The sequence below is a fragment of the Pseudomonas sp. zfem005 genome, from assembly GCF_032621735.1.
Classification (GTDB): Bacteria; Pseudomonadota; Gammaproteobacteria; order Pseudomonadales; family Pseudomonadaceae; genus Metapseudomonas; species Metapseudomonas solani.
On record NZ_JAVYJE010000003.1, the window covers coordinates 112,878 to 224,590 of the forward strand.

Genomic DNA, 111,713 nt, shown 5'->3' on the forward strand with positions numbered 1-111,713 from the left:
CGCCCGGGCAGTGCTCCAGCACCGCCGGGTTGACCAGGTCGTCGATCATCACCACCTCGGCGCCGTTGAGCGCCCGCACCGCTTTCAGCGTCAGCAGCTCCGGGTCACCGGGCCCCGCACCCACCAGCCAGACCTTGCCATTCATGGGCTTCTCCTCAGGCATTCACTGCGGTCGGCATCGGTTGCGCCGCCAGCATTCTCTTGATTTCCGGTACGCAGGAGCCGCAACGCGTGCCGCACCCCAATGCTTCTTTCAGCCCAGCCAGGTCCAGCCCCTGGGCGATGCCCGCCTGCACGGCCTGCAGGCTGACGTTCATGCAGTTGCACAGGGTGCGATTGGCGCCGGCCGCCGCACTGGCACCCGGTGGTGTGCTCAGGGGGGCCAGCAGCCAGCGCCGCAGTTCCGTGTCCACGCGGCCCTCCTGCCACAGGCTCTTCAGCCAGCCCCATGCGGCGGTTTCACCCGCCAGGCGCAGCGCAGTGATGCGCCCCTGCTCGATACGCACGCGCTTGCCCACCGCGCGCTGCGGGTCGTCGTAGCTCATCACCGTCCCCTGATCCAGTTGCAGCAGGCGGTCGATGCGCAGCAGCAGCGCTGCATCCGGTGCCTGCCCGTGGGCCGCGCGCAGCACCAGGGCAGGGCGCTCACGCCCGACCAGGGCCAGGTTGGCGTAGGTGAAGGCCTCGCACAGCGGTCGGAGGGCTTCGAAGCGCGCCTGCACATCACCCTCCACCAGCACGAAGAGTTGCCAGGGCAGCTCCACCCGCTCCACCTCCACGCCCGCATGCTTGAGTTCCGGCTGCTTCGAGAGCGGATCGTAGGCCGGGGTGGTCAGCACGTTGACGCCCAGCCCCTTGAGGAAGCGATCGCCCCAATGCATCGGCAGGAAGGCCTGGCCGGGTGGCAACGAGTCATCGCTCTTGACCGGCACCACCAGCTCGCCGCGCCGGCTCTTCACCCGCACCAATTGGTCGTCCTTGAGCTGGCGGCGGCGCATCTCCGCCGGGTGCAGCCCCAGTTGCGCCTGCTCCACGTGGCCGAACAGCTGGGCGGCGGTGCCGGTGCGGCTCATACCATGCCACTGGTCGCGCAGGCGTCCTGTGTTCAGGGTCAATGGGTAGCGCAGTTCGCGACGCTCCTGGGGGGCGAGGTAAGGGGCGGCGACGAACTGTGCCCGGCCACTCGGCGTGGGGAAGCGGCCGTCGCCATAGAGGCGCGCGGTGCCTTGTTGGGCGCCAGCGGGGTAGGGCCACTGCTGCGGGCCCTGGGTGTCGATCAGGCCGTAGCCGATGCCGGTCAGGTCCAGGTCGCGGCCGGCGGTGAGCGGCTTGTACTCCTCGAACAGCGCTTCGGGGCCGTCGAAATCGAATAGGCTGGGCTGGCCGGGGCGCAGGTGGTGTTCCAGGCGCCGGGCGAAGTCGCAGGCGATGGCCCAATCGGGGCGCGCCTCGCCCGGTGCCGGCACGGCCGGGCGCACATGGCTGATGCGCCGCTCGGAGTTGGTCACGGTGCCTTCCTTCTCGCCCCAGCTGGCGGCGGGCAGCAGCAGGTCGGCATGGCGGCAGGTCTCGGTGGTGAAGAAGGCTTCCTGCACGACCACGAAGGGGCAGGCAGCCAGTGCCGCGTGCACCCGCTGCTGATCGGGGAGGGACTGGGCCGGGTTGGTGCAGACGATCCACAGCGCCTTGATACGCCCGTCGCCCACGGCATCGAACAGGTCGATGGCCGACAGCCCCGGTGTTTCCGGCAGACGCTCGACGCCCCAGTAGGCCGCCACCTCGGCGCGGTGCTCGGCATTGCCCGCCTCGCGGTGGCCCGGCAGCAGGTTCGACAGGCTGCCGGTTTCGCGGCCGCCCATGGCGTTGGGCTGGCCGGTGAGGGAGAAGGGCCCGGCGCCGACGCGGCCGATCTGCCCGGTGGCCAGGTGCAGGTTGATCAGTGCGCTGTTCTTGGCGCTGCCGGCGCTGGACTGGTTCAGGCCCATGCACCAGAGCGAGAGGAAGCTCGGCGTGCGGCCGATCCACTCGGCGCAGCGCAGCAGGTCGGCGCTGTCGATGCCGCACAGCTCGGCCACCCGCGCCGGGCCGAAGTCGCGCACGCGCTCCTTGAGCGCATCGAAGCCTTCGGTGTGGCGCTCGATGAAGCGCCGGTCCACCCAGCCCTCCCAGAGCAGGATGTGGAGGATGCCGTGGAACAGCGCCACATCGCTGCCCGGGGTGATCGCCAGGTGCAGGTCGGCCAGCTCGCAGGTGTCGGTGCGGCGCGGGTCGACCACGATCAGGCGCATGTCCGGGCGCTTGGCCTTGGCCTCTTCCAGGCGTCGGAACAGCACCGGGTGGGCGAAGGCCATGTTGCTGCCGGCGATCAGCACGCAGTCGCTCTGCTCGATATCCTCGTAGGAGCAGGGCGGCGCGTCGGCACCCAGGCTGCGCTTGTAGCCGACCACGGCGGAGGACATGCACAGCCGCGAATTGCTGTCGATGTTGTGGGTGCCCACCAGGGCGCGGGCCAGCTTGTTGAAGGCGTAGTAGTCCTCGGTCAGCAACTGGCCCGAGACATAGAAGGCGACGCTGTCCGGCCCGTGCTCGGCGATGGTTTCGGCGAAGCGCGCGGCGGCGTGGTCCAGGGCGCTGTCCCAGTCTGTGCGGCTGCGTGCCAGGCCCTTGCCCAGGCGCAGCTCCGGGTACAGCGCGCGGGCCTGGAGGTCGCCGGTCAGGTGCAGGGTGGAGCCCTTGCTGCACAGGCGGCCGAAGTTGGCCGGGTGCGCCGGGTCACCGGCGACACCGAGGATGCGCGCGTCGTCGTGCTCGATCAGCACGCCGCAGCCGACGCCGCAGTAGCAGCAGGTGGAGGCGGTGGTCCGATTCATGACGAAGGTTCCTGTGAAGGGGGTCAGGCGCTTTGCAGCAGGCGCACGGGAATGCGCGCCGGCTCGGCGCAACGGGGTTCGGCCGCTGGCTCGGTGCTCTCGGCTGCCAGGGTCTCGCCGAAAATCAGGCGGTCACGCAGGTGGCGGATGTCGGTGCGTGCCTGCACCTGGCGGAAGTACCAGCCGCCGTCAGCGGTGTCGCCGAACAGGCAGGCACCCACCAGCACGCCGTCCTTGATCACCAGCTTCTTGTAGATGCCGTCGAGGGGGTTGGAGAGGGTGATGCTTTCGGTGCCTTCGCCGCCCATGAAGTCGCCGGCGGAGAACAGGTCGATGCCGGTGACCTTGAGCTTGGTGGAGACCACCGAGCCCTGGTAGCGGGCGAAGCCGAGCTGGGCCAGGTGGTTGGCGCAGACGCCGGCCTGGTCGAACAGCGGTGCCACCAGGCCGTAGGCGATGCCCCGGTGGCTGGCGCATTCGCCGATGGCATAGATGCGCGGGTCGTTGGTCTGCAGGGTGTCGCTGACCAGGATGCCGCGGTTGCAGGGCAGGCCGGCGCGTTCGGCCAGGGCGACGTTGGGGCGGATGCCGGCGGCCATCACCACCAGGTCGGCGGCGATCACCTCGCCGCCCTGGAACTGCACCGCGCAGACCCGGCCCTCGCCGTTGTCCAGCAACTCCTCGGTGTGGGTGCCCAGGCGGAAGCGGATGCCGCGAGCCTCCAGCGCTTCCTGCAGCAACTGCCCGGCGCTGCGGTCCAGCTGGCGGTCCAGCAGCCAGTCGGCGAGGTGCACCACGGTCACCTGCATGCCGCGCTGGCGCAGGCCGTTGGCCGCCTCCAGGCCGAGCAGGCCGCCGCCGATCACCACCGCGTGGCTGTGGCTGCGGGCGGTGTCGATCATCTGCCGGGTATCGGCGATGTCGCGGTAGCCGATCACGCCCTGCAGGCGGTTGCCCGGCACCGGCAGGATGAAGGGCGAGGAGCCTGTGGCGATCACCAGGCGATCGTAGGCGGCCTCGGTGCCGTCGTCGGCGATCACCAGGCGGCGGCGCCGGTCGATCTTCACCACGCTGCGGTTGAGCAGCAGGCGGATGCCGTGCCCGGCGTACCACTCCAGGTCGTTGAGGACGATGTCCTCGAAGGCCTGCTCGCCCGCCAGCACCGGTGACAGCATGATGCGGTTGTAGTTGGGGTGCGGCTCGGCGCCGAACACCGTGATGTCGTAGAGATCCGGGGCGAGCTTGAGCAGCTCCTCCAGGGTGCGCACTCCGGCCATGCCGTTGCCGATCATCACCAGCCTGGGTCTGTTCATGGGCGAGGCTCCTGCATGAATTCCGGGCAAACAAAAAAGGCGTCCCGCTGTTGCCAGCAGGACGCCTTTGTCCAAGTCCCGTTCTATCGGGAAAGTGCCATCTCTACGTTGAGGTGGGCGCTTTTTGTAGATTGTGATGGAGCCATTGCAGGGCTTGTGCCAACTCCGCCTGGCCCCGCTTTCCGTGGCTCCGGCGGGCCTTTGCGAGGCACGCCGGAGGCTCTGCTGCACCGCTTCGGGGCGGCTTGCCCGGCATCGGTGCGTCAGCCGTGCAGGCAGAGCACCAGCAGCGCCAGGTTGGCCAGCAACGACAGCAGGGCGATACCGCGCCAGACCTTCAGCGGCTCGCGCTCCAGCAGTGGGCGCGGCTTGCTCGCCAGCGCCTTGCGCTCGCCCTGTTCCAGGGCCAGCAGCCATTCCTCCGCCGTCTCGAAGCGTTGCCCGGGGTCGCTGGCCAGGGCGCGGCCGAGGCATTCGTCGAGCCAGGCGGGCAGGTCCGGGCGGTAGCGGCTGGCGGGCGTCGGCGTGCCGAAGCGCGGGTGCTGGAAGGCCTCGATCTCGCCGAAGGGGTAGTGCCCGGTGAGCAGTTGATAGAGGGTGACGCCCGCCCCGTAGATATCCTGCTGCGCGGACGGTTGTGCCCCGTCGAAGGCTTCGGGGGCGATGTAGCTGGGCGTGCCCGGCAGGCTGTGGGCCTCGTCCTGGGACAGGCCCGGACAATAGGCCAGGCCGAAGTCCAGCAGGCGCAGCTCGCCGTCCTCGCCGAGCAGCAGGTTCTCCGGCTTGATGTCGCGGTGCAGGATGTTGCGCCGGTGCAGCATGCCCAGGGCCCTGACCAGGCGCGGGGCGAGGTCCAGCCACTCGGTCAGCGCCAGCGGCCCGGCCTGGCGCAGCCGTTCGGCCAGGGTCTGCCCCGGGTACTCGCGCTGCAGGTAGTACAGGTGCTGGCGCTGTGGCAGTGGGTGCACCTCGGCGAAGTGGCGCCCGGCCACGCGGCGCAGGAACCATTCCTCCTGCAGCAGCGCCGGCCCGGCCGTGGGCTCGTCGTGGCGCGCGGGCGGCAGGGTCTTCAGCAGCCAGGGTTGGCCGGCGTCGTCGAGTACGCGGTAGAGCAGCGACTGGCGCGACTCGGCCAGCAGCCCCTGCACCCACCAGCCCTCGAACAGCTGGCCCGGGCGCAGCTCCGGTGGCAGCGGCCAATCATCCAGTTGCGCCAGGGCATCGGCCAGGCCGCTGGGGGGCAGGCCGTCGACCCGCACCAGCAGCGCGCTGGCGTTGTCCTGCCCGCCGGCCAGGTGCGCGGCGGCGACCAGGGCGCGGCTGGCCGCCTCGGGCTCGGGTTCGTCCTGGAGGATGCGCAGGATGCCGGCATCGCCCAGCACCGCCCAGATGCCATCGCTGACCAGGAGGAAGTGCTCGTCCTCCTGCAGCTCGCCGTCCAGGTAATCCACCACCAGGTGCTGGTCCAGCCCCAGCGCGCGCTTGAGCACGTGCTGCATGCCGGGCTGGTCCCAGACGTGGTCCTCGCTGAGGCGGTCGAGCTGCTCGCCGCGCCAGCGGTAGGCGCGGCAGTCGCCGACATGGGCGAGGGTGAAGCGCCGGCCACGCAGCACCAGGGCGGTGAGGGTGGTCAGCAGCGGCTGGCCGCCGCCGTTGGCCTGCAGCCAGCGGTTGTGGGCCAGCAGCAGGCGGTCGAGGGATTGCGCCACCGCCCAGGTTTCCGGCGTGGCGTAGTAGTCCAGCGCCAGCGCCTGCAGGGTGGCGCGCGCGGCCAGGCCGCCGTCGGCGCACTGGCTGACGCCATCGGCCAGGGCGAACAGGTAGCCCTTGCTGGCGGCCAGGGCCGGTGCGGGCGTCACCACCCGCAGGGCGTCCTGGTTCTCGCTGCGCGGGCCGATGGCGCTGGCCTCGCCGAAGCTCAGTTGCAGCCCCATGGCGCTCAGACGCGCGCCGCGGTGACGGCCGCCGAGCCCCAGGTGGTGCGCCAGCGCAGCTTCACGCCGTAGAGGCCGAACCAGGCCAGCACGCCGAGGCTGGCGAACAGCCACAGGCCCAGCTGGTAGTCGCCGGTGTGCTGCTTGATGGCGCCCAGGCCCGCGGTGAGGCAGAAGCCGCCGATGCCGCCGGCCATGCCGATGAGCCCGGTCATCACGCCCATTTCCTTGTGGAAGCGCTGCGGCACCAGCTGGAACACCGCGCCGTTGCCGGCGCCGAGGCTGAGCATGGCCACCACGAACAGGGCCAGGGCAGCAGTGGCGCTTGAGATGTGGAAGCCCACGGCGGCGATGCAGATGGCGGCCAGGGTGTAGACCACCAGCAGGGTGCGGATGCCGCCGATGCGGTCGGCGAAGGCGCCGCCCAGGGGGCGCATCAGGCTGCCGGCGAAGACGCAGGCGGCGGTGTAGTAGCCGGCGGTCACCGGCTCAAGGCCGTACTGGTCGTGGAAGTAGCCGGGCAGGGTGCTGGCCAGGCCGAGGAAGCCGCCGAAGGTGACGCTGTAGAAGAACATGAACCACCAGCTGTCGCGGTCGCCCAGAGCCTTCATGTAGTCGGCGAGGGATTTCGGCGCCGGGCGGTTGGGGGCATTGCGCGCGGCCAGGGCGAAGATCGCCAGGGTCAGCACCAGCGGGATCAGCGCCAGGCCGAACACGTTGTTCCAGCCGAACAGCGCGGCTAGCCCTGGAGCGAACAGCGCCGCCAGCACGGTGCCGGAGTTACCGGCCCCGGCGATGCCCAGCGCCTTGCCCTGGTGCTGCGGCGGGTACCACTGCGAGGCCAGCGGCAGGGCCACGGCGAAGGAGGCCCCGGCGAAGCCGAGGAACAGGCCCAGCAGCAGCGCCTGCTCGTAGCTGTGGATGCCCAGTTGCCAGGCGGTGAACAGCGCGGCGATCACCACCACCTGGCCGAACAGCCCGGTGGATTTCGGTGAGGTACGGTCGGCCAGCAGGCCCAGCAGGAAGCGCAGCACGGCCCCGGCGAGGATGGGCGTGGCGACCATCATGGCGCGCTGCTGGGTGGTCAGCTGCAGGTCAGCGGCGATCTGCACGCCCAGCGGGCCGAGCACGTACCAGACCATGAAGCTCAGGTCGAAATAGAGAAATGCGGCGAACAGGGTGGGGGCGTGGCCGGCCTTCCAGAAACTCGTAGTCATCGAACACCTCATCTGCGTCAGGGGGCCGGGAGGGCGCGCCGCGGGACAGCCCCGGCGGTCGCACCCTCCCGGAACACGTCGCGCTCGTGGCGCTTCGTGCCACGGCCTTGGCCGTGGCTGGGTAGGGTGGGTCGCATGCGGGCGCCCGGATCACGGCACGCCAGCCGCCCCATCGCTGGGGCCGGAACGAAAAAAGCGCCGCGCACTGGCTGCATTTCTGCGCAGTGACGCGACGCCTTTGTCGTTCAGTCGGGCAACCGCCGTTGGCTACCTGTGGAGGGGGTGGAGCAAGAGACGGGCCAAGGAGCGAGACCGATGCCGCCGGACGGGGCAAGTGCCTGATTTACCTGGCCTCGGTCGGTGCGGGGGAGGCGCCGAGCAGTGGGCCGGCCGGCACGGCCTGGGGCTGGCGCCGGTGCAAAAGGGGGCGCGCTGTCGCGCCCGTGCACCGGGGCGGAGCTGCGGGGGCGGGTTCAGTCCAGCCAGTTGACCTTGGGGAAGGTGCTGCGGAACTTCTCCGGCATCTCCACCACCTTCGACGCGTGGTAGTCGAAGAACACGAAGCCGGACTTGGCCATGGCCACCAGCTTGCCGTCGGCCGGGCGGGTGATGCGGAAGGTGATGTCGCCGCCGTAGCGGTTGAAGTCCATCACGCCTACCTCGAACAGCAGCTGGTCGCGGGCATGGGCCTCGGCGCGGTAGGTGGTGGCCAGGTCGGTGACGATGATGCCGGTGCCGTCGCCCTCGGTCTCGGTGATGCCGAAGTCGAAGAGGAAGCGCGCGCGGGCCTCGGAGATCATCGAGATCATCGAGTCGTTGCCCAGGTGGTTGGCGCCATTGATGTCGGTGACCCGCACGGTCAGGTGGGTGGAGTAGCAGAACTGGTCTTCGGGGAAGTTCAGGGTCAGGCGGGCCATCGGGGTGCAAACCTCGTACGTCGGTAGGGAAGGGGCCGTGGCAACGGCGGGCGGATTCTACCCGCGCCGCCGCCGCTATGTGGCCATTCGCCGACTGAATGAGGCTCAGCGGTGCAGGCCGTTGAGCCAGTAGAAGGTCACCCGGCCGCCTTCGTTGCTCGGGCCGCTGTTGTCCTGGATATAGGCGCCGGCCTTGAAATAGAGCTGCTGGTTGCCCCAGTAGCCGCTCAGCTGGCGGAACAGGCCGCCGTCATCGCCCTTGCTGGTGACGGTAATGCCCAGGCGCCCGCTGGGGGTGAGGCGCAGGTCGTAGCCGAAGCGCTCGCCCAGGTCGACGTTCTCGGCCAGCAGGATGTTCTCCACCTCCTTGTCGCCGGGGCGCTTGCGCAGCAGGGCCTCGAGGCGGCCGGTGCCGTCCTTGTAGTGGTACTGCAGCTTCAGCAGCGGGTCGTTCTCGCTGCCGGCTTCGTCCTTGCTGTGGATCTGCCCGATGATGATCTTGTTCTTGCTCGGCACCTGCTGCACCGAGAGCACGGCGCTCAGGTAGTTGTCGGCGCTCTGGTAGTTCCAGTAGCTCAGGGTGCCGTCGGCCTGGGTTTCGCGCAGTTCGCTGCGCGGGTAGCGGGCGTCCTCGCTGGTGCTGCCGGTGACGGGGACCCAGAAGGTCACCGAGCCGTCGTCGTTGCGGCGGAAATACTGGCTTTCGTAACCGTTGTTGAGCCGCTGCGTGGTGATGAGCGTGGCGGATTCGTGGGTGGGGATGTCGAGTTTCCAGGTGCTGAGATCTATCACGGGCGGTCCTTGGTGCCGGGTGGAATAAGCCCCTGTTCGGACCGGCCTGATCCTGGAAGTTCAGCGAGGTTCCCGTTGGGCGACGAAGTGCATGTTCGCCAGCGGGAAAAGAAGCACGGTGCCACCCGCCGGGCGGTGCCGGACCGCCCGCCTCGTGGCCGCCCGGCCAAGGGCAGGCGGCCGGCAACCCCTTACAGCGTCAGGCGGTAGACCCGCAGGCGGTGGCCGTCGGGGTCGATGCCGCTGAAGGTGTAGCCGAAGTCCATGGCCTCCGGCGCCTGGACGATCTCCACGCCCTGTTCCCGCCAGAGCCGATGCAGGCGATGCACGTCGTCGTCGCTGTCGACGTGGAAGCACAGCTCGCCGCCACCACCCGGCACCGTGGTGGCCGGCTTCACGCCGCCGCGGGCCCAGAGGCCGAGCTTGAAGCCGTTGTCGAAGACGAACAGGGCGAAGCCCGGGCTGTGCTCGACGGTCTCGCGCGCCAGCAGGCGCCGATAGAAAGCGGCACTGCGCACGGGGTCGTCGACGTACAGGTTGAGCAGGTTGGGGGCGATCATGGGATGGGTCTCCGATGCGGAGCGACGGGCGTCGTCACTCGATGCGCGCAGGCTAGGCCCACCCCCTGTCAGTTTCTGGCAGCAGCCTCACTGCTCGTCGATGCCGTGCAGCTCGCGCCACGCTCGCAGCAGCACCTGGCGCCGCCGTGGGTAGCGTTGGCCCAGGTCGAGCAGGTCGTCCACCCGGTCCAGGCGGAAGTGGCGCATGCCCTGGCGCAGCTCGCACCAGGCGGCCAGCACCCGGGTCTGCTCGAAGTAGCCCAGGGCGAACGGCCAGACCACCCGCTGCGACGCCTGGCCCTCGGCGTCGCGGTAATCGAGCTGCACGCGGTGTTCCCGGCGGATGACCTCGCGTACCTGTTCCAGCAGCGCATCGGGGATATCGCTGGCCGGTGCCGGGCCGATCAGCAGGGTGCTGGTCTCCAGTTCCTCGCGCAGGGCCGGGGGCAGTACCGCGCCGACCTTGGCCAGCACATCACGCGCTGCATCCATCAGCTGGCGGTCGCCCCGGCGGCTGACCCAGCGCATGCCGAGCACCAGGGCCTCGATCTCGCCCAGGGAGAACATCAGCGGCGGCAGCTCGAAGCCGGGCCGCAGCACATAGCCGAGCCCGGCGCCCCCTTCGATATTGGCGCCCTGCTGCTGGAGGGTGGCGATGTCGCGGTAGAGGGTGCGCAGGCTGATGCCCAGTTCGGAGGCCAGGGCATGCCCGGCGACGGGGTAGCGGTGGCGGCGGAGGATCTGCAGCAGGTCGAGCAGGCGCTGGCTTCGGGACATGGCGGTCGCCCGTTCAGAGACGCAGCAGCCCGACGCTGCGCAGGAAGCGCTCGACGTCGGCGGTGTAGCCGTTGTCCTGGCCGAGTTCGTGGTTGATCTGCCGGTGCGACATGTCCACGCCCATGACCTCGACGCGCTTGCCCAGCTCGCGCCCCTTGGCGGCGAAGCCACGGGCCTGGGGGCAGGCATCGTCGCGGCGGGTGGAACACACCGCCAGCAGCGGTGCGCCGGCCTGCTCCAGGCGCAGGGTGGGGGAGGCGGCGCGCCAGGTGGCGGGATCGTCGCCGAAGGCGCGGTCATAGAGCTTCAGGTGCGGGCCGCGCATCACCGTCTCGACGTTGAAGGCGGCGCTGTCCAGCGCCACGGTGCCGATCCATGGGCGCGCGCCCTGCTGGGCGGCGATCTCCGGGGCGGCGTCGATCAGCGCCACCAGGTGTGCGCCGGCGGAGTGGCCCATCAGCACGAAGCGCGCCGGGTCGGCCTGCCAGCCGCTGGCCAGTTGCTGGGCCTGGGCCAGGGCGCGGGCCACGTCGTCGGCCTGGGCCAGCGGCGGGGTGTCGGGGAGCATGCGGTAGTTGGTGGAGACCAGCACCACGCCCTGGGGCACCCAGCGCAGGGCCTTGTTCAGGGCGACGCTGCCGTTGTCCTTGTCGCCATTGGCCCAGCCACCGCCGTGAACCATGAAGATCACCGGAGCGGGCACGCGCGGCGCCACCTTGGGCAGGTAGACGTCGAAGCGCTGGCGCTCGTCGTTGCCATAGGCGACATCGCGCTGCACGCGGATGCCGGCCCCGTCGAGCTGGCGGGCTTCGCGGCGCTCCTGGAGCAGGCCGGCACTGGCGGTCTGCAGGCTGAGGGCGCCGAGCAGGGCGGCGCAGAGGAACAGCAGGCGGCTGGGCTTCATCGTTGGGTCCTTCGCTGATGGGCCGGGACGACGCCCGGTACAGCCTTGATACGCCGCTGGGGCACGAACCCCTGCGCGGGAATGAAAACGGCGCCCCGTGGGGCGCCGCTGCCTGTCACTCGGCCTTGCGAGGCTTGCCCGGCTGGATCAGCCCATCGGCCCTGAACATCGCCTTGATGCCACGGATGGCCTGGCGGATGCGGTCCTGGTTCTCGATCAGGGCGAAGCGCACGTGGTCGTCGCCGTATTCGCCGAAGCCGATGCCGGGGGAGACGCAGACCTTGGCCTCGGCCAGCAGCTTCTTGGCGAACTCCAGGGAGCCGAGGTGGGCGTAGGGCTCGGGGATCTTCGCCCAGATGTACATCGAGGCCTTGGGGTTCTCGACCATCCAGCCGGCCTCGTGCAGGCCCTTGACCAGCATGTTGCGGCGCTGGCGGTACTGCTCGGCGATGTCGCGCACGCACTGCTGGTCGCCTTCCAGCGCGGCGATGGCGGCCACCTGCAGCGGGGTGAAGGTGCCGTAGTCGTGGTAGCTCTTGATCCGCGCCAGGGCGCTGACCAGCTCCGGGTTGCCGACCATGAAGCCGATGCGCCAGCCCGCCATGTTGTAGCTCTTGGACAGGGTGAAGAACTCCACCGCGATGTCCTTGGCGCCGGGCACCTGCATGATCGAGGGGGCCTTCCAGCCGTCGTAGACGATGTCGGCGTAGGCCAGGTCGTGGATCACCAGCACGTCGTACTGCTTGGCCAGGGCCACCACGCGTTCGAAGAAGTCCAGCTCCACGCACTGCGCGGTGGGGTTGGAGGGGAAGCCGATGATCATCATCTTCGGCTTGGGGATGGACTCGCGGATGGCGCGCTCCATCTCGGCGAAGAAGTCCACGCCGGGCACCAGCGGCACCGAGCGCACCTGGGCGCCGGCGATCACCGCGCCGTAGATGTGGATCGGGTAGCTGGGGTTGGGCACCAGCACCGTGTCGCCGTGGTCCAGGGTGGCCAGCATCAGGTGCGCGAGGCCTTCCTTGGAGCCGATGGTGACGATGGCTTCGCTTTCCGGGTCGATCTCCACGTCATAGCGGTCCTTGTACCAGCGCGAGATGGCGCGGCGCAGGCGGGGAATACCGCGGGAGGTGGAGTATCCGTGGGTGTCTTCGCGCTGGGCGACCTGCACCAGCTTCTCGACGATGTGCGGCGGGGTGGCCCCATCGGGGTTGCCCATGGACAGGTCGATGATGTCCTCGCCACGACGGCGCGCGGCCATCTTGAGTTCGGCGGTGATGTTGAAGACGTAGGGGGGGAGACGATCGATGCGCGCGAAACGGCGCGGAGAACGCGTGTCAGCCATGCTTTCCTCGGATACGTAAGCGCCCGGAACCGTCCGAGCGACGTTGGCCACATGGGTGGCCTGGCGGCGAAGATAAGCGCAGCGGTGGGGCGTTGTCGAGAAAAATCCGAGGCGTTGCGGGGCGTTTTCTTTCAGGGCGAATGGGTGTGCCAATCAGCCTCAGCCTGCACGGGATACCCCGGGGCGTAGGGTGGATGCCGCTCTTTGCATCCACCAGCGGTGCCGACCCGGGCGCTGTTGCGGTGGGCCGGTACAGGCTCCACCGCAACGAATTCCAGTGGGTAGGGTGGATGCCGCTCTTTGCATCCACCCGCAGTGCCGACCTGGGCGCCGGTGCGGTGGACCGGTGAAGCGTGGTCCACCCTACGATTGCCCGGCGTGCGGCGTTACTGAGGGATGAGAATCGAGAACTTCTTGTGGTGGGTGCTGCCGTTGACGTCACGCACCTGGGCCACGAACCAGTGGGCGGTGGCGGAGGCGGTGCCGGCTTCCGGGGTGCCGCTGACCAGGCCGTCGGCGGCCAGCGTCAGGCCGGCCGGCGGGTGGCCGCTGACCAGCTTCCAGGTGGCGCCGCCGAGGCCGCCGGTGCTGTAGAGCTGGGTCTGGTAGGCCTGGCCGACACGGGCGTTGGGCAGGGCGGCGGGGCTGTTGACGAAGAGGCCGTCGTTGGGGTGGCTGGCGGCCAGGCGGTAGAACTTAACCCGCGCGCCTTCGGTGGCGCTGTCGCCGTGCATGTGCAGGTAGGCACCGGCCTTGAAGTAGAAGGTCTCGCTGTTCCACGCCGGGTCCATCGCCATGGTCGCCACGGCCCCGCCGTTGGCCGAGGCCATGGCGACGTTGTTGCTGACCTTCATCTGGTAGCTGAAGGTCTCGCCCAGGGCGATGTCGGTGGCCAGCACGTGGTTGGTGTAGGGCAGGCCCTGCTCCGGCAGGCCCTGCAGCTTGGCGATGACGCGGCCGGTCTTCTTGGCGAAGTCGTAGCGGTAGTAGAGGAGGATCAGCGGCGCGCTGCCGTAGCCGTGCACCTGGCCGACGATGACCAGGCCGTCGCTGGGCACCTGCATGACCTTGAGCAGGGCGTCCTGCACCGATTCACCGGCGCCGCTCCAGGTCAGCCCGAGGTTGCTCGGGTCGAGCATCTCGCGCAGTTCCGAGCGCGGGCTGCTGGAGCCCCCGGCGGTGGCGCCGTTGACCGGCGTCCAGAAGCTCAGGGAGCCGTCGCCCGCGTCGGTGCGGAACCAGCGCGACTGGTAGCCGTCGGGCCCGCTGAGCTGGTCGGGGCGTACGGTGACGGCCTTGCCCTCGGTGCCGCCTTCGGCGTCCTGGGGCACGGTGATGTTCCAGTTCTCCAGGGCGAAGTTGCCGCCCGGGGCGACGCCCTTGTAGAGCTCGGCCTGGGCCTCGCCCAGCAGCAGGCAGCCGAACAGGCCGAGCCAATAGGCACCGCGATGGCGGTGGGACGTAGAGTGGAGCGATTGGAACCTGTGCATGCCTTGCATCCTCGTTGTCGGGCCGCACTCCGCTCGAGACCGCTCTCCTTCGACGCGTACGTGCCTTCCCTGCGCTTGTATAGGGCCTGCCGCATGGCAGGCCTTTCACAGACTCGTCGCCTTCAAGGAAGGTTCTGCCGCTGCGTTGCGGCGGCGACCGGTGGCGTACTGGCACCGGGGCATTGCACAGGGCTCAAGGGCGGGTTTCGGCCTTGAGGCGGATCAGCAGTTCGGCGAGGCGTTCGATATCGGCGTCCGTGGTGCGCCACGAGGAAACGCTTAGGCGGAAGGCCGGGCGCCCCTGCCACAGGGTGGGGCCGAACCATACGTCGCCCGAGGCCTGGGCGGCGAGGCGGATGGCCAGGGTCTGCTCGTCGTTGTCGGCGCGCACCAGCACCTGGTTGAGCACCACGCGGTTGAGCACCTGGTAGCCGGCGCCGCGCAGGCGTTCGGCAAGGTGGCCGGCCTGGCGCAGGTGGCGGTCGATCAGCTCGCGCAGGCCGTCGCGCCCGAGGCTGGCCAGGGCCGCCCAGATGGGCACGCCCCGGGCGCGGCGGGAGAACTCCAGGTTGAGGTTCTTCTGCGCATCGCGGGAGGCGCTGGCGTAGGCGGCGTCGCTGTTCATCGCCGTGGCCAGGGCCTCGGCGTCGCGGCAGATGGCCATGGCGCCGTCGTAGGGGGTGTTCAGCCACTTGTGGCCATCGGTGGTCCAGCTGTCGGCCCGCTCGACCCCCTCGGTGAGCGCGGCGGCGGAGCTGGCCCGGGCCCAGAGGCCGAAGGCGCCGTCCACATGCACCCAGGCGCCGGCGGCGTGGGCACGGGGGATGAGTTCGGCGAAGGGGTCGAACTCGCCACCGTTCACCTCGCCGGCCTGCAGGCAGAGCACCGTCATGTCGTCCAGCGGCGGCAGCTGCGCCGGGTCGATGCGGCCCAGTTCGTCGACGGGCGCTACCAGCAGGCGGTTGATGCCGAAGCCGAGGATGCGCAGGGCCTTCTTCACCGTGATGTGCACGCTGGCGGAGACCACCACGCGCACCTCGGGCGCACCCATCAGGCCGTCGCCGTCGAAGTCCCAGCCCTTGCGTGCGAGCAGGGCACGGCGCGCGGCGCTGAGGCAGGCCAGGGTGCAGGCGGTGGCACTGGTGCCGAAGCCGACGGCGCTTTCAGCAGGCAGGCGGAGGCTCTCCAGCACCCAGCGCGCGGCGGCCTTCTCGATGCGGTCGGCGGCGGGGGAGTTGTCGAAGGATGAGGCGCACTGGTCCCAGGCCAGCACCAGGCGCTCGGCCGCGGCGGCGGCGGGCAGGGTGGCGCCGATGACGAAGCCGAAGTAGCGCCCGCCGTTGGAGGCGGTGGTGGCGGGGGAGCCCAGCTCGTCCAGCAACTGCAGCGCCTGCGGGGCGGGCAGGCCCTGGGTGGGCAGGGGGCCGTCGAAGCCGGCCAGGGCGGCGATGGCCTCGGCGTCGGGAAATACGCGGCGCCCGGGGATGCCGTCGAAGTAGGCGAGGGCGCGGCGGTCGGCGTCTTCGAGGAGCTGGCGTTCGGTGTCCATGGGCGTGTCCGGGCGGTGGCTGCGATGGGCTTACCTTAGCCGTTGCCACGGCGGGCCAGCAGATACACGCCACGCCGGCGATGGCCGTACAGTCGCGGTCGGCGGACCCCGGACAGCAGAACAGTTACAACTCCCACCCGTACAGTTGCCCCTCAGTGCCCGAGCATGTCGTGCATCGCGATGATCTGCTCGGCCACCTGTATGAGCTTCTGCTGGCGGCTCATGGCCTGGCGGCGCATCAGCGTATAGGCGTCTTCCTCGTTGCAGTTCTTCATCTTCATCAGCAACCCCTTGGCCAGTTCCACGCGCTTGCGCTCGGCCAGTTGCTGCTCGCGGGCGTTGAGCTGCGCGCGCAGGGCCTGGTCGCTTTCGAAGCGGGCCATGGCGACGTCGAGGATGGGTTGCAGGCGCTGGGCGTGGATGCCCTCGACTATGTAGGCGCTGACGCCGGCCTGGATGGCCTGGCGCATCACGCCCGGGTCGTGCTCGTCGGTGAACATGACGATGGGGCGGGGCTGGTCGCGGCTGACCAGCACCACCTGTTCCATGACGTCGCGGCCGGGGGATTCGGTGTCGATGAGGACCACATCGGGGCGCACGGCCTCGACCCGTGCGGGCAGGTCGATGGTCAGCCCGGATTCGTCGATGACCTCGAAGCCGGCCTCGACCAGGGCGGCGCGCAGGCGGCCGACTTTCTTTGCGGTGTCGTTGATCAGAAGGATGCGCAGCATAGGGTGGCCGTCCGGTTACAGGGCGAGGGCGGAAGACGTGCCGGCGAGGGCGTGCAGGCGGAAGCCGCGTGCGTAGCCGGCCGGGTCGCTGCCATCCCAGGTGATGCCGTCCATCAGCGTGGCACTGCGCATTTCGGCGGGCGCTTCGATGCCGAGGGCTGCGGCGGCCTGGCGGTAGAGGTCGAGGCGCTGCACCTGGCGGGCGACGCCGAGGTAGTCCGGGTCATCACGCAGCAGGCCCCAGCGGCGGAACTGGGTCATGAACCAGATGCCGTCGGAGAGGTAGGGCAGGTTGACCCGGCCGCCGTCGAAGAAGCGCAGCGGATGGTCGTCTTCCCAGGCGTTGCCGAGGCCGTCGCGGTAGTGGCCGAGAAAGCGTGGCTCGATGGCACTCAGGGGCGCGTCGATGTACTCGGCGCCGCTGATCAACTGGGCGGTGCTGCGGCGGTTTTCCAGGCTCTGCTCGATGAAGCGGCTGGCTTCGAGCACCGCCATGGTCAGCGCGCGGGCGGTGTTCGGGTAGGCGTCGGCGAAGGCGGCGGTGACGCCGAGGACCTTCTCCGGGTGGTCGGGCCAGATCATCTGGCTGGTGGCGAGGGTGAAGCCCTGGCCCTGCTCCACCGCGAGCGCGCCCCAGGGGCCGCCGGCGCAGAAGCCGTCGATGCGTGCGGCCTGAAGGTGGGCGACCATCTGCGAAGGCGGCACCACCACGCTGCTGACGTCGTGCAGCGGATGGATGCCCTGGGCGGCCAGCCAATAGGCCAGCCACATGGCGTGGGTGCCGGTGGGGAAGGTCTGGGCGAAGGTCAGCCGTGCACCGCCTTGGCGCACATGGGCGGCCAGTGCCTCGGCAGTGGTCACGCCCGCGCGCCGTAACGGTTCGGAGAGGTTGATGGCCTGGCCGTTCTGGCACAGGCCCATGAGGATGGCCATGTCGGTGGCGCTGCCGCCGATGCCCAGGTGGATGCCGTAGACCTGGCCGTAGAGGGCCTGGGCGGCGTCCAGCTCGCCGGACAGCAGCTTGTCGCGCAGGGTGGCCCAGGAAGCCTGGCGCTTGAGGTTGAGGGTGAGCCCATAGGGCTGGGCGAAGCCCTGGGTGGCGGCGACGATCAGCGAGGCGGAGTCGGTGAGGGCCATGAAGCCGAGGTCCAGCGTGCTCTTTTCAGGTGCGTCGCTGCCGGCGACCCAGGCCAGGTTGTCGGTACGTGTGTGCAGTCGGTTGTCGCTCATGCTGTCGCCTTCCCATCAACAAAAAGGCGTCGCCACGGCGGATCGCGGGGTGCGATGGCCGATGACGACGCCATTGTCCGGTGGCCCGCTCCGCCGTTGGAGCGGGCCTGATGCCTTGGGCAAAGCAAGCGATGTGCCAGGGGCAGAAAGCAAAGCCCCCGCCGGAGCGGGGGCTGGGTGGAGCGGGGCGGATCAGCGTTCGATGATCTGCTTCACCTGGGTCTGCGGGATCTGCTGCTTGCGGCCTTCACTGTCTTCGAACTCGAGCATGCCGGTGTCTTCATCCAGCTGCGGCTTGCCGTCGCTGGTGAGCATCTGGCCGTCGGTGGTGTTGATCAGATACTCGCTGGAGCAGCCGGCCAGGCCGACCAGGCAGAGGGCGATGAGAATCCAGTGCTTCTTCATGGTGGTACTCCTTGGAATGAGCGGTTGGGCGCTTCTCCTTGGAACATAGCCGCTGGCGGTGGGCTGGCAAGGTGGGGGAGGGTGAATTCGTGGTGTGCGGCACGGTTCGGCGAGGTGGCTTTTCTTCGGTTCGGTTTTCGGTTCGACGGATCTGGGGCAGCGAAGCGTTTCGCGAATGAATTGGCTCTGTCTGCGTTAGCTGTTGTGGTTTTGATGCAAGCGCTCAAGCACGGCCATTTCCGGGCGCCCAAGGGTTCGTGCCACCTCCACCGCATGGGTTTCGCTTCGCTCTACACCATCCTACGAAAGCTCCGAACGCAGTCGTTGCGCCGGGGGACGAGCGGCATGGATGCCGCGAGAGGCGCGCCAGGCCATGGATGGCCCATCGCGCCGGCCCCCAGAGCAACGATGGAGTGAGGGAACCCCGGCGAAGCCGGGGCCGGATGATGGGGCTGCGTTTTTGGTTCCTTTTTTGGCGACTGAAAAATGGGACTCGCCCGGGTGGGCGAAACCAGAAACATCACCAGAGCTCGGCAATCAGCTGGACTCAAATCCTCTAGCAACACTTAATGCAGACAGAGCCAATGAATTCGCCCCTACAAGCCCATGGGGCATCACGCCAGCGCCGCCTCCTCCAGGCGCATCGGCCGCCATTGGCGCAGCTTGCGGTACAGGGTCGGCACCACGAACAGGGTGAAGAAGGTGCCCACCAGCAGGCCGCCGGCGATCACCATGCCGATCTGCTGGCGGCTTTCCGCGCCGGCACCGGTGGCAATGGCCAGGGGCAGCGAGCCGAGGACCATGGCGCCGGTGGTCATGAGGATCGGCCGCAGGCGTTGCACCGAGGCTTCCATCACCGCCTCGTCCAGGCTGCGGCCCTCGCGCAGCAGCTGGTTGGCGAATTCGACGATAAGGATGCCGTGCTTGGTGATCAGGCCGATGAGCGTGACCATGCCCACCTGGGAATAGATGTTCAGGGTGCCACCGAACAGCTCCAGGGCGAGCAAGGCGCCGGCGATGGAGAGCGGCACGCTGAAAAGGATGATCAGCGGGTCGACGAAGCTTTCGAACTGCGCCGCCAGCACCAGGTAAATGAACACCAGGGCCAGGGCGAAGGTCAGCGCCACCCCGGCGCTGGATTCCTTGAAGTCGCGGGAAGTGCCGGTGTAGTCGAACTGGGTCTCCGGCGGCATCACCTCGCGGGCCACGCGCTCCAGGTGGGTCAGCGCCTCGCCCAGGGTGTAGCCGCTGCCGACGTTGGCGCTGAGGGTCACCGCGCGCAGCTGGTTGAAGTGGTTGAGCTCGCGCGGCGCCACCGTCTCCTTCACCTCGATCAGGTTGGAGAGCTGCACCATGCTGTCGTCGCGGCCGCGCACGTACACGCGGTTGAGGTCGTCGGGGTTGCTGCGGTCGACGTTGGCCAGCTGCACCAGCACGTCGTACTGCTCGCCGTTCTGCTTGAAGCGGGTCACCTGGCGGCTGCCGAACAGGCTCTCCAGGCTGCGGCCGATGGTGGCGACGTCGGTGCCCACCGCCGTGGCCTGCTCGCGGTTGACCGTGACCTTGAGCTGCGGGGTGTTGAGCTTGAGGTCGGTGTCGATGCTCTCCAGCCCCGGGTAGTCGCGGATGCGCTCCAGCAGCCTGTCCACATACTGCTGCAGCTCGGCGTATTCCAGGGACGAGCGGATGACGAAGTTCACCGGCTGGTTGCGCGCGCTCTGCCCCAGCGGCGGGCGGTTGACCGGGAAGGCGCGCACGCCGGGGATGTCCTGCAGCTTGGGCAGGAGCTCGTCGCGGATCTCGAACTGGCTGCGGCTGCGCTTGTCCCAGTCCTCCAGCTTCATGAACGACAGGCCCTGGGCCACCGTGGGGAAGCCCACCACCACCATGTAGCGGTTGGTCTCGGGGATGGATTTGTAGGCGTCCTCGAGCATCTTCGCGTAGCGGCTGGTGTACTGCAGGGTGGCGCCGTCCGGACCATTGAGGGTGCCGACTATGGTGCCGGTGTCTTCGGTGGGCGCCAGCTCGCTGCGCAGGCCGGTGAACATCCAGGCGCACAGCAGCAACACGCCGACCAGGAAGATGGCGATCAGCACCCAGGCCCGCAGCACCCGCTCCAGCAGGTGGCGGTAGCTGTAGGTGAGGCCATTGAGGAAGCCTTCGATCAGGTTGTAGACGCGGCCGTGGCGATGGTCGGGCCGGTGCGGCTTGAGCAGTTGGCCGCACATCATCGGCGACAGGGTCAGGGCGACGAAGCCGGAAACCAGCACGGCGCCGGCCAGGGTCCAGGAGAACTCGGTGAACAGCTTGCCCGAGGTGCCCTGCATGAAGCCGATGGGCGCATAGACGGCGGCCAGGGTCAGGGTCATGCCGATCACCGCGAAGGCGATCTCGCGGCTGCCCTTGAAGGCCGCCTGCACCGGCGACAGGCCCGCCTCGATATGCCGGTGGATGTTCTCCAGCACCACGATGGCGTCGTCCACCACCAGGCCGATGGCCAGGACCATCGCCAGCAGCGTGAGGGTGTTGACCGTGAAGCCCATCAGCGCCATCAGCGCGCAGGCGCCGATCAGGGACACCGGGATGGTCACCAGCGGGATCAGCGTCGCCCGCAGCGAGCGCAGGAACAGGAAGATGATCAGCACCACCAGCACCACCGCCTCCCAGATGGTGGCGTAGACGTTGGAGATGGATTCGCGGATGAACAGCGAGTTGTCGTTGGCGATGGCCATCTGCATGCCCTCGGGCAGCAGCTCGCGCACATCCGGCAACGCGGCGTTGAGGCCGTCGGAAATCTCCAGCGGGTTGGCCGTGGCCTGGCGCACCAGGCCGAGGGACACCGCCGGGCGGCCGTTGAAGCGCACCAGCGAGCGCTCGTCGGCGGCGCCGATCTCGGCATGGCCCACGTCGGACAGACGCAGCAGGTAGCCACGGCGGTCGTCGATGATCAGGTCGTTGAATTCCTCGGGGGTCTTCAGGTCGGTTTCCGAGAGCACGCTGAACTCGCGCTGCACAGACTCGATGCGCCCGGCGGGAATCTCCACGTTCTGCCGGCGCAGGGCGTCTTCCACGTCCTGCACGGTGAGGTCGTGGGCGGCGAGCTTCTCCGGGTCGAGCCAGATGCGCATGGCGTAGGTGCGCGCGCCGCGGATCTGCACCTCGGAGACGCCGGGGATGGTCTGCAGGCGGTCCTGCACCACCCGCTCCAGCACGTCGGTGATCTCCATCGCCGAGTGCTGCTCGCTGTAGAAGGCAATCCACACCACCGGCTGGGCGTCGGCCTCGACCTTCTGCACCAACGGCTCGTCGATCTCGGTGGGCAGCAGGCCGCGTACCCGGCCGAGGCGGTCGCGCACGTCATTGGCCGCTTCATCGGCGTCGGTGCCAAGGCGGAACTGCGCGGTGATCTGGGTGTTCTCGGAGCGGCTGATGGAGGACACGAAGTCCAGCCCCTCGATGCCCGAGAGCACATCCTCGATGGGCTGGGCCACCTGGGATTCCATGATCTCCGGGCTGGCGCCGGGGTAGATGACGTTGACCGTGACGATGGGCACGTCGATGTTCGGGTACTCGCGCACCGTCAGGCGCTGGTAGGCCATCAGCCCCAGCAGCACCACCACCAGGGAGAGGACGGTGGCGAATACCGGGCGGCGGATGCACAGGTCGGACAGGGTCATAGCTCACCCCGCGCCACGCTGCGCACCTCCTGCCCGGGCCCGGCCTTCTGCCAGCCCGCGGTGATCACCTGCTCGTTGCCCTGCAGGCCTTCGCGCACCTCGGCCTTGCCGCGCTGGCGCTGGCCGATGCGGATCTGCCGGCGCTCCACCTTGCCGTCCACGACTATAGCGACGAACAGCTGCTGGCCCACGGGGATCACCGCTTCCTCGGGGATCAGCAGCGCGTCGGGGCGCTCTTCGAGGATGACCGAAACCTTGACGAACTGGCCAGGCTTGAGGCGGTGGTCGGCGTTGCCGATCTGCGCGCGGATGGCCTGGCTGCGACCGACTTCGTCCAGGCGCGGGTTGAGGGCGATGATGCGGCCACGGAAGCGCTCACCCAGGTAAGCATCGACGCTGATCTCCACGGTTTGCCCGACATGCACCTGGGCCACGGCCTTCTGCGGCACGCGGAAGTCCACCTTGAGCGGGTCGAGCACCTCCAGGTTGACGATGTCCTGGCCGGGGCTGAGGTAGTCGCCGGTGCTCACCTGGCGCAGGCCGAGGAAGCCGTCGTAGGGCGCGCGGATCTGGGTCTTGTCGAGGCGCGCCTGGGCCAGGGCCAGGCTGGCACGGGCGGCTTGTTGCTGGGACTGCGCCTCGTCCTGGGCCTGGGCATTGCTGGCGCCGCGTTTGAACAGCATCTGTGCGCGCTGGTAGCTCTTCTCCGCCAGCTCCAGGTTGGCCCGGGCCTGGTCCAGCTCGGCACGGGCGATGGCGTCGTCGAGGCTGACCAACAGGTCGCCGCCCTTCACTTGCTGCCCTTCCTTGAAATGCAGGCGCGCCAGGCGCCCTTCGATCTCCGGGCGGATGGTCACCGACTCGTCGGAGCGCAACGAGCCGAAGGTCACCAGCTCATCCCGCACCAGCGCCCGCTGGGGCTCGGCCACCTCCACCAGCGGCGGAGTGGCGGCGAAGGCCGGACAGGCGAGCAATCCACACAGCAGCAACGGCCAGGCGCGGCGACGAGCGATCATCAACAGCCTCTTTTCGAGTCGTTCTTGTCGGAAATGAAAAAGTCTACCGAGAGTATCGGCAGAGTTTTGTCAGGGGCACGTAAAGATAGATGCAGTCTGTGACGCTTTGTATCGGAGTGGGTGCAATTCGGAGGCGGGCCAGCGGTTTCAACCGCGATGCCCGGTACGGGCCTTTATTCGCGAGTAAAAATCCACGTTCTTAGAACGTGCTTTGCTTTTGGCCCCCTAGAAGGGGCGCAATCAGACCTTGGAGCAAGCAGCCGCCGCTCACTTCGGACGTAGGGTGTGCTGCGCGCACCTCGGACTCGCCGGAAGCACCGCGCGGAGGTGCGCACGGCACACCCTACGACACGCGTTCATCCTGCAGGGCTATCAATTCAAATCGTCACAGGCAGAACCGATGACCACGCCCTAAGGACGTGGTTTTCCAAGTTCAAATGAATTCGCTCCCATGACAGAGCAATGCCATCCAGCCCCCGCCATTCAAGGTTCGCGAGCAGAGCTCGCTCCTACGGCTGGAGCACCCTTGCCCTCATCAGCGATGCCTCACTGGCGCATGCCCCGGCCGCTCACCAGCAGGCGGATGCAGGCGATGTAGAGGATCACCGTGGTCAGGGTCATCAGGCCGATGGCGATGCCGATGTTGATGTCGGAGACACCGAGGATGCCGTAACGGAAGGCGTTGACCATGTGCAGGATGGGGTTGGCCAGGGACACCGTCTGCCAGAACGGCGGCAGCAGGCTGATGGAGTAGAACACCCCGCCCAGGTAGGTCAGCGGCGTCAGCACGAAGGTCGGGACGATGGAGATGTCGTCGAAGTTGCGCGCATACACCGCGTTGATGAAGCCACCCAGGGAGAAGGTGGTGGCGGTCAGCAGCACCACCAGCACGGTCACGCCCAGGTGGTGCACCTGCAGCTTGGTGAAGAACAGCGACAGCAGGGTCACGATCACCCCCACCGCCAGGCCGCGCAGCACGCCGCCGATGGTGTAGCCGAGGAGGATGGTGTGCGGCGAGACCGGCGACACCAGCAGCTCCTCCACCGAACGCTGGAACTTGCTGCCGAAGAAGCTGGAGACCACGTTGCTATACGAGTTGGTGATCACCGACATCATGATCAGCCCCGGCACGATGTACTCCATGTAGCTGAAGCCGCCCATGTCGCCGATCTGCCGGCCGATCAGGTTGCCGAAGATCACGAAGTACAGGGCCATGGTGATGCCCGGGGGCAGCAGGGTTTGCGGCCAGATGCGGGTGAAGCGGCGGACTTCGCGGTAGACGATGGTGTTGAGGGCGACCAGGTTGGCGCGCAGTTCGGAACTCATACGGCCACCTTCGACAGGTTCTTCTCGACCAAGGACACGAACAGCTCCTCCAGGCGGTTGGTCTTGTTGCGCAGGCTGATCACATCGATGTTCAGCGCCGAGAGCTGGCGGAACAGCTCGGTGATGCCCTGGCTCTTGTCCACCTGCACCTCCAGGGTGTGGTGGTCCACCAGGCGCGCCGGGTAGCCGGCGAGCTGCGGCAGGCTGGCCAGGGAATCCTTGAGGTCGAGCAGGAAGGTCTCCACGTGCAGCTTCTTCAGCAGCGACTTCATGCTGGTGTTCTCGACGATGGTGCCGTGGTCGATGATGCCGATGTTGCGGCACAGCTGCTCGGCCTCCTCGAGGTAGTGGGTGGTGAGGATGATGGTGATGCCCTGGGCATTGAGCCCGGTGAGGAAGCTCCACATCGAGCGGCGCAGCTCGATGTCGACGCCGGCGGTGGGCTCGTCGAGGATCAGCAGGCGCGGCTCGTGGATCAGCGCGCGGGCGATCATCAGGCGCCGCTTCATGCCGCCGGACAGCTCGCGGGAGGCGGAGTCGCGCTTCTCCCACAGGCCCAGCTGGGTGAGGTACTGCTCGGCGCGCTCCTTGGCGATCTTCGCCGGGATGCCGTAGTAGCCGGCCTGGGTCACGACTATGTCGAAGACCTTCTCGAACTGGTTGAAGTTGAACTCCTGGGGCACCACGCCGAGGCAGCGCTTGAGCGCGTAGGGCGAGGTGTCGAGGTCGTTGCCGAAGACATTGACCGTGCCGCTGGTCTTGTTCACCAGGGTGGAGAGGATGCCGATGGTGGTGGACTTGCCGGCGCCGTTGGGGCCCAACAGTGCGAAGAAATCGCCTTCGGCCACTTCCAGGTCGATGCCCTTGAGGGCCTGGAAGCCGTTGCCGTAGGTCTTGGTCAGCTGCCGGATGGACAGAGCAGATGTCATGACGTGCCTTTGTGCAAATAGATGGAAATTCGTCTTGATGGCTGCAAACGCAACCATCAAGCCGCTTGATGGGTTGAGCCTAGCATCAGGTCAGGGCGGTCATCACCGCCTTGCGGTAGGCCGGGCGCTCCTTGAGGCGGCCGTACCAGGCCTCCAGGGCCGGCAGCTCGGGGCGCTGGATGGGCATCTCGAACCAGGCATAGATGAAGCTGCCCAGGGGGATGTCACCCATGGCGAAATGGTCGCCGGAGAGGAATGGCTGCTCGGCCAGGGCCCGCTCGGGCATCGCCAGCAGCTCGCTGCAACGGGCCAGGGCGGCGGCGATCTTCGCCGGGTCGCGTTCCGCCGGCGGCGTACGCAGGGTGCCCCAGAACAGGTCGCGAAACACCGGGGCGAAGGCCGAGGTGGTCCAGTCCATCCACTTGTCGCCCCGGGCACGCAGCACCGGGTCTTCAGGGTAGAGACGGCCCGCGGCATAACGCGCGGCCAGGTAGCGGACGATGGCGTTGGACTCCCAGAGCACCAGCTCGCCATCCTCGATCAGCGGCACCAGGCCGTTGGGGTTCCTGGCCCGGTACTCGGGGTCGTTGACCAGGCCGAAGGCGCCTCCGGCATCGATCGCCTCGAAGGCGATGCCAGCCTCTTCGGCGGCCCAGAGCGCCTTTCTCACATTGGACGAATTCTTGCGGCCCCAGATCTTCAGCATCTGTGATTGTCCTGACTTTTCTTGAGGCGTCGATTCTAGAGGCAAATCCCCCCACCCTGGCCAAGGATTTGTGTTGATAACGCATATCGACCGGAGCGGGGTGGCGAATGGGCGAAGGCGTGCTTGGGGTGAAGCCCGATGCGGCGGGACCGGACCACGATGCGTTGGGCCTCGCTGCGCTCGGCGCCAACCTACGGTGTCTTTACGGCAGCCGCCTCGCTGTGCAGGTCACCGCTCATGAAGGCCGCATCGGCCTCGAACAGGTGCGGGTAAACCTTTTCCAGGTGACCGAAGAACAGCCCCTCCGGCAGGTCGTCGAACTGGCCGTGGTCGGCGAGGTATTCCATGTAGCGCTCGCCCTGGCGGTTGAAGGGGTGGAAGACGCTGTCGGTCGCTCCGTCGAACTCCAGCGGCGCGACATCGAACAACCGGCACAGCTCCAGGTTGAAGGCCGGCGTCGCCTTGACCCAGCGCCCGTCGAGGTACAACTCGGTGTAGCCATGCATGGCGAACACCTCGCTCTTCAGCAGCTGCAGCAGGCGCGGGGTGGCAAGGTGGTTGCGCACATCCGCCAGGCCAATGCGCGCCGGGATGCCGCAGTGCCGCGCACAGGCCGCGAGGAGGATGGCCTTGGGCACGCAGTACGACTCGCCCACCGCCAGGGCGGTGCTGGCCCTGAGCGACTCGGGGTCGCGGCTGAAGGCATAGGGGTTGTAGCGGATGGAGTCGCGCACGGCGTAGTACAGACTGACTGCCCGGTCACGCGGTTGCGCGCTCGCGCCGCAGTTTCGCGAGGCGAACTCAACCACCAGGGGGTGGTCACTATCAACGAAGCGACCGGATCGCAGGTAAGGCTGCATGGCATCTCTCCTCGGTGAACCGTTCCCAGTCTAGGGGCGGCCCCGACGCCCGCCTAACGACGATCCGGCCAAGCTCACTGCCCATGTCGCCACCTTCCATGGCGACGACTACGCTCGTGACGGTCGCGCCCTTACCGCACCGTCATCAAGGAGGATCACACATGGTGTTCGTCTGGTTGCTCGTTCTGGTCCTGGGGGTCGCCTGGCTGGCGCACCGCCGTACCGCCCCCCTGCCCGCCCTCGGCGCGGTGGCCCTGTACCTCCTGACCATGGGAGTGTTCAGCCACTCGCCGGGCTGGTTGCTGGCGATCCTCTGGGTCCTGTGGCTGGCGGTCGCCCTGCCCCTGGCCCTGCCGGAGATGCGCCGCAAGCTGATCACCGCCCCGCTGTTCTCCTGGTTCCAGCGCGTGCTGCCGCCCATGTCGGAGACCGAGCGCGACGCCATCGAGGCCGGCACCGTGTGGTGGGACGGCGAACTGTTCAGCGGCCGCCCCGACTGGAACAAGCTGCTCGACTACCCGCGCCCGGCGCTCACCGCCGAAGAGCAGGCCTTCATCGACGGCCCCACCGAAGAACTCTGCGCCATGGTCAGCGACTGGGACATCGGCCAGCGCATGGACCTGCCCCAGGAAGCCTGGGAACACATCAAGGCCAACGGCTTCTTCGCCCTGATCATTCCCAAGGAATACGGCGGCAAGGGCTTCTCCGCCTACGCCCACTCCCAGGTGGCCATGAAGCTGGCCACCCGCAGCGGCGACCTCGCCTCCACCGTGATGGTGCCCAACTCCCTCGGCCCGGCCGAACTGCTGCTGCACTACGGCACCGACGAGCAGCGCCAGCACTACCTGCCGCGCCTGGCCCGTGGCGAAGACATCCCCTGCTTCGCCCTCACCGGCCCGCTGGCCGGCTCCGACGCCGGCGCCATGCCCGACGTCGGCATCATCTGCAAGGGCCAGTGGGAGGGTGAAGAAGTCATCGGCCTGCGCCTGACCTGGGAGAAGCGCTACATCACCCTGGGCCCGGTGGCCACCCTGCTCGGCCTGGCCTTCAAGGCCTACGACCCCGAGCACCTGCTGGGTGACGAGGAAGACCTCGGCATCAGCCTGGCGCTGGTCCCCACAGACACCCCCGGGGTGGAAATCGGCCGCCGCCACCTGCCCCTGGGCGCCGCCTTCATGAACGGCCCCAACTCCGGCAAGGACGTGTTCGTGCCGCTGGACTACCTGATCGGCGGCCAGCCCATGCTCGGCAAGGGCTGGATGATGCTGATGAACTGCCTCTCCGTCGGCCGCTCCATCTCCCTGCCGGCGGTGGGCACCGGCGCCGCCAAGTACACCAGCCTGGTCACCGGCCAGTACACCCGCGTGCGCGAGCAGTTCAACGTGCCGCTGTCGGCCTTCGAAGGCATCCAGGAAGCCATGGCGCGCATCGGCGGCAACGCCTGGATGATGGACGCCGCGCGCATGCTCACCGCCAACGCGGTGGATCTGGGCGAGAAGCCCTCGGTGCTCTCGGCCATCCTCAAGTACCACCTCACCGAACGCGGCCGCGAGTGCATCGGCCACGCCATGGACGTGCACGGCGGCAAGGGCATCATCATGGGCCCGAACAACTACCTGGGCCGCTCCTGGCAGGGCGCGCCGATCTTCATCACCGTGGAAGGCGCCAACATCCTTTCGCGCAACCTGATGATCTTCGGCCAGGGCGCCATCCGCTGCCATCCGTTCGTGCTCAAGGAAATGGCCCTCGCCGGCCGCGAGGACCACGACCGCGCCCTGGAAGAATTCGACGACCTGCTGATGCAGCACATCGGCTTCGCCGTCAGCAACGCCGCCAGCACCCTGCTGCTGGGCCTGACCTTCGGCCAGCTCGGCAGCGCCCCCGGTGACCGCCTGGCCCAGGGCTACTTCCGCAGCCTCAACCGCCTGGCCGCCGCCTTCGCCCTGCTCGCCGACTTCAGCATGATGCTGCTGGGCGGCGAGCTGAAGCGCCGCGAACGCCTCTCGGCACGCCTGGGCGATGTGCTCAGCCACCTCTACCTGGGTTCCGCCGCGCTCAAGCGCTACCACGACCTGGACAGCCCCGAGCACCTGCGCCCGCTGCTGCGCTGGGCCCTGGAGGAAAGCCTGGGCAAGGCCGAGGACGCCCTCGCCGGCCTGCTGGCCAACTTCCCCAACCGCCTCTTCGGCTGCCTGCTCGGCGTGCTGGTGTTCCCCTTCGGCCGCCGCCACAAGGGGCCGTCGGATGAACTGGACGCGGAGATCGCCGCCATCATCGGCCGCGACCGTGGCGACCCGGCGCTGGAAAACCTGCTCACCGGCTGCTTCCGCCCGCAGGCCGAAAACGACCCGGTCGGCGCGCTGCAACACGCCGTCGACGCCCTGGCCGCCGTACAGCCGCTGCAGAAGAAGCTGCACAAGGCCGTCAAGGAAGGCCAGGTGAAACCCGCCGCCGGCGAGAACCTGATCGACGCCGCCCTCGCCGCCGGCGTGGTCGACGCCAGCGAAGCCCAGCGCCTGCGCGCCGCCGAAGTGGCACGGCGCAAGGTGATCGACGTCGACGACTACGCCAAGGAAGAGCTGCTGCTCAACGAAGGCCAGGTCCGCTAAAGCCACCACCCGGCCCGGCGGGCGGGACAGCGGGCGCGGAGCGACTTATACTCCGCGCCCGTTTTCATTCCGCTCCAGGACCCACGCCATGGCCAACTCCTACCTCGACCACCACCTCGCCCTGCTCGCCCACCTGCGCGGCATCCTGGTCGCCCTGGGCGAAGCCGAGCAGGTTCCCGAAGAGAACCACGCCCTCTTCGTCGAACGCTTCGAAGAGCTGATGAGCGAACTGCCGCGCGACCCCGAGGCCAGCCTCTACCTGGGCCAGGACCTGATCAGCCAGGTGTTCCACCGCTACCCGCAGATCGCCCACCTGGTCCCCCGCGACCTGCTGTGGTTCTTCGGCGGCGACTGCCTGCACTTCATGCCCGACGAAGAAATCGCCCTGTTCCAGCGCCTCGACGAGCGCCGCTTCGAAGCCGAAGAAAACGACGAGCCCTTCGACTGGAACCAGGAAAAGCAATTCCTCGCCCTGCCCGACGAAAGCGGCAAGCACTGAGCCCCCTCTGCCCGGGTCGGTTCAACCGGCCCGGTGCGCCCCCCGCAACGCCACGATCTCCTCGACCATCGACTTCATGATCGCCGCGCGGCCATAGCGCTGCGTCGAGCGCCCCCTTAGGGTCGCAACTTTCCCGATGCTATGCTGCCGAAAGCCAGGGCCATGCCCGCCCATGCCCTCTCGTCGACAGCCTTGCCGCCCTGGATCCAACCCCGATGACCGATGAAGCGCCCCGCTCGCCAACCGGCACGCCGAGCCCGCAATTCCTGCCCAGCAGTGGCGAGCTGGGCCGGCTGATCAACGCCCATGACTGGACGGCGACGCCCCTTGGGCCCATCGAGGCCTGGCCACAAAGCCTGAAGACCGTCACCGGCATGCTGTTGCTCTCGCCGGTGCCCATCGTGCTGCTGTGGGGCGAGGCCGGCACCATGATCTACAACGACGCCTATTCGGTGTTCGCCGGCGGGCGCCACCCGCAGTTGCTGGGCTCCGAGGTGCGCCAGGGCTGGCCCGAGGTCGCCGACTTCAACGACAACGTGATGAAGGTCGGCCTGGCCGGCGGCACCCTCGCCTACAAGGACCAGGAACTCACCCTGCACCGCAACGGCCGCCCCGAATCGGTGTGGATGAACCTCGACTACTCACCCGTGCTGGACGAGAGCGGCCACCCCGCCGGGGTCATCGCCATCGTCGTCGAAACCACCGAGCGGGTCCGCGCCGAGCGCCACATGCAGGCCGAGCGCAGCCGCCTGCAGAGCCTGTTCGAACAGGCCCCGGGACTGATGGCGCTGCTCGCCGGGCCGGACTACGTGTTCGAGCTGGCCAACCCTGTCTACCGCCGCCTGGTGGGCGACCGCGACCTGATCGGCCGCCCCCTGCGCGAGGCCCTGCCGGAGGTGGAGCGACAAGGTTTCATCGAGCTACTCGACCAGGTCCGCACCAGCGGCAAGGCCTATGTCGGCACCGGCGTGCACGTCATGCTGCAGCGCGAACCCGGCGGCATCGAGGAAGAGCGCGTGCTCGACTTCGTCTACCAGCCGGTGGTGGATGGCCAGGGCCGGGTCACCGCCATCTTCGTCGAGGGCCAGGACATCACCGAACGCGCCGCCGCCGAGGCCCGCGTGCGCGAGAGCGAGGAGCGCTTCCGCGCGCTGGTCAACGCCTCCTCCGACATGCTCTTTCGCATGGACCCGCACTGGACCGAAATGCGCCGCCTCGACGGCAAGGGCCTGATCGCCGACCTCCGCCGCCCCACCGCCAACTGGCTGCAGGACTACATCCCCGCCGAGGACCAGCCCCGGGTACGTGCGGCCATCGACCAGGCCGTACGCACCAAAGGCATCTTCCAGCTGGAGCACCGCGTGTACCTGCTCGATGGCAGCCTGGGCTGGACCTTCTCCCGTGCCGTGCCCTTGCTGGATGCCGACGGCGAGATCAGCGAATGGTTCGGTGCCGCCAGCGACATGACCGGGCGCCACCTGGCCGAGGACGCCCTGCGCGAGAATGAGGCGCGGCTGCTGTTCCTCGACGCCCTCGGCAAGGAAACCTCCCGCAGCGTCGATGCCGACCAGATCCTCGCCATCACCACCCGCATGCTCGGCGAGCACCTGGGTGTGGCCGTCTGCGCTTACGCCGACATGGACCCCGACGGCGACGGCTTCACCATCCGCGGCGACTGGGCCGCCCCGGGCAGCCAGAGCATCGTCGGCCACTATCACCTTTCCGATTTCGGCCAGCTGGCGGTGCAGCGCCTCGGCGCCGGGCTGCCCCTGGTGCTGGACGACAACCGTGGCCAACTGGCGCCCGCAGAGGCCGCCACCTACCTCGCCATCGGCCTGGCGGCGACCCTCTGCCTGCCCCTGGTCAAGGGCGGCCGGCTCACCGCACTGATGGCCATCCACGACAGCCGCCCACGCAACTGGACGCACAAGGAGCTGGCCTTGCTCACCGAGGTGACCGAGCGCTCCTGGGCCCACATCGAACGGGTGCGCTCGGAGGCCGAGGCCCGCGAGGGCGAGCGCCGCTTCCGCGAGGAGCTGGAAGCCAAGGTGGCCGAACGCACCGCCGCCCTGGCCCAGAGCGAAGCCAACATCCGCGCCATCTTCGAAACCTCGCACCTCTACCAGGGGCTGATCGCCGCCAGTGGCGAGGTGCTGCACTTCAACGCCACCGCCCTGGCGGGTATCGACGCCAGCCTGGAACAGGTGGCCGGCAAGCCCTTCTGGGAAACCCCCTGGTTCACCCGCACGCCCGGCATGCCCGAGGTGATCCGCGCGGCGGTGCAACGGGTCGCCGCCGGCGCCACCGAGAACCTCGGCATGGCCCTGGACCTGCCCGGCGGCACCCGGCTGTTCGACTTCTCCCTGCGGCCGGTGCTCAACGAAACCGGCGAGGTGGTCGCCATGGTGCCCGAAGCGGTGGAGAAAACCGCCCGGGTCAAGGCCGAGCAGGCCCTGCAGCAGGTGCAGAAGATGGAGGCCATCGGCAGCCTCACCGGCGGCATCGCCCACGACTTCAACAACCTGCTGATGGCAGTGCTCGGTAGCCTCGAACTGCTGCGCCGGCGCATGCCACAGGAGGCGCCGCTGCTGCGCCTGGTGGACAACGCCCGCAGCGCCGCCGAACGCGGTGCCTCGCTGACCACGCGCATGCTCGCCTTCGCCCGGCGCCAGGACCTGCGCCGCGAACTCATCGACCTGCGCCAGCTGGTGGAGGACATGACCGAGCTGCTGCAGAGCGCCCTGGGCTCCACCATCGCCGTCGAGACCCTCTTCCCGCTGCAGCTGCCGGCGGTGGAGACCGACCCCAACCAGCTGGAATCCGCCCTGCTCAACCTCGCCGTCAACGCCCGCGACGCCATGGGCGGCGAAGGCCGCATCGTCATCGCCGCCCGCGAGGAGGCGGTGCCCCTGGGCGACAGCGGGCTGCGGCCCGGGCGCTACGTGTGCCTGGCCGTCACCGACATGGGCGAAGGCATGGATGAAGCCACGCTCAAGCGCGCCACCGAGCCCTTCTTCACCACCAAGGGCATCGGCAAGGGCACCGGGCTCGGGCTGTCCATGGTCCACGGTTTCGCCCAGCAGTCCGACGGCGTGCTGCGCCTTCACAGCACGCCACGGCGCGGCACCACGGCGGAGATCTGGCTGCCCGCGCAGGAGGCATTGCACGGCGAGCCCCCGGTGCGGCAGGTCACGGTGCTGGCACCGGCCGGTGCCTCGACAGCGCCGGGCCTGGCGATTCTCGCGGTGGACGATGACGACCTGGTGCTGACCAACACCGCCGAGATGCTGGGGGACCTCGGCCACCACGTGGCCGTCGCCCACTCCGCCAAGGAAGCCCTGGACCTGCTCGAGCGCGAGCGCTACGACCTGCTGGTGACCGACCATGCGATGCCCTACATGACCGGCGCGCAGCTGGCACTGGAGGTTCGCGCGCGCCACCCCGGGCTGCCGGTGCTGATGGTGTCCGGCTACGCCGAGCTGCCCACCGGGGTGCGCCTGGACCTGCCGCGCCTGTCCAAGCCCTTCACCCAGCGCCAGCTCGCCGAAGCGGTGGACGGCATCGCCGGGCTCGCCGCCAGGCGCGGTTGAGGGACGACGCTTCGTCCGGGCGCCGGACGGCGCTACCACCCAACGAAGCGGCGCCTTACCATGGCGCCCCCACCCGGCACCGGATGCCGGGCCCGATCGACCTGCCAGGACCCAAGATGCTGTTCGTCGTGATGCTCGGAGGCAAGCACCCCCGGGCCAAGATCGAAGTCCATGACGTGGTGTTCGCCTTCGCCGACACCATCGAAGACACCCACCCGCAATTGCGCCACGAATGGTTCGGCAGCCCCGCCGGCCTGCACATCGACTCGTGGATGGCCATCGAAGGCGTCGACGGCTACCGCGTCAGCCTCGGCAATGCCGCCCCCGCTGCCGGTGCGCCCCGCCTGTTCTTCCTCAACCTCGGCGGCTACGAGCCGGGCGCCTTCGGCGAAGCCCATCGCTACCTGCTGGTGGTGGCGCGGGACAAGGCCGAGGCCAAGGAAAAGGGCAAGCGGCGCATGCTCGCCGGCTGGGACAAGCCACACACCGACGCCCTGCTGGACGTCGACGACTGCGTTCCCATCGACCAGGTGGACGGCCGCTACGTGCAACTGGTGGAAGGCGAGCACCGCGGCATCACCCAGCGCAGCGACTACGTGATCCTCTCCTGAGCACGCCCCGCAGGCGGCCGGCCCTTGCGCCGCCTGCGGAGCAACTATGCTGAACCCCGTGAAACCTGGCCACTCAAAGGAAACGAGGGCGGATCGCGGCATCGACCGGCGCCGATGCAACCCCGCGAATCCTGACAGCCGGGCACGGGCGGCCGAACGGATGACAGGGCTGCTCCGAGGAAGGCAAACCGTTAGACTGCCATCACTTAGCCAGCACCTGGGCCATGGAATGACCGCAGCACCTGCCTACATCACGCCGGACCAGCTTTGCGTCGGCCTCTACATCCAGCTCGAACTGGGCTGGTGGGAGCACGACTTCACCTTCAGCAACTTCAAGATCAAGGACGAGGGGCAGATCAAGGCCCTGCGCGACCTCGGCCTCAAGCGCCTGCGCTACGACCCGGCGCGCAGCGATTGCGAGCCCCTGGAGCTGGAACCCGACGCGCCGCACCCGCCGGAGCCCGAGGAAGCACCAGCGCCCAGCCCCGAGGACATCGCCCGCCAGGAGCGGGTGGTCAAGCTCAGCAAGCTGCGCAAGCGCCTGGCGGAAGTGGACCGCAAGTTCATCCTCGCCAGCCAGCAGGTCAAGCAGCTCAACCAGACCCTGCGCAGCCAGCCCGAGGAGGCCCTCAAGCAGGCCGGCCAGGTGGTCGGCGACCTGGTGGCGTCGGTGCTCGGCGAAGACGGCGCCGCTCTGCACAGCATCAACGGCAAGCCCGCCGAAGATGCCTACTTCCATTCGCTGAACGTCACCGTGCTCTCGGTCATGCTCGGCCGCCAGCTCGGCTACGACAGCGAGGCCTGCCACAGCCTCGGCCTCGGCGCCCTGCTCCACGACATGGGCAAGATGGACGTGCCCAGCAAGGTGCTGCTCAAGCCCGAACCCCTGACCCGCCCCGAGCAGCAGCTGCTGCAGATGCACACCGAGTTCGGCCTGCGCCGCAGCCAGCAGCTGATGCTCGATGACGAGGTGCAGCGGATCATCCACGAGCACCACGAGTACTGCGACGGCAGCGGCTACCCCAAGCAGCTGCACGAGGCAAGCATCGGCCGCCTGAGCCGGGTGGTGTGCATCACCAACCACTTCGACAACCTGTGCAACCCGCTCAACCCGCGCGACGGCCTCAGCCCCCATGAGGCCCTGTCGCGCATGTACGGGCAGTACCGCCAGCGCTTCGACGAGGTGATGCTCAAGGCCTTCATCCGCTGCATGGGCGTCTACCCGCCAGGCAGCCTGGTGCAGCTGCAGGACGATCGCTACGGCCTGGTGCTGGGCATGCACCCGACCCTGCCGCTGAAGCCGACGCTGATCCTCTTCGACCCCAAGGTGCCGAAGGAAGAGGCGCTGATCGTCAACCTCGAGCACGAGCCCTCGATCGCCATCGCCCGCAGCGTGCGCCCCGGGCAGGTGCCAGCGGATGCGCTGGAATACCTCGACCCGCGGCAGCAGGTGACCTACTACGTGGACCCGCGCACCCGGGGCTGAAAAATACCTGCGCTCGGTGATGCTGCGTAAAAACAGCCTCGGAGCGCTCGGTTACGGCCGGTCGGGCGAAATTCCGCCTAGATCACCCCACGCGTGCCCCTGTAATGGCGGACTCCCGCCACTACAAGCCCCCTGCCTGACGGCATGACCCGCACAGCGCCTGGCCTGAAGCTGCCAGGCACGCTCCTTGCTCTATTGGCCGCCCACGGTGGCGAACAGCCACCGCACGCAGGGCGCCGAGGCGCCTGACCGGGGCGCCGCACACGCCCCGGCCACGAGAATGCATGGCCGCCAGCCCAGGAAGACGAACCACCCGAGCGCCACCGAGCCAGCGGGGTTCGTCACTCCGCGTGCCCCTGGGGCGGCAGGCCATGCTCGAAATCTGGACGGTTGGTAAATGAAGAAACTACTGCTGGCGCTCCTGTGCCTGAGCGTCATGGGCTGCTCCCAGCCCGATTCCTCCGAGAAACCCCTGGACGTGCTGCTGATCGGCGGCGGCATCATGAGCGCCAGCCTCGGCACCTACCTGCACGAGCTCGAACCCGAGTGGAAGATCGAAACCTTCGAGCGCCTGGACCAGGTCGCCGAGGAGAGCTCCAACGCCCTGAACAACGCCGGCACCGGCCACTCCGCCTTCTGCGAGCTGAACTACACCCCCGAGACCGCCGATGGCGGCATCGACATCAGCAAGGCCGTGGCGATCAACGAATCCTTCGAGATCTCCAAGCAGTTCTGGGCTTACCAGATCGACCAGGGCGTGCTGAAGAACCCGCACTCCTTCATCAACACCGTGCCGCACATGAGCTTCGTCTGGGGTGACGACAACGTCGCCTACCTGAAGAAGCGCCACGCGGCCTTGCAGCACAGCCCGCTGTTCCGCGGCATGGAGTACAGCGAGGACCACGCGCAGATCGCCCAGTGGGTACCACTGGTGATGGAGAACCGCGCCCAGGACCAGAAGATCGCCGCCACCCGCATGCCCATCGGCACCGACGTGAACTTCGGCGAGATCACCCGCCAGCTGTTCGGCTCGCTGTCCGAGTCGCCCAACTTCAAGCTCAACCTCAGCCATGAAGTGCGCGACATCGTGCGCAACGAAGACGGCACCTGGAAAGTCGTGGTCGCCGACCTGGCCAAGGGTGGCGAAGAGCGCGCGGTCAATGCCCGCTTCGTGTTCATCGGCGCCGGCGGCGGCGCCCTCAAGCTGCTGCAGAAATCCGCCATCCCCGAGGCCGACGGCTACGCCGGCTTCCCGGTGGGCGGCTCGTTCCTGATGACCCGCAACCAGGACATCGTCGCGCGCCACCACGCCAAGCTCTACGGCAAGGCCTCGGTCGGCTCGCCGCCCATGTCCGTGCCGCACCTGGACACCCGCGTGGTCGATGGCCAGGAGGTGCTGCTGTTCGGCCCCTTCGCCACCTTCTCCACCAAGTTCCTCAAGAATGGCTCGCACATGGACATGTTCAGTGCCATCACCACCGACAACATCGGCCCGATGACCAATGCCGGCATCGACAACATGGACCTCAGCCAGTACCTGATCGGCCAGCTGATGCTCAGCCAGGACGACCGCATGGCCGCCCTGCGCGAGTACTTCCCCGATGCCCAGGACGCCGACTGGGAACTGATCCAGGCCGGCCAGCGCGTGCAGGTGATCAAGAAGGACGCCGAGAAAGGCGGCGTGCTGCAGTTCGGCACCGAAGTGGTCAGCGCCGCCGACGGCTCCATCGCCGCGCTGCTGGGTGCCTCCCCGGGCGCCTCCACCGCCGCGCCGATCATGCTCAGCGTGCTGGAGAAGACCTTCCCCGAGAAGATGAAAAGCGATACCTGGCAGGCCCGCCTGAAGGCGATCATCCCCTCCTACGGCCGCAAGCTGAACGACGACGTCGAGCTGACCAACGCCACCCGCGCCTGGAGCCACGAGCGCCTGCAGCTGGACTTCATCCCCGTCCAGCCCGAGGCCGCCCCGGCCGCCACCGCCGAGTGATGCAACCGCCCCGCCCTCCCGGGTGGGGCGTCTCCCCTTGCGGGAGCCCATTCATTCGCGAATGGGTTACCGCCTGCAGAAGATCTTTCGCGGCTGAAGCCGCTCCCACACAAGGTATCTCTCACCGCTGCCGTCTCTCGGGGCATCCATGCCGCTCGTCCCCCGGCGCAACGACTGCGTTCGGCCTCCTGGAGGGGCGTTGGCGGCTGCTCCAACTTTCTTCGTCCAGCGTATCGCCATGTGGTGCGCACGGGCTTTCGTAGGATGGTGTAGAGCGAAGCGAAACCCATGCGGTGGAGGTAGCACGAACCCTTGGGCGCCCGGAAAGGGCCGTGCTTGAGCACTGGCATTAAAGCCACAACAGCTAACGCCGACAGAGCCAATTCATTCGCGATGCCTTTTCGCGGTTGAAACCACATACCTGACGGGAAGCCCTCACCCCTTGAGCGGCAATTCCTTCCCGCCCACGCCCTCGCCTATCACCAGGTAATGCCCGCCCGCCACATGGTGCAGGGTGCGCAGGTCGTCATGCCCCTCGAAGTTCCAGCGGCCCTCGCTGAACACCCGCGCATCGGCCCAGGCGGCCACCACTTCGCCGAGGAACAGGTCGTAGCGCTCCTGGATGTGCGGCTCGGGCAGCAGACGGCATTCCAGCCAGGCCACACAGCCCTCCACCAGCGGTGCCTCGACCTGCTCGCCGGAAAAGGTGGCGATGCCGTAGGCGTCGAACTTGTCGTGCCCCGCCTCGTCCAGGGTCTGCCCGGAGCTGGAGCCGACCGTCTGCACCAGGTCGACCTGGCCGCGCGCCGGCACGTTGAGCACGAAGCTGCCGGAGGCTTCCAGCAGGCGGCGGGTCCAGGTGGACTTGTCGAGCACCACTGAGACCTTGGGCGGCTCGAAGTCCAGGGCCATCGCCCAGGCGGCCGCCATGACATTGCGCTTGCCGCCATGGGCCGCGCTGACCAGCACGGTGGGGCCGTGGTTGATCAGGCGATAGGCCTTGGCCAGGGGAACGGGACGGCGGTGATCGGCGGACATGGCAAGGCTCCGGAAGGCTGCGAAACGGGACGGCGCAGCCTGCACCAGCGCGGCGCTTCAGGGCAAGCCCGGCGAGGCCGGATCACCAGCGCAGCCAGCGGGGCCCCAGCAGCCAGCCGGCGAAGGTCGGCAGCGCCATGCCGAGCACGTACCAGACACCCCAGAACGGCACCGCCATCTCCGGGCAGTGCAGGCAATAGACCAGGGTCGCCAACGCCCCCGCGAGCAGGCCGCCAGCCGCCCCGGCCAGGCGCAACCGGGTAGGCGCCAGGCCACGGATGGCCCAGAGCACCGCGATGAACGCCGGCACCGAGAGCAAGGCGATGTTCAACGGACAGGTGCGCCAGGTAGTGCCCAGCACCTGCGCCAACCGGTCCCCGGCGGGCAGTGCCGCCAACAGCACCAGGCTTGCACCCCAGACCAGCGCCACGGGCACGCCGATGGCCGCCCAGCGCACGCCCACCGCCACGCCCGGCCTCGCCAGCCGGCCGCTGGCCCAGAGTGCCCCCAGCACCAGGGCCGCCGGCAACGCCACCTTGGCCCAGAACAGCGGAGTGGCGGCCACCTCGGCCAGGTCCTTGCGCACGCCGAACAGGCAGGCCATCAGCAGCAATGCACCCAGCAGGCCGCAGAACAGCGCCAGGGCGAAACGCCGCGCCGAAGGCGCCCGTGGCGGGGCCGGGTTGCCGGCAGCGAGCATGGAAATCAGGTCATCGGTCTTCATCGCTTACCTCGAATCATGTCCGCCAGGGCCTTGAGCCCGCGGTGTATGCCGACCTTGACGGCAGAGCTGGAAAGCCCGGTGAGCTGCGCGGTTTCCTCCACCGAGAGGCCCTCCAGCTTCACGTGGATGATCGGCAGCCGCTGCTTGTCGGGCAGTTGCTCGAGCAGGCGGCCCAGATCACGGCTGGCCTCGCCTGGCTGCGCGTCGGCCTCATCGAACAGGTCGTCCTCGTCCAGCGGGTCGTGCAGCGCCTCGCGCCGACCCCGAGCGCGGAAATAGTCGGCCAGCTTGTAGCGCGCGATGGCCTGCACCCAGGCCGTCACCGGCTGGTCGGCGCGGTAGGTGTGGCGAGCGTTGTGCACGGCCAGCAACACCTCCTGCACCAAGTCCTCGCAATCACTCGGCTGCTGCAGGCGACGCATCAGGAAGGCCCGCAGATGGGCGCCGAGCCGGCCGAGGAACTCCCGGTACGCGGCCGCCTCACCCGCCAGCCCCTTGAGCAGCAGGGCCTGCAATCCGGCTTCCCGTGCTTCGAGCGCCTCTTGGTCACTAGTTCGCTTCATCGACCGCCCTGGTTACACACCGGATGAAATTTTCCCGCCGCCGGCACCTGCCGGGGTTCGGGCGACACACGTTAGGGCGCGGCGAAAAAAATCTCAAAAAATTTTCAGTGGGCTGTAACCGAATGCCCGGTGCCGGCGAATTACCCATCGAGCTACCGGTGAAAGGCCGGTCGCCACCCTCAACGGACATTGGAGATACGACATGAACAACATCGCTCTCACCGCCGCTGCCCTGGCCCTCGCCACCCTCGCCGGCGGTGCCGTCGCCGCCGACGCCAAGCCCGGCGCCATGGAGAAGTGCTACGGCGTGGCCATGGCCGGGCAGAACGATTGCAAGGCCGGCGCCGGCACCAGCTGCGCGGGCACCTCGAAAAAGGACTACCAGGGCGACGCCTGGAAGAACGTCCCGGCCGGCACCTGCACCTCGATCAAGACGCCCAACGGCATGGGCTCGTTGACCCCGATCAAGTCCTGATCGCCGGCCGTCGACCATGGAACGCCATGCGCCGCTGGGCGCCGGACTGGGCCTCAAGCCCGAGCACTACGAACAGGCTCACGCCTGCACGGCGCCGGGGCTGTGGTTCGAGGTGCACCCGGAGAACTACATGGTCGACGGCGGCCCGCGCCTGGACTGGCTGCACGCCATAGGCGCGCGCCACCCGCTGTCGCTGCACGGGGTTTCGCTGTCCCTGGCAGCGGACTGCCCGCCCGACCCGGACCACCTGCGGCGCCTGCGCGCCCTGGCGGATCGGGTACAGCCGGCCCTGGTCTCCGAGCACCTCGCCTGGTCCACCTGGCGCGGCGTCTACAACCCGGACCTGCTGCCCTTCCCCCGCACCGAGGCGGCACTGGAGCGCATCACCGACAACATCGCCCGCACCCAGGACGCCCTGGGGCGGCGCATCGCCATCGAGAACCCCAGCCACTACCTGCGCATGAACGGCCACGAACGCCAGGAGATCGACTTCCTCGCCGAACTGAGCCGGCGCAGCGGTTGCGGATTGCTGCTGGACCTGAACAACGTGCAGGTCAGCGCGCACAACCTGGACTTCGACCCGGGCGCCTACGTGGACGCCTTCCCCGCCGAGGCCATCCTTGAACTGCACCTCGCCGGGCACAGCCGCGACGAAGGCGGCAGCGGGCTGCTGGTGGACTCCCACGACGCCCCCATCGACGCCGCAGTCTGGGCACTGTATCGGCGCCTGATCGCCCGCATCGGCCCGCGCCCGACCCTGATCGAACGCGACGACCGCATCCCCCCCTTCACCGAATTGCTGGCCGAGCGCGACATCGCCCAGGCCGTGCTGGACGGCCTGGAGCGACAAGCATGAGCCTCGACCTCGGCGCCTTCCAGGACGCCTTCATCGACGCCGCCCGTGGCAACCCCGGGGTACCGGACAGCGCAGAGCGGCGGCTGGTGGCCGAACTCGCCGGCCAGGCCGGTTTCGACCTCTACCGCAACACCCTGATGAAGGGCTGCGTGGACGCGCTGCGGGCCAACTTCCCGGCAGTGGAGCGCCTGGTGGGCGCCGACTGGTTCGGCGCGGCGGCGGCGCTGCATGTGCGCCAGTCGCCCCCGGCCTCGGTGCAGTTGCTCGACTACGGCCTTGGCTTCGCTGACTTCCTCGATGCCTTCGAGCCGGCCCGCGATCTGCCCTACCTGGGCGCGGTGGCGCGGCTGGACCGGCTCTGGGTCGAGGTGTTCGCCGCAGCGGAGCGGCCGTCTCTCGCGCTCGGCGCCATCGCCGACCTCGGCCCCGATGCGCTGGGCGCCCTGTGCCTGCGCCCACGACCGGCACTGCGCTGGCTCTGGTGCGCCGACATGCCGGCCTACAGCATCTGGCGCCACCAGCGCGAGGAGCGGCCCCTGCCCGACAGCCTGGAATGGCACGGCGAAGGCGCCCTGCTCGGCCGCAGCGGCGGCCAGGTGACCTGGCAGCCCCTGGGCCCGGGCGGCTGCACCTTCCTCGACGCCTGCGCCCGGGGCCTGACACTGGACGAGGCCAGCGGCCTGGCCCTGGCCGCCGACCCCACACTCGATTTCATCGACCTGCTCGGCCGCCTGCTGACGGCCGGCGCCTTCACTCCCCTGCTCGCCACGCGCGACACCTGACCGGAGCACCGCCCATGGATACCCCGCATGCCCAGCCGATCTCGGCCGGCCCCATCGCCCCCCGCAGCCTGGCCGCGCGGCTGCACGCTCTGCTCCCCGACGCGTTGCTGTTGCTGGTGGCGCGCCTGGGCATCGCCGGGGTGTTCTTCCTCTCCGGGCGCACCAAGGTGGAGGGTGTCCTGAGTATCACCGACAGCACCTACGAGCTGTTCCGCAGCGAATACGCGCTGCCCCTGCTGCCGCCGGAAGTGGCCGCGCACCTGGCCGCCTACGCCGAGCACCTGTTCCCGCTGCTGCTGGTGCTGGGCCTGTGCACCCGCCTCTCGGCCCTGGCGCTGCTGGGCATGACGCTGGTGATCCAGGTGTTCGTCTACCCCGACGCCTGGTCCACCCACCTCAGCTGGGCCGGGCTCCTGCTGCTGCTCGTCGGGCGCGGCGCGGGCGCCTGGTCGCTGGACTGCAGGCTGGGCCTGCGCTAAGGCAGGCGGCCGCTAGGGCTGCACGGGGCAGCAGCCGGTGACCACCGCCGTGCCCGGCTCGAAGGGTGAGCGCAGGCCGCCGAGCAGTTGCAGGCGCAGCTCGGGGTCCTGGGTGCGCGGGTCCAGCCAGATGCCGAAGAAGGTCCGCGCGAACAGCGGGTCGCGCACCTCATAGGGCGCGCGCCCTTCCACGTACAGGCGCCCGCCGACGCCGGGCAGGTAGACGCCGGTGATGCGCTGGCCGGGTTCGACATCGACGAAGGCGCGCTCCATCTCCTCTTGCCAGGCACCCAGCCGGGCCGCATCCACCGCCTCGCCGCCGAGGCGCTGCAGGTCGTCGAGGCTGGCTTCCACCAGGGTGTCGCGGCTGATGGTGCGCTGGTAGACCAGCTCCAGGGCGAAGGGTCGGTCCTCCCCCAGCACCGCGCCGGGGGCCCACAGCCTGGCGTCGTAGATATGGAAGCCGTAGGCGCTGAACTCGCCGCGGCCCACCACCTGCGCATCCGGCACAGCCTCGCGCCAGCCGTCGGCCAGGGCCTGTTGCAGGCCCAGCAGGCCGATGAACGCGACGACCAGCAGGCGGTACGGCGAAAGGGGATTCTGGCTCACGGGATGACGCCTCCTGGGAATGGATGCGGGCAGTGTGCTGCCGCCAGATTGCAATATTCCGTACGGGCCCTTCGCTTCGTCGGCTCAGCGCTGCAGCAGCTCCAGCACGGCAGCTACCGTGTCCTCCGGTGCTTCCTGGGGGATGTTGTGGCCGACACCGGGCAACAGGCGCCGGCGGTACGGGCCGCTGAAGTGCACGGCGTCGTCGTCCTCCTCCGGCGGTGGGCCGACGCCATCGTCCAGGCCGCTGAGGGCAATGCTCGGCACGCCGATGACCGGTTGCGCCGCCAGCTGCCGCTCGATGGCCTCCAGCGCCGGGTCGCCCGGTGCGTAGCCGTAGCGATGACGGTAGGAATGGATCACCACCTCGACGAAGTCCGGGTTGTCGAAGGCGTCGGCGCTGGCGGCATAGGTGGCCTCGTCGAAACGCCAGGTCGGTGACCACAGCTGCCAGAGCAGGCGACACAACGCCCGCCGGTTCGCCTCCAGCCCGAGGTGCCCGCGCGGCGTGTGGAAGTAGAACTGGTACCAATAGCGGAACTCCTGCTCGGGCGCGGCCGGTGTGCCGGAGACGGCGATGTTCTGGATGTTGTAGCCATCCCCCGTCACCAGCGCCCGCACCCGCTCCGGCCACAGCGCCGCGACGATGCAGGCGGCGCGCCCGCCCCAGTCGTAGCCCACCAGAGTGGCCCGGGGGATCGCCAGCGCGTCCATGAAGTCCAGCAGGTCCTGGCCCAGGGCCGCCTGCTGGCCGGAGCGCGGGGCGTCCCCGGCCAGGAAGCGCGTGGAGCCGTAGCCACGCAGGTGCGGCACCAGCACCCGCAGCCCCTCCTGGGCGGCCAGGGCCGCCGCCACGGCATCGTAGGCACGCGGCGAATAGGGGAAGCCGTGGAGCAGGATCACCACCTCATCCCCCGCGCCATGCTCTTCATAGGCCAGTTCCAGGCTGGCGGTGCGGACCTTGTGGATCTCCCTTGCGGTCATGCCGTGCTCCTTCATCGATGATCGGGACAGCTTAGCCAGCCGCCGCCGAACCGCCGGCCGGAACCAACTCCGCAGCCCTGGAACCTAACGACCATCGACATCCTCGCATCGAGGTCACCCGCCATGCCCGCCTCTCTCCAGCGCCCCTTGCTCGTCCTGGTCCTCGCCCTCGTCACCTGCACCGCCCTGGCTGCCGAGGAAGACGCCCCCGACCCAGGCGCCCTCGCCGCCCTGGTGAAGATGGGCGAACACCTGCGCGGCCTGCAGCAGTACGCCATAGACGCGGAAAGCGACAGCGATCAGTTGCTGGAAAACGGCCAGGCGCTGGTGGTGCATGCCCGCACCCAACTGCTGGTGAGCGCGCCGGACAAGCTGCGCGTGCAGGTGACGAGCACCGACTACCAGCGCAGCCTGTTCTACGACGGCCAGCAGTTCACCCTCTACGACAGCCGCCAGGGCTACTTCGGTCGGGAGGTGGCGCCCACCAGCCAGGAGGAACTGCTGGCCCTGCTGGGCGAGCGCTACGGCATCCAGCTGCCGCTGGCCGATCTCATCCACTGGGACCCGGACACCGCCCAGCGGGTGGGCATTGGCAGCGCGCTCCACGTCGGCACCGAGCAGGTCGGCGACCAGAGCTGCGAGCACTACGCCTACCGCCAGCCGGGCCTGGATTGGCAACTGTGGCTACGCCAGGGCAACGAGCCCCTGCCCTGCAAGATGGTGCTAACCCGCCTCGACCAACCCGAACGCCCCCGCCACAGCGTGACCTACCAGTGGGACACCCTGCCCATGGTCGGCCCCACCGACTTCGCTTTCACCCCGCCCGAAGGGGCGAAGCCGGTGCCGTTGCTGGAGTTGCAGGCGGAGGTAGGGGGAGGCTCGAAACCTTAGCGAGCAGTAGAAAAATTCCGTCGCACCAATGGACAGCACATAGTCGAGTCGGTAGCGTTCGCCCCGCTCGCGCCATCAGGGCGCCATGACAGGGAACGTCCCATGAAACCTATCTTCGCCTTGCTGCTGGCCACGCTGCTCGTCGGCTGCGGCACCCCCAACATTCGTAGCGATTACAAACTGAACGCCGCCAGCGGTGAAGGCCTGGTCATCGGTGCCCTGACCTACGATGGCGCGCTGGCCAAATACAACCTCGAGTACAAAAGAATGGAGGATGGCAAGGGCAACTACTTCACGGTAGGCAGCTCCATGTATCCGTCCTTTTCCAGGAGTGACTTTTCCAGCTACGGCTACAGCGGCGCCCTATTCGCCGCCTCGCTTCCCGCAGGGCATTACCTGATGACCAAGTGGGGCACTGGGAGTGGTGTGGTCAACAGTTCCGCCACTGCCTCCGATGTCGTTCCCTTCGAAGTCGTGGCAGGCAAAGCTACCTACCTAGGTACCTTCCACTTCGTTCCCGTCCGCAAGATCAGCCTCACCGTCGGCGCAAAGATCGTTCATACCGATAAGCACGAGCGCGACCTGGAAGTGTTCCGCAAGCTCTACCCGACACTGGCCGATGTTCAGATCGACTCGATCGAGATCCGCAACGGCCTTCTGGGGGAACCATCGCAGCACTCCATAACCGTTACGCCAGTGGTCCCCCTGCTTCCCATCAAATAGGCCCCACGCCTGAACCAGAGCCGGCGACCTGCAGGTGAACAGCCCTGGTGCAAGACGCTTACCTTTGCTAACAGCGCGTCTTATCAAAGTGCAACGACAAGGAACGTCCCATGAAGTACCTGCTCACCCTGCTGCTGGCCATCACCCTCGCGGGCTGCCAGAACAGCCCGTTCCAGCCCCAGGACATCCCCGCCGCCGGCCCTTATCGGCATGACGATACCGGCATCGTCTTCCCGACCACCTCCGGCATCTTCCTCCGCATCCAGATCATGCGCTTCGACGAGCGGGCCCGGCACATCATGGTCGGCTACAACTCCGAGCTGATCGCCCAGCCCGTCGTCTTCACCGCCTATGTCTACCCGGTGCCGCAGGTCAGCTCGATCGGCTCGCCGGCGGATGTCATCGCAGCGGCCCGGCACCAGCTGGTGCTCAACCACCAGCAACAGCAGAAGCAGGAAATCCTCGCCTTCCACAAGACCGGCAAGCTGGTCGGCGAGCAACCGGTGACCCTGGACTACCGGGGCCAGGCCATCCCCGGCCTGCGCGCGGACTTCGAATTCGTCGAGCCCTTCGCCGGCGAAGTGCAACCGATCCGCTCCTCGCTCTACCTGTTCGAGCTGGGCGACAGCCTGCTCAAGTTCCGCGTCTCCGCACCTGCATCGGTGGACAGCGAAGCGGCGGTCAAGGCGATGATTAAGGAGATTGCTGGCAGCTCGGCTGGACAGCCGCTCTGACCTCTTAAGGACGCATTCATGTATCGATACGCCTTTCCGGCCTGCCCCGTAGTGGGCAGCCAGGCCCCTGAGCCCTACAACCACTTTCTCTCGGGCGCGGTACCGCATAAATGCCGATCATGTGAGTCCTTGTTCGAAGGCGGGTGCGTGCGCAACTTCAACACTGTCGGCATGTACCAGACCCTCGATCACGGTGCTTGCCCCATCTTCGGCAGCACCGAACCGGTGGAGAGACTCGATGAGCGTTCGCGGCAACCTCTGTTCGTACCCAGCAAATGCACGGATTGCGAATACCTGAAGAACGACGAAATCAGGGGCTACATCTGCCTGTATCAGAAAGAGCTTTGGGGCTCGTTTCCTCGGCCCCTGGACTGGGGCGACTGGAAGCCCGAGTTCGATCCGATCGGCATCGAGGGCAAGGTCGTCACCACCGTGGAACTCCGGGCACTCATTGCCGACGGGCATACCGCTCGTGCCGTGGTAGAGCTCAAGCGGCTCTATCCTGGGCTTTCGACACACGCCGCCCTGTCATGCGTATCGATTTTCAAGGAGCGAATCGCGGCGAGTAACCAAGACTGTTGATCTCGATGCCCTAGTCCAGACTGCACATCGCTGCGTTGGGCTTCGTACCTCAGCCCAACCTACGACTGGAATTTTTGCGACCTGGGTCTAGGCTCGGCACTTCCGAAAACATCACAAGGAGCGATACGTGAAGGAATACAGACATGTCGTCATCGACAAGGCAGGCGTTGGTCTAGCAACCCTAAGACAGTCTCTGGACCAGGCCGGGTTGGAGACAGCCCAGCAGCGGGGCATTCAGCTGGCCACAGGCTCGGTCAGGCTCGAGCATCACTTGAACGTGTTCCTGTGGGACGACACCACTGCCGGCCAGAAGGGTTACATCAACCTCATCCTGGCGGGCAACTGCGTTGCGGTGAAGGTTCGCTGGACGACGCTGACCGAGCCGGGAATCATCTTCTCCGGCACCCTGCAGGGGGACAACGGGCACAACGGCCCGCCACAGGGAAAATCCACCAACGGAGCCTGGGCTTACAAAGGCAGCATTCCCCGCAATTACTGCTTCATCGAAGGGGTGGATACCGAGCAGACCCCAGGCTACGCAAAGTGGAAGTCCGGGACTGGTTGGCAGTAAGTCCCCGGTCTTAATGTCTATGCGTTGGGCTTCGTACCTCAGCCCAACCTACGGGGCGTAGCCCGGGCTTCAGCCCGGGAGCCTCAACGCATCAGCGCCAGGTAGACGCCGCAGGCCAGGGCCAGGAGCCCGGCGGGGATGGCCAGCAGGGAGATGCGGTCGATCTGCCGGGAAAGGCGGATCACGCCGCCGAGGTCATCGGCTTCGGCGGCGCTGCGGCGGCGCAGCACGGGGACCAGGCAGAGGGCGTTGCCGGCCACGGCCACCAGGCCCGCGACCACTTTCAAGGCATAGAGGCCGTCGAAGCGCACCGGCTCGATCAGCAGCAGCCCGGTGACCAGCGCCAGGCTGAAGGCCGGCATCTCGAAGAACAGGTCGATGCGCCGGTGCATCCGCGCGACGGTGAAGCCCTGGGCGCGGCTGGTGGCGCGCCCCTGCTCCAGCAGGAATTCGACCGCGACAACACCGAGCCAGAAGGCTACGGCGAACAGGTGGAGCTGCAGCAGCAGGGGCATGGCCATATCCTCAGCAGGGAGTGGGTTCGGGGTGCCTGGCACGGCGTTGCGGTGCGTGGGCCAGCAGCCATTTCAGGATGTCGTCCCAGAGCGGTTCGGAACCCGCGCGGAAATAGCCCATATGGCCGATGGGCTCGCCGCCCTGCGGGGGATGCAGGTCGCGCCGGGTCAGCGGGGCGTTGCTGTAGCCCTTGACGAAGGCGTCCCGCGAGCGCGGCGGTGCCCAGGGATCGTCCACCGAGGTGGCGAACACGCAGGGCGTGCGGACACTGGCGTAGAGCCCGGCGACATGGGCCATGCCGGGGTCGTCGAAGTAGTAGTGCGGGTGGCGGCACCAGCGCTTCCAGTCGCGGTACACACCCAGTGGCAGGTCGTCGCCCATGCCCAGCAGGCTCCAGGCCATGTAGCCCTTCCAGGCGACGATGGGCGGCAGCACCAGGCTCCACAGCAGGCGGGTCTTCAGGGCCTCGTCGCGGGGCATCCAGCCACTCCAGCCGGCGCCACTGCCGAGGCTGTAGCACGCGGCGAGGCGATCATGGTTGGGCAGCAGGCCGATGGCGTGCCCGCCGAAGGAATGCCCCACCCAGTACAGCGGCAGCGCGTCGGCGCCGAGCAGGTCCACTGCGGCAGCCAGGTCCTGGTAGGCCCAGTCGAGGTAGGCCATGTGGAAGCCCTTGAGCGTCGCCGGGGCGGATTCGCCGACGCCGCGGTAATCCAGGGTCAGTACGTTGAGCCCCTGCCACGCCGCATGCTCGGCGAAGCGTCGGTAGAAGCGCTGCTGCACACCCGTGGCGCCGGCCAGGAGCAGGTTGCCCCGGGCCTCGCCCGCTGCGTGGTAGCGGGTGGCGACCAGGGGGTAGCCGTCGCGTGCGGGCAGGTTGATCTTCTCCACGCGGATGCCCTGTTCGGGAAGGTGCTTGGTCATCGTCTCGTTCATGTTCCAGCTATTCATCTATCCAGCTATCCAGGTCGGGCCGGCGCCCGGGTGGCCGCCGACCGTTCAACCGCGCTTCAGCGGCCTGTGAAGACCGGTTCGCGCTTCTGCATCATCGCCATCACCCCTTCGCGCACGTCTTCGCTGCGGATCAGTCCGAACAGCAGTTCGTTCAGCTGCGAGAGTGCCGCGTCAGCGCCTTCGTCCCGCGCCTGGAAGGCGGACTGCAGCGTGGCGCGGATGGCCAGGGGCGCGGCCTTGGCGATGCGTTCGGCATATTCGATGGCCCGCGTCAGCGCCTGGCCCGGCTCGACCACCTCGGTGAGCAGGCGCATGCGCAGCGCCTCGGCGGCGTCGAAGGTTTCGCCGGTGAGCATGTAGCGCATGGCGTCGGTCCAGCCGGCGGCCTGGGTGAAGCGCACGGTGGAGCCGCCGGACGGCGGGATGCCGCGCAGCACCTCCAGATGGGCGAAACGGGCGTCGCGGGCGGCGATGGCGATATCGGCGTTGAGCACCAGCTCGATGCCCGCCGTCCAGCAGGTGCCTTCCACCGCGACCACCACCGGCTTGGTGCGGCGCGGCTTGGACACGCCCCAGGGGTCGATGCCCTCGCTGGGGTACTGGAAGCCGCCGGAGGCGAGCTTGGGCGTCAGCTCCAGCAGGTCGAGGCCGGCGGTGAAATGCTCGCCATGGGCGAAGAGCACGGCGCAGCGCATGGCCTCGTCACGCTCGTATTCGCCGATGGCGAGGGACAGGTCGGCGAGCATGGCGCTGTCGAAGGCATTGCGCTTGCCTGCCCGGTCCAGGCCGATCAGAAACAACGGGTCCCGCCGTTCCCGCGTGACGCGTCCCGCCCCGCTGTTGGCTTCGCTCATGAATAGTCTCCTGGGTGTCGATGGCTGTCTGGCGAAGGCTTCGCCAGTTACTTACCGTTTGTTCGGCCAGGAGAAACTAAACAAACATTTGGTAACCGTCAAATTGAGGTGGCGAGGCTTATGCCCTAGAATCAGCGGCCTTGATCGAGAGCAGGAAATCCACCGTGCGACCGCCAAAAATCTCCCGCGACGAACTCCTCCAGCACTGCGCCAACACCTTCAAGCGGCTGGGCTACCACGGCACCACCATGGATGCGCTGGCGACGGCGTGCGGGCTGACCAAGGCCTCGTTCTACCACCACTACCCGAACAAGGAATCGCTGCTGCGCGACGTGCTGGCCTGGACCCACGAGCGCATCGGCAAGGCGCTGTTCGCCATCGCCTTCGATGAAGAACTGGCGCCCCACGAGCGCCTGGCGAAGATCGGCCACAAGGCCGGCAAGCTGTTCCAGGACGATGCCATCGGCTGCCTGATGGCGGTGGTCGCGGTGGATGCGACCTACGGCAAGAGCGAGTTGATGGAGCCGATCCGCAGCTTCCTCGACGACTGGGCCGCCGCCTTCGCCAACCTCTACCGACCGAACTTCGGCGAGGCGCAGGCCGGCGAGCTGGGCCGCCAACTGGTGGCCGATTACGAAGGCGCCATCCTCCTCGCGCGCATCTACAACGCCCCCGCCTATATCGACGCCGTCACCCGCCGCGCGCTGCAACAGCTCCAGGCGCAGGGCTGACCCGCACGCGTCAGAGCGTGGTCGCCCTGCCCTGGCGGTCCAGCTCGAACACCTTGGTGCCCATCAACCGCTCGCGCAGCCAGCGTTGCGCCTGGCCACGGCCATGGCGGCGCTGCCAGAGCAGGTCGACCCCCACCAGCCAGTCGGTGTGGGGGTAGGCGGCGAGCTGCAACTCCACCAGTTCGCCGGCGACCAGCTCGCGCTGCACCAGTTGGCGCGGCAGGGTCGCCCAGCCGAGACCGGCCCGCACCATCTCCACCAGCGCCATGTAGCTCTCCGCTTGCCACAATCGCGTGGCGCGCAGGTATTCGCTGCTGGGCAGCTTGCTGGCGTGGGCGCTGAAGGCCAGCCGGCGATGGGCGTGCAGGTCGTCGAAGCTGACCTCCTCGCGCTGCGCCAGCGGGTGCCGGGGGTGGGTGACGTGGACCATGATCAGCTTGCCCAGCTGCTGGAATTCCAGCTCGCGCGGGTATTCCGGCTGGGAGAAGGCGATGCCCAGCTCCACCTCGCCGCGCTGCAGCATGCCGGCGACATCACCGTGGTGCGGGTGGCGGATGATCAGGTCGACATGGGGAAAGGCCTGCTCGAAGTCCCGCAGCACCGGCATCACCGTCGCGTAGGGCACCTCGATGGCCAGGGTCAGGCTGGGCTCGGTCTCCTCCGCCAGGCTGTCGGCATGCCCCTGCAAGGCCAGGCAACGCGCCAGCACCGCCTCGGCCTCCAGCTGCAGCTTGTGGCCACCGGCGGTGAGGGTGGGGATGCGCGTGGAGCGGTCGAACAGCTCCACACCCAGGTCGGTCTCCAGGTTGGCGATGGCCGCGCTGACGGTGGACTGGGTGCGCCCCAGGCGCCGGGCAGCGGCGGAGAAGGAACCGGCCTGCACCACGGCGACGAACACCTGGAGCTGATCAAGGGAAAAACGCATCGTCGTGCCCACCGCAACCATCGGAGTAAGCGATGGTTATTCATTTGTTCCATCGCCTTCAAGCCCCTGAAGATGCCCGCAAGCCAGCACTGCCTCCTCGAAACGCTGGGCAACCCGCCCCCAATAACAAAAACAGCTGCACCTCCAGGAGATACCCATGAGCCCCACCCATCCGGTCGACCAGCGACTCCCCATCCGGCAACTTCTGACCTTCGGCCTGCAACACGTCCTGGTGCTGTACGCCGGCGCCGTGGCCGTGCCGCTCATCCTCGGCAGCGCCCTGGGCCTGAGCAACGCGCAGATCGTCCTGCTGATCAACGCCAACCTGCTCACCTCGGGCATCGCCACGCTGATCCAGACCCTGGGCTTCTGGAAGTTCGGTGCGCGCCTGCCGCTGGTGCAGGCCTGTTCGTTCATCGCCCTGGCGCCGATGATCATGATCGGCAAGGAATACGGCTTGGCCCAGGTGTTCGGCGCGGTGATCGCCGCGGGGGTCATCACCATCGCCCTGGCACCGGTGTTCAGCCGCCTGCTGCGCTTCTTCCCGCCGGTGGTGATCGGCAGCCTGATCACCATCATCGGCATCTCGCTGATGCCCGCAGCGGCTATCTGGCTGGGCGGCGGCAACCCGGATGCCGCGGACTTCGGCGCGCCGGCCAACCTGCTGCTGGGGCTGGCCACGGCCGCCATCATCCTCGCGGTCTATGCGCGCTTCTCCGGCTTAATCGGCAACCTCAGCGTGCTCATCGGCCTGCTGCTGGGCAGCCTGCTGGCGGCGGCCTGCGGCATGACCGACTTCAGCCGCGTCGGCGAGGCGGCCTGGTTCGAACTCTCCGCCCCCATGGCCTTCGGCGTGCCGCAGTTCTCGCTGACGCCGATCCTGATCATGACCCTGGCGATGCTGGTGATCATGGCCGAGACCACCGGCAACTGCCTGGCCATCGGCCAACTCACCGGCCGCTCCGTGGATGCGCGCACCCTGGGCAACGCCTTCCGCGCCGACGGCCTGTCCACGGTGATCGGCGGCCTGTTCAACAGCTTCCCCTACAACGCCTTCACCCAGAACACCGGGCTGATCGCCCTCTCCCAGGTGAAGAGCCGCTTCGTGGTGGCCGCCGCCGGCGGGATCATGATCCTCATGGGCCTGTTCCCCAAGCTCGGCGCCCTGATCGCCGCCGTGCCGACCCCCGTGCTCGGCGGCGGCGCCATCGTGATGTTCGGCATGACCACGGTGGCGGGCATCCAGGAGCTCTCGCGGGTGCGCTTCGAAGGCACGCGCAATGCACTGGTGGTCGCCGTCTCGGTGAGCGTCGGCGTGCTGCCGATGTCCTTCCCCGCGCTCTTCGCCCATGCCCACGGCGCCCTGAAGCTGGTGCTGGAGAGCGGCATCTTCCTCGGCGCCATCACCGCCATCGTCCTCAACCTGCTGCTCAACGGCCGCGAGCCCGCCGAGCACACCGCGAGCGGCACCGCCGACCTCGCCGACTGACCTTTCTCTCGCGCCCTGCGCACCCACTGCCCAAGGAGTCACCCATGACCTTCACCCACCTGGTACCCGCCGGGGTCAGCGACCTCGACCTGGAACTGCTGCGCGAATCCATCCGCCTCTCGCAGGCGTCGCGCCAGCGCGGCCGCCACCCCTTCGCCGCCCTGGTGGCGGACCGCGACGGCAAGGTGATTGCCAGCGCCGGCAACAACTCGATGCCGCCGGAAGGCGACCCGACCCAGCACGCCGAACTGGTGGCGGTGGCCAAGGCCGCACGCCTGCTGAGCCCCGAGGCCCTGGCCGAATGCACCCTCTACACCAGCGCCGAACCCTGCTGCATGTGCGCCGGCGCGGTGTACTGGACCGGTGTCGGCCGGGTGGTCTATGCGCTGTCCGAGCACGCGCTGCTGGAGCTGACCGGCGCCCACCCGGAGAACCCCACCTTCTCCCTGCCCTGCCGCGAGGTGTTCGCCCGCGGCCAGCGCCAGGTGACGGTGCTGGGGCCGATGCTGGAGCAGGAGGCGGCGGCGCCCCACGAAGGGTTCTGGACGTGAAGGGCATTTCCATCCATGTCGTCGACGTCGCCAGCGGCTGCGTCGCCGACGGGCTGGCGCTGCAACTGGAGCGCCTCGACGGCGAACGCCGCGAGCTGATCCACGCCGGGCGCATCGGCGCGGACGGGCTGTTCGCCGGGCTCGCGGGCGAAACCGGCCGCTGCGTGCCGGGGGTCTACGAGGTCCGCCTGCAGGTGGCGGACTTCTACCGCGCCCGGGGCATGGCGCTGCCCGAGCCGGCCTTCCTCGACCTGCTGGTCTACCGCTTCGGCCTGGCCGACAGCGGGCAGCACTACCACCTGCCGTTCAAGCTCACCGCCTGGGGCGTCTCCTGCTTCCGCGGCGGCGCCTGAGCCTGCCAGCGCCGGCATTTCCGTGCTTGCGACCCTGCGCTGCAGGTACGGAAATGCCCGCCATCGTCCCAGTCGTACCGGCGCGGCAGGAACCAGGCAGGCGCGCGCCGGTGTCGCTGTCGGCTGGTTACGGGTCGCATCCGGGGGGCAAGGTCGCGGACAGGCTCGGTAGGTTGCCGGCAGGGGACGCCAAGGCCCAGGCTGGATGCGTCCGTGACCACCAGACGGCTCGGAGCGACCATGACCATCCAGGCTATTTCCCACACCACCTCGTCCGTCGATCCGGCGACCTTGCGCAAGGTCATCGCCGCGTCGGCCATCGGCAACTTCGTCGAGTGGTTCGACTTTGCCGTGTACGGCTTCCTCGCGGTGACCATCGCCGGCCTGTTCTTTCCGCCGGGCAACGCCTCCCTCGCGCTGCTGCAAACCTTCGCCGTGTTTGCCGTGTCGTTCGCCCTGCGCCCGCTGGGCGGGATCGTCTTCGGCATCCTCGGGGACAAGGTCGGGCGCAAGCGCATCCTGGCCATCACGGTGTTGCTGATGGCCGCGGCCACCACCCTGATCGGCCTCTTGCCGACCTATGCGCCCATCGGCCTGCTCGCCCCGCTGCTGCTGGCCCTGGCCCGCTGCATCCAGGGCTTTTCCGCCGGCGGGGAGTACGCCGGCGCCTGCGCGTTCGTCATGGAGCACGCGCCTCCCGAGCAGAAGGCCCGCTATGGCAGCTTCGTCCCGGTGTCGACGTTCATGGCCTTTGCCGCCGCCGGCATCGTGTTCGGCATGGGGCTGCTCCTGTCCGAGGCCCAGATGCAGGGCTGGGGCTGGCGCGTGCCCTTCCTGATCGCGGCGCCCCTGGGGCTGATCGGCCTGTACATGCGCCTGCACCTGGACGAGTCGCCGGCGTTCCGTGCCCTGGCGGCCGCCCCGCAGGCCGCCCACTCGCCGCTGAAGGAAACCCTGCAGGGGCACGGCCGCACGATCCTCTGCCTGTCGGCCTTCATTTCCGCCACTGCGCTGTCGTTCTATACGTTCACCACCTACCTCACCACCTACATGCAGGTGGTCGGCGGTGCCTCGCGGCCGACCGCCCTGCTCGCCAGCCTGATGGCCTTGCTGTTCGCCGCCTTGCTGTGCCCGCTGGTGGGACGCTATTCGGACTGGGTCGGGCGTCGGCGCACCATCGCCACGGGGTGCGCCTGCCTGATCATCGCGGTCTACCCCGCCTTCGTGCTGGCAGCGTCGGGCAGCCTGCTGGCCGCGGCGCTGGGGGCGATGCTGCTGGCGGTGGGTGCAGTGGTCTGTGGCGTGGTGACGGCCGTGCTGCTGTCCGAACAGTTCCCGACGCAGGTGCGCTACACCGCCTCGGCATTTACCTACAACCTGGCGTACACGGTCTTCGGGGGCACCGCACCACTGGTGGCGACCTGGCTGATCGAGCAGACCGGCGACCGCCTGTCACCGGCCCTCTACCTGATCGCCATTGCGCTGCTGGCGCTGGCCGGTGGCCTGGCACTGCCGGAGTCGTCCCGACGCTCCCTGGACTACCAGCCGGAATGACAGCCGCCGCGCCCCGGCACAGGCCGACGGCGCTCGGCCCCGTGGGCCCGCGCACGGGGCAGGCGCCCTGTCGCTGCCCGGCGGCGGAACATCCCGCCCGCCCGGGGACTCGAACGTGCGGATGCCCGGGCGGGCGGATTATTCGAACGTCGGGCTTGCCGCAGCGTCAAAAATTACGCAGAGTGTAAATAGATTATGAAAACAACAGCGTCAGCGGTGAGCCTGCCGACCGACGCGCTGCCCTGCGAGTGCCTGCCATGGACCTGTACACCTACTACCGCTCCACGTCGTCCTACCGCGTGCGCATCGCGCTCGCGCTGAAGGGGCTGGAGGTCCGGCACGTACCGGTCAACCTGATCCGCGACGGCGGCGAGCACCATCAGCCGGCCTACCGCGCGATCAACCCCCAGGGCCGCGTCCCCGCCCTGCGCACCGACTCCGGCGAGGTGCTGATCCAGTCACCCGCCATCATCGAATACCTCGAAGAAACCCACCCGCAGCCGCCCCTGCTGCCGGGCGATGCGCTGCAGCGCGCACGCCAGCGCCAGGTCGCCGCACTGATCGGCTGCGACATCCACCCGCTGCACAACGTCGCGGTGCTCAACCGCCTGCGCAAGATGGGCACCGACGAGGACGGCGTGAACGCCTGGATCGGCCACTGGATCAGCGAAGGCCTGGCCGCCGTCGAAGCACTGATCGGCGACGACGGCTTCTGCTTCGGCGCCCAGCCGGGCCTGGCGGATGTCTATCTGCTGCCCCAGCTCTACGCCGCCCGACGCTTTGCCGTGGACCTGGCGAGCTACCCGCGTATTCTCAGGGTCGAGCGCCTGGCCCTTGAACACCCGGCCTTCCGCACCGCCCACCCGGACGCCCAGGCCGACAAGCCGGCCTGAGGAGCGCACATGCAGACCCTCGGTTTCAAAGTCACCATCGGCGATTTTCTCGCCCGCAGCGTGCGCGGAGTCTCCTGCGCGCCGCCATCGCACGCCTGAATCGCCGCCGTACCGACTTTCATCCGATTCAGGCGCCGCCGCGCGCCACTGCAAGGAGCCATGACATGGCCGACATCTTTGAAAACCCCATGGGCCTGATGGGCTTCGAATTCATCGAGCTGGCATCGCCCGTGCCGAACCTGCTGGAACCGATCTTCGCCAGCATGGGCTTCACCAAGGTGGCCACCCACCGCTCCAAGGACGTGCACCTGTATCGCCAGGGCGAGATCAACCTGATCCTCAACAACGAGCCCAAGAGCCTCGCGTCCTATTTCGCCGCCGAACACGGCCCGTCCGTATGCGGCATGGCCTTCCGCGTGAAGAACGCGCACCAGGCCTACGCCCGTGCCCTGGAGCTGGGCGCCCAGCCGATCGAGATCCCCACCGGCCCGATGGAATTGCGCCTGCCGGCGATCAAGGGCATCGGCGGCGCGCCGCTGTACCTGATCGACCGCTTCGGCGAGGGCTCGTCCATCTACGACATCGACTTCGAGTTCATCGAAGGCGTGGACCGCAACCCCAGGGGCGCGGGACTGAAGATCATCGACCACCTGACCCACAACGTGTACCGCGGCCGCATGGCGTACTGGGCGGACTTCTACGAGAAGCTGTTCAACTTCCGCGAGATCCGCTACTTCGACATCAAGGGTGAGTACACCGGCCTGACCTCCAAGGCCATGACCGCGCCGGACGGCATGATCCGCATCCCGCTCAACGAGGAGTCTTCCAAGGGCGCCGGGCAGATCGAGGAATTCCTCATGCAGTTCAACGGCGAGGGCATCCAGCACGTGGCCTTCCTCACCGACGACCTGGTCAAGACCTGGGACGCGCTCAAAGCACTGGGCATGCGCTTCATGACCGCGCCGCCGACCACCTACTACGAGATGCTCGAAGGGCGCATCCCCAACCACGGCGAACCGGTGGAGCAGCTGCAGAGCCGCGGCATCCTGCTCGACGGCTCCGCCGATGCGAACGACCGCCGCCTGCTGCTGCAGATCTTCTCGGAGACCCTGATGGGCCCGGTGTTCTTCGAGTTCATCCAGCGCAAGGGCGACGATGGCTTCGGCGAAGGCAACTTCAAGGCACTGTTCGAATCCATCGAACGCGACCAGATCCGCCGGGGCGTGCTCGCCACCGAGTGAGTCACCGCCGCAACGAAAAAGCCCGCATCAGCGGGCTTTTTCATGGGCATCACCCGCGACTCCAGAATGGGTAAGGCGGCATCCGGCGAGCTCTGCGAACTACCACCGCACAGCGCCAACCGCATGGGTTTCGCTTCGCTCTACCCATCCTACGGACCAGGTCACGGTCAGGCCGGGCGAACACCCGCCATGCGTGCGGTGATGGATTCGGCCGCCTGCTTCAGCAGCTGCGCCGCACGGCCGCTGGCTTCGGCCTGGAAGCCACTGGCGGCACCGACCACGGTGATCACCCCGGCGATCTGCTCGCCCACGGCGAATACCGGCGCGGAGAGCGCGTTCACCCCCGGCATCAGCAGCCCATGCACGTGGTGCAGGCCGCTGGCGCGGATCTCGGCGATCTGCTTGCGCAGCGCCTTGGCGTCGGGCACGCCGGGCAGGCCGGCCTCCTCCTCGCGCAGCGGCGCGGTCTCGGGGTCAGGCAGGTAGCTGGCGAACACCAGGCCGGTGGAGGAGCCCAGCAATGGCAGCACCGAACCCACGCGGGTAACCAGGGTCACCGCGCGCAGCGGTTGCTCGACATGCACCACGGTCGGCCCCTTGTTGCCCCAGACGGCGAGGAAGCAGGTTTCGTTGAGCGCATCGCGCAGCTCCGACAGCTGCGGCGTGGCGGCCCGCACCACATCGAGCCGGCCGATGGCGGCGAGGCCGACGAACAGCGCCTCCGGCCCCAGGCCGTAGTGGTTGGTGGCCACGTCCTGCTCGGCGAAGCCGCTGGCGATCAGCGCCTGCAGGTAGCGGTGGACCTTGGCCGCCGGCATGCCGACGTGCTCGGCCAGGCGAGACAGGGAGGTGGCCGGCGCCAGGTCGGCGAGCCCCTTGAGAATCTCGGTGCCGACTTCGGCCGCCTGTACTTTCTGCCGCTTGGGCGCCTCGGCGTCGTCCCGTTGGATGGCCATCTACTACCTCGGTTGGCAATGGAGGCGCTGTTATAGCTTGACCCTCTCAGGCTTTCAAATTACGTTATCCGTAATTCAATTACAAAAAACACAGAGGTTCTCATGAGCTCCTCGCTGCCCCCCACCGCCCTCGCCTATCAATCCGGCTTCAACAACCAGTTCGCCAGCGAAGCCCTGCCGGGCGCCCTGCCCGTCGGGCAGAACTCGCCGCAGTGCGCGCCCTATGGCCTCTATGCCGAGCAGTTCTCCGGCACCGCCTTCACCGTCTCCCGCGCCGAGGCCCGCCGCACCTGGCTATACCGCATCCGCCCGTCCGCCGCGCACCCGCGCTTCCAGCGCCTGGAGCGGCAGATCCCCGGTCGCCACCTGGGGCCGATCGACCCCAACCGCCTGCGCTGGAATGCCCATGACATCCCCGCCGAGCGCACCGATTTCATCGATGGCCTGCTGACCATCGCCGCCACCACCGATGCCGAGCAGGCCTCCGGCGTCAGCGTGCACGTCTACCGCGCCAACGCCTCGATGCAGCGTGCCTTCCTCAATGCCGACGGCGAATGGCTGATCGTCCCCGAACAGGGCCGCCTGCGCCTGGTCACCGAGCTGGGGCTGCTGGACGTTGAGCCCCTGGAGATCGCGGTGATCCCCCGTGGCATGAAGTTCCGCGTCGAACTGCTGGACGACAGCGCCCGTGGCTACATCTGCGAGAACCACGGCGCCGCGCTGCGCATCCCGGACCTGGGCCCCATCGGCAGCAACGGCCTGGCCAACCCGCGCGACTTCCTCGCCCCGGTGGCCCACTACGAGGACAGCGACGCGCCCGTGACCCTGGTGCAGAAGTTCCTCGGCGAGCTCTGGGCCGCCGAACTGGACCACTCGCCCCTGGACGTGGTCGCCTGGCACGGCAACAACGTGCCCTACAAGTACGACCTGCGCCTGTTCAACACCATCGGCACGGTCAGCTACGACCATCCGGACCCGTCGATCTTCACCGTGCTGACCTCCCCGGGCGACTTCCCGGGCATGGCCAACGTCGACTTCGTGATCTTCCCGCCGCGCTGGATGGTGGCCGAGAAGACCTTCCGCCCGCCGTGGTTCCACCGCAACCTGATGAACGAGTTCATGGGCCTGATCCAGGGCGCCTACGACGCCAAGGCCGGCGGCTTCACCCCCGGCGGCGCCTCGCTGCACAACTGCATGAGCGCCCACGGCCCGGACAACGCCAGCACCACCGCCGCCATCGCCGCGGAACTCAAGCCGCACAAGCTCGATCACACCATGGCGTTCATGTTCGAAACCGGCCGCGTGCTGCGCCCCACCCGCTACGCCCTGGAGTGCCCGCAGCTGCAGAACGACTACGATGCCTGCTGGAACGGCATGGCCAAGACCTTCAACGGCAGGAACTGACCGATGACCCAGAATGACAACCGCCGCAGCTGGATAGCCTCGGCCAACGAACACCCCGACTTCCCCCTGCAGAACCTGCCCCTGGGCATCTTCAGCCCGGTGGGCGGCACCCCGCGCGGCGGCGTCGCCATCGGCGAGCAGGTCTTCGACCTCAAGGTCGCCACCACCACCGGCCTGTTCGAAGGTGAAGCGGCCGACGCAGCACGCGTCGCCGCCGGGGAAGACCTCAACGCCTTCTTCGCCCTGGGCGCCAACGCCCGCCGCGCCCTGCGCCGCCAGCTGCAGGACCTGCTCGCCGAAGGCAGCCCCGCCCAGGCCCGCCTGGAAGCCTTGGGCGCCGAGCTGCTGCCGGCCGCCGCCGACTGCCAGCTGCACCTGCCGGCGCGCATCGGCGACTACACCGACTTCTACGTGGGCATCCACCACGCCAACAACGTCGGCCGCCTGTTCCGCCCGGACAACCCGCTGCTGCCCAACTACAAGTACGTGCCCATCGGCTACCACGGCCGCGCGTCCACCGTGTGCGTGTCCGGCACCCCGGTGCACCGCCCCAACGGCCAGACCCTGCCGCCGGGCGCCGAGGTGCCGAACTTCGGCCCCAGCAAGCGCCTGGACTACGAACTGGAGCTGGGCATCTGGATCGGCCAGGGCAACGCCATGGGCGACGCCATCGCCATCGGCGAGGCGGAGCAGCACATCGCCGGCTACTGCCTGCTCAACGACTGGTCCGCGCGTGACCTGCAGGCCTGGGAATACCAGCCGCTGGGGCCCTTCCTGGCGAAGAACTTCGCCACCAGCGTGTCGCCCTGGGTGGTGACAGCCGAGGCCCTGGAGCCCTTCCGCACCGCCCAGCCGGCACGCCCGGAAGGCGACCCGCAGCCGCTGCCCTACCTGCTGGACGCCAACGACCAGGCCCATGGCGCCTTCGACATCCAGCTGGAGGTGCTGCTGCAGACCGCCGCCATGCGCGAGCGCGGCCAGCAGCCACAACGCCTGGCCCTGAGCAACACCCAGCACATGTACTGGACCGTGGCGCAGCTGGTGGCGCACCACTCGGTGGGCGGCTGCAAGCTGCAACCGGGCGACCTGTTCGGCTCCGGCACCCTGTCCGGCCCGGAAGCCGACGCCTTCGGCAGCCTGCTGGAGACCACCTTCGGCGGCAAGCAGCCGCTGTCCCTGGCCAGCGGCGAGCAGCGCACCTTCCTGGAAAGCGGTGACGAGGTGATCCTGCGCGCCTGGTGCGAGGGCGAAGGCCGGGTGCGCATCGGCTTCGGCGAGTGCCGCGGCCGGGTGCTCTGAGTTTCAACGCGGGCCCTCTCGGGCCCGCGCCTGTTCAGGCCAGCCCGCGCAGGGCCAGGGCCGCCATCCCCAACAGCAATATTCCGCACAGCCCGTGGCTGACCCGATGCCAGGTCGGCGAGCTGTTGCGCCGCAGCCAGTCCACCAGCGCCGCACAGAGGAAGCAGCAGGCCAGCGAGGCGGTCATGAAGCCGGCGAAGAACACGCCGGTCTGGGCCAGGTCCGGCGCACCGCCGACGATGCCCGCCATGGCGGTACCCAGGGCGCCCCAGTAGACGATGTTCTTAGGATTGGTCAGCGAGATCGCCGCGCCGGTGAGCAGTGCACCGCGATCCTCATGCTCGGTCGCCTCCCCCTCCTCCGGCAGTTGCCAGGCATCGCGCAGGCTGCGCAGCCCGAGCCAGGCCAGGTAGGCCGCGCAGGCCAGGGTCAACGGCAGGCGCACCTGGTCCTGGCCCAGCAGCAGGGTCAGCCCCGCCAGGCCGAGCACCGCCCAGACCGCGTCGCCCACCAGGGAACCGAATTGCACCAGCAGCGCCGGGCGGAAGCCATGCAGCAGCCCACGGCGCAGGGTTTCGGCGAGCACGGCGCCGGGGGACAGGCAGAAGACCACGCCGAAGACGAAGGCCGAGCAGAACAGCAGGAGCATGCAAACCTCGAACGATGCAGGGGAGCGGATGGGCGCATTCTGCCCGGCCCCGCGCCCATGGACTTGAACAGGATTGCACTCAGGCGTTGAGCAGGCGCTTCATCTCGCCGGGGGTGATGCCGTAGGCGGCACGGAAATGGCGGTTGAGGTGGCTCTGGTCGGCGAACCCCAGGGCGTGCGCGGCATCGGTGGCCGACCAGCCCGCGCGCAGCAGGCCACGCGCGCGGCGGGTGCGCAGTTGCATGGCCCATTGCCGGGGGCTGAGGCCGGTGTGTTTCTGGAAGGCACGCAACAGGTGGAACTTGCACAGGCCCAGCTCGGTGGCCAGTTCGTCGAGGCTCGGGCTGTCCTGCAGCCGCTCGGCCAGCAGTTCCTGCACCCGCGCCATCGGTCCCACGCCTACCGTCGCCGCATCCGGCAGGGGCCCGGCGGTGCGCTGCACCAGGTGCCCGAGCCACAGCAGCAGGCGCTCTTCCGCGCGTTCGCGCACCAGGGTGTCGCCACCCAGCGCCCGCTCCACCGCATCGGCCAGGCTGGCGGCGAGGTCGGGCTGGTGGCTGCAGGCCTGCTGGAACTCCACCCGCGCCAGGCCCAGGTCATCGGCCAGTTGCTCGGCGGTGACGTAGAGGCCGACATAGCGCCAGGGCTCGCCCTCCTTCACCCCGCCGCCCTGGATCTGCCCCGGGTTGTAGAGGGTGATGTCGCCCGCGCCGGCGCGGAAGCTGCGCCGGTCCAGCCACACCTGCTCCTCGCCCACCAGGTTCACGCCGATGACACATTCGTCGTGGCTGTGCTTGGCGAAGGCGTGGCCGCTGCCGCTGTTGCTGGCGATTTCCAGGCGGCCGAGGAAGGCCTGTCGGCTGTGGAGCATGGTGGGAACTCGGGATCGGGAGGCGCCGAGCATAACGCCCCGGCGATTCAGCCGGCCAGGGCCATCGCCCCGCGCAGCAGCGAATGCGCCCCCAGGCCCAGCAGGCCGAGGAAGAACAGCCGGCGGAACATGGCCTCGCTCAGGCGCCGGCGGATGCGCTGGCCGATCTCCAGGCCCAGCAGCGCCGGCAGCAGCATCAGCCAGGTGAGGCCGAGGTCCAGGCTCTGGCTGCCACCGTGGATGAACAGGCCCAGGCCCAGCGCCAGGGTGGAGACGGTGAAGGACAGCCCCAGGGCCTGGATCAGCGCCTCCCGCGGCAACCCCAGGGCCTGCAGGTAGGGCACCGCCGGGATCACGAAGACCCCGGTAAGCCCCGTCACCAGGCCGGTGAGCAGCCCCGCCAGCGCAGACCAGGCGCCTTCGCGGCTCTTCGGGGCCGGCGGGCGGATGGACAGCAGCCCGAGCGCGCCGTAGGCCAGCAGGCAGGCCCCGAGCGCGACGGGAATCCAGGGGCTGGCGGACTCCACCAGCCAGCGCGTGGTCACCAGGGTGCCCAGGGTCAGCGTCAGCAGCAGCGGCCACAGGCGACGCAGCAACGGCAACAGGGCCGGGCCGGCGAACAGCTGCCAGAGGTTGGTCAGAAGCGAAGGCACGAGCAGCAACGCGGAGGCCTCGCCTGGCGTCATCGCCACCGCCAGCAGGCCCATCGCCACGGTGGGCAGGCCCATGCCGAGCACGCCCTTGACCAGGCCGGCGAGCAGGAAAACCAGGGCACTGAAAAGCAGCAGCATATCGATCACCACACAGAAGGATGGCTTTAGCTTGCGCGATGCCGTGGCAGGGCTGAATCTGTGATTCCCGAGCCCAGGCTACGCCCTGGACGAAGCCTGGAAGCCCGCGATGCGCTACGACCTGATCGACCTCAAGCTGTTCCTCGACATCCTCGACGCCGGCAGCATCACCCACGGCGCCGAGCGCAGCCACCTGGCCCTGGCCTCGGCCAGCGCGCGCCTCAAGGGGCTGGAGGAAAGCCTCGGTACGCCGCTGTTCGAGCGCCAGCGTCATGGCGTACGCCCTACCCCGGCAGGCCGCGCCCTGGCCCATCACGCCCGCGCGGTGACGCACCAGCTGGAACTGATGGCCGATGAGCTGGGCGACTTCGCCACGGGCCTGCGCGCCCGGGTGCGCCTGCTGGGCAATACCGCCGCCCTGGCCGAGCACCTGCCCGGCGTGCTGGGCGACTTCCTGCTGATGCACCCGCAGATCGACCTGGATATCGAGGAAAAGCCCAGCCACGCCATAGTCGAGGCGCTGACCCGGGGCCAGGCGGACCTGGGCGTGCTGGCCGATAGCACCGACATGACAGGCCTGGAGGCGCGCCCCTTCCGCGTCGACCGCCTGCTGCTGGTGACGCGCCTGGATGACGGCAGCCTCGACGGCGACGGGCCGCTGCACTTCGAGCAGTTGCTCGGCCGCGCCTTCGTCGGCCTGGGCCGTGACAACCCGCTGCAACAGCACATTGCCGGCAAGGCGCTCAATGCCGGCCGCCACCTGGAGTTGCGCCTGCGGGTCAGCGATTTCGATACGGTCTGCAGCCTGGTGGCCCGTGGCGTGGGCATCGCTCTGGTGCCCGAGGCGGCGCTGCAACGCGCCAGGGACCGTCACGCGCTGCGCGCCCTGCCCCTGGCCGATGCCTGGACCACCCGCCACCTGCACCTCTGCGCCATGCGCTTCGACGCCCTGACACCCCCTGCCGCTCGCCTGGCGCAGGCACTGCTCGCCGGATAGCGGGCAAAGAAAAGGCCGCCCGGAGGCGGCCGCAAATGAATCAGGAGCACGATGTTTAGCGCCGAGACTAGGGCGCGATGGCTACCGAATCATGTCGGCGCCATGACCATTGCGTGACGGGCGCCCAGCAGGCGCTCCCGGTCAGGGCGGTCTAACCTTCGTCCCCGTACCCGCAACCGTGGAGAACCCCATGCGATCGATCATGCACCTGCTGGGCGGCGCCCTGCTCGCCGCCACCCTGTTGAGCCAGGGCGCAACGGCGGACCAGCGCGAGCCGATCTATTTCGGCGACCTGACCTGGGAAAGCGGCAGCCTGATCACCGAGATCCTCCGGCTGGTAGTCGAGAAGGGCTACGGCTATCCGACGGACACCCTGCCCGGCAGCACCGTCAGCCTGGAAGCCGCGCTGGCCCAGGACGACATCCAGGTCATCGCCGAGGAATGGCCGGGACGCAGCCCGGTGTGGATCAAGGCGGAGCAGGAAGGCAAGGTGTTCGCCCTGGGCGATATCGTCAAGAACGCCGACGAAGGCTGGTGGGTGCCGGCCTATGTGGTGGAAGGCGACGCCGAGCGCGGGATCAAGGCGGTGGCGCCGGAGCTGCGCTCGGTGCAGGACCTGGCGCGCTACAAGGCGGTGTTCCGCGACCCGGAGTCGCCGAACAAGGGGCGCTTCCTCAACAGCCCCACCGGCTGGACCTCCGAAGGCGTCAACAGCCAGAAGCTCAAGGCCTATGGGCTCGACGGCAGCTACAGCAACTTCCGCACCGGCTCCGGAGCGGCCCTGGACGCGGAGATCACCTCGGCCATCCGTCGCGGCCAGCCGGTGCTGTTCTACTACTGGTCGCCGACGCCGCTGCTGGGCCGCTACAAGCTGATCAAGCTGGAAGAGCCGCCCTTCGATGCCGAAGCCTGGAAGACCCTGGCCGACGCCAGCCACCCCAACCCACGCGGCACCCGCTCGCTGCCCGCACGCCTGGCCATCGGCGTTTCCGCCTCCTTTCGCCAGCGCTATCCGCAACTGGCGGAGATGTTCGCCAAGGTGGACCTGCCCATCGACGGCCTGAACCAGGCACTGGCAACCATGAGTGAGAAACGCCAGCCACCCCGCGACGCCGCGCGCGACTACCTGCGCGCCCATCCCGAAGCCTGGAGGAACTGGCTGCCCGAAGAGGCCCGCACCAAGGTGGCTGCCGGGCTCTGAGGGGCAAATGACACACAAACGAAAACGCCGCTCGAATGAGCGGCGTTTTCGTTTAACTGGAGCGGGAAACGAGACTCGAACTCGCGACCCCGACCTTGGCAAGGTCGTGCTCTACCAACTGAGCTATTCCCGCGTGAAACTGGCGTCCCCTAGGGGACTCGAACCCCTGTTACCGCCGTGAAAGGGCGGTGTCCTAGGCCACTAGACGAAGGGGACAAACAACACTCAACAAGCATTGCTTGAAAATCTGGAGCGGGAAACGAGACTCGAACTCGCGACCCCGACCTTGGCAAGGTCGTGCTCTACCAACTGAGCTATTCCCGCAATACAACTACATACAGCCAGAAAGTGGCGTCCCCTAGGGGACTCGAACCCCTGTTACCGCCGTGAAAGGGCGGTGTCCTAGGCCACTAGACGAAGGGGACGCGGCCCGGAGCTTACAACAGCTATGACGCTTTCTTCCGGCCTTCGCCGCTTTTGCCCTCAGGCTTCGCGTCGAAGTGGCGCGCATTCTAGGGAGCGTTTTGGCACCCGTCAACCCTTCGGCAAAAAACTTTTAAAATCAACGAGTTCAGGGCAAAAACTGACACGGAGCTATCAGCAGGGTGGCCAACCCTCTACACTCCCGCAGAAAACGCACACGGGAGCTGTATAAAGATGTCGCCACTCGTGATCACCCTGATGGTGATAGCCGGCATAGCGGTACTGCTGATCATCGGCTACGCCAACCATATGGTGGAGAACAGCAAGCTGGAGAAAGCCCGGCTGCGCGCCGACCTCATCGACAGGTTGCGCCGCACCAGCATGCTCTCCGAAAGCCTGCCCGGCCAGTTCATGACCCCCGCGCTGAAGCTGCAGCTCACCCGCCTGCAATTGCTCTTCTGCGAGCGCCTGCTACCGCTGGACAAGGGCAACGCCCAGCTCAAGGTCCAGGCCGAAGAACTGCGTGGCCTGGTGGCGCTGGGCGAAGGGATGCCGATTCGCAATGCGCCGCTGAAGATCATCAATGAAGCCCAGGCCAAGGAAATCCGCTTCCAGCTGGAGTCCTTGCACGGCCAACTGACCCGCTCGGCCAAGGACGGCTTCATGCCCGTCAACGACGCCAAGCGCTGGGTCAACGAGATCCGCGGCATGCTGGTGCAGCTGCATATCGAATTCTTCACCAACCTCGGCCTGCAGGCCCTGCAGGAAGGCCAACCGCGCCAGGCCCGCCTGGCCTTCGAGCGTGGCGTGCAGTACCTGCAGAAACAGCCGGAGCCCGCCCGCTACCAGAACCAGTTGCAGCAGTTGCAGAACCAGCTGGCCCGCGCCAACGCCCTGGCCCTGGACAAGCCGCCGGCCGCCGATGAGCCGAGCGAGCTCGGGGATGCCCTGAAATCCCTGGACGACGAAGACACCTGGAAGAAGAAGAACATCTACGACTGACAGCCCGGCCCCGCTCAGACAAGGACACCCACGATGAGCATTACCCTCTACGGCGCCCCGCTCTCCCCCTTCGTGCGCAAGGTGCGCTTGTTCCTCCTGGAAAAGGGCATCGATTACCAGCTGGAAATCATCACGCCCTTCGGCCAGCCCGCCTGGTACCGGGAGCTGAACCCGCTGGGGCGCATCCCGGCGATGCGCGACGGTGATTTCACCCTCGCCGACTCCAGCGTCATCTGCCAGTACCTGGAAGAAAAGCACCCCGAACTGGCACCGCTCTATGGCCGCGATGCCCAGCAGCGCGCCCGGGTGCGCTGGCTGGAGAAGTACGCCGACTACGAGCTGGCACCGCTGACCACCTTCTGCGTGTTCCGCAACCGTGCGCTGAAGCCGACCATGGGCCAGCCCTGCGACGAAGCAGCCGTACAAGCGGCGCTGCAGGAAAAGCTGCCCCAGCACTTCAACTACCTGGAAAAGACCCTGGGCGATGCCGAGTACTTCGTCGGTGACGAGCTGACCCTGGCGGACCTGGCGCTGTGCTGCCAGCTGATCAACATGGAGCACGGCACCGAGCTGCTGGACAGCGGCCGCTGGCCGGCCCTGGCCGCCCACTACCAGTGCATCCGCGCACGGGACTCGGTGCAGACGGTATTGCCCGGCGAGCAGCGGACCCTGGCCAAGCTCAGCGGCGCGGCCTGACCGCCCTGCCCCGCAGAAACGAAAAAGCCCGGCACTTGCCGGGCTTTTTCATGGCGCGACCGATCAGCAGTCGGTCAGGCGCAGGAAGATCGCCGCCAGGTTCTCGATGCCGGCCTGGTCCGCCTCACTGAAGCGGCCAACGCTCGGGCTGTCGAGGTCGAGCACACCGATCAGCGCACCGTCCTTCACCAGGGGCACCACCAGCTCGCTGTTGGAGGCGCTGTCACAGGCGATATGCCCGGGGAAGGCGTGCACATCCTCCACGCGCTGGGTCTCGCGGGTGCGCGCGGCGGCGCCACACACACCCCGACTGAACGGAATGCGCACGCAGGCGACCTTGCCCTGGAAGGGGCCGAGCACCAGCTGCTCCTGCTTGTTCAGGTAGAAGCCCGCCCAGTTCAGCTCCGGCAGCTCGTTATAGAGGAAGGCCGAGAATTGCGAGGCGTTGGCGATGAAGTCGCGCTCGTCGGCGAGCAACGACTCCAGCTGGGCGGCCAGCAGGGCATAGCCCTCGAGGCCGGCACCGGCCTGTTGCAGGTCGATCATCGGGAAGTCTCCAGCAGCGCCCGGCCAACCCATTGGCGGGCGAATTGATAGGCACAACGGCCATTGCGGTTGCCACGCCCGAGGGCCCAGCGGATGGCCGCTTTTTCCAACTCTTCATTCCATTCCCAGGCCAGGTCACGGGGCGCCAGGGTCTCGATCCAATGGCGTACCACGGCAAGGAAGTGCTCCTGGGTGAAGGGGTAGAAGGACAACCAGAGGCCGAAGCGATCGGACAGGGCGATCTTGTCTTCCACCGCCTCATTGGGGTGCAGCTCGCCGTCGACCATCTGCCAATGCTCGTTGTCGCTCTGCTTCTCCGGCACTAGGTGGCGGCGGTTGGAGGTGGCGTAGAGCAGCACGTTGTCCGGCGCGCGCTCCAGCGAGCCGTCGAGCACGCTCTTGAGTACGCGGTAATCGCCTTCACCGGCTTCGAAGGAGAGGTCGTCGCAGAACATCACGAAGCGCTGCGGCAGCTTGGCCACCTGCTCCACCACGCGCGGCAGGTCGGCGAGGTGGTCGCGCTCGATCTCGATCAGGCGCAGGCCGGCACCGGCGTGCTCGGCCAGCAGCGCACGCACCAGGGAGGATTTACCCGTGCCACGGGCGCCCCAGAGCAACGCATGGTTGGCCGGCAGGCCATCGACGAACTGGCGGGTGTTGCGCGCCAGCTGCTCGCGCTGGGCATCGACGCCGATCAGATCGGTGAGGTTGAGATCCAAGCTCACCTGCAGGGGTTGCAGGTAACCGCCGCGCCCTTCGCGGTGCCAGCGGGCGGCGATACAGTCCTGCCAGTCGATGGCCGGGCGCAGCGCCGGCAGCAGGGGATCGAGGCGCGCGAGTACCGCGTCGGCGCGCTCCAGGAAGTCGATCAAACGGGAATCCACAATAAACTCCTTGGTTCAGCTCGGAGAGCCGGGCTGTCAGCAGGTGGGATAGGCTATGCTTGGCAAGCCCACGGAACAAGGCCAAATCTTCACGCCCATGGATATCCCGCTAACCCAACGCCTGTCGTTCAAACAGGCCAGCATCACCGTGCTGGTGGCGTTCGTACTCGGGACCCTTCTCAGCATCATTCAGGTCGGCATCGACTACGCCAGCGAGAACGCCTCGCTGGAGCGCGAGATCAATGCGCTGCTGGAAATCAGCCACAACCCCGCCGCCCGCATCGCCTACAACATCGACGCCGAACTGGCCCAGGAACTGGTGCTGGGGCTGCTGCGTTCGCCGGCGGTGATCCGCGCCGAGATCATCGACAACAGCGGCACCGTGCTCGCCAGCGTCAGCCGCCCGCGCACCGAGAGCGACTACCGCATCTTCAGCGACTTCCTCTTCGGTGAGCGCCGGGATTTCCAGGACCCGCTCTACATCGCCCACGCCCCTGCGGAAACCCTGGGCCTGCTGCGCCTGGAAGTGGACACCTTCGCCTTCGGCAACCACTTCCTGCGGCGCTCCATGCTCACCCTGATCTCCGGGTTCGTGCGCAGCCTGCTGCTGTCGCTGATCCTCCTGGTGCTCTTCTACAGCATGCTCACCAAGCCGCTGGTGGGGCTGATCCGTGCCCTCAGCGAAGGCGACTCGCGCAGCCCGGTGGACAACCGCCTGCCCTGCCCCCCCGGCCACGAGCAGGACGAGATCGGCGTCCTGGTGGACGTGATCAACCGGCAACTGGCGAACCTCTTCGCCGAGATGGAGCAACGCCGCGACGCCGAAGACAGGCTCACCCAGTACCTGGCGGAGCTGGAGAACATCGTCTCGGCGCGCACCGCCGAACTGAAGGCCACCAACAGCCGCCTCAGCCAGTCCAACCAGGAGCTGGACATGGCCCGCACCCACGCCATTGAAACGGCCCAGGCCCGTGCCGCCTTCCTGGCCAACATGAGCCACGAGATCCGCACCCCGCTCAACGGCCTGCTGGGCATGCTCGCCCTGACCCTGGACAGCCCGCTGAACGCCGAGCAACGCCAGCAGCTCACCATCGCCCACGACTCCGGCAACGTGCTGGTGGAACTGCTCAACGACATCCTCGACCTGTCCAAGTTCGAGGCCGGCCAGCTGGAGCTGGAAGCCATCCCCTTCGACCTCGGCGTGCTGGTGGAAGACACCGCCAGCCTGCTGTCGCAGAACGCCGCCCCGGGCGTGGAGCTGAGCTGCCTGATCGACCCGCGCCTACCGGCCCTGGTGGTGGGCGACCCGACCCGCGTACGCCAGATCGTCAGCAACCTGCTGTCCAACGCCCTCAAGTTCACCCGCTTCGGCCGCGTCGACCTGCGCGTCACGCCCACCGCCGAGGGTGTGCTGATCGGCGTCCGCGACACCGGCATCGGCATCTCCAGCGATGCCATGCCCAAGCTGTTCCAGCCCTTCGCCCAGGCCGGCGCCGGCATCACCCGGCAGTTCGGTGGCACGGGCCTCGGCCTCGCCCTCACCCGTCGGCTTTGCGAAGCCATGGACGGCACGCTGCAAGTGCGTTCCGAAGAAGGCATCGGCAGCCTGTTCAGTGCCGAGCTGCCGCTGGCCAGCCATGCCGATGCCACGCCGGCACCGGCGCTGCAGGGGCGCGTCATCGCGCTGTGCGCCGCCGGTAGCGGCCTGGCCGAACTGCTGAAGACCTGGCTGCCGGCCTGGGGCATCAACTACCAACGAAGCGATGTCGATACCAGCCTGGCAGGCCAGGTGTTCGACCAGATCATCACCGACTCGCCGGAACAACTGCAGCGTCTGCGCGACGAGAGCGCGGCGCCGATCCTGCTGATCACCGGCTACGGCAACTTCATCCAGGCCGAGCAGGCCACGCCCCTGGCGCCGCTGCAGCAACTGGCACGGCCGCTGGCCCGCTCGGCGCTCTACCAGGCACTGCGCCGCAGCCTGCAGCAGCTGCCGGACGAGCCGGCGCCCAGCCCCACGCCCAAGCAACGGCTGGCGCGCTCGGCACGGGTGCTGCTGGTGGAAGACAACGCGGTGAACCAGCTGGTGGCCAAGGGCATGCTCGGCAAGCTGGGTTGTGAGGTGCTGGTCGCCGCCCACGGCGGTGAAGCGCTGCAGATGCTCGCGGAGCACCCGGTGGACCTGGTGCTGATGGACTGCAACATGCCGATCATGGATGGCTATGAAGCCACTCGGCGCATCCGTCAGAGCGGCAACTGGCCGGGCCTGCCCGTGGTGGCGCTGACCGCCAACGCCCTGCCGGACGAACGCGAACGCTGCCGCGCCGCCGGCATGGACGACTACCTGGCCAAGCCCTTCCGCCGTGAAGAGCTGGTCGCCCTGCTGGACAACTGGCTGCCGACTACCCAGCCAGCCCAGTGAAGCGGCCGAGCAGCTCGGCCAGGCGACCGCGCAGCTCCACCATCTCGTTGAGGTCCAGACCGTTGCTGCACAGCAGTTCGGTGCGCAATGCCGATACCTGCTCGCGCAGCGCGATACCCGCTTCACTCAGCGCCAGGTGCACCTCGCGCTCGTCATGGGCCGCCCGGCGGCGCTGCACATGGCCAAGCTGCTCCAGGCGCTTGAGCAGTGGCGTAAGGGTGCCGGAATCCAGCATCAGACGCTCCCCCAGGGCCTTGACCGTGGGCTGCTCGGGCGGCTTGGCATGCCATTCCCAGAGCACCAGCATGACCAGGTACTGCGGGTAGGTCAGGCCGAGCTGCTCCAGCATCGGCCGGTAGCCCCGGATCACTGCGCGCGACGCGGCGTACAGCTTGAAGCACAGCTGGTTATCCAGCAGCAGGTCGGCGTCGGGCAGGGCTGGCAGGGTCATTTCAGCAGTGCTTCGATCTCGGTGGCCAGGTCTTCCGGCTTGGTGGTCGGCGCGAAACGCTTGACCTCGCGGCCTTCGCCATCGATCAGGAATTTGGTGAAGTTCCACTTGATGCCCTTGCTGCCCAGCAGGCCCGGCGCGCGGCTCTTCAGCTCGACGTAGAGCGGGTGGGCGTCGGCGCCATTGACGTCGATCTTCTTGAACAGTGGGAAGCTGACGCCGAAGTTCAATTCGCAGAACTCGGAGATGGCGCCCTCATCGCCCGGCTCCTGCTTGCCGAACTGGTTGCAAGGGAAGCCGAGCACCACCAGCCCCTTGTCCTTGTATTGCTGCCAGATGCTCTCCAGCCCCTTGTACTGCGGGGTGAAGCCGCACTTGCTCGCGGTGTTGACCACCAGCACGGCCTTGCCGCCGAAGTCGGCGAGGGTCTTCTGCTCGCCCTTGATGGTGGTGACGGGGATATCGAAAAGCTTGCTGCTCATGGACTTTCACCTGGAGGAAGGAATGACGGCAGGAAGATAGCTTGCAATTAAATTGCACGCAATTTAATTGCCACAAAAAAGACCCGCTCATTAGCGGGCCTTATGGATCAGGCTTCGCGCGGCACCAGCTTCAGCGACACCGAGTTGATGCAGTAACGCAGCCCGGTCGGGCGCGGGCCATCCGGGAACACGTGGCCGAGGTGAGCGTCGCAGCGGGCGCAACGCACCTCGATACGGTGCATGCCGTGGCTGAAATCTTCCTTCTCGGCCACCGAGACGTCATCCACCGGCTGGAAGTAGCTCGGCCAGCCGCTGCCGGAGTCGTACTTGGCATCGGAGTCGAACAGCGCCGCCCCACAGCACGAACAGTGGTAGATACCCGGCGTCTTGGTGCCGTTGTATTCCCCCGTGAAGGGGCGTTCGGTGCCCCCCAGGCGACAGACGTGGAACTGCGCTTCGCTCAGCTCTTCACGCCAGGATTCTAGGGGTTTGTCCAGCTTTTCCATGGGTCACCTCGGCTACGGAAAAAAGCCCGACCAGTACCTTTTCCGGTCATCGGGCCGCACGTATCATGCGTGGCTTTAGACGCCAGTCTGGCAGCGGCGTTACAGGCTGCCAAGGCGCAGTTTCCTCAGATCGGGACACGAACAACCATGCAGGTCAGCAAATCGAACAAGCTCGCCAACGTCTGCTACGACATCCGCGGGCCCGTGCTCAAGCACGCCAAACGCCTGGAAGAGGAAGGCCATCGCATCCTCAAGCTGAACATCGGCAACCCGGCGCCGTTCGGTTTCGAAGCCCCGGAGGAAATCCTCCAGGACGTGATCCGCAACCTGCCCACCGCCCAGGGCTACAGCGACTCCAAGGGCCTGTTCAGCGCGCGCAAGGCGGTGATGCAGTACTACCAGCAGAAGCAGGTGGAAGGCATCGGCATCGAGGACATCTACCTCGGCAACGGCGTGTCCGAGCTGATCGTCATGTGCATGCAGGCGCTGCTCAACAACGGTGACGAGGTGCTGATCCCGGCGCCCGACTACCCGCTGTGGACCGCCGCCGTGAGCCTGGCCGGCGGCAAGCCGGTGCACTACCTGTGCGACGAGCAGGCCGACTGGTTCCCCGACCTCGAAGACATCAAGGCCAAGATCACCCCGAACACCAAGGCCATGGTGATCATCAACCCCAACAACCCCACCGGCGCCGTGTATTCCAAGGAGCTGCTGGAGGGGATGGTCGAGCTGGCCCGCCAGCACAACCTGGTGCTCTTCTCCGACGAGATCTACGACAAGATCCTCTACGACGAAGCCGTGCACATCTCCACCGCCTCCCTGGCGCCGGACGTGCTCTGCCTGACCTTCAACGGCCTGTCCAAGTCCTACCGCGTGGCCGGCTTCCGCTCCGGCTGGGTCGCCATCTCCGGGCCCAAGCAGCGTGCGCAGAGCTACATCGAAGGCATCGACATCCTCGCCAACATGCGCCTGTGCGCCAACGTGCCCAGCCAGCATGCGATCCAGACCGCCCTCGGCGGCTACCAGAGCATCAACGACCTGGTGCTGCCCAACGGCCGCCTGCTGGAGCAACGCAACCGCACCTGGGAGCTGCTCAACGACATCCCGGGCGTCAGTTGCGTCAAACCCATGGGCGCGCTCTACGCCTTCCCGCGCATCGACCCGAAGGTCTGCCCCATCGTCAACGACGAGAAGTTCGTCCTCGACCTGCTGCTCTCCGAGAAACTGCTGATCGTCCAGGGCACCGCCTTCAACTGGCCGTGGCCGGACCATTTCCGCGTGGTCACCTTGCCCCGCGTCGACGACCTGGAGCAGGCCATCGGCCGCATCGGCAACTTCCTCAAATCCTATCGCCAGTAAGGAACGCCAGCATGGGCCAGGCCAGACGCTACCTGCTCACCGGTGCCAGCTCCGGCATCGGCATGGCCCTGGCCCGGCGCCTCGCCAGCCAGGGGTATGACCTCGCCCTCGCCGCGCGGCGCGAGGAAACCCTGCAGCAACTGGCCGAGGAACTGCGCAGCCAGTACGGCCGCACCATCGCCGTGCTGCCGCTGGACGTCACCGACTACGCCGCCTGCAAGGACGCCGTAGGCCTCGCGCAGAACGCCCTGGGTGGCCTCGACGGGCTGATCGCCAATGCCGGCATGGGCCTCGCGGGCAAGGCCGGCAGCGGCCGTTTCGAGCGCTACCGGCAGACCCTGGAAACCAACCTGCTCGGCGCCATCGCCTGCCTGGATGCCGCCGCCGAGCTGTTCCGCGAGCAGGGCCACGGCCATCTCATCGCCATCGCCTCGGTCGCCGGCAAGCGCGGCCTGCCCGCCACCGCGGGTTACTCCGCGAGCAAGGCCGGGCTGATCAGCTACATGGAATCCCTGGAGCTGGAACTGCACCGCAGCCCCATCGCCACCACCCTGCTGCTGCCCGGCTACATCGACACGCCGATCAACCAGGATGCCGGCCCCCGCCCCTTCCTCATCGACGTCGAGCGAGGCGCCGCACTGATCGCCCGACACATCGAGAAACGCACGCGCAGCGCCTATGTACCCGGCTGGCCCTGGGCCCTGATCGGCCGCCTGCTGCCGCTGCTGCCCACCTCGCTGATCGCCAGGGCGCTGTGACCATGGACCTGCAGATAGACGACTTCTACAAGGACTGCGCGGCCGGCATGCTGATGCTCTACCAGGCCTTCCCGCGCAAGGTCGCCCTCTATATCGAGGACCTGATCGGCCACGAGGAACCGGACGAGTTCGGCCTGCCCAGCAAGCGCCACCAGAGCTGCCTCGGGGCCCTGATCTGGCTGGCCGAGGAGGGCTACATCCGCTACGAAAGCGCCATTCGCTACGAGGCGCTGGACCAGGCCGTGCTCAGCGAAAAAGGCTTCCTGCGCCTGTCCCGCACCCTGCCCCACGTCGTGCGCAGCGACGACGAACTGCCACCCAGCGTGCGCCGGGTTCACTCAACCCTCGCCCACCAGCTGCGCGAAGCGCTGGCCAGCCGCAACAGCGAACGCACCGCCCGCCTCACCCGGTTGCTCTTCGCCGGAGCCGGCAACGCCGTAGGCGACACAGTTTGAAATAGAGCCCAGGTTGAATAGGCCCCTGGCGCACCTTATATAACCCCGCATTACACCGTCTTTCCCTGAGGAGACCGCTTTAACCATGATGCGCATCCTGTTGTTCGTGGCCACCAACCTTGCAGTCCTGGTGATCGCCAGCATCACCCTCAAGCTGCTGGGCGTAGACCGCTTCACCGGCCAGAATTACGGCAGCCTGCTGGTGTTCTGTGCCGTGTTCGGTTTCGCCGGCTCCCTGGTCTCGCTGTTCATCTCCAAGTGGATGGCGAAGATGAGCACCGGCACCGAAATCATCACCCAGCCCCGCACCCGCCACGAACAGTGGCTGCTGCAGACCGTGGAGCAACTGTCCCGCGAAGCCGGGATCAAGATGCCGGAAGTCGGCATCTTCCCCGCCTACGAGGCCAACGCCTTCGCCACCGGCTGGAACCGCAACGACGCACTGGTCGCCGTGAGCCAGGGCCTGCTGGAGCGCTTCTCGCCCGATGAAGTGAAGGCCGTTCTGGCCCACGAGATCGGCCACGTGGCCAACGGCGACATGGTCACCCTGGCGCTGGTCCAGGGCGTGGTGAACACCTTCGTGATGTTCTTCGCACGCATCTTCGGCAACTTCGTCGATAAGGTGATCCTGAAGAACGAGGAAGGCCACGGCATCGGCTACTTCGTGGCGACCGTCTTCGCCGAGCTGGTCCTGGGCATCCTCGCCAGCATCATCGTCATGTGGTTCTCGCGTAAACGCGAATACCGCGCCGACGAAGCCGGCGCCCAGCTGGCCGGCACCAACGCCATGATCGGCGCCCTGCAGCGCCTGCGTGCCGAACAGGGCGTGCCGGTGCAGATGCCCGACAGCCTCACCGCCTTCGGCATCAACGGCGGCCTGAAGAACGGCCTCGCCGGCCTGCTGATGAGCCACCCGCCCCTGGAAGACCGCATCGAGGCCCTGCGCCGCCGCGGTTGATACACGGCAAACGAAAAAGGCGGCCAATCGGCCGCCTTTTTCATGCCCGCAATAAACCATTAGGGCCGGCGCAAGCGGAACACCGGCTCGAACAGCGCGTCCAGCCCACGGGAGGCGAACTTCCAGTTCTTCTCCAGCACGTCCTGGCGCTCCAGCAGCTCCACGCTCCAAAGCGGCTCGAAGCGCTGGCGCACCTCCGCTTCCGGCACCGAGAACGGCGGGCCGTCGAGGCGCTGCTGGTCGTACTCCAGGGTCACCGCCAGCCCCTCGCAATGGGCCGGCAGTATCGCCTGCAGATGCGCCACATAGCGCTCGCGCATCTCCGGCGGCAGGGCGATGAGCGCGGCGCGGTCGTAGAGCCCGCCACAGTCCGCGACCTCCTGCGCGTCCAGGGCGAAGAAATCCCCATGGAGGATGTCGATGCCGCCCGCGCGGTAACGGCGCAAGGCACCCTCCTCACTCACCTCGGGCACCAGCCCTTGCTCTTCGAAGAAGTCCGTCACCGCCTTCTCTGCCAGTTCCACACCCAGCACCCGATGGCCCTGGGCAGCCAGCCAGACCAGGTCCAGGCTCTTGCCGCACAGCGGCACCAGCACCCGCGAGCCCTGGGCCAGGCCAAGCGACGACCAATACTGCTGCAGGTAAGGGTTGACCTCATCCAGATGAAAACCGATCTGGTCGTTGGCCCATCTGTCCTGCCAGAAACTCTCGTGCACAATCCACCTGCCGATTCGATAGGAACACTCAAGAATTTATGCTGGATGTCGATACGTCCAGCCCCGAATATGGCGCTCATCCTAACGGAGGAAGTGCCCAATGCTACCCAGTCTTTTCATCTCCCATGGTTCCCCGATGCTCGCCCTCGAACCCGGTGCCAGCGGTCCCGCCCTCGCGCGACTGGCCCGTGAACTGCCGCGCCCGGAGGCGATCCTGGTGGTGTCCGCCCACTGGGAAAGCGAACGCCTGGCGATCAGCGGCGGCACGCAGCTGGAGACCTGGCACGACTTCTACGGCTTCCCCCCCGAGCTGCATGCGGTGCAGTACCCCGCCCACGGCGCCCCGGAGCTGGCCAGGGAGGTGCAGCAACTGCTGCGCGACAACGGCCTGGAGGCCGCCATCGACCCGCAGCGGCCCATGGATCACGGCGTGTGGGTGCCATTGACGCTGATGTACCCCGAAGCCGATATCCCGGTGCTGCAACTGTCCCTGCCCAGCCGCCTGGGCCCCGCCTTCCTGACCCGGATCGGCCACGCCCTGGCCGCCCTGCGCGAGCGCGGCGTCCTGTTGATCGGCTCCGGCAGCATCACCCACAACCTCGGCGAGCTGAACTGGCGCGCCGGGCCGGAAGTGATCACCCCCTGGGCCCTGGAATTCCGCGACTGGATGGTGGAACGCCTGGAGGCCGGCGACGAGCAGGCCCTGCACGACTACCGCACCCAGGCTCCCCACGCCCGCCGCAGCCACCCCAGCGACGAACACCTGCTGCCGCTGTATTTCGCCCGGGGCGCCGGTGGGGATTTCAAGGTGGAGCACAGCGGCTTCACCCTCGGCGCGCTGGGGATGGATATCTATAGGTTCGGCTGAACCCCAGGGGCTGCCCTGCAGCCTTGGGCCAATGTATTGGCTCTGTCTGCGTTAAGTGTTGCCAGAGGATCTAAGCCCAGCTGATTGCCGAGTTTTGCTGGTGCTTCTGGTTTCGCCCACCCGGGCGAGTCCCTTTTCCAATCGTTGAAAAGGAACCAAAAAACTTGCCCCTCCATACGGGTCTGGCTTCGCCAGACTCCCCTCGCTCCATCATCGTTCCAGGGGCACGCGCTGACGGGCCATCCCTGGCCCGACATCGCTCTCGCGACATCCATGTCGCTCAACCCCTTACACGACGATTCGCTCGGCCTCCTGGGAAGGGGCGTTTGGCGGCTGCTCCAACTTTCTTCGCTCGAATACTCACATTGATATACGCACCAACCCAGCACGTGGTGGCGGCTTTCGTAGGATGGTGTAGAGCGAAGCGAAACCCATGCGGTGGAGGTGGTAGAGAGCTAATGAATTCGCCCCTGCAAAAGCGCCAACCACTTAACCACCACCCATAAAAAAGCCCCGCTCTTGCGGGGCTTTTTCGTCAGGCGCTGATCAGTCTTCGCGGTAGCGGCGCAGCTTCAGGGACTTGCCCGCGACGCGGGTGTCCTTGAGCTTGCCCAGCAGGCGATCCAGGCCGTCTTCCGGCAGCTCGATCAGGCTGAAGGTCTCGCGGATCTGGATACGACCGATGGCGTCACGTGCCAGGCCACCCTCATTGAGGATGGCGCCGAGCAGGTTCTTCGCGGCGATGCCGTCGCGGGTCCCTAGCGCGGTGCGGCAACGCACGCGGCCTTCGGTCAGCGGCAGCGGAGCACGACGCTCGCGGTACTCGCCACGCTCACCCGAGGAACGCTCGCCATCACGCTCGCGACGCTCACGCGGCTGCGAGGCGCTCGGCACCAGCGGCTGCTCGCGCTCGACGTCGGCGAGGTTCAGCGCCTGGCCATTGGTGGCCTTGCGCAGCAGGGCTGCGGCCAGGGCACGCGGGCTGCAACCGATGTCGGCGATCAGGCGATCCAGCAGCTCACCATGGGTGGCTTCGGCATCGGCGACCAGGGGCGCGAGGCCGGTGGTCAGCTTCTTGATGCGCGCATCCAGCACTTGCTGGGCGTTGGGCAGGCGTACTTCGGCGACCTTCTGGTTGGTCACGCGCTCGATCACCTGCAGCATGCGGCGCTCGCGCGGGGTAACCAGCAGCAGGGCACGGCCTTCGCGACCGGCACGACCGGTACGGCCGATACGGTGCACGTAGGACTCGGGGTCGTACGGCATGTCCACGTTCAGTACGTGAGTGATGCGCGGTACGTCGATACCACGGGCAGCGACGTCGGTGGCGACGACGATGTCCAGGCGACCGTCCTTGAGGGACTCGATCACGCGCTCACGCTGGTTCTGGGCGATGTCGCCGTTCAGCGCGGCAGCCTTGTAGCCCTTGGCTTCCAGGGCGGAGGCCAGGTCCAGGGTGGCCTGCTTGGTGCGCACGAAGGCGATCAGGGCGTCGAATTCCTCGACTTCCAGCAGGCGCAGCACGGCACCGACCTTCTGGTCGGCGTGGACCATCAGGTGAGCCTGCTCGATGCGGGCCACGGTCTGGGTCTTGGCGGCGATCTTGACGTGCTGCGGCTCTTTCAGGTGACGCTCGGCGATCGAACGGATCGACGGCGGCAGGGTGGCGGAGAACAACACGCTCTGACGGCTTTCCGGCAGCGCCTGGAAGATCACTTCCAGGTCGTCCATGAAGCCGAGCTTGAGCATTTCGTCCGCTTCGTCCAGTACCAGTTGCTGCACGGTGGCGAGCATCTGGTCGTCACGGCGCAGGTGGTCGCACAGGCGGCCGGGAGTGGCCACGATGACCTGGGCGCCCTGGCGCAGGGCCTTGAGCTGCGGGCCCATGGGCGCGCCGCCGTATACGGCGACCACACTCAGGCCGGGCATCTGCTTGGCGTAGGTTTCGAAAGCGGTGGCGACTTGCAGTGCGAGCTCGCGGGTCGGTGCCAGGATCAGCGCCTGCGGCTCACGTTTGGCCGGATCGATACGGGAAAGGATGGGCAGCGCGAAGGCTGCGGTCTTGCCGGTACCGGTCTGGGCCTGGCCAATCATGTCGTGACCGGCGAGGATCACCGGAATCGACTGGGCCTGGATGGGGGATGGCTCTTCATAGCCCACTGCCGTGATGGCGGAGAGAACATTGGGATGAAGTCCGAGCGCGGCGAATCCGCCGATATCCTGGGTCATGGGTCTGCCTCATGTGCATCCGCAAAGACCCAAACCCAGAGCTGCATATGCCGAAAGACCTTGTGGGTCACCCTGGCAGCCTGGGAGAGAATTTGCGAGTTGCTTATTGATATGGATGTAACGTCAAGGGTAGTCCGCGTAGCGGACGGTGCAGCCGAAGGCGAATGCCTCGAAAAATGCAGTTCCTGAACGGGGCCGTTTAAGGCCGGCGCGAATCATACCGGAAAAAGCTGACCGTCGCGCGGGTTTTTCACACGTTCGTCATCAACGCCGCCGGACGGTCATCCACCCGTGGACAAGGGCCGGCGCTCCGGCTATATCCTCCATGCCCCCGCCCCTCCCACGCCAAAGGACCCACCCCATGACCCAAGCCACCCCTGGCCGCGTAAGCCGTGAGAAACACGGCCACGTCCTGCTGCTCGGACTGGACCGCACCGCCAAGCGCAACGCCTTCGACCAGGCGATGCTCGACGACCTGGTCACGGCGCTGGGCGAGTACGAGCGTGACGACGAGGCGCGCTGCGCACTGGTGTTCGCCCATGGCGAGCACTTCACCGCGGGGCTGGACCTGGCCAATGTCGCCGAAACCTTCAGGAATGGCTGGCAGTTGCCCGATGGCGCGGTCGACCCCTGGGGCACCTTCGGCGGCAAGCGCCTGTCCAAGCCGCTGATCCTGGCGGTGCAGGGCTACTGCTTCACCATCGGCATCGAACTGATGCTGGCGGCCGACATCAACCTGTGCGCCAGCAACACCCGTTTCGCCCAGATGGAAGTGCAACGCGGCATCTTCCCCTTCGCCGGCGCCACCCTGCGCCTGCATCAGGCCGCGGGCTGGGGCAATGCCATGCGCTGGCTGCTGACCGGCGACGAATTCGACGCCCACGAGGCCTACCGCCTAGGCCTGGTGCAAGAGGTGCTGGCCAGTGAAGAACTGATGCCCCGCGCACTCTGGCTGGCCGAACGGGTGGCCGCCCAGGCGCCCCTTGGCATCCAGGCCACCCTCGCCTCTGCGCGCCAGACGGTGAGCGAAGGCGAAGAAGCAGCCGCCCGCAACCTGTCCGTGGTCGCCAAGCGCCTGCTGGGCTCCGAAGATGCCCAGGAAGGCGTCCGGGCGATGCTCGAACGCCGCCCGGGCGAGTTCAAGGGGCGCTGAAGCTGTCGGGCATCACGCTGGTGCTGCTGCCGGGCATGGACGGCAGCGGCGAGCTGTTCGCCCCATTGATCCAGGCACTGGGCGGCGACCTGCACACCCAGGTCGTGCGCTACCCGCCGGAACAACCGCTGGGTTATGGGCCATTGATAGAACAGGTCCGGCGGCAGTTGCCCGCTGGCCGGCCATTCATTCTGCTCGGCGAGTCCTTCTCCGGGCCCATTGCCGTCAGCCTCGCAGCCGAACGCCCCGCCGGGCTGCTGGGCCTGGTGCTCTGCTGCACCTTTATCCGCAACCCTCGCCCAGGCTTGGCCTGGCTGAGCGGCCTGCTGCCGCTGGTGTCTCCCCGGCTGGCGCCCCGAGCCCTGCTGAGCCAACTGCTGCTCGGCAGGTTCGCCACCCCAGCGCTGGACCAGGCCCTGGCCGGTGCACTGGCGCCCTTGTCATCGGCCACCCTGCAAGCCCGGCTGCGGGCGGTGCTGGAGGTGGATGCCACCGCACACCTGCAACAGATCCAGGTGCCGCTGCTTTATCTGCAGGCGACGGCCGATCGGCTGGTGCCGGCGGACGCCGCGCGCCTCATCGAACGCTACGCAGGGGACTTTCAGTGCCTGCAGCTGGAGGCCCCGCACTGCCTGCTGCAAGCCCGGCCTCAGGATGCCGCCCGCCTGCTGGAACGCTTCGCGAAGACGGTCGGCACTGATCAGGGCGATCAGGTCGCCGGGCGCAGCACATCCAGCAGGGGTTGCAGCGAGTAGCCCAGCCGCGGCGCCAGGGCCTCGCAGCGGGCGGTGAGCGTACGGATGTCGAGCTGCTGCTCGAGATCGGCGGGAACGATAAGGATGACGTTGCCCTCCTTCACCGGGCACTCCCAGTAATGCCGGTGGTACAGCCCGCGCAGCAGAGCCGCGCCGAGCGGGCGACCGTCGTTGCCGGCCCATTGGTTGATCACCAGCCAGCCACCGGGATTCAGGCGCTTCTGGCAGTTTTCAAGGAAGCGCCAGGCCAGGTGGCCCACGCCCGGGCCCGTGTCGGTGTAGAGGTCGACGAAGATCAGGTCGGCGGTCTCGGCGGTTTCCAGCAGCTCCAGGGCATCGCCGATGCGCACGGTAAGGCGCGGGTCGTCGTCGAGGCCGAGGTATTCCATGGCCAGGCGCGGCACGTCCGGGCGCAACTCCACCACCTCGACGTCGTCCAGCGGCAGGAATTTCATGCACGCCTGGGTCAGGGTGCCGGCGCCCAGGCCGAGGAACAGCGCGCTTTCCGGGTACTCGTGGCACAGCGCCCCCAGCAGCATGGCGCGGGTGTAGTCGTACTCCAGCCAGGCGGGATCGGCCGTGAAGACGCAGCTCTGCTCCACCGCCTCGCCGAATTCGAGAAACCGGTAGTCACCCACCTCGAGCACGCGGATGACGCCGAACTCGTCATGCACCTCTGCCAGCAAACGCTCCTCGCGCATCACCACTCCCCAATCCGCCCCGTGACATTTCGCACCAGGGGCACGCCACAAAGGCGCCGTTTGCCATTGAAGCGAGGTGCCCTCACCTCGCCATAATCCGGGCATGCCGCAGGCCTCGCCAGGCGCTGCCCGAAAAAACCCGAGAAGAATAACAGCCAAGAGGTGCATCCCACTCATGTACGCCATCATCGGCGCCGGCCCCATGGGCCTTTGCGCGGCCCGCCAGTTGCAGAAGCATGGAATCCCCTTCGTCGGCTTCGAGCTGCACGAGGACGTCGGCGGGCTCTGGGACATCGACAACCCCCACAGCACCATGTACGAGTCCGCGCACCTGATCTCCTCCAAGCGCACCACCGAGTTCAGCGAGTTCCCCATGGCCGACGACGTGGCGCCCTACCCACACCACAGCGAGATGCGCCGCTATTTCCGTGATTACGCCCAGCACTTCGGCCTGCGCGCGCACTACCAGTTCGGCACCCGCGTGGAATCCCTGGAACGCCGGGAAAAGGGCTGGACGCTCACCAGCGAGCGCAATGGCGAACGCCGCGAGTGGATGGTGGACGGCGTGCTCATCGCCAACGGCACCCTGCACGCGCCCAACCAGCCGGAGCTGCCCGGCCGCTTCGACGGCGAGCTGCTGCACTCCGCCGACTACCGCTCCCCGGCCCTGTTCGAGGGCAAGCGGGTGCTGGTGATCGGTTGCGGCAACTCGGCCTGCGACATCGCCGTTGACGCCGTGCACCGCGCCCGCTCGGTGGATATCTCGGTACGCCGTGGCTACTACTTCCTGCCGAAGTTCCTCCTCGGCCGCCCCATCGACACCTTCGGCGGCGCGGTAAAACTGCCGCGGGCACTGAAGCAACGCATCGACGGCGCATTGATCCGCGCCCTGATCGGCAAGCCCTCCGACTACGGCCTGCCCGACCCGGACTACCGCCTCTATGAATCCCACCCGGTGGTGAACTCCCTGGTGCTGCACCACCTCGGCCATGGCGACATCAAGGCGCGGCCGGACCTGGCCAGCATCGAGGGCCGCCAGGCGGTGTTCTGCGATGGCAGCCGCGCAGACTACGACCTGATCCTCCAGGCCACCGGCTACAAGCTGGACTACCCCTTCATCGCCCGCGAGGAGCTGAACTGGCCCGAGCGGGCCGGGGCGCCGCAGCTGTACCTGAACATCTTCCATCCCGAGCACGACGACCTGTTCATGATGGGCATGGTGGAAGCCTCCGGCCTCGGCTGGCAGGGCCGCGCCGAACAGGCGGAGCTGGTGGCGCTGTTCATCCGCCAGTGCCAGGCCGGCAGCGCCTCGGCCGAGCGTTTCCGCCGCCTCAAGGCCGAGCGCGCCGGGCAGCGCCTGGACGGCGGCTACGCCTACCTGGAGCTGGAGCGCATGGCCTACTACGTGCACAAGGACAGCTACCGCAGCAGCGTGAAACGGCATATCGACGAGCTGCGCCGCGACCTGCGCGAACAGCCCGCCGACATCAGCGCCCTGGCCTGAGGTGGCGGGCGACCCCTGGCTCTGGCTGGGCCTGTTCATCCTCTTCGCCTATGGCCTGGAAGCCATCACCGGCTTCGGCAGCACGGTGGTGGCCCTGTCCCTCGGCGCCCTGCTGCTGCCGATCGGCCAGTTGCTGCCGGTGCTGGTGCCGCTGAACCTGCTGATGAGCGGCTACCTGGCCTGGCGCTACCGACACCTGGCCGACGGGCCGCTGCTGCTGGGCGGCATCCTCCCCGCGATGCTCGCCGGCACCCTGCTCGGCTACGCCCTGCTGCCCTGGCTCGAGGGGGCCGCACTGAAGCGGGGCTTCGGCGTTTTGATCCTCTGGTTCGCCCTGCGCGAGCTGTGGCGCCTGCGCCATGAACGGCCACGGGGCCATTCACCCGCCTGGATGACCCGCCTGCAGATCGGTGCCAGCGGCATCTGCCACGGCCTGTTCGCCTCGGGCGGCCCGCTGCTGGTCTACGCCCTGGCCGGCACGCCACTGTGCAAGGCGCGCCTGCGGGCCACCCTGGCCTGCGTCTGGCTCAGCCTCAACGGCCTGCTCAGCCTGGCCTTCCTGGTGGATGGCCGCCTGGCCCCCGCCCTGCCCCACCTGGCGCTCTACCTGCCGCTGCTGGTGCTGGGCGTGGCGGCGGGCGACTGGCTGCACCACCGCGTGGCCGAGCGGCACTTCCGCACCCTCACTTACCTGCTGCTGTGCCTCTGTGGCGTGCTGCTGGCCTGGCACGCCTGAAGCACCGCCAGGCGCTGGCAGCGCGGGGCCTTTCGGTTACCATGCGCCATCCGCCATACAGCCCTGATCGAGACCCTGATGAGCAACTTGTCGTCCAGCGCAGACTGGAGCCCGGAAAGCTGGAGAACCAAGCCGATCCTGCAACAACCGACCTACCCGGACGCCGCGCGCCTGGCCCAGGTCGAGCAGACCCTGGCCAGCTACCCGCCCCTGGTGTTCGCCGGTGAGGCGCGCGAGCTGCGCCGCCAGTTCAGCGAAGTGACCGAAGGCCGCGCCTTCCTCCTCCAGGGTGGCGATTGCGCGGAAAGCTTCGCCGAGTTCTCCGCCGCGAAGATCCGCGACACCTTCAAGGTGCTGCTGCAGATGGCCATCGTCATGACCTTCGCCGCCGGCTGCCCGGTGGTGAAGGTGGGCCGCATGGCCGGCCAGTTCGCCAAGCCGCGCTCGGCCGATGACGAAACCATCGGTGGCGTCACCCTGCCCGCCTACCGCGGCGACATCGTCAACGGCATCGGCTTCGACCCGGCCAGCCGGATTCCCGACCCGGAGCGCCTGCTGCAGGCCTACCACCAGTCCACCGCCAGCCTCAACCTGCTGCGCGCCTTCGCCCAGGGCGGCTTCGCCGATGTGCACCAGGTGCACCAGTGGAACCTCGACTTCATCGCCAACTCGGCGCTGACCGAGAAGTACAGCCAGCTCGCCGACCGCATCGACGAGACCCTGGCCTTCATGCGTGCCTGCGGCCTGGACACCGCCCCGCAACTGCGCGAGGCCAGCTTCTTCACCGCCCACGAGGCGCTGCTGCTGAACTACGAGCAGGCCTTCGTGCGCCGCGACAGCCTCACTGGCGGCTGGTACGACTGCTCCGCGCACATGCTCTGGATCGGCGACCGCACCCGCCAGCTGGACGGCGCCCATGTCGAGTTCCTGCGTGGCGTCGGCAACCCCATCGGCGTGAAGGTGGGGCCGAGCATGCCCAGCGAGGACCTGATCCGCCTGATCGACACCCTCAACCCGGACAACGACCCGGGCCGCCTCAACCTCATCGTGCGCATGGGCGCCGAGAAGGTCGGCGAGCACCTGCCTCGGCTGATCCGCACCGTACAGGCGGAAGGCCGCAAGGTGCTGTGGAGTTCGGACCCGATGCACGGCAACACCATCAAGGCGTCCAGCGGCTACAAGACCCGCGACTTCGCCATCATCCTGTCCGAGGTGAAGCAGTTCTTCCAGGTGCACCAGGCCGAAGGCAGCCACGCCGGCGGCATCCACATCGAGATGACCGGGCAGAACGTCACCGAGTGCATCGGCGGCGCCCGCCCCATCACCGAGGATGGCCTCTCCGACCGCTACCACACCCACTGCGACCCGCGCCTCAACGCCGACCAGTCGCTGGAGCTGGCCTTCCTCATCGCCGAGACCCTGAAACAGGTCCGCCGCTGACGGTACGGCCTTCAGAAACGACGAAGCCCTGCCAATGCGGGGCTTCGTGTTTTCAGCGGGCTCAGGCGGCGATGAACAGCTCGCCGATGCGCTGCTGGGCGCCCTTGATGGCGTTGGCGCGGGGGTCTTCGCCGTAGGCCAGGCCTTCAGCGCGGACGATCTCGATATCGGTGATGCCGAGGAAGCCCAGCACCTGCAGCAGGTAGGCCTCATGGGCCTGGCCGCTGGCCTGGCCGGCGTGGATACCACCGGCGGTGGAAACGATCACCACCTTCTTGCCACCGGCGAGGCCCTTGGGGCCGTTCTCGTCGTAGGCGAAGGTTTTGCCGGCGACGGCGATGCGGTCGATCCAGGCCTTGAGCTGGGTGGGCACGGTGAAGTTGTACATGGGCGCACCGATGACGATGGCGTCGGCGGCGAGGAATTCGGCGAGGGTTTCCTCGGCCAGCTTCACTTCAGCCTTCTGCGCGGCATCACGCAGTTCCGCCGGGGTGCCGCCGGCCACCAGGCTGGCTGCGGAAAGGTGGGCATAGGCGTCGGTGGCAAGGTCGCGGTAGCTGACCTGGGCGGCGGGCTCGGCGGCCTGCCAGGCCTGAACCACGGCACCGCTCAGTTGGCGGGAGGCGGAGGCGTCGCCGAGGATGCTGGAGTCAAGGTGCAGAAGTTTCATGGGTATCCCCTGATTTGGCGATCACCGGATGTGATCGAAGTGAGGAGAATCCTATCCATGAAGCGAAAGCCTGATTAGTCGGCAAAAATGCGATGCACCGTCCCATCGGTAGGACGAACCTACGGATCATCGTGCCGAGGTCTGCAGGTCGCTCAGGGTCTGGGTGAAGAAGCGCACCGCCTCGGCATTCAGCTGGCGGTGGATGGCGACCCGGTCGACACCTTCGGCGTCCTGGCACAGCTGCGGCAGCATGGCGTCCATTTCCGCCGAGCACGGCGCCATGAACACGAAGTGCCCCGCCCCCGGAAACAGGCGGAACTCGGGCGGGTTCGGCAGGCGCCGTTGCAGCGCCCCGGCGTTCTGCTCCAGCTGCAGGGTGCGGTCATCGTCCCCGGAATAGAGCAGCACCGGCACCTGCACCGGCTCCAGTTCCTTGCGGCCGAACATCAGGCCCAGCGGGGCCATCAGCATCAGCGCACTGACCCGGGAATCGGCGATGGCTTCCAGGTCGTCGCGGTCGGAAATCAACTCGCCGGCATGGCCGCAGGCGTCATCGTCGTCCGGCCACTGCCGGCAGTAGGCGCGCAGGCGCTCGGGTTCGGGCTGGGCGCCGGCGAGAATCAGCGCCGTCTCGCCGCCGGCCGAGTAGCCGATCACGCCGACCCGCTCGGTGTCCAGGCTGCCGGCCAGCAGTGCGTCCTGCTCGGCGGCGTCTATCGCGGCGGTCAGCTGCAGCGGGCGCCCATAGAGGTTGCTCAGGGTGCCGCTGCGGCTCTGATCCTTGTAGTTGTCGCCGGTGTGCAGCACCGCCAGCACGACGAAACCGCGCCGCGCCAGGGCGGTGGCGAGATCGTGATGGGCCAGTGGCGAACCGCCGTTGCCGTGGGAGAGCAGCACCAGGGGGAAATGGCCGGTGGCGATGGGCGCATCCATGCCGGCGTCGACCTGGTAGAGGCCAAGCTCGGTGCGGGTCGGCTCGCCGGATGCAGGGTAGAAGGCAACGGCGCTCATCTCGCGCTGCCCGTCCACCGGGTCGGCGAGAACCAGGCGGTGCACGCCCACCGCCTGCGCGCCGAATGCGGGGAGGGTCGCCAGCAGCGACGCCAGGGCCAGTACTGCAGAAAGACGAACCAACATGGTGCTCACCTTCCGTTCCAGGTTCAGGAATCGGGCGTGCCTGCCATCAATTGCGCCTTGCTTCGTTCCTTGAGCCGGCAGCGCCGACGGCCTATCCGCCGGCGCCACATGCATTGCATGGATCACGCCACACGTCGTGGCGCGGGAGGGGCGATCAGACGCCGCCGAGGAAATCCATCTTGCCGATCTTCACCCCGTTGTGGCGCAGGATGTTGTAGGCGGTGGTGATGTGGAAATAGAAGTTCGGCAGGGAGAAATTGAGCAGGAAGGCCTGCCCCGGGAAGCTCACCTCGCTGCCACGCATCTTCAGCACCACGGTGCGCCCCTCGCTGCCCTCTATCTGCTCCGGGCGGATTTCCTGGATGAAGCCGAGGGTGCGGGCGATGCGCTCCTGCAGCTCCGGGAAGCTCGCCTCGGTATCGGCGTAGGACGGCACCTCCAGCTGTGCCAGGCGCGCTGCGCAGCCCTTCACCGAGTCGGTGGCGATCTGCACCTGGCGCACCAAGGGGAACATGTCCGGCGCCAGGCGCGAATTGAGGAACACGGCCGGCTCTATGCCCTGCGCCTCGGCGTGGGCAGCGGCCTTGTCGAGGATGGTGGACAGGTTGCCGAGCATGCGGGTGAAGACAGGAATGGAAGCCTCGTACATGGACAAGGACATGGTGCTGACTCCGTGATGGCAGGGGGATGGACCGGGCGAAGGTGCCGGTCGCCGCTCCACGATACACCCGCAGCGGGCGGCTTGTGCAGGGCCGCGAGATTGTCCCGCCGACGAAATCCGTGGCGCCGGAATCACCGCCAGTGCCATAGTTCGTCCCCTCTACAGGACAATCCCCATGCAAGACCTCAACGACCTCTTCTACTTCGCCAAAGTCGTCGAACACGGCGGCTTCGCGGCCGCCGGGCGCCTGCTGGGCATTCCCAAGTCGCGGCTGTCGCGCCGCATCGCCGAGCTGGAAACCCGCCTGGGTGCCCGCCTGCTGCAACGCACCACGCGCAAGCTGGCCCTGACCGATGTCGGCGAGCGCTACCTGCGCCATTGCCAGGCAATGCTGCTGGAGGCCGAGCAGGCCGACGAAGCGGTGGCCTCGCTGACCAGCGAGCCACGTGGACGCATCCGCGTCTCCTGCCCCACCGAGGTGGCGCGCATGCGCTTGCGCCATGTGTTCCCCAGCTTCCTGCTGCGCTACCCCCAGGTGCAGCTCGAGGTGGTGCTGAGCAACCGGCGCATCGACCTGGTCAATGAAGGCGTCGACGTGGCACTGCGGGTGCGCGAGCAGGACGACGAAGACCCGTCGCTGATCTGCCGCCAACTGAGCCCCGCCCGCGCCATGCTGGTGTGCGCACCGAGCCTGCTCGATGGCGTGACCGTGAAGACACCGGACGACCTCCAGCAACTGCCGGCCCTCGGCGCCCTGGAGACCGACCGCCGCCTGCACTACCTGCTGCGCGACAGCCGGGGCAACCGCCGCGACATCGTCCTGGAGGCCCGGCTGAGCATCGAGGACTTCGAGATCCGCAAGCTCGCCGCGCTTCAGGGGCTGGGCATGACCATGCTGCCGCAGATGAACTGCCAGCAGGAACTGGAGGCCGGCACCCTGGTGCGCCTGCTGCCGGACTGGGAATTGCCGGGCGGCAACCTGCAAGCGGTCTACACCCACCGGCGCGGCATGCTGCCGGCGGTGCGCGCCTGGATCGAGCACCTGGCCGAGGCGTGCCAGGCCGAGGGGCTGCAGCCCATCTGAGCCTTGCGAAAAATAGTTAGCTAGCTTTCATTCACGCCATGACTGGGTGATGATGGCGCTCTTCCCCAGCCCCACCCGGACAAGCCCCATGAGTGCCGCCGAGCAGTCTGCGACCGCCACCACCTTGCAGATCGTCTCCATCGTCTTCTTCACCTTCATCAGCTTCCTCTGCATCGGCCTGCCGCTGGCCGTACTCCCGGGTTACGTGCACAACGACCTCGGCTACGGCTCGGTACTGGCGGGCATCGTCATCAGCACCCAATACGCCTCCACCCTGCTCTCGCGGCCCATGTCCGGCGCCGTGGCCGACCGCCAGGGGCCCAAGCGCGCCGTGCTCTACGGTCTGGCCGGCTGCGCCCTGAGTGGCGTGCTGACGCTGGCCTCCACCTCGCTGCAACAGTTCCCTACCCTGAGCATGACGCTGCTGCTGGCCGGGCGCGTCGCCCTCGGCGTTGCCCAGGGCCTGGTGGGCACCGGTTCCATCAGTTGGGGCATCGGCCGGGTCGGCGCCGAGAACACCGCGCGGGTCATCTCCTGGAATGGCATCGCCTCCTATGGCGCCGTGGCCCTGGGCGCGCCCCTGGGGGTGCTGATGGTGGGCGGCGTGGGGCTGTGGAGCATGGGCGCGCTGATCGGCCTGCTCGGGCTCGGCGCCCTGGCGCTGGCCTGGAACAAGGAAGCGGCCCCCATCGTCCAGGGCGTGCGCCTGCCATTCCGCAACGTCTTCATGCGCATCGCCCCCAACGGCACGGCGCTGGCCCTGGGCTCCATCGGCTTCGGCACCCTGGCCACCTTCGTCACCCTCTATTACGCGAGCCGTGGCTGGGATGGTGCGGCCTGGTGCCTGACCGCCTTCGGTTGTGCCTTCATCGGTGCGCGGCTGCTCTTCGCCGGGGCCATCAACAGCCGCGGCGGCTACCGGGTGGCCATCGCCTGCCTGGGCATCGAGAGCCTCGGCCTGCTCCTGCTGTGGCTGGCCCCGCAGCCCTGGCTGACCCTGTGCGGCGCGGCGCTGACCGGTTTCGGCCTGTCGCTGGTGTACCCGGCGCTGGGCGTGGAGGCCATCTCGCGCATTCCCGCCTCCAGCCGCAGCTCGGCCCTGGGTGCCTACGCGGTGTTCTTCGACCTCGCGCTGGGCATCGCCGGCCCCCTGATGGGCGCCATCGCCACGGGCTTCGGCTTCGGCGCCATCTTCATGGTTGCCGCCGCCATGGCGCTCGTGGGTATGCTGCTCAGCTTCTACCTGCTGCGTATCGACGAACGCAGCGGGCCCACCCCCGCCCCGTGAAGGAACGCCCATGACCGCCGACGAGATCGCTGCTTTCTGCCTGCAATTGCCGGGCGCCCGTGAAGACCTCAAGTGGGGCAGCAACCGGGTGTTCTCGGTGGCCGAGAACAAGATGTTCGCCATCCTCGACTTCCTCGGCAGCGACCTGGCCTTCAAGGTGGACGCCGACCTGTTCCTCGGCCACGTCGACCGCCCCGGCATCCGCCCGGCGCCCTACCTCGCCCGCGCCCACTGGGTCACCCTGGCCATGCCGCCTTCGGTGGGCGGTGAAGAGCTGCGCTCGCTGCTCACCCGCTCCCACCAGCTGGTGGTGGCCAAGCTGCCCAAGTACAAGCGCGTCGGCCTGCTGCTGGATTGACTGCGACAATCCGTCAGCTGCACGGGGCCCCTGATCGTTCTATCGTCCGCGTCAAACCAACAACAAGGACGTCCCCCCATGCCTGCACGCCTGTCCGCGCTTCTCGCCCTTGCCGCCTTCGGCGGCTATACCCTCTATGTCATGGCCATCAGCGAACAACCGCTCCTGGAGTTCGGTGCCCAACTGATGAGCCGCCCGGATACCGCCCAGGTGGTGATCGACCTCTACCTCGCCTGCGGCCTGATCGGCATCTGGATGTACCAGGACAACCGCCGCCAGGGGCGTGGGCTGCTCTACCTGCTGCCCTTCTACCTGGTCACTGCCGTATTCGCCTCCATCGGCCCGCTGCTCTACCTGGTCCTGCGCAGGCCGACCAACCGGACAATCGACGATGGCAGCCACCGCACTGTGGCAGCACCTGTGGAACAGCCAGGCACCGACCCCAGGGCTTGAGCACCTGCGCCTGGAAGGCCGGCGCGCGGACAGCGTCCTGCTGGCCTTCGATGAACAGGGCTGCCCCTACCGCCTGGGCTATCGACTGGAATACAGCCGGCACTGGCGGCCACGCCACCTGCACGTCCGCGTCGACGACGAGCGCGGCACCCGCGAGCTGCGCCTGCATTGCAACCGCAGCGGTGAATGGCGGGATGGCGCGGGCGCCCCGCTGCCGCAGCTGAGCGGCTGCCTGGACCTCGACCTCTGGCCCACGCCCTTCACCAACAGCCCGGCGATCTGGCGCCTGGGCCTGGCCCAGGACCAGCGCGAAGAAATTGCCGTCGCCTACATCGAGGCGCCGAGCCTCGACCTGCGGGTGATGCGCCAGGCCTATACCCGGCTGGACGACCGCCACCTGCTGTACCAGAACCTGGATGGCGGTGGCTTTCATGCCGTGCTCTGGCTTGGCGACGACGGGCTGGTGGACGACTACCCGAGCCTGTTCCGCCGGCTGCGCTGATGGGCGCAACAGGGCCCAGTATCGGCGAAGGCTCTGGGACGCGGATTACGGGAAAATTCCCGCTCCTGAACTGTAAAGTTTTAGATACACTTCACAGAAATTTTCGGCTCAACTTTGGTGCATGCAGGCCGATACCCGCTCTAAGCCTTGCGGAAGAACACTATGAGAAACAATCAGCCAGTCACTCAGCGCGAACGTACTTTCCCCGCCCAACAACGCTTGATCTCCACGACGGACAGCAAGGGCGTGATCACCTATTGCAACGAAGCCTTCACCGATATCAGCGGCTACAGCCGCGACGAATTGATCCGTTCGCCGCATAACCTGGTGCGCCACCCGGACGTTCCGCCCGCCGTCTTCGCCCATATGTGGGCGACGCTGAAGAAGGGCCGCCCCTGGATGGGCATCGTCAAGAACCGCTGCAAGAGCGGCGATCACTACTGGGTCAACGCCTACGTGACGCCGATCTTCGAAGGCAGCCAGGTGGTCGGCTACGAGTCGGTGCGGGTCAAACCCACCGCCGAGCAGGTACGCCGCGCCGAAGCGCTGTACCAGCGCATCAACGCCGGCAAGTCGGCCATCCCCAGCCGCGATCGCTGGCTGCCCATCGTGCAGGACTGGCTGCCCTTCATCCTCATCAGCCAGATCGGCTTCATGATCGGCGCCTGGCTCAACTCGCACTGGGGCTTCCTCCTCGCCGCGCTGCTGTCCGTGCCCCTGGGCCTCAGCGGCCTGGCCTGGCAGAACCGCGGCATCAAGCGCCTGCTGCGCCTGGCCGAGCAGACCACCTCGGACCCGCTGATCGCGCAGATGTACACCGACAGCCGCGGCGCCCAGGCCCGCCTGGAGATGTCCATCCTCAGCCAGGAAGCACGCCTGAAAACCTGCCTGACCCGCCTGCAGGACACCGCCGAGCACCTCACCGAGCAGGCCCGCCAGGCCGACGCCCTGGCCCACAACAGCTCCGAAGGGCTGGAGCGCCAGCGGGTGGAAACCGAACAGGTGGCCACGGCAGTGAACCAGATGGCCTCCACCACTCAGGAAGTCGCCAGCAACGTGCAGCGCACCGCCGACGCCACCCAGGAAGCCAATCGTCTCACCGGCCAGGGCCGCAGCATCACCGCCGAAACCCGCGAAGCCATCCAGCGCCTGTCGCGCGCCGTGGGGGAAACCGGCGAGACCGTCACCCGCCTGGCCCAGGACAGCAACGAGATCGGCGGCGTGGTCGATGTGATCAAGGGCATCGCCGACCAGACCAACCTGCTGGCGCTCAACGCCGCCATCGAAGCGGCGCGTGCCGGCGAGATGGGCCGTGGCTTCGCCGTGGTCGCCGATGAAGTGCGCCAGCTGGCGCAGCGCACCGCCGAATCCACCGGGCAGATCCACCAGCTCATCGCGCAGTTGCAGAAGACCGCCGAGGAAGCCGTGCGCACCATGGAAACCGGGCGCCGCCAGGCCGACGAAGGCGTGGAGCGCGTGCTGGAGGCCGACCAGGCCCTGGTGGGCATCAGCGAGGCGGTGGCCAACATCACCCAGATGACCGACCAGATCGCCGCCGCCACCGAGGAACAGAGCGCCGTGGCCGAGCAGATCAACCAGAGCATCAGCAGCATCGCCCAGCTCGCCGACCAGACCTCCGGCGAAGCCCAGCGCACCGTGCTGCTCAGCGAAGAGCTGACCACCACCGCGCAAGGCCAGTATTCGCTGGTGGACCGCTTCAACCGCTGATCTGCTCCATCATGCAAAAGGGCGCCATTGGGCGCCCTTTTCGTTTCCGGCCTCAGCCCATGATCAGGCTCATGACCAGATGGACCCTCAGCGCCTTGCGCGCCTGCAGGCTTGCGTCGGAGCGATCCCCACCCGGCTACTCAGCGTCCACCAGGGGTGTGCTCCAGATCACCAGCTCAAGGGCTGCGGCGATCTGAATGCGGTGGTCGGCGAGCGGCACGGGCAACAGGTCCTGGGCCCGCTCCAGCCGGCGCAGCAGCGTGTTGCGATGCGTGCCGAGCACTTCAGCGGTCTGGGTGATGTTGCAGCCATTGGCCAGGAAGGCGTGCAACGAGTGCTGAAGCACCCTGGGCTCCGTGGCCAACCGCCCCAGCGTGTTCAGGACGAATTGCCTGGCGGCGCGGAGGTCCTGGGTCATCAGGGAAACCATCCTGACCTGATCGATGGTGGCGACGGCGGGCGCACCCGCCAGGCGCCCCAACAAGCGCTGGGTGGTCAGGGCCTCCAGGTGTGACCGACGGAAGCCGTTCACCCCCATGGCCGGGGAGCCGATGGCCGCGCGTACGTTTGGAAACCGCTGGGCGACGCCTTGCAGCGCGTTCAGGTCCAGCGGCCTTGCCGCGCTCATCCAGACCCAGAGCGTTGCCGGGCCAGCGAACACGACCAGCGGCGCTACCGTGCCGCTAAGCTGCGCCAGCGCGCGTGCCATGCCCTCCAGGGGGTGGATGTCCGCATCGGCGATTTCGCTCCAGATAAGGCAGGCATGGTGCCTCTGGAACAGGCTGTAGCCGAGCCGCCTGCCGAACTGCTCGGTGTCCACATCTCGGCCATCGAGCAGGCGACTGACCAGCGTCCGCTTATCGATAGGGTCGTCATGGGCCTGGGCGTTCTTCTCTTCCAGGATGATCTGGGTCACGACCCGCATATTGCCGTCGATGAACGCCGAGATGGAGCGCGACGAGACTTCCAGGAACTCCTCAAGCACCACTGGATCCTGCGTCAGGCCGAATGCCATCTTCATCCACATGTCCCACGCGGCGTTCTGGGTCGACCTCGCGACATTCATCAACAACTCGGAAAGCCCCCGGCGGGCCAGCTCCTTGGCGGTGTCCACCATGTCGGCTGACACGTAGGGCTCCACCGGTTCACCGGGGCGCTGCAGGTTGGCATGCGCCCAATGCAGCATTTCTGCCCGATTGGCACGCCGACACGCCGCCAGGATGACCGGGTCCTCCAGCAACTCGGCATCTTCGGGTGAGGAGAAAAGCGCCTGGTTCAGGCGCTCGATCCACTCCGGCGGCAGCGTCTGGGCGATCTCGGCGCCTTTGCGCATGAGCTCGCGAACGGCGTCAGAGGGGCGTGGCCAGGGGGACGGAGTGCTGGTCATGGGCAGTGCAAATCACTCAAAAATGACGGGAGAAACGGTGCAGTTTGTACCTAGGCGACAGGCCAGGTGAAACCTAGCATGAGCCCACTGCCTGAACAAAAAATACAAGGAGGCACCGTGACGCTCCATGTCCCTTTTTGGGGTTCAGCGCAGTGGTACGCGGGTCCGTTGCTGATGCCCGTTGGTTGAGCATCGATCCGCCTGCGCCAACCGTTCCTCTCAATCTGGAGTGTTTTCAATGTCAGCCTCTCGCGATTCCTTGCCAGGCTTGCCCGTCGTGACCCGATCGAATTCAGCGGAAGAAATTGCGCTGCTGAGCGACCAGGCGGGTGGGGTCATCATCCGTAACTTTCTGACGCCTGAACAAGTCGTACGGATCAACGACGAACTCGAAGCACCGCTTGCCGCGCTCGATGCGGGCTCCAAGCACGAACATGCATTGGTTGCCGAGTTTCATGGCCATCAGACCAAGAGGCTTACCAACCTCGTTACCCACAGCAAGACCTTTCGTGAGGAAGTCCTGGATGACGACCTCTTTCACGAACTGGGCCGCGTGCTTTACGAACCCGAGTGCGGTGACTGGTGGCTGACCACGGCTCAACTGATCGAGATCGGCCCAGGCAACAAGGCCCAAATGCTGCACCGGGACATGGCGCAGTACCAACCGTTCGTGGCCATGAACAAGCATGCGCCTCGCGCCATCACCAACCTCATGCTCGCGCTCACGGACTTCACCGAGGAAAACGGCGCGACCCGCTTGATTCCAGGGAGCCAGGACTGGGACGACTTCGAAGAGATGGGCACCCCGGAGATGACGATTCCCGCCCTGTTGAACGCCGGGGATGCCGTGCTGTTCGGCGGGAAGGTCGTGCATGGCGGCGGGGCCAACCTGACCGCCGACTACTTCCGTCGCGGGCTGACGATCCCGATGCAGGCTTCGATCATCACACCTGAAGAAGCCTATCCGCTGATCGTGCCGCTCGAGGTGGTCCGGACCTTGTCCCCACGGGTGCAGAAGATCCTCGGCTTCCGCTCTCAATACCCCAATGGCAGCCCGGGCCTGTGGCAGCACAACTACGCGGACCTGGCGGATTATCTCCAGCTCTAGACGCGCCCAACGCAAGAAAATAGGCCAGGCATCGGATTGCGATGCCTGGCCTTTTGGCCACCAACCGGTGAACACCTCACTCCTGATAAGCGACGACCCCGCGACGTGAAAACAGCACGGGCACGCCCTCGGGGTCGAACAGCGCCGCGGTCAGCGAAAGGCCGTCTGCCGACTGCTTATCCTGGAAGCTGTGCCCACTGTCGCGGCTCTCCACCCTGAACCCATCCAGCCCGACCGCCACGACGCGACGGCCCTCCACCGCTACGGAGGTGACAGAGCCCTTGCTTTGCGTCGGCAGTCGGCGGAAGCCCTCGCCACCCACGGTCCCCTGCAACAAGGTCCCGCGTTGGCCGCCCAGCAGCAGGCTCCCGTCGGCCAGCACCGCGCCAGACCAGAGCGTGCCTTCGTAGCCGGTATCCAGGTAACGCCAGCTCTTCCCGAAGTCCTCGGATTGCAGCACCTGCCCATGCTCGGCCGTGGCGTAGAGCGTGTCGCGGCTGTCGGCGAAAAGCCCCATCAGGTTGAGGTCGGCCCTCTTGGCACCGGGCGGGGCTTGCAACGGCTGTTCCGTCCACGTCTTGCCGCCATCCCTGGTGGTCAGCAGCAACGACCAGAGGCCGACCGCAACGCCCTGCTGGGCGTTGAAGAAGTGCACGTCGAACAACGGCCGGTCCTCTTCCGTAGACAGGCGCTGGACCTGCCAGGACTCACCGCCATCCGTGGTCGACAGAATCACGCCCCACTGGCCGACCGCCCAGCCGCGGTTGGCATCCACGAACGACACGCCCGTCAGCTGTGTGGACACGGGTACCGAGCGCGCCTGACGAAACTGCTTGCCGTGGTCATCGGACAACAGCACGACACCGTGGTCGCCGACGGCGACCACACGCTCCCCGGCCCAGGTGGCATCCAGCATGGCGGCTTGCGTGGCATGGCTCGCCTGGGCGGCCGGCACCGCCTGCAAAGGCTCGGCCCTGAGAGACTCCAGCGATAGTGCGGCGACGAGCAAAGCCGCCGCGAATGAACCTCTGTAACCCATGTTTCTCTCCTCAGTGCAGCAATGCGCCGACCATGCGCACGGGGCGCTTGCGCGGGAACACCCGCTCCAGCCACACGGCGAAAGCCGGCAGCACGGTCATGGCCATGACCATGTTGACGATGAACATGAAGGCCAGCAGCTTGCCCATGTCGGCCTGGAACTTCAGGTCGGAGAACGCCCAGGTGGCGACCCCGACTGCCAGGGTGATGGCGGTGAAGATCGTGGCCACGCCCACTTCGAGCAAGGCGTACTCGACCGCCTTGGTGATCGACTGGCCATGGGCCTGGTGCAGTTGCAGGCGGTTGTAGATGTAGAAGGCGTAATCGACGCCGATCCCCACGGCCAGCACCATCACGGGCAAGGTGGCAATGGTCAGGCCGATCTGCAGCTCCTTCATGAACCAGTAGCCGATGAAGGTGCCGATGGTCAGCGGCAGGCAGCACACCAGCACGGCGCGCAGGTCGCGGTAGACCGCGAACACCAGCAACGCGATCGCGGCATAGACGTACAGCAGCATGGGCGTTTCGCTTTTTTCCACTTCCTCGTTGATGGCGGCCAGGACACCGGCATTACCCGAGGCGAGGCGAATCGACAGGCCCGGTAGCGGGTACTCGCTGCGGAACGCCTTGACCGCTTCCACCACCCCGTTGATCGTCGTGGCCTTGTGGTCGGCCAGGTACAGGTGCACGGCGGACATGCTGCAGTCGTTACGCATCAGTCCGGGCGTGCGCGCCACCTCGCCGGCCAGCGCGGCGTAGTTCATCGGGTCGATGGGCACGGCGGCCATCTTGGGATTGCCTTCGTTGTAGCCCTCGTTGAACTGCCGCATGGTGGTGGAGAAGGAGGCGACCGACAGCACCCCCGGCACGCCCTGCATGGCCCAGACGAAACGGTCCTGGTACTGCCCCGCCGCCACATCCTCGCAAGCCACCGGCACGCTTTCCGAGGCTGCCGGGTCGACTTCGAACACCACGCTGAGCCAGTCCAGGCCGATGTCGTAGTTGCTGGCGATGGCGACGGCATCGCGGTTGAAGCGCGAGTCCTCGCGCAGCTCCGGAGCCCCCGCCTGCAGCGAGCCGACGACACGGTCATGGCTTTGCCAGATCGCCACCAGGAAGACCACCAGGGCCACGCCCAGCACCCACTGCGCCTTGCGCCACTCGGCGAGCCGAGCCAGGCCGCGCAGCCAGTGCGTGCGGCGGCGACGGGAGTTCTCCTGCGCCGCCGCGTACCGGTCGTCGACCCGCAGCATGGAGGCCAGCAAGGGCAACATCAGCAGGTTGGTGATGATCTTGAAGGCCACGCCAAGCGATGCCGTGATGGCCAGTTCCCGAACCATCGGGATAGGGATCAGCAGCAGGGTGACGAAGGAAACCAGTGCGGTCACCAGGGCCAGCGTGCCCGGGATCAGCAAGCCGGTGAAGCTCGAGCGGGCCGCCTCCTCCGCGCTCTTGCCGACCGCGATTTCACGGACGATGAAGTTGATCTGCTGAACGCCATGGGAAACCCCGATGGCGAACACCAGGAACGGCACCAGGACCGCCAGCGGGTCGAGCCCGTAGCCCAGCAGGCGCAGGCTGCCGAACTGCCAGACCAGCGACGCCAGCGAGCAGACCAGCGCCAGCAGCGTGAAGCGCAACGAATGGCAGTACCAGTAGACCGCCCCCGCCGTCAGCAACAGCGCCAGCAGGCAGAACTCCAGCACGGCCGAAGCGCCATCGGCGATGTCGCCGATCTGCTTGGCGAAGCCGATGATCTGGATCTCGAATTCGCCATCTTCGAACTGCTGGCGGATCTCCTTCTCCAGCCGGTGATTGAACGCGACGTAGTCCAGATGAGTACCGTCGGCCTCGTACTCATTGAGCTCCGCCGTGATCATCGCGCTGCTCTGGTCGCGGGACACCAGGGTGCCAATGAAGCCACCCTGGGCGGTCGAGCTGGAGATCGCCGCGATGATCCCGTCGTCCAGGTGCTCGGGCGATACCGTGCCCGGCACCAGGGGGTCGGCGCGGAACCCCTCTTCGGTGATCTCGTTGACGAAGGCATTGGGCGTCCATAACGAACGCACGCTGCTTCGGGAGATGCCTGGCAGGAAGGTGACCGCCTGGGTCACGTCGTAGAGGCGCCTCAGCCCCGGGGCACTCCAGATGCCACCCCCGCGGGCCTTGACGACGATGGTCAGGCGGTTGGCTCCCAGCAGGTCATTGCGGTAAGCCTCGAATGTCTCGATGTATTCATGGCCGACCGGCAGTTGCTTTTCGAAGCCGGCATCCATGCGCAGCTGCACGGCGAACCAGGCCATGATCAGGGTAAAAATGGCCAGGCTCGCCAACACCAGCCGGCGATGCCCGAAGAGGACACGCTCGACGCATGGCAGTACGCCACGCGCCTGGATTTCACACAGCGTTACGGAACCGTTCACGGCAGACCTCACAAGGTGCGGGAGATCGCGATACCGACGTAATCACGGTCACGATAGAGCTGGTCGTAAGGCGTATCGCCCCCCATGAACTTGGCGTAATTGAGGGACACCTGCCAACTGGCCGGGTTGCGCACGAAGTTCAGGTAGAGGTTCATGCTGCTCGCACCTTCGGTGAAGGTGGCAGAGAGGTTCGGCGTGCGCCCCCCGAGCGACTGCGCATAGAAGATGCCCGGCGTAACCTGCCAACCCGGTAACAGGGTGCCGTCGTAGGTCACGCTGAAGTCCAGGTTGACCCCCGACGAGGTCTTGTCGCCACGGGACTTCGGCGCCGTCGCAGGATCCAGCTGCCAGGTATTGAGCCCCGCAGCCAGTGGCTCGCCATTGACCTCGTCATGCAGCCCCGGGTACTTGATGACCACCAGCTCGGTCAGCAAGGTCCCTGCACTGGCGCCGGTGAAATCGAGCAGCATCGGCGAGTTGGACGGGTTGAGGCTGTACAGGCCGGTCAGGTGCCATTGGAACCTCTTCTCGTCCTTCCAGCATTTGCCGCCATTGCTCGAGCACAGGTCGATGACCGGGTTGAGCATCACCGAATCCTTGGGCCGGTAGGACAGCTCGGTACCGATCGCCCAATCGCCGACCGGCAGGTTGGCGCTGATGCCGTACATCATCCGATCTTCCTGATAGCGCCAGGTCGGTGCGGCGGCAAAGGTGTTCGGGTCGAGAATGTCCACGCGCAGCGACGGCAACTTGTCGTGGTAGCGCATCACGTAGAGCCCATAGTTGACGTCGCTGTCTTCCGGCTGCCAACGCAGCGAAATGCCCCACTGGCCACTGTCCCGGGCTTTCTTCTCAGAGAACCCGTAGTCCCGCCGGCCCTCGCCGAGGGCATTGTTGTTGGACCAGTAGCTGCCCACCGGCGGCAGCTCGCTCTTGTTCCAGCGGAATTGGTAGTAGGCCTCGACATTGACCCCGGAACCCAGGCCCGAGGCGACACTGAGCATGGGCGCCGGCAGCACGGCCTCCTTGAGCTGCACGCCGGGGCGGGCCAGGGCCTGATAGTCGTAGGCGTTGGTGTTGTTGATGCCCCCTGCCACGAACAGGCTTTCGCCCCAGTTGATCACCTGGTTACCCAGGCGGGCCCTTACCCGCTGCCCACCCAGGTCGAAGCCTTTGCTCACCCAGAGATCCAGCAGGCGAGCCTTGAAGGCGAGCTCGTCGCGGGCGTCGTCGCTGAGCCCGTTGCTGCCGACACTCTCGGGCGTGTTGAACGACAACGTACCCGTGGTATCGGTGGCGGCGAAGTCCCGGATCCAGGTGCCGCGCGCCATGAAGGTCACGTCCTCGGGCGCCTTCAGCAGCAACTCATGGGTGCCCTTGAGGTAGTTGGTGAAGAGGTCGCCCCGGTCGTAGTTCAGGTCGCCCTGGTCAGCCACGCCGGAGCTCTGCTCCAGGCAGCCGGACGGCACGTTGTGCCCGGTCGGCCCCTGGTTGATCAGGTTGCAGCCGCGCGACTCCGTGCGCAGGCCCATGCCTGCGGTGATCGTGGAGTCGAACGAGCCGTGAAGGGTGTCGGTTTCAAAGGTGAACCCCATTGCCAGAGGGGTTGCACACACGATGGCAAGGCCTGACGCTTTCGTAATTATTTTTTTCATGCTGGCTCTCGATCTGACGTCGTTCTAGCGCTCGCTGATAGCTCGCAGGTTGTCGGAGGTGAAGAAGTCGCGTTTCAGCCGAGGGTTGCCACTGTCTTCGGTGAGCCAGCGGATGTCGTTCTTGCCCGCGCCGATGGTGGTCATGTCGAAGAGGTAACGGCCGTCGACCAGGTTGTACTGGACCTGCGCCTGCACATCGCACGCGCCCGTCTCGTACACGGGGATCGAGAACCCTTCGCGCACCTTCCAGATCTGGCCCTGCTTGTCGTAGTCGACAGCCAGCAGGGGGTTCCAGCTGTCCTCGTCGATGTAGAACAGGCGCTTGGGCGCCTGGTGGCGCATGCCCTGGCGAACATTGGCCTCGACGACCCAGACACGATGCAGCTCGTAGCGGCGTGATTGCGGCGCGATGGAGTCGTCGCCTGCGAACGCTTCAACCTTGGCAGCCGTGTCGTAGGCACCAAAGGCGTTGTACGGCACCAGCAGCTCCTGCTTGCCGATCAGCTTCCAATCGAAGCGGTTCATGGCCCCGAAGAAGACGTTCGCCTCATCCACGGTGTACTGGTTGTCCAGCCCGATCTGCGGCGCGTCGTAGGAGTACGACGGCATGCGCCGGACCCGGCGCTGGCCAGGGAAGTAGTAGAAGGTCGTGGCCTGCTCGCCGGCCACGGCCGTCTGCACCGCGGACTGACCGGCCTGCGCCGCGGGCTCCTGGTAATTGAAGAACGTGGCGTTTTCCAGGCGGCCAAGGGACGAGAAAAGCGCACTGCCCTTCTTGCCCCAGGGCGTGAAGAAGAAGGTGTCCGTCGACTGGCGCAACCATTCCCCGCCCTTGCGCGGCGAAACGCCGGAAATGGTCCTGGGAATTTCGACGCCCAGGCCGCGATAACGCATCTTCATGTTCCACATCACCTCTGCGCCGGTGGCAGGCAACGGGAATGGGGCGCCCGGCACATGGGCTTCCTCGAGGGCCACCCCCTCGGCGTCGAGCTTGGCGAAGCCAAGGTTCTGGCGGGTGTTCTCAGCCACGAAATCCGGCACGCCGCAGGTGCGGCGGGTCGGGTAGACCTCCATGCGGTAGCCCGGAATCTTCTTGAACAGTTCGAGCTGGCCCGGGGAAAGCTTGCTCGCGTGCTGCGCCACGCTGCTCGCGTCGATGCTGTAGAGGGGTTTGTCATCCTTGAACTTCCAGTGCTCTCCCCGCACCTGGCCGTAGCTCCAGCCCTCCCCTTGCGGCCCCGGAGCAGCCCAGGCGGGAATCTCCCCGTTCGAATTGGCGGCCACCTCACCGCCCAGCGGCGTCAGCGTCGAACCCAGTTCCTCGGCCCCCTGGGGCGCGGCCTGTACCGAGCAGATCGCGGTCGATGCCGCGAGGGTAACCAGCAGCTGCCTGAACATACGGCGGGCGGATAGGTCGCCATCCTGCCGTGTAGATACGTCTTTCATTAGAGACTCCTCGAACAAAGGGCTTGGACTGGCTACCCGACTTTCCAGGCGGAAATCGGCACCTATCGCAAACTGATCATCTGACATGATCAATTGACCATGTCAGATGACCAACACGCAATCCATATGCCAGAAACTTGTATGAGGAAATTAAATTAGATAAATCAGTTAGTTAGGCGTTATTGGCGATTCATATGTATCAAGTGCCTGCACCATCATGGGAATTAAAGGAACATGTGTTACCCGTATATGCCCACTCATGGCGCACTGCGTAGTTATACGAAGCCCTTCCAAGCCGTCGCCTTTATTGCACCAGAGTTGATCTCTCGACTGAGAGCCCAACCCTAAAAACGAATCACTCGCCCATAAAAAAACCGCCCCGAGAGGCGGTAAAGAAGCGGGACTATGGCCCGACATGGAGTTGCTGAATCAAGGAATACTCAGCACAGCAGCGCACCTTGTACCGTTCGATCTAACGGACGTTGAGCAACGCCTCGGCGAAGTTCTTTCTGGAGCGCTGAAGTGCACCATAGGCATAGAACGACTGCACGATCGAGTACGACCAGGTCAAGAAAGCCAAGGTCATGAACAGCATCTTCGTGTCATCACCCGAAATCGGAAAGAAGTCATACCGCAGTGCGATCGTCAGCCCCGCCACGGCGGCCAGGGCGGTGGCCAGCGCATGCAGAGGCTCTCTGGCACGGGCCAGTCGCCACACGAAATAGGCCAGGTACGCGGTGTAAGCCAACCACATCACCACATAGAAGTAAGGGAGAAACGCCTTGAATGAGTTCGACATGAAGTAAATGGCCGCGGCTGCAAAGCCAGCCAGGAACAATAGGATGTCACTCATCAGAGACGGCTTGTAATTATGCGTGGCCGCCATAAAACCCAGTGTTGCAATAATGGGAATTCCGACCCCTCGGGAAAAGGCGTCGAAAAACATGGCGGCATTGTAATTGGCCAGCCAACCCGTAAGGAGGAAGACCGTAAAGTTAGTTGCGGATATTCCCACAATCAAAAACTCTCCGCCCAGCAGATAGTTTCTTTGCCTGCTGAATGCCACCCCATAATACAAGCCGCATATCGTCAGCAGCACACAGGAGGCCAAGATACTTATTTCACTTAGTTCCACGATAACAGCCTCTATCAATAGGGCCACGCTGTTGGAGTGCAGCCACTTGAAAAGAACAACGGCACGGGTTGCGGTCAGCCTTTTTCGGCCTGGTACTTGCGCACTTTTCTATCCGTCCAGGCGTCCAGCAAGGTGGCCGCCGCAAACGCGGACTGCACGACGCACCATTGCAGCGGCTCTGGTAGCAGGGACGGTGTCTTGTGCTGCAGTGCCGCCAGCAACTCTGGCGCTTCACCGTTGATCTGCGCGGCAAACAGCGACCCGACGAGCGATTGGGTGCCCAGCCCATGACCCGAGCAGCCGGTGGTGTAGTAGATGTTCTGCTTCGCGCCCATGACGCCGATCACCGGCAGGAAGTCATAAGCGCCACTGACGTAGCCACTCCAGCAGTGCTGAATGCCAAGGCCTTGCAACGCCGGATAGCGCTCGCGCAGCACATGGGCCAATGCCTTGTAGGCACCCTGGTCAGGGATGTTGGGCGTCTTCGAGCCGTACGCATAACCCAGCTTCTTGACGGTCAACACCATGGTGCCGTGCGCCGTCAGGCGGTGGCTCTCCATGGTGTAGTGCGGCGTGATGATCCCCTCCCGCCCGTGCCAACCCAACGCAGCCAGTTGCTCCGTCGACAGCGGCTGCGTTTCGATCGCCGACACCCGAATCGCCGCGACCTTGTTGCGCAGCACCCCCAGCTGGGGGGTATAGGCGTTGGTTGCCAGGACCATCACCGGGGCGGTGGCACTGCCGTGCGCCGTCTTGCAGGTAATGACCGGCCCTTCACTGAAGGAGAGCAATGGCGTGCGCTCGAAGAGTTTCACGCCCGCCTTGATCGCCTCGCGGCGCAGGCCGCTGACGTATTTCCCAGGATTCAACGTGCCACCGCACTGCTCGGAGGCGAACAGGAAGGCAGGCGGGATGCCCCGTGCGCGCATCTCGTCACCGTCCACGAAGCGGCTCACCGCCCCCAGCTTCCGACCCAGCGCCATGTTCTCCCGCAGGCGCTTTTCCTGGCTGGGATGAACACCGGCCCGGAGCACACCCGACGGGTTGTAGTCACAGTCGATGCCCAGTGTCTTCAAGCGGCCTTCGACGTAGGGCACGGCCTCGTCGTAGAACCTGACGAACTGTGCTGCCTGCTCCGCCCCCACGCGACTGACGAACATGTCGCATTCGACGCCCATGCTGCCGAGCAGGTAGCCCGCATTGCGCCCGCTGGCACCGAAGCCCGCGAACTCCTGCTCCAGCACGATGACCTCCGCCCCGCGCGCCCTCAGCTCCAGCGCGGTCGACAGGCCGGCAAAGCCGGCGCCGACCACGATCACATCGGCACGCTCGTGGCCCTTGAGCTCCGGTTGCAGATCGCCCGGGCGCTCAATCCATCCGCCAAGCGTGCGGAATCTCAACGGCACGGAATCACCGCCAGTTGCCTTGTTCAACGCGTTCATTCAAATCGCTCCACGATGCTCGATCCACGCTCCGCCAGGGTCGCCCCCAGGCAGGCCCGAGACGGCTAGAAACCTTTCCCCGGCTCGGAGAAAGCAGGCATGCCCAGGAGCTCTTGCGGGTCTCGCATCTGGCCATCGATTTCCACCCAACCCAGCAGCGTGGAACTGGCGCTCCAGCCCAGCAGGCGCTGCATCTCCGGGGGGAGCTGGCGAACCCGTTCAATGGGAAGGGAAAGGAAGTGGTTCTCTTCGAGGCGCAGGAAGGCCAGGTCGTAGGCCATGGTCAGGCCAGTACGAGGAGACGACGTGGTATTGGCACCACCGCCGTGGTAGACCGACCCCATCCACAGCAGCGCGGAGCCTGCCTTCATTTCCGCGGCGATGGTTTCTTCCTGGGTCGGCATGCGCTCGTCATCCCATTGGTGGCTACCCGGGATCACGCGCGTGGCACCGTTTTCTTCGGTGAAGTCCGAGATGGCCAGCATCATCTGCAGCCGGGCCTCGCGCCCGAACTGGGGATGTCGCCACAGCGAGGTGGCATCGTCACGGTGCAGGGGCTGCAAGCCTTGGCCCGGCCCGATCTGGATGGCCTGGGTGATGCTGAGCTGAATGTCAGGGGCCATCTCGATGCGGTCGCTGCCCACCCAGACATGGGTCGGTGTCTGCAGGATCTGCCGGGCCGCCCCGATGAACAGCGGGCTCAGGGCCACCTCCACCGCCGTGTCACTGCGCCCGATGATGCGGGCGACACGTCGGGTCTGCGTGCCCGCGAAATAGGGGTCCTGTCCGCAAGGCGTGACGTTCAGGTAGGCGTCCAGCTCTTCGGTGAGGGACTTCAGCGTTGCTGGCGAAACAAACTCGGAAATGATGACGCCGCCGTCACGCCGGATGATTTCCACCACCTGCTCGATCGAGGCATCGCTGCCGACCGTCGAAAGCTTTCGTGTATCCATCTGCTTTGTACCTGTCTGGTTTTGTCATTGTTCTATCCAGCGAACCTGGGCAACCCCGGCTCATCCCACCCAGCACCCAGCGCAGAAGCAGCCTCTTGGTTGCGCTGCCGCAGCCCGGCATACCAGGGTGGACAATTCATGATTACCGAATATGGTCAAGTGATCAAGTCAATTGATCTTGATTTTTATGTTGCGTCGCGGCCACCGTTTGAACCCTTGAAATTCGAGGGTCCGGCCGACACTCGCGGGCCGGTGGCATCAACCCTGGGCGATAACCACCCGCTGGGTACGGCCATCCCCGAGGAGCGGAATGGCCTCGACTCATTTCATGGATTGGGGAATGACCTTGCGATAGCATTCGTCACCGCCGGCACCGGACCAGGGGGCTGGCGGCAATACAAAAAAGGGAGAACGCTCAATGGCTCGGATAGGCGCTGAAGAGCGCAGACAGGATTTTATCGAGGCCACCATCAAGGTGATCGCAGAGCACGGCATAGCCAACGCCACGACGCGGCGTATCGCGGCGGCGGCGGATTCGCCGCTGGCCTCGCTGCACTACGTCTTCCATACCAAGGAAGATTTGTTCTATGCGGTCTACGAGTCCTTGATCAACGTGCCGCAGCAGCACTTGTTGCAAGCGCCGGCAGGCAGCACCCCCGCAGAGTCGGTAGGGGAAATGCTGCGCCAACTGGTCAAGTGGTTCATCGCGCACCCCGAACGGGCCATCACCCAGTTCGAACTCTTCTTCTGGAACCTGCGCAACGACCCGGAAATGGCAGCGAAGATCTACACCGTTTCCAACGAAGCGACCCGGCAGGCCATCCAGAAGGCGACGGGCGATGCGCTGGACCAGGCCGCGCTGACCACTGTCAGTCAACTGCTCCTCAACCTCTTCGATGGCTTGCTGCTCGCCTGGATCGCTCACGGCAACCCCGAGCGCCTCGAGGCCGAGACCGAAACGGCCTGCCAGGCGGTGGAGCTGTTGGTGGCCAGCCACTGAGCCCCCCCGTCGGATGCGCCGTGCTCCAGGGGCACGGCAATCCGAGCCTCTGGATGCTCCTTGCAAGCCCTGCCAATCACCGCCCTGACGCCTCCAACGCCCTCCCCTGGATCAGCGGTGCTGCACGCCTAGCCCTGCGCCCTCCCCTTCGATCACGACGCCCTCGTTGCGGCTGGCCGAGCCAGCAGCTCGCTGGCTGACCCGGTTCAAATCGTCCCAAGAAAACAGTTCCGCAGTGCATTTTGCACCTTGCTCCGTCTGCCAGGCCGCCCCATCATGGTCAAATGATCAAGTCAAAAGATCAGTCTCTACAACACAACAATAGGAGGCGATATGTCCTCGCACACTGCTCTTCCGGTTGAGCCACTCGATATTCTGATCATGGGAGCCGGTGTGTCTGGCATCGGCGCGGCGGCCTACCTGCGACGCCATCAGCCAAACAAGACCTTTGCGATTCTCGAGTCCCGTGAGCGAATGGGCGGCACCTGGGACCTGTTCCGCTACCCCGGCATCCGCTCCGATTCCGACCTGTACACCTTCGGCTTCGACTTCAAGCCCTGGACCAAGGCGAAGTCCCTGGCGGACGCGGCAGACATCATCGAATACCTGCGCGAAGCCATCGACGAGCATGAGCTGGACGCCCTCATCCAGTACAAGCAGACCGTCATCTCGGCGAACTGGCAATCGGACAAGGGCCTGTGGGCGGTGCTGGTGGACGATGGCCACATGGGGCAGCTCCGCACTGTCGAATGCCGCTGGCTGTTCGGCGCGGGCGGCTACTACCGGTACGACCAGGGGTTCAGCCCCCGCTTCGAGGGAACCGAACGGTTCAAGGGGTTGATCGTCCACCCCCAACACTGGCCGGAGAACCTGGACTACACGGGCAAGCGTGTCGTCGTCATCGGCAGCGGCGCGACGGCCGTGACCCTGATTCCGGCCATGGCGGACAAGGTCTCCAGCATCACCATGCTGCAGCGCACGCCTTCCTACATCATCAACCAGCCGGCCAATGATGCGGTCGCGGCGTTCTTCCGCAAGGTCCTGCCCGAGCAGGCCGCCTACTCCCTGACGCGCTACAAGAACGCCAGGATCACCCTGGCCTTCTGGGCCTTCTGCCAGCGCTTCCCCAAACTTTCCCGCAAGCTGCTCCTGTGGCTGACCCGCAAGGAGCTGCCGAAGGACTACCCGGTCGACGTGCATTTCAATCCGCCCTACAACCCCTGGGACCAGCGCCTGTGCACGGTTCCCGAAGGCGACCTGTTCAAGGCGATCAGCGCGGGCAAGGCCGACATCGTCACCGACCATATCGAGTGCTTCACCGAATCCGGCCTGTTGCTGAAGTCCGGCAAGACCCTGGAAGCCGACATCGTGATCACCGCCACAGGGCTGAACGTGCAGATGTTCGGGGGCATCAGCCTGTACAAGGACGACAAGCCCGTCGTGCTGAGGGAAACCCTCGCCTACAAGGGCACCATGCTCTCCGGCGTCCCCAACTTCGCCTTCGCGGTGGGCTACACCAACTCCTCCTGGACCTTGAAGGTGTGCCTGCTGTGCGACCACTTCTGTCGCCTGCTGGGCTTCATGGACAGCCACGGCTACAACGTCTGCGAACCCATCGCGCCGGACGGGATCGAGACCCGCCCGCTGCTGGATTTCGGTGCCGGCTACGTGCAACGCGCGCTGGACAGCATGCCGCGTCAGGGGCCGAGCGAGCCCTGGGTGATGTCGATGGACTACTTCCGCGATGTCAAGCTCCTGCGCCGCGGCACGGTGGCCGAGGAGTGCCTGGCGTTCTCCTCGGTGCCCAGCGCGCCCCTGCACGCCAAGGTCGAGCTGCAACAACCAGGTAGCCGCGGATGAGCCCCGATCGCTTCTGCGAACTGCCTGGCGCGCGCAGGATCTGCTATCGCAGCCACGGCCACGAAGACGCACCGGCGGTGCTGCTCATCGTCGGCCTGGGGCTGCAGCTGACCTACTGGCCGCAAGCGCTCATAACCGGACTGGTCGAGCGGGGATTGCGCGTCATCACCCTGGACAACCGGGACTCGGGCAGGTCCTTCTTCACCGACGTGACACCGCCCTCGGTCATGCAGCAGTTCTTCCGCAAGCGGACCCCCGGCTATGACCTGGGGGACATGGCCAGCGACGTCATTGCACTCATGGATGGCTTGCAGCTGGAAACGGCGCATGCCGTGGGCATGTCGATGGGCGGCATGATCGCCCAGACGCTCGCGGCGCGTTACCCCACGCGCATCAGGACCCTCACCTCCATCTTCTCCACGACCGGCTCACTGCGCGTAGGCCAGCCCGCGCTCAAGGCCATCTTCAAGCTGCTGCGCCGCCCCCCGCGCAATCAGCAGGAAAGCGTTCGCGACTACCTGGACATCATGCGCGTGATCGGCTCGACGCTCGAGTGGGGCGAGGTGGCGATGCGCGACTACGCCACGGAGGCCTGGGAACGAGGGGGCGGCGAGGCCAGCAACCTGGGCACGGCGAGGCAGATCGGCGCAATCATCAACTCGGGTGACCGTACCCAGGAACTCCAGGGCATCCGTTGCAGCACGCTGGTCATTCATGGGGACAAGGACCTCATGGTCGCGACCAACGGAGGCTTCGCCACCGCCGCGGCGATCCCCGGGTCGAGCCTGGTGCTGTTGCCCGGAATGGGTCATGACCTGCCGAAATGCCTGACAGGCACGCTGCTGTCACTTCTCTCGGGGCACATGCGCTAGTACCGACCTCCTTTTGGGGCGTGCAGCTTGCCGCCCCTTTTTTTATTCAACCAGAGGCTTCTCGCAGCACCTTTCGCAGGACACAGAACAACAAGATTCCGGCTTGTTGAAACCGTCAAGCCGTACTTCAAGCGCCCGAGCCGTCAAGACGAACTCGCCCGGGTGCTCCTCCACTGCCCTTTCGACAATCACAACAATCGAGCAAGAGGTCTGTATGGAATTCAAGTTCTTACTCCCCAGCAAAGTCGTCATGGAACCCGGCCTGCGCGAGCGCACCGGTGAGCATCTGCAGGCACTCGGCCTGAGCCGCATCCTGATCGTGACCGATCCCGGGGTGAAAGCAGCCGGCCTGCTGGACAGCGTCTACGCCAGCCTGGAGAAGGCCGGCATCGCCTTCGAGGAAGTGGCGGACATCAAGGCCAACCCACGCAGCGAAGACATCAACCAGACCGCGCAGCGGTACCGGGGCACAGGCATCGACGGCCTGCTGGCCGTGGGCGGCGGCAGCGCGATGGACGCGGCCAAGGCCATCAGCCTGCTGCTCACCCACGACGGCCGCATCGAAGACTACGAAGGCTCGTTCACGCTCAGCCATGCCATACCGCCCATCGTCGCCATTCCGACCACGGCGGGCACCGGCAGCGAGGTGACCTGCTTCTCGGTGATCACCGACACCGCCCGGCACTTCAAGATGAACGTCCTGGATTATCGGATCGGCCCGGTACTGGCACTGCTCGACTCGCACATCACCGACACGCTGCCCGCCTCGATTGCCGCCGCGACCGGTATGGATGCGCTCACCCACGCCATCGAGGCCTACACCTGTCGCGTGTCGAACCCGATCAGCGACGGCCTGGCGCTGCATGCCATCCGCCTGATCAGCCAGCACCTCAAACCCG

104 protein-coding genes, 4 tRNA genes and 1 pseudogene (2 of these 109 cut by a window edge) are annotated in these 111,713 nt (G+C 67.1%); 51 read left to right on the forward strand and 58 right to left on the reverse strand.

Annotated elements, in window-relative coordinates; translation table 11 throughout:
- The 22 genes and pseudogenes from cobA to RTW82_RS07410 all read right to left on the reverse strand — a co-directional run.
- Positions 1-145: the start of a uroporphyrinogen-III C-methyltransferase gene (cobA, locus tag RTW82_RS07305; RefSeq protein ID WP_316924694.1), read on the reverse strand. The gene continues 593 nt to the left of window position 1, outside the view; only the first 145 of its 738 coding nucleotides appear in the window; its start codon is at positions 143-145; the stop codon falls past the left edge of the window.
- Positions 146-155: 10 nt separating this feature from the next.
- Positions 156-2,870 (reverse strand): molybdopterin-dependent oxidoreductase, encoded by a 2,715-nt coding sequence (locus RTW82_RS07310; protein ID WP_316924695.1) that lies wholly within the window; start codon positions 2,868-2,870, stop codon positions 156-158.
- A gap of 113 nt (positions 2,871-2,983) precedes the next feature.
- Positions 2,984-4,183: pseudogene (locus tag RTW82_RS07315) on the reverse strand (NAD(P)/FAD-dependent oxidoreductase); the annotation flags it as partial.
- A 263-nt stretch (positions 4,184-4,446) separates the two neighbouring features.
- Positions 4,447-6,117 (reverse strand): bifunctional protein-serine/threonine kinase/phosphatase, encoded by a 1,671-nt coding sequence (locus RTW82_RS07320; protein ID WP_316924696.1) that lies wholly within the window; start codon positions 6,115-6,117, stop codon positions 4,447-4,449.
- A gap of 5 nt (positions 6,118-6,122) precedes the next feature.
- On the reverse strand, positions 6,123-7,334 hold the full coding sequence (locus tag RTW82_RS07325; RefSeq protein ID WP_316924697.1) for a nitrate/nitrite transporter: 1,212 nt from the start codon (positions 7,332-7,334) through the stop codon (positions 6,123-6,125).
- Positions 7,335-7,807: 473 nt separating this feature from the next.
- On the reverse strand, positions 7,808-8,251 hold the full coding sequence (locus tag RTW82_RS07330) for a thioesterase family protein (RefSeq protein WP_021220305.1): 444 nt from the start codon (positions 8,249-8,251) through the stop codon (positions 7,808-7,810).
- Between the two features lie 105 nt (positions 8,252-8,356).
- Positions 8,357-9,043: a polysaccharide lyase family 7 protein gene (locus tag RTW82_RS07335; protein ID WP_316924698.1), complete on the reverse strand. Its 687-nt coding sequence runs from the start codon at positions 9,041-9,043 to the stop codon at positions 8,357-8,359.
- Between the two features lie 191 nt (positions 9,044-9,234).
- Positions 9,235-9,603 (reverse strand): VOC family protein, encoded by a 369-nt coding sequence (locus tag RTW82_RS07340; protein WP_316924699.1) that lies wholly within the window; start codon positions 9,601-9,603, stop codon positions 9,235-9,237.
- Between the two features lie 87 nt (positions 9,604-9,690).
- A complete protein-coding gene (locus RTW82_RS07345) occupies positions 9,691-10,380 on the reverse strand; it encodes a YafY family protein (RefSeq protein ID WP_316924700.1) in 690 nt (229 codons plus the stop codon).
- Positions 10,381-10,393: 13 nt separating this feature from the next.
- Complete coding sequence (locus tag RTW82_RS07350; protein WP_316924701.1) at positions 10,394-11,284, reverse strand: alpha/beta hydrolase; 891 nt, start codon at positions 11,282-11,284, stop codon at positions 10,394-10,396.
- A gap of 115 nt (positions 11,285-11,399) precedes the next feature.
- Positions 11,400-12,629: an alanine transaminase gene (alaC, locus tag RTW82_RS07355; RefSeq protein ID WP_111261299.1), complete on the reverse strand. Its 1,230-nt coding sequence runs from the start codon at positions 12,627-12,629 to the stop codon at positions 11,400-11,402.
- Between the two features lie 386 nt (positions 12,630-13,015).
- Positions 13,016-14,119, reverse strand: coding sequence for a polysaccharide lyase family 7 protein (locus RTW82_RS07360; protein WP_316924702.1), 1,104 nt, complete (start codon positions 14,117-14,119; stop codon positions 13,016-13,018).
- Between the two features lie 193 nt (positions 14,120-14,312).
- Positions 14,313-15,668, reverse strand: coding sequence for a pyridoxal phosphate-dependent decarboxylase family protein (locus tag RTW82_RS07365; RefSeq protein WP_316924703.1), 1,356 nt, complete (start codon positions 15,666-15,668; stop codon positions 14,313-14,315).
- Between the two features lie 152 nt (positions 15,669-15,820).
- Positions 15,821-16,399 carry an ANTAR domain-containing response regulator gene (locus RTW82_RS07370; RefSeq protein ID WP_043247199.1) on the reverse strand — a complete coding sequence of 193 codons (579 nt, stop codon included), beginning with the start codon at positions 16,397-16,399 and terminating at the stop codon, positions 15,821-15,823.
- A gap of 15 nt (positions 16,400-16,414) precedes the next feature.
- Positions 16,415-17,629, reverse strand: coding sequence for a CmpA/NrtA family ABC transporter substrate-binding protein (locus RTW82_RS07375; RefSeq protein ID WP_316924704.1), 1,215 nt, complete (start codon positions 17,627-17,629; stop codon positions 16,415-16,417).
- 192 nt (positions 17,630-17,821) lie between these two features.
- On the reverse strand, positions 17,822-18,034 hold the full coding sequence (locus tag RTW82_RS07380) for a YgdI/YgdR family lipoprotein (protein ID WP_263402244.1): 213 nt from the start codon (positions 18,032-18,034) through the stop codon (positions 17,822-17,824).
- 614 nt (positions 18,035-18,648) lie between these two features.
- Positions 18,649-21,711 carry an efflux RND transporter permease subunit gene (locus RTW82_RS07385; RefSeq protein ID WP_316924705.1) on the reverse strand — a complete coding sequence of 1,021 codons (3,063 nt, stop codon included), beginning with the start codon at positions 21,709-21,711 and terminating at the stop codon, positions 18,649-18,651.
- Positions 21,708-22,727 (reverse strand): efflux RND transporter periplasmic adaptor subunit, encoded by a 1,020-nt coding sequence (locus RTW82_RS07390; protein ID WP_316924706.1) that lies wholly within the window; start codon positions 22,725-22,727, stop codon positions 21,708-21,710. Before RTW82_RS07390 ends, RTW82_RS07385 begins: the two co-directional genes overlap by 4 nt.
- Positions 22,728-23,273: 546 nt before the next feature.
- Entirely contained in the window at positions 23,274-24,053 is a 780-nt protein-coding gene (locus RTW82_RS07395; protein WP_021217959.1) for an ABC transporter permease, read from the reverse strand.
- Positions 24,050-24,982 (reverse strand): ABC transporter ATP-binding protein, encoded by a 933-nt coding sequence (locus RTW82_RS07400; RefSeq protein WP_316924707.1) that lies wholly within the window; start codon positions 24,980-24,982, stop codon positions 24,050-24,052. Before RTW82_RS07400 ends, RTW82_RS07395 begins: the two co-directional genes overlap by 4 nt.
- Before the next feature lie 85 nt (positions 24,983-25,067).
- Positions 25,068-25,688, reverse strand: coding sequence for a glutathione S-transferase family protein (locus RTW82_RS07405; protein WP_184488775.1), 621 nt, complete (start codon positions 25,686-25,688; stop codon positions 25,068-25,070).
- Positions 25,689-25,879: 191 nt separating this feature from the next.
- A complete protein-coding gene (locus tag RTW82_RS07410) occupies positions 25,880-26,548 on the reverse strand; it encodes a transglutaminase family protein (protein WP_316924708.1) in 669 nt (222 codons plus the stop codon).
- A gap of 161 nt (positions 26,549-26,709) precedes the next feature.
- Here RTW82_RS07410 and RTW82_RS07415 point away from each other — a divergent pair, with 161 nt between their 5' ends.
- The 6 genes from RTW82_RS07415 to RTW82_RS07440 all read left to right on the forward strand — a co-directional run bounded on the left by RTW82_RS07415 (position 26,710) and on the right by RTW82_RS07440 (position 37,330).
- The gene (locus RTW82_RS07415) at positions 26,710-29,157 is read left to right on the forward strand and encodes an acyl-CoA dehydrogenase (RefSeq protein ID WP_316924709.1); all 2,448 of its coding nucleotides are present in this window, start codon (positions 26,710-26,712) and stop codon (positions 29,155-29,157) included.
- Positions 29,158-29,245: 88 nt separating this feature from the next.
- Positions 29,246-29,656, forward strand: a complete 411-nt coding sequence (locus RTW82_RS07420; protein ID WP_021217964.1) for a PA2817 family protein — start codon at positions 29,246-29,248, stop codon at positions 29,654-29,656.
- 215 nt (positions 29,657-29,871) lie between these two features.
- The gene (locus RTW82_RS07425; RefSeq protein WP_316924710.1) at positions 29,872-33,246 is read left to right on the forward strand and encodes a PAS domain-containing protein; all 3,375 of its coding nucleotides are present in this window, start codon (positions 29,872-29,874) and stop codon (positions 33,244-33,246) included.
- Between the two features lie 116 nt (positions 33,247-33,362).
- Positions 33,363-33,857, forward strand: coding sequence for a DUF1543 domain-containing protein (locus RTW82_RS07430; RefSeq protein ID WP_021217967.1), 495 nt, complete (start codon positions 33,363-33,365; stop codon positions 33,855-33,857).
- 229 nt (positions 33,858-34,086) lie between these two features.
- Positions 34,087-35,343: an HD-GYP domain-containing protein gene (locus RTW82_RS07435; RefSeq protein ID WP_316924711.1), complete on the forward strand. Its 1,257-nt coding sequence runs from the start codon at positions 34,087-34,089 to the stop codon at positions 35,341-35,343.
- Positions 35,344-35,740: 397 nt separating this feature from the next.
- Complete coding sequence (locus RTW82_RS07440; RefSeq protein ID WP_316924712.1) at positions 35,741-37,330, forward strand: malate:quinone oxidoreductase; 1,590 nt, start codon at positions 35,741-35,743, stop codon at positions 37,328-37,330.
- Positions 37,331-37,765: 435 nt separating this feature from the next.
- Here RTW82_RS07440 and RTW82_RS07445 read toward each other — a convergent pair whose 3' ends face one another.
- From RTW82_RS07445 to RTW82_RS07455, 3 genes are all read right to left on the reverse strand, one after another.
- Positions 37,766-38,368: a flavin reductase family protein gene (locus RTW82_RS07445; protein WP_316924713.1), complete on the reverse strand. Its 603-nt coding sequence runs from the start codon at positions 38,366-38,368 to the stop codon at positions 37,766-37,768.
- An 82-nt stretch (positions 38,369-38,450) separates the two neighbouring features.
- Complete coding sequence (locus RTW82_RS07450; protein ID WP_184488782.1) at positions 38,451-39,092, reverse strand: DUF1109 domain-containing protein; 642 nt, start codon at positions 39,090-39,092, stop codon at positions 38,451-38,453.
- The gene (locus tag RTW82_RS07455) at positions 39,089-39,655 is read right to left on the reverse strand and encodes a sigma-70 family RNA polymerase sigma factor (protein ID WP_031287212.1); all 567 of its coding nucleotides are present in this window, start codon (positions 39,653-39,655) and stop codon (positions 39,089-39,091) included. Before RTW82_RS07455 ends, RTW82_RS07450 begins: the two co-directional genes overlap by 4 nt.
- Before the next feature lie 202 nt (positions 39,656-39,857).
- Between RTW82_RS07455 and RTW82_RS07460 the strand changes: the two genes are divergently transcribed.
- Genes RTW82_RS07460 through RTW82_RS07475 form a run of 4 tightly spaced genes read left to right on the forward strand, consistent with a single transcriptional unit; the run spans position 39,858 to position 42,247 of the window.
- The gene (locus RTW82_RS07460; RefSeq protein WP_021217973.1) at positions 39,858-40,130 is read left to right on the forward strand and encodes a DUF2282 domain-containing protein; all 273 of its coding nucleotides are present in this window, start codon (positions 39,858-39,860) and stop codon (positions 40,128-40,130) included.
- A 16-nt stretch (positions 40,131-40,146) separates the two neighbouring features.
- The gene (locus tag RTW82_RS07465; RefSeq protein ID WP_316924714.1) at positions 40,147-40,986 is read left to right on the forward strand and encodes a DUF692 domain-containing protein; all 840 of its coding nucleotides are present in this window, start codon (positions 40,147-40,149) and stop codon (positions 40,984-40,986) included.
- Positions 40,983-41,768 (forward strand): DNA-binding domain-containing protein, encoded by a 786-nt coding sequence (locus tag RTW82_RS07470; RefSeq protein ID WP_316924715.1) that lies wholly within the window; start codon positions 40,983-40,985, stop codon positions 41,766-41,768. Before RTW82_RS07465 ends, RTW82_RS07470 begins: the two co-directional genes overlap by 4 nt.
- Positions 41,769-41,782: 14 nt before the next feature.
- Complete coding sequence (locus tag RTW82_RS07475) at positions 41,783-42,247, forward strand: DoxX family protein (RefSeq protein WP_316924716.1); 465 nt, start codon at positions 41,783-41,785, stop codon at positions 42,245-42,247.
- A 12-nt stretch (positions 42,248-42,259) separates the two neighbouring features.
- Here the strand turns inward: RTW82_RS07475 and RTW82_RS07480 are convergent, their stop codons facing one another.
- Positions 42,260-42,856, reverse strand: coding sequence for a chalcone isomerase family protein (locus RTW82_RS07480; RefSeq protein ID WP_316924717.1), 597 nt, complete (start codon positions 42,854-42,856; stop codon positions 42,260-42,262).
- Positions 42,857-42,940: 84 nt separating this feature from the next.
- The gene (locus RTW82_RS07485; RefSeq protein WP_316924718.1) at positions 42,941-43,840 is read right to left on the reverse strand and encodes an alpha/beta hydrolase; all 900 of its coding nucleotides are present in this window, start codon (positions 43,838-43,840) and stop codon (positions 42,941-42,943) included.
- A gap of 123 nt (positions 43,841-43,963) precedes the next feature.
- Here RTW82_RS07485 and RTW82_RS07490 point away from each other — a divergent pair, with 123 nt between their 5' ends.
- From RTW82_RS07490 to RTW82_RS07510, 5 genes are all read left to right on the forward strand, one after another.
- A complete protein-coding gene (locus RTW82_RS07490) occupies positions 43,964-44,731 on the forward strand; it encodes a DUF2092 domain-containing protein (RefSeq protein ID WP_316924719.1) in 768 nt (255 codons plus the stop codon).
- Positions 44,732-44,833: 102 nt separating this feature from the next.
- On the forward strand, positions 44,834-45,454 hold the full coding sequence (locus RTW82_RS07495; protein WP_316924720.1) for a hypothetical protein: 621 nt from the start codon (positions 44,834-44,836) through the stop codon (positions 45,452-45,454).
- A gap of 110 nt (positions 45,455-45,564) precedes the next feature.
- Entirely contained in the window at positions 45,565-46,188 is a 624-nt protein-coding gene (locus RTW82_RS07500) for a hypothetical protein (RefSeq protein WP_316924721.1), read from the forward strand.
- 147 nt (positions 46,189-46,335) lie between these two features.
- Positions 46,336-46,770, forward strand: coding sequence for a hypothetical protein (locus RTW82_RS07505; protein WP_316924722.1), 435 nt, complete (start codon positions 46,336-46,338; stop codon positions 46,768-46,770).
- Between the two features lie 127 nt (positions 46,771-46,897).
- The gene (locus RTW82_RS07510; RefSeq protein WP_316924723.1) at positions 46,898-47,341 is read left to right on the forward strand and encodes a hypothetical protein; all 444 of its coding nucleotides are present in this window, start codon (positions 46,898-46,900) and stop codon (positions 47,339-47,341) included.
- An 83-nt stretch (positions 47,342-47,424) separates the two neighbouring features.
- On the opposite strand, the gene RTW82_RS07515 is transcribed toward RTW82_RS07510, so the two are convergent.
- From RTW82_RS07515 to RTW82_RS07525, 3 genes are all read right to left on the reverse strand, one after another.
- Positions 47,425-47,856, reverse strand: coding sequence for a hypothetical protein (locus RTW82_RS07515; protein ID WP_271658180.1), 432 nt, complete (start codon positions 47,854-47,856; stop codon positions 47,425-47,427).
- 10 nt (positions 47,857-47,866) lie between these two features.
- Positions 47,867-48,781 carry an alpha/beta fold hydrolase gene (locus RTW82_RS07520; RefSeq protein ID WP_410478780.1) on the reverse strand — a complete coding sequence of 305 codons (915 nt, stop codon included), beginning with the start codon at positions 48,779-48,781 and terminating at the stop codon, positions 47,867-47,869.
- 86 nt (positions 48,782-48,867) lie between these two features.
- Positions 48,868-49,665, reverse strand: a complete 798-nt coding sequence (locus tag RTW82_RS07525; RefSeq protein WP_316924724.1) for a crotonase/enoyl-CoA hydratase family protein — start codon at positions 49,663-49,665, stop codon at positions 48,868-48,870.
- A gap of 164 nt (positions 49,666-49,829) precedes the next feature.
- On the opposite strand from RTW82_RS07525, the gene RTW82_RS07530 reads away from it, so the two are divergent.
- Positions 49,830-50,396 carry a TetR/AcrR family transcriptional regulator gene (locus tag RTW82_RS07530; protein ID WP_043244788.1) on the forward strand — a complete coding sequence of 189 codons (567 nt, stop codon included), beginning with the start codon at positions 49,830-49,832 and terminating at the stop codon, positions 50,394-50,396.
- Positions 50,397-50,406: 10 nt separating this feature from the next.
- On the opposite strand, the gene RTW82_RS07535 is transcribed toward RTW82_RS07530, so the two are convergent.
- Positions 50,407-51,321, reverse strand: coding sequence for a LysR family transcriptional regulator (locus RTW82_RS07535; RefSeq protein ID WP_316924725.1), 915 nt, complete (start codon positions 51,319-51,321; stop codon positions 50,407-50,409).
- A 157-nt stretch (positions 51,322-51,478) separates the two neighbouring features.
- Here RTW82_RS07535 and RTW82_RS07540 point away from each other — a divergent pair, with 157 nt between their 5' ends.
- The 6 genes from RTW82_RS07540 (at position 51,479) to hppD (ending at position 57,402) form a co-directional block, all read left to right on the forward strand.
- Positions 51,479-52,810, forward strand: a complete 1,332-nt coding sequence (locus RTW82_RS07540; protein WP_316924726.1) for a nucleobase:cation symporter-2 family protein — start codon at positions 51,479-51,481, stop codon at positions 52,808-52,810.
- Positions 52,811-52,854: 44 nt separating this feature from the next.
- Positions 52,855-53,361 carry a nucleoside deaminase gene (locus RTW82_RS07545; RefSeq protein ID WP_184488792.1) on the forward strand — a complete coding sequence of 169 codons (507 nt, stop codon included), beginning with the start codon at positions 52,855-52,857 and terminating at the stop codon, positions 53,359-53,361.
- Positions 53,358-53,714 (forward strand): hydroxyisourate hydrolase, encoded by a 357-nt coding sequence (locus RTW82_RS07550; RefSeq protein WP_316924727.1) that lies wholly within the window; start codon positions 53,358-53,360, stop codon positions 53,712-53,714. Before RTW82_RS07545 ends, RTW82_RS07550 begins: the two co-directional genes overlap by 4 nt.
- A 240-nt stretch (positions 53,715-53,954) precedes the next feature.
- The gene (locus tag RTW82_RS07555; RefSeq protein WP_316924728.1) at positions 53,955-55,268 is read left to right on the forward strand and encodes an MFS transporter; all 1,314 of its coding nucleotides are present in this window, start codon (positions 53,955-53,957) and stop codon (positions 55,266-55,268) included.
- 257 nt (positions 55,269-55,525) lie between these two features.
- On the forward strand, positions 55,526-56,161 hold the full coding sequence (gene maiA / locus RTW82_RS07560) for a maleylacetoacetate isomerase (protein ID WP_173180262.1): 636 nt from the start codon (positions 55,526-55,528) through the stop codon (positions 56,159-56,161).
- 164 nt (positions 56,162-56,325) lie between these two features.
- Positions 56,326-57,402 carry a 4-hydroxyphenylpyruvate dioxygenase gene (gene hppD / locus RTW82_RS07565; RefSeq protein WP_316924729.1) on the forward strand — a complete coding sequence of 359 codons (1,077 nt, stop codon included), beginning with the start codon at positions 56,326-56,328 and terminating at the stop codon, positions 57,400-57,402.
- A gap of 167 nt (positions 57,403-57,569) precedes the next feature.
- Here hppD and RTW82_RS07570 read toward each other — a convergent pair whose 3' ends face one another.
- A complete protein-coding gene (locus RTW82_RS07570; protein ID WP_316924730.1) occupies positions 57,570-58,358 on the reverse strand; it encodes an IclR family transcriptional regulator in 789 nt (262 codons plus the stop codon).
- 102 nt (positions 58,359-58,460) lie between these two features.
- Here RTW82_RS07570 and hmgA point away from each other — a divergent pair, with 102 nt between their 5' ends.
- Both hmgA and fahA read left to right on the forward strand, forming a co-directional pair.
- Positions 58,461-59,762, forward strand: coding sequence for a homogentisate 1,2-dioxygenase (gene hmgA, locus RTW82_RS07575; protein WP_316924731.1), 1,302 nt, complete (start codon positions 58,461-58,463; stop codon positions 59,760-59,762).
- Between the two features lie 3 nt (positions 59,763-59,765).
- The gene (fahA, locus tag RTW82_RS07580; protein ID WP_316924732.1) at positions 59,766-61,061 is read left to right on the forward strand and encodes a fumarylacetoacetase; all 1,296 of its coding nucleotides are present in this window, start codon (positions 59,766-59,768) and stop codon (positions 61,059-61,061) included.
- A gap of 34 nt (positions 61,062-61,095) precedes the next feature.
- Here fahA and RTW82_RS07585 read toward each other — a convergent pair whose 3' ends face one another.
- The 3 genes from RTW82_RS07585 to RTW82_RS07595 all read right to left on the reverse strand — a co-directional run bounded on the left by RTW82_RS07585 (position 61,096) and on the right by RTW82_RS07595 (position 63,372).
- Positions 61,096-61,710 (reverse strand): LysE family transporter, encoded by a 615-nt coding sequence (locus RTW82_RS07585; protein ID WP_316924733.1) that lies wholly within the window; start codon positions 61,708-61,710, stop codon positions 61,096-61,098.
- 79 nt (positions 61,711-61,789) lie between these two features.
- Positions 61,790-62,581 (reverse strand): AraC family transcriptional regulator, encoded by a 792-nt coding sequence (locus RTW82_RS07590; RefSeq protein ID WP_316924734.1) that lies wholly within the window; start codon positions 62,579-62,581, stop codon positions 61,790-61,792.
- Positions 62,582-62,628: 47 nt separating this feature from the next.
- Complete coding sequence (locus tag RTW82_RS07595; protein WP_316924735.1) at positions 62,629-63,372, reverse strand: sulfite exporter TauE/SafE family protein; 744 nt, start codon at positions 63,370-63,372, stop codon at positions 62,629-62,631.
- Positions 63,373-63,481: 109 nt separating this feature from the next.
- Here RTW82_RS07595 and RTW82_RS07600 point away from each other — a divergent pair, with 109 nt between their 5' ends.
- Both RTW82_RS07600 and RTW82_RS07605 read left to right on the forward strand, forming a co-directional pair.
- The gene (locus tag RTW82_RS07600; RefSeq protein WP_316924736.1) at positions 63,482-64,369 is read left to right on the forward strand and encodes a LysR family transcriptional regulator; all 888 of its coding nucleotides are present in this window, start codon (positions 63,482-63,484) and stop codon (positions 64,367-64,369) included.
- A gap of 190 nt (positions 64,370-64,559) precedes the next feature.
- Positions 64,560-65,570 (forward strand): ABC transporter substrate-binding protein, encoded by a 1,011-nt coding sequence (locus RTW82_RS07605; RefSeq protein WP_316924737.1) that lies wholly within the window; start codon positions 64,560-64,562, stop codon positions 65,568-65,570.
- Between the two features lie 57 nt (positions 65,571-65,627).
- Here RTW82_RS07605 and RTW82_RS07610 read toward each other — a convergent pair.
- The 4 genes from RTW82_RS07610 to RTW82_RS07625 all read right to left on the reverse strand — a co-directional run bounded on the left by RTW82_RS07610 (position 65,628) and on the right by RTW82_RS07625 (position 65,995).
- Positions 65,628-65,703: transfer RNA gene (locus RTW82_RS07610), tRNA-Gly, on the reverse strand.
- A 7-nt stretch (positions 65,704-65,710) separates the two neighbouring features.
- Positions 65,711-65,786, reverse strand: a tRNA-Glu gene (locus RTW82_RS07615).
- A 32-nt stretch (positions 65,787-65,818) separates the two neighbouring features.
- Positions 65,819-65,894, reverse strand: a tRNA-Gly gene (locus RTW82_RS07620).
- 25 nt (positions 65,895-65,919) lie between these two features.
- Positions 65,920-65,995, reverse strand: a tRNA-Glu gene (locus tag RTW82_RS07625).
- A gap of 232 nt (positions 65,996-66,227) precedes the next feature.
- Between RTW82_RS07625 and RTW82_RS07630 the strand changes: the two genes are divergently transcribed.
- The gene (locus tag RTW82_RS07630; RefSeq protein WP_316924738.1) at positions 66,228-66,995 is read left to right on the forward strand and encodes a hypothetical protein; all 768 of its coding nucleotides are present in this window, start codon (positions 66,228-66,230) and stop codon (positions 66,993-66,995) included.
- Positions 66,996-67,028: 33 nt separating this feature from the next.
- Positions 67,029-67,691 carry a glutathione S-transferase family protein gene (locus RTW82_RS07635; RefSeq protein ID WP_316924739.1) on the forward strand — a complete coding sequence of 221 codons (663 nt, stop codon included), beginning with the start codon at positions 67,029-67,031 and terminating at the stop codon, positions 67,689-67,691.
- 63 nt (positions 67,692-67,754) lie between these two features.
- On the opposite strand, the gene RTW82_RS07640 is transcribed toward RTW82_RS07635, so the two are convergent.
- A complete protein-coding gene (locus RTW82_RS07640) occupies positions 67,755-68,237 on the reverse strand; it encodes a GAF domain-containing protein (protein ID WP_021217357.1) in 483 nt (160 codons plus the stop codon).
- The gene (locus RTW82_RS07645; RefSeq protein ID WP_021217358.1) at positions 68,234-69,121 is read right to left on the reverse strand and encodes an ATP-binding protein; all 888 of its coding nucleotides are present in this window, start codon (positions 69,119-69,121) and stop codon (positions 68,234-68,236) included. The genes RTW82_RS07640 and RTW82_RS07645 overlap by 4 nt, the downstream gene beginning before the upstream one ends.
- A 97-nt stretch (positions 69,122-69,218) precedes the next feature.
- On the opposite strand from RTW82_RS07645, the gene RTW82_RS07650 reads away from it, so the two are divergent.
- A complete protein-coding gene (locus RTW82_RS07650) occupies positions 69,219-71,543 on the forward strand; it encodes a response regulator (RefSeq protein ID WP_316924740.1) in 2,325 nt (774 codons plus the stop codon).
- Here the strand turns inward: RTW82_RS07650 and RTW82_RS07655 are convergent.
- From RTW82_RS07655 to msrB, 3 genes are all read right to left on the reverse strand, one after another.
- Positions 71,524-71,994, reverse strand: a complete 471-nt coding sequence (locus tag RTW82_RS07655; protein WP_316924741.1) for a MarR family winged helix-turn-helix transcriptional regulator — start codon at positions 71,992-71,994, stop codon at positions 71,524-71,526. The genes RTW82_RS07650 and RTW82_RS07655 overlap by 20 nt on opposite strands.
- Entirely contained in the window at positions 71,991-72,476 is a 486-nt protein-coding gene (locus tag RTW82_RS07660; RefSeq protein WP_184488809.1) for a glutathione peroxidase, read from the reverse strand. The genes RTW82_RS07655 and RTW82_RS07660 overlap by 4 nt, the downstream gene beginning before the upstream one ends.
- Positions 72,477-72,583: 107 nt before the next feature.
- On the reverse strand, positions 72,584-72,982 hold the full coding sequence (gene msrB, locus RTW82_RS07665; protein ID WP_021217362.1) for a peptide-methionine (R)-S-oxide reductase MsrB: 399 nt from the start codon (positions 72,980-72,982) through the stop codon (positions 72,584-72,586).
- Between the two features lie 147 nt (positions 72,983-73,129).
- Here msrB and RTW82_RS07670 point away from each other — a divergent pair, with 147 nt between their 5' ends.
- From RTW82_RS07670 to htpX, 4 genes are all read left to right on the forward strand, one after another.
- A complete protein-coding gene (locus tag RTW82_RS07670) occupies positions 73,130-74,341 on the forward strand; it encodes a pyridoxal phosphate-dependent aminotransferase (RefSeq protein WP_021217363.1) in 1,212 nt (403 codons plus the stop codon).
- An 11-nt stretch (positions 74,342-74,352) separates the two neighbouring features.
- A complete protein-coding gene (locus RTW82_RS07675) occupies positions 74,353-75,099 on the forward strand; it encodes an SDR family NAD(P)-dependent oxidoreductase (protein ID WP_316924742.1) in 747 nt (248 codons plus the stop codon).
- A gap of 2 nt (positions 75,100-75,101) precedes the next feature.
- Positions 75,102-75,554, forward strand: coding sequence for a hypothetical protein (locus tag RTW82_RS07680; protein ID WP_316924743.1), 453 nt, complete (start codon positions 75,102-75,104; stop codon positions 75,552-75,554).
- Between the two features lie 85 nt (positions 75,555-75,639).
- On the forward strand, positions 75,640-76,512 hold the full coding sequence (gene htpX / locus RTW82_RS07685; protein WP_316924744.1) for a protease HtpX: 873 nt from the start codon (positions 75,640-75,642) through the stop codon (positions 76,510-76,512).
- A 59-nt stretch (positions 76,513-76,571) separates the two neighbouring features.
- Here the strand turns inward: htpX and RTW82_RS07690 are convergent, their stop codons facing one another.
- Positions 76,572-77,228 carry a thiopurine S-methyltransferase gene (locus RTW82_RS07690; RefSeq protein WP_316924745.1) on the reverse strand — a complete coding sequence of 219 codons (657 nt, stop codon included), beginning with the start codon at positions 77,226-77,228 and terminating at the stop codon, positions 76,572-76,574.
- A gap of 100 nt (positions 77,229-77,328) precedes the next feature.
- Here RTW82_RS07690 and RTW82_RS07695 point away from each other — a divergent pair, with 100 nt between their 5' ends.
- On the forward strand, positions 77,329-78,096 hold the full coding sequence (locus tag RTW82_RS07695; RefSeq protein WP_316924746.1) for a class III extradiol ring-cleavage dioxygenase: 768 nt from the start codon (positions 77,329-77,331) through the stop codon (positions 78,094-78,096).
- A 546-nt stretch (positions 78,097-78,642) separates the two neighbouring features.
- Here RTW82_RS07695 and RTW82_RS07700 read toward each other — a convergent pair.
- Positions 78,643-80,325 carry a DEAD/DEAH box helicase gene (locus RTW82_RS07700; protein WP_316924747.1) on the reverse strand — a complete coding sequence of 561 codons (1,683 nt, stop codon included), beginning with the start codon at positions 80,323-80,325 and terminating at the stop codon, positions 78,643-78,645.
- A 361-nt stretch (positions 80,326-80,686) separates the two neighbouring features.
- Between RTW82_RS07700 and RTW82_RS07705 the strand changes: the two genes are divergently transcribed.
- Together RTW82_RS07705 and RTW82_RS07710 are read left to right on the forward strand one after the other, a co-directional pair.
- Complete coding sequence (locus RTW82_RS07705; RefSeq protein WP_316924748.1) at positions 80,687-81,478, forward strand: crotonase/enoyl-CoA hydratase family protein; 792 nt, start codon at positions 80,687-80,689, stop codon at positions 81,476-81,478.
- Between the two features lie 20 nt (positions 81,479-81,498).
- Positions 81,499-82,233, forward strand: coding sequence for an alpha/beta fold hydrolase (locus tag RTW82_RS07710; RefSeq protein WP_316924749.1), 735 nt, complete (start codon positions 81,499-81,501; stop codon positions 82,231-82,233).
- Here the strand turns inward: RTW82_RS07710 and RTW82_RS07715 are convergent.
- Positions 82,188-82,934, reverse strand: a complete 747-nt coding sequence (locus RTW82_RS07715) for a spermidine synthase (protein WP_021222168.1) — start codon at positions 82,932-82,934, stop codon at positions 82,188-82,190. The two genes, RTW82_RS07710 and RTW82_RS07715, sit on opposite strands and share 46 nt — an antisense overlap.
- A 175-nt stretch (positions 82,935-83,109) precedes the next feature.
- On the opposite strand from RTW82_RS07715, the gene RTW82_RS07720 reads away from it, so the two are divergent.
- The 3 genes from RTW82_RS07720 (at position 83,110) to RTW82_RS07730 (ending at position 86,614) form a co-directional block, all read left to right on the forward strand.
- The gene (locus RTW82_RS07720) at positions 83,110-84,438 is read left to right on the forward strand and encodes an NAD(P)/FAD-dependent oxidoreductase (RefSeq protein WP_316924750.1); all 1,329 of its coding nucleotides are present in this window, start codon (positions 83,110-83,112) and stop codon (positions 84,436-84,438) included.
- Position 84,439: 1 nt separating this feature from the next.
- A complete protein-coding gene (locus RTW82_RS07725; protein WP_316924751.1) occupies positions 84,440-85,174 on the forward strand; it encodes a sulfite exporter TauE/SafE family protein in 735 nt (244 codons plus the stop codon).
- 78 nt (positions 85,175-85,252) lie between these two features.
- On the forward strand, positions 85,253-86,614 hold the full coding sequence (locus RTW82_RS07730; RefSeq protein WP_316924752.1) for a class II 3-deoxy-7-phosphoheptulonate synthase: 1,362 nt from the start codon (positions 85,253-85,255) through the stop codon (positions 86,612-86,614).
- A gap of 61 nt (positions 86,615-86,675) precedes the next feature.
- Here RTW82_RS07730 and RTW82_RS07735 read toward each other — a convergent pair whose 3' ends face one another.
- The 3 genes from RTW82_RS07735 to RTW82_RS07745 form a co-directional block, all read right to left on the reverse strand.
- Positions 86,676-87,284 (reverse strand): FMN-dependent NADH-azoreductase, encoded by a 609-nt coding sequence (locus tag RTW82_RS07735; protein ID WP_021222172.1) that lies wholly within the window; start codon positions 87,282-87,284, stop codon positions 86,676-86,678.
- 126 nt (positions 87,285-87,410) lie between these two features.
- A complete protein-coding gene (locus RTW82_RS07740) occupies positions 87,411-88,421 on the reverse strand; it encodes an alpha/beta hydrolase family protein (RefSeq protein ID WP_410478766.1) in 1,011 nt (336 codons plus the stop codon).
- A gap of 154 nt (positions 88,422-88,575) precedes the next feature.
- Positions 88,576-89,082 (reverse strand): DUF1993 domain-containing protein, encoded by a 507-nt coding sequence (locus RTW82_RS07745; protein WP_316924754.1) that lies wholly within the window; start codon positions 89,080-89,082, stop codon positions 88,576-88,578.
- Positions 89,083-89,257: 175 nt separating this feature from the next.
- Between RTW82_RS07745 and RTW82_RS07750 the strand changes: the two genes are divergently transcribed.
- The 6 genes from RTW82_RS07750 (at position 89,258) to RTW82_RS07775 (ending at position 94,495) form a co-directional block, all read left to right on the forward strand.
- Complete coding sequence (locus tag RTW82_RS07750; RefSeq protein WP_316924755.1) at positions 89,258-90,166, forward strand: LysR substrate-binding domain-containing protein; 909 nt, start codon at positions 89,258-89,260, stop codon at positions 90,164-90,166.
- Positions 90,167-90,254: 88 nt separating this feature from the next.
- On the forward strand, positions 90,255-91,454 hold the full coding sequence (locus RTW82_RS07755) for an MFS transporter (protein WP_316924756.1): 1,200 nt from the start codon (positions 90,255-90,257) through the stop codon (positions 91,452-91,454).
- A gap of 10 nt (positions 91,455-91,464) precedes the next feature.
- On the forward strand, positions 91,465-91,812 hold the full coding sequence (locus RTW82_RS07760) for an MmcQ/YjbR family DNA-binding protein (RefSeq protein WP_263403517.1): 348 nt from the start codon (positions 91,465-91,467) through the stop codon (positions 91,810-91,812).
- 78 nt (positions 91,813-91,890) lie between these two features.
- Positions 91,891-92,265: a DUF2834 domain-containing protein gene (locus tag RTW82_RS07765; RefSeq protein WP_316924757.1), complete on the forward strand. Its 375-nt coding sequence runs from the start codon at positions 91,891-91,893 to the stop codon at positions 92,263-92,265.
- Positions 92,204-92,767 (forward strand): putative glycolipid-binding domain-containing protein, encoded by a 564-nt coding sequence (locus RTW82_RS07770; protein WP_316924758.1) that lies wholly within the window; start codon positions 92,204-92,206, stop codon positions 92,765-92,767. Before RTW82_RS07765 ends, RTW82_RS07770 begins: the two co-directional genes overlap by 62 nt.
- A 162-nt stretch (positions 92,768-92,929) precedes the next feature.
- Positions 92,930-94,495, forward strand: a complete 1,566-nt coding sequence (locus RTW82_RS07775) for a PAS domain-containing methyl-accepting chemotaxis protein (protein ID WP_316924759.1) — start codon at positions 92,930-92,932, stop codon at positions 94,493-94,495.
- 136 nt (positions 94,496-94,631) lie between these two features.
- Here RTW82_RS07775 and RTW82_RS07780 read toward each other — a convergent pair whose 3' ends face one another.
- A complete protein-coding gene (locus RTW82_RS07780) occupies positions 94,632-95,828 on the reverse strand; it encodes a PucR family transcriptional regulator (RefSeq protein ID WP_316924760.1) in 1,197 nt (398 codons plus the stop codon).
- Positions 95,829-96,120: 292 nt separating this feature from the next.
- Between RTW82_RS07780 and RTW82_RS07785 the strand changes: the two genes are divergently transcribed.
- Positions 96,121-96,990, forward strand: a complete 870-nt coding sequence (locus RTW82_RS07785) for a phytanoyl-CoA dioxygenase family protein (RefSeq protein WP_316924761.1) — start codon at positions 96,121-96,123, stop codon at positions 96,988-96,990.
- A 76-nt stretch (positions 96,991-97,066) separates the two neighbouring features.
- On the opposite strand, the gene RTW82_RS07790 is transcribed toward RTW82_RS07785, so the two are convergent.
- From RTW82_RS07790 to RTW82_RS07820, 7 genes are all read right to left on the reverse strand, one after another.
- Positions 97,067-98,029 (reverse strand): WD40/YVTN/BNR-like repeat-containing protein, encoded by a 963-nt coding sequence (locus RTW82_RS07790; RefSeq protein WP_316924762.1) that lies wholly within the window; start codon positions 98,027-98,029, stop codon positions 97,067-97,069.
- A 10-nt stretch (positions 98,030-98,039) separates the two neighbouring features.
- Positions 98,040-100,451 carry an efflux RND transporter permease subunit gene (locus RTW82_RS07795; protein WP_316924763.1) on the reverse strand — a complete coding sequence of 804 codons (2,412 nt, stop codon included), beginning with the start codon at positions 100,449-100,451 and terminating at the stop codon, positions 98,040-98,042.
- 8 nt (positions 100,452-100,459) lie between these two features.
- Positions 100,460-102,106 (reverse strand): DUF1302 domain-containing protein, encoded by a 1,647-nt coding sequence (locus RTW82_RS07800; protein ID WP_316924764.1) that lies wholly within the window; start codon positions 102,104-102,106, stop codon positions 100,460-100,462.
- Positions 102,107-102,130: 24 nt separating this feature from the next.
- Positions 102,131-103,552: a DUF1329 domain-containing protein gene (locus tag RTW82_RS07805; protein ID WP_316924765.1), complete on the reverse strand. Its 1,422-nt coding sequence runs from the start codon at positions 103,550-103,552 to the stop codon at positions 102,131-102,133.
- A gap of 472 nt (positions 103,553-104,024) precedes the next feature.
- Entirely contained in the window at positions 104,025-104,687 is a 663-nt protein-coding gene (locus RTW82_RS07810) for a hypothetical protein (protein WP_316924766.1), read from the reverse strand.
- Positions 104,688-104,761: 74 nt separating this feature from the next.
- Positions 104,762-106,129 carry an FAD-binding oxidoreductase gene (locus RTW82_RS07815; protein WP_316924767.1) on the reverse strand — a complete coding sequence of 456 codons (1,368 nt, stop codon included), beginning with the start codon at positions 106,127-106,129 and terminating at the stop codon, positions 104,762-104,764.
- A gap of 65 nt (positions 106,130-106,194) precedes the next feature.
- Positions 106,195-107,082 (reverse strand): phytanoyl-CoA dioxygenase family protein, encoded by an 888-nt coding sequence (locus tag RTW82_RS07820; protein ID WP_263403506.1) that lies wholly within the window; start codon positions 107,080-107,082, stop codon positions 106,195-106,197.
- Positions 107,083-107,220: 138 nt separating this feature from the next.
- Between RTW82_RS07820 and RTW82_RS07825 the strand changes: the two genes are divergently transcribed.
- The 5 genes from RTW82_RS07825 to RTW82_RS07845 all read left to right on the forward strand — a co-directional run.
- Positions 107,221-107,520 (forward strand): hypothetical protein, encoded by a 300-nt coding sequence (locus RTW82_RS07825; RefSeq protein ID WP_316924768.1) that lies wholly within the window; start codon positions 107,221-107,223, stop codon positions 107,518-107,520.
- A complete protein-coding gene (locus RTW82_RS07830; protein ID WP_236208032.1) occupies positions 107,501-108,082 on the forward strand; it encodes a TetR/AcrR family transcriptional regulator in 582 nt (193 codons plus the stop codon). The genes RTW82_RS07825 and RTW82_RS07830 overlap by 20 nt, the downstream gene beginning before the upstream one ends.
- Before the next feature lie 333 nt (positions 108,083-108,415).
- Positions 108,416-109,942 (forward strand): flavin-containing monooxygenase, encoded by a 1,527-nt coding sequence (locus tag RTW82_RS07835; RefSeq protein ID WP_184488827.1) that lies wholly within the window; start codon positions 108,416-108,418, stop codon positions 109,940-109,942.
- A complete protein-coding gene (locus tag RTW82_RS07840) occupies positions 109,939-110,814 on the forward strand; it encodes an alpha/beta fold hydrolase (protein WP_271658216.1) in 876 nt (291 codons plus the stop codon). The genes RTW82_RS07835 and RTW82_RS07840 overlap by 4 nt, the downstream gene beginning before the upstream one ends.
- A 214-nt stretch (positions 110,815-111,028) precedes the next feature.
- Positions 111,029-111,713: the 5' portion of an iron-containing alcohol dehydrogenase gene (locus tag RTW82_RS07845; protein ID WP_316924769.1), read on the forward strand. It continues 473 nt past the right edge of the window; only the first 685 of its 1,158 coding nucleotides appear in the window; it begins with the start codon at positions 111,029-111,031; the stop codon falls past the right edge of the window.

Bases quoted from the DNA above. Each gene is read 5' to 3' on its own strand.
- RTW82_RS07350 (WP_316924701.1), bottom strand. From the start codon at position 11,284: ATGAAGCCCAGCCGCCTGCTGTTCCTCTGCGCCGCCCTGCTCGGCGCC.
- RTW82_RS07750 (WP_316924755.1), top strand. From the start codon at position 89,258: ATGCAAGACCTCAACGACCTCTTCTACTTCGCCAAAGTCGTCGAACAC.
- RTW82_RS07755 (WP_316924756.1), top strand. From the start codon at position 90,255: ATGAGTGCCGCCGAGCAGTCTGCGACCGCCACCACCTTGCAGATCGTC.
- RTW82_RS07500 (WP_316924721.1), top strand. From the start codon at position 45,565: ATGAAGTACCTGCTCACCCTGCTGCTGGCCATCACCCTCGCGGGCTGC.
- RTW82_RS07825 (WP_316924768.1), top strand. From the start codon at position 107,221: ATGATTACCGAATATGGTCAAGTGATCAAGTCAATTGATCTTGATTTT.
- RTW82_RS07660 (WP_184488809.1), bottom strand. From the start codon at position 72,476: ATGAGCAGCAAGCTTTTCGATATCCCCGTCACCACCATCAAGGGCGAG.
- RTW82_RS07420 (WP_021217964.1), top strand. From the start codon at position 29,246: ATGGCCAACTCCTACCTCGACCACCACCTCGCCCTGCTCGCCCACCTG.
- RTW82_RS07605 (WP_316924737.1), top strand. From the start codon at position 64,560: ATGCGATCGATCATGCACCTGCTGGGCGGCGCCCTGCTCGCCGCCACC.
- RTW82_RS07695 (WP_316924746.1), top strand. From the start codon at position 77,329: ATGCTACCCAGTCTTTTCATCTCCCATGGTTCCCCGATGCTCGCCCTC.
- RTW82_RS07600 (WP_316924736.1), top strand. From the start codon at position 63,482: ATGCGCTACGACCTGATCGACCTCAAGCTGTTCCTCGACATCCTCGAC.
- RTW82_RS07730 (WP_316924752.1), top strand. From the start codon at position 85,253: ATGAGCAACTTGTCGTCCAGCGCAGACTGGAGCCCGGAAAGCTGGAGA.
- RTW82_RS07745 (WP_316924754.1), bottom strand. From the start codon at position 89,082: ATGTCCTTGTCCATGTACGAGGCTTCCATTCCTGTCTTCACCCGCATG.
- RTW82_RS07770 (WP_316924758.1), top strand. From the start codon at position 92,204: ATGGCAGCCACCGCACTGTGGCAGCACCTGTGGAACAGCCAGGCACCG.
- RTW82_RS07395 (WP_021217959.1), bottom strand. From the start codon at position 24,053: ATGAGTTCCGAACTGCGCGCCAACCTGGTCGCCCTCAACACCATCGTC.
- RTW82_RS07450 (WP_184488782.1), bottom strand. From the start codon at position 39,092: ATGAAGACCGATGACCTGATTTCCATGCTCGCTGCCGGCAACCCGGCC.
- RTW82_RS07545 (WP_184488792.1), top strand. From the start codon at position 52,855: ATGACCTTCACCCACCTGGTACCCGCCGGGGTCAGCGACCTCGACCTG.
- RTW82_RS07590 (WP_316924734.1), bottom strand. From the start codon at position 62,581: ATGCTCCACAGCCGACAGGCCTTCCTCGGCCGCCTGGAAATCGCCAGC.
- RTW82_RS07445 (WP_316924713.1), bottom strand. From the start codon at position 38,368: ATGTCCGCCGATCACCGCCGTCCCGTTCCCCTGGCCAAGGCCTATCGC.
- RTW82_RS07455 (WP_031287212.1), bottom strand. From the start codon at position 39,655: ATGAAGCGAACTAGTGACCAAGAGGCGCTCGAAGCACGGGAAGCCGGA.
- RTW82_RS07465 (WP_316924714.1), top strand. From the start codon at position 40,147: ATGGAACGCCATGCGCCGCTGGGCGCCGGACTGGGCCTCAAGCCCGAG.
- RTW82_RS07345 (WP_316924700.1), bottom strand. From the start codon at position 10,380: ATGTCCCGAAGCCAGCGCCTGCTCGACCTGCTGCAGATCCTCCGCCGC.
- RTW82_RS07330 (WP_021220305.1), bottom strand. From the start codon at position 8,251: ATGGCCCGCCTGACCCTGAACTTCCCCGAAGACCAGTTCTGCTACTCC.
- RTW82_RS07370 (WP_043247199.1), bottom strand. From the start codon at position 16,399: ATGCTGCGCATCCTTCTGATCAACGACACCGCAAAGAAAGTCGGCCGC.
- RTW82_RS07740 (WP_410478766.1), bottom strand. From the start codon at position 88,421: ATGTTGGTTCGTCTTTCTGCAGTACTGGCCCTGGCGTCGCTGCTGGCG.
- RTW82_RS07340 (WP_316924699.1), bottom strand. From the start codon at position 9,603: ATGATCGCCCCCAACCTGCTCAACCTGTACGTCGACGACCCCGTGCGC.
- RTW82_RS07720 (WP_316924750.1), top strand. From the start codon at position 83,110: ATGTACGCCATCATCGGCGCCGGCCCCATGGGCCTTTGCGCGGCCCGC.
- RTW82_RS07815 (WP_316924767.1), bottom strand. From the start codon at position 106,129: ATGAACGCGTTGAACAAGGCAACTGGCGGTGATTCCGTGCCGTTGAGA.
- RTW82_RS07475 (WP_316924716.1), top strand. From the start codon at position 41,783: ATGGATACCCCGCATGCCCAGCCGATCTCGGCCGGCCCCATCGCCCCC.
- RTW82_RS07835 (WP_184488827.1), top strand. From the start codon at position 108,416: ATGTCCTCGCACACTGCTCTTCCGGTTGAGCCACTCGATATTCTGATC.
- RTW82_RS07785 (WP_316924761.1), top strand. From the start codon at position 96,121: ATGTCAGCCTCTCGCGATTCCTTGCCAGGCTTGCCCGTCGTGACCCGA.
- RTW82_RS07410 (WP_316924708.1), bottom strand. From the start codon at position 26,548: ATGCAGCCTTACCTGCGATCCGGTCGCTTCGTTGATAGTGACCACCCC.
- RTW82_RS07485 (WP_316924718.1), bottom strand. From the start codon at position 43,840: ATGACCGCAAGGGAGATCCACAAGGTCCGCACCGCCAGCCTGGAACTG.
- RTW82_RS07495 (WP_316924720.1), top strand. From the start codon at position 44,834: ATGAAACCTATCTTCGCCTTGCTGCTGGCCACGCTGCTCGTCGGCTGC.
- RTW82_RS07765 (WP_316924757.1), top strand. From the start codon at position 91,891: ATGCCTGCACGCCTGTCCGCGCTTCTCGCCCTTGCCGCCTTCGGCGGC.
- maiA (WP_173180262.1), top strand. From the start codon at position 55,526: ATGGACCTGTACACCTACTACCGCTCCACGTCGTCCTACCGCGTGCGC.
- RTW82_RS07595 (WP_316924735.1), bottom strand. From the start codon at position 63,372: ATGCTGCTGCTTTTCAGTGCCCTGGTTTTCCTGCTCGCCGGCCTGGTC.
- RTW82_RS07490 (WP_316924719.1), top strand. From the start codon at position 43,964: ATGCCCGCCTCTCTCCAGCGCCCCTTGCTCGTCCTGGTCCTCGCCCTC.
- RTW82_RS07535 (WP_316924725.1), bottom strand. From the start codon at position 51,321: ATGCGTTTTTCCCTTGATCAGCTCCAGGTGTTCGTCGCCGTGGTGCAG.
- RTW82_RS07805 (WP_316924765.1), bottom strand. From the start codon at position 103,552: ATGAAAGACGTATCTACACGGCAGGATGGCGACCTATCCGCCCGCCGT.
- RTW82_RS07555 (WP_316924728.1), top strand. From the start codon at position 53,955: ATGACCATCCAGGCTATTTCCCACACCACCTCGTCCGTCGATCCGGCG.
- RTW82_RS07705 (WP_316924748.1), top strand. From the start codon at position 80,687: ATGACCCAAGCCACCCCTGGCCGCGTAAGCCGTGAGAAACACGGCCAC.
- RTW82_RS07675 (WP_316924742.1), top strand. From the start codon at position 74,353: ATGGGCCAGGCCAGACGCTACCTGCTCACCGGTGCCAGCTCCGGCATC.
- RTW82_RS07540 (WP_316924726.1), top strand. From the start codon at position 51,479: ATGAGCCCCACCCATCCGGTCGACCAGCGACTCCCCATCCGGCAACTT.
- RTW82_RS07385 (WP_316924705.1), bottom strand. From the start codon at position 21,711: ATGACCCTGTCCGACCTGTGCATCCGCCGCCCGGTATTCGCCACCGTC.
- RTW82_RS07830 (WP_236208032.1), top strand. From the start codon at position 107,501: ATGGCTCGGATAGGCGCTGAAGAGCGCAGACAGGATTTTATCGAGGCC.
- msrB (WP_021217362.1), bottom strand. From the start codon at position 72,982: ATGGAAAAGCTGGACAAACCCCTAGAATCCTGGCGTGAAGAGCTGAGC.
- RTW82_RS07655 (WP_316924741.1), bottom strand. From the start codon at position 71,994: ATGACCCTGCCAGCCCTGCCCGACGCCGACCTGCTGCTGGATAACCAG.
- RTW82_RS07405 (WP_184488775.1), bottom strand. From the start codon at position 25,688: ATGCTGAAGATCTGGGGCCGCAAGAATTCGTCCAATGTGAGAAAGGCG.
- RTW82_RS07585 (WP_316924733.1), bottom strand. From the start codon at position 61,710: ATGCTCCTGCTGTTCTGCTCGGCCTTCGTCTTCGGCGTGGTCTTCTGC.
- hppD (WP_316924729.1), top strand. From the start codon at position 56,326: ATGGCCGACATCTTTGAAAACCCCATGGGCCTGATGGGCTTCGAATTC.
- RTW82_RS07635 (WP_316924739.1), top strand. From the start codon at position 67,029: ATGAGCATTACCCTCTACGGCGCCCCGCTCTCCCCCTTCGTGCGCAAG.
- RTW82_RS07390 (WP_316924706.1), bottom strand. From the start codon at position 22,727: ATGATCGCTCGTCGCCGCGCCTGGCCGTTGCTGCTGTGTGGATTGCTC.
- RTW82_RS07640 (WP_021217357.1), bottom strand. From the start codon at position 68,237: ATGATCGACCTGCAACAGGCCGGTGCCGGCCTCGAGGGCTATGCCCTG.
- RTW82_RS07735 (WP_021222172.1), bottom strand. From the start codon at position 87,284: ATGAAACTTCTGCACCTTGACTCCAGCATCCTCGGCGACGCCTCCGCC.
- RTW82_RS07320 (WP_316924696.1), bottom strand. From the start codon at position 6,117: ATGGGGCTGCAACTGAGCTTCGGCGAGGCCAGCGCCATCGGCCCGCGC.
- RTW82_RS07425 (WP_316924710.1), top strand. From the start codon at position 29,872: ATGACCGATGAAGCGCCCCGCTCGCCAACCGGCACGCCGAGCCCGCAA.
- htpX (WP_316924744.1), top strand. From the start codon at position 75,640: ATGATGCGCATCCTGTTGTTCGTGGCCACCAACCTTGCAGTCCTGGTG.
- RTW82_RS07430 (WP_021217967.1), top strand. From the start codon at position 33,363: ATGCTGTTCGTCGTGATGCTCGGAGGCAAGCACCCCCGGGCCAAGATC.
- RTW82_RS07520 (WP_410478780.1), bottom strand. From the start codon at position 48,781: ATGACCAAGCACCTTCCCGAACAGGGCATCCGCGTGGAGAAGATCAAC.
- RTW82_RS07820 (WP_263403506.1), bottom strand. From the start codon at position 107,082: ATGGATACACGAAAGCTTTCGACGGTCGGCAGCGATGCCTCGATCGAG.
- RTW82_RS07325 (WP_316924697.1), bottom strand. From the start codon at position 7,334: ATGACTACGAGTTTCTGGAAGGCCGGCCACGCCCCCACCCTGTTCGCC.
- RTW82_RS07460 (WP_021217973.1), top strand. From the start codon at position 39,858: ATGAACAACATCGCTCTCACCGCCGCTGCCCTGGCCCTCGCCACCCTC.
- RTW82_RS07780 (WP_316924760.1), bottom strand. From the start codon at position 95,828: ATGCGCAAAGGCGCCGAGATCGCCCAGACGCTGCCGCCGGAGTGGATC.
- hmgA (WP_316924731.1), top strand. From the start codon at position 58,461: ATGAGCTCCTCGCTGCCCCCCACCGCCCTCGCCTATCAATCCGGCTTC.
- RTW82_RS07670 (WP_021217363.1), top strand. From the start codon at position 73,130: ATGCAGGTCAGCAAATCGAACAAGCTCGCCAACGTCTGCTACGACATC.
- RTW82_RS07715 (WP_021222168.1), bottom strand. From the start codon at position 82,934: ATGCGCGAGGAGCGTTTGCTGGCAGAGGTGCATGACGAGTTCGGCGTC.
- RTW82_RS07400 (WP_316924707.1), bottom strand. From the start codon at position 24,982: ATGACATCTGCTCTGTCCATCCGGCAGCTGACCAAGACCTACGGCAAC.
- RTW82_RS07360 (WP_316924702.1), bottom strand. From the start codon at position 14,119: ATGCACAGGTTCCAATCGCTCCACTCTACGTCCCACCGCCATCGCGGT.
- RTW82_RS07515 (WP_271658180.1), bottom strand. From the start codon at position 47,856: ATGCCCCTGCTGCTGCAGCTCCACCTGTTCGCCGTAGCCTTCTGGCTC.
- RTW82_RS07570 (WP_316924730.1), bottom strand. From the start codon at position 58,358: ATGGCCATCCAACGGGACGACGCCGAGGCGCCCAAGCGGCAGAAAGTA.
- RTW82_RS07650 (WP_316924740.1), top strand. From the start codon at position 69,219: ATGGATATCCCGCTAACCCAACGCCTGTCGTTCAAACAGGCCAGCATC.
- RTW82_RS07630 (WP_316924738.1), top strand. From the start codon at position 66,228: ATGTCGCCACTCGTGATCACCCTGATGGTGATAGCCGGCATAGCGGTA.
- RTW82_RS07470 (WP_316924715.1), top strand. From the start codon at position 40,983: ATGAGCCTCGACCTCGGCGCCTTCCAGGACGCCTTCATCGACGCCGCC.
- RTW82_RS07790 (WP_316924762.1), bottom strand. From the start codon at position 98,029: ATGGGTTACAGAGGTTCATTCGCGGCGGCTTTGCTCGTCGCCGCACTA.
- RTW82_RS07680 (WP_316924743.1), top strand. From the start codon at position 75,102: ATGGACCTGCAGATAGACGACTTCTACAAGGACTGCGCGGCCGGCATG.
- RTW82_RS07375 (WP_316924704.1), bottom strand. From the start codon at position 17,629: ATGAGCGACAACCGACTGCACACACGTACCGACAACCTGGCCTGGGTC.
- RTW82_RS07700 (WP_316924747.1), bottom strand. From the start codon at position 80,325: ATGACCCAGGATATCGGCGGATTCGCCGCGCTCGGACTTCATCCCAAT.
- RTW82_RS07380 (WP_263402244.1), bottom strand. From the start codon at position 18,034: ATGAAGAAGCACTGGATTCTCATCGCCCTCTGCCTGGTCGGCCTGGCC.
- fahA (WP_316924732.1), top strand. From the start codon at position 59,766: ATGACCCAGAATGACAACCGCCGCAGCTGGATAGCCTCGGCCAACGAA.
- RTW82_RS07775 (WP_316924759.1), top strand. From the start codon at position 92,930: ATGAGAAACAATCAGCCAGTCACTCAGCGCGAACGTACTTTCCCCGCC.
- RTW82_RS07525 (WP_316924724.1), bottom strand. From the start codon at position 49,665: ATGAGCGAAGCCAACAGCGGGGCGGGACGCGTCACGCGGGAACGGCGG.
- RTW82_RS07310 (WP_316924695.1), bottom strand. From the start codon at position 2,870: ATGAATCGGACCACCGCCTCCACCTGCTGCTACTGCGGCGTCGGCTGC.
- RTW82_RS07800 (WP_316924764.1), bottom strand. From the start codon at position 102,106: ATGAAAAAAATAATTACGAAAGCGTCAGGCCTTGCCATCGTGTGTGCA.
- RTW82_RS07365 (WP_316924703.1), bottom strand. From the start codon at position 15,668: ATGGACACCGAACGCCAGCTCCTCGAAGACGCCGACCGCCGCGCCCTC.
- RTW82_RS07440 (WP_316924712.1), top strand. From the start codon at position 35,741: ATGAAGAAACTACTGCTGGCGCTCCTGTGCCTGAGCGTCATGGGCTGC.
- RTW82_RS07840 (WP_271658216.1), top strand. From the start codon at position 109,939: ATGAGCCCCGATCGCTTCTGCGAACTGCCTGGCGCGCGCAGGATCTGC.
- alaC (WP_111261299.1), bottom strand. From the start codon at position 12,629: ATGGCTGACACGCGTTCTCCGCGCCGTTTCGCGCGCATCGATCGTCTC.
- RTW82_RS07415 (WP_316924709.1), top strand. From the start codon at position 26,710: ATGGTGTTCGTCTGGTTGCTCGTTCTGGTCCTGGGGGTCGCCTGGCTG.
- RTW82_RS07435 (WP_316924711.1), top strand. From the start codon at position 34,087: ATGACCGCAGCACCTGCCTACATCACGCCGGACCAGCTTTGCGTCGGC.
- RTW82_RS07760 (WP_263403517.1), top strand. From the start codon at position 91,465: ATGACCGCCGACGAGATCGCTGCTTTCTGCCTGCAATTGCCGGGCGCC.